Raw genomic sequence first — 115,343 nt, 5'->3', positions numbered from 1 at the left:
CACTGCTCGGACGGTGGTTCTGGTGGCCGCAGAACGTCCGGTCCCGCCCCCTACCCGCCCCGTGGCCGACGCCTCCGCCGTCGTCCAAGGATCCCGAACCGGTCCCCACCGCATGACGACGAGGAGCAACATGATGGGCATGCGCAATCTGATGCGTCGGGGCGGCCTGCTGGCCGCAACCTGCGGGATCGCGGCGACGGTGTTCGCCGCCCCCGCGGTCGCCGACTCCACGGACGACTACCCCATCCCGAAGCGCCAGATCGAGACGTCGTGCGATGCCGAGCAGTACCTGGCCGCCGTGCGCGACACCAGCCCGGTGTACTTCGAGCGCTACATCATCGACAAGAACAACCGGCCTGCCGACGTGCAGCAGGGCGCCGTGGACCGCATCCACTGGTTCTACTCGCTGAACGCCTTCGACCGGCGCGGCTACTCCGAGTACATCGCCACCCACGTCTTCGGTGAGCCGATGGCTCAGCGCTGGGGCAACTGGGCGAAGATCTTCTTCAACAACAAGGGCGTGGTCGCCAAGGCCACCGACGTCTGCATGAACTACCCGCGCGGCGACATGTCGGTGTGGGCCTGGCCGGTCGCACGCTAACGAACGGCGTTGGCGACGAACGCTTCTCCGGCGTCCCAGAGCCGCGTGGCGTTGCCACTGTCTAGCGCATACGGCGCGACGCCGCCGCTGTAGTCGTCGGGGCGCTGCGTGACGGTCGGTGACTCGTTGCAGTCTTCGAAGTAGCGACCGCCGATCCCGTCGACGAGCGGTGACGCGGCCAGCAGCACGGAGGTCGCAGCGCCCTGCTCGATCGTCTTGCGGCGTTCGACGGGGGTTTGCAAACCTCCGGTGTGCTTCTGAAGCCCGGTGGCGATCGCGCCCGGATTCAGCGCGTTGGCGACGATCCCGTCGTCTCGCCAGCGATCGGTCACGCCGACGGCGAGCAGGACGGCGGCGGTCTTGGATTGCCCGTAGGCCGTCATGGGGTCATACGGCCGGAAGCGGTAGTCGAGGTCGTCGAAGACCACCGGCGAGAACAGGTGTCCGCTGGAACTGACGGACACGACGCGCGCTCCGCCGGCTGCCTCGAGCGCTGGGCGAAGCCCGACGGTGAGGGCGAAGTGCCCGAGATAGTTGGTGGCGAACTGCATCTCGCGGCCCTCCTTGGAGCGGACGAGTTCGGGCAGCGCCATGATCCCGGCGTTGTTGATCAACGCGTGCACCGGCTCGGCGCCGCACCGCGCGACGAAGTCCCGGACCGACGCCAGGTCGGCGACGTCCAGCACGGCGGCCGTGACCGATTCATTCCCGGTGGATTCCGCGATCTGGGCCGCCACCTCTCGGCCGGCGTCGAACCGACGAACACCGAGCACGACGGATGCGCCGGCCGCCGCCAAGGCGCGCGCGGTCTCCACCCCCAGGTCCGAGGTCGCACCGGTGACGATGATGCGCTGTCCTGACAGGTCCACGTCGGCGAGGACCTCGGCGGCCGTGGAGGTGAACCCGAATGGGGTGCTCAGACGGCTCATCGGATCTCCTCGGCGTTCGACGGCTGCGCCGATGCCTGCATGGCGGTGACGACGTCCTCGGTCCAGACCACCCCGTGCGCGAGGAATGCGTAGTTGACCAGAGCGGCCTGGTAGCCGTCGCCCCACTCCGGATGGCGCGGACCCGCGATGGCATCACGGACGACGTAGACCTCGAAGCCCTGCTCGAGGAGATCGCGCAGGTGCGATCCGACGCACATGTTCGCGAGCATCCCGCCGAGCAGGACCCTGTTGATCCGCCGTTTGCGCAACTGCAGCACCAGGTCGTTGGTCTGCGAGCCGAACACCTTGTGCGGGCTGACGACGACCGTGTCCGGGTCCTCGATGTACGGCTTGAAGACGTCGAGCCAGTCGGCTCCCGAGCCGGGCAGCCCGTCCAGGTTCAGGGGACCCGGCCGGTCGAAGGTGCCGGTGCGCAGTTCGTCGGCCTCCAGTGCGCCGTTGAACAGCCAGCGGTGATCGGTGGGATAGAAGTAGTGCGGTGAGATGAACATCCCGTACGACGCGGCCTTCGCGGCCTGGAAGATCGCCAGCATGTGCGCGACGGTGTCGTTCTCCGTGACGCTGGCGCCCGTTGCCGCCCAGTTGATTCCGGTGGGGCTCAGGACGTCGTTCTGTGGATCGATGAACACGACGGCGGTGTCGCGTGGGTTCCAGTCCATCTTCGAGGCCTCATCTCGTATCGCCGATCTCGGGTATGCATCGATCTTTGCCCCATCGACGGCTGCCGTCATCGGTGTTCGCCCCCACCGGGGACGCCTGCAGACCCCTGCGCCGGGTACCTGCTAGCCGGTACGGCGCCGCGCTTCGGGAACGTCCCGCCCAGCCCGACGTACGATCGAACCGGGGATGCATCCCCGGACACGCCGGCCGAGCCCGAGGAGATCGCTGATGCGTGCTGACGCGCAACGCAATCGGACTGCCGTGCTGACCGCGGCCGAGGCGGTGTACGCCGAACAGGGCGTGGACGTGTCGCTGAACGAGATCGCACGACGCGCGAACACCGGCAACGCCACGTTGTACCGGCACTTCCCCACCCGCGAGGAGTTGCTCGCCGAGGTCTACACCGGCCACCTCGAGCGCTACTGCGCCCTCGCCGAAGAGGCCGCCCGCGCGGACGATCCGGTGGCCGCGTTGCGGGACTGCGTCACCGCCACCTGCGCGCTACAGGCCACCAATCGGGGACTGGCCGACCTCCTGGCATCGCTGCGGCCGCTGTCGCCCCGTGTCGAGGAACTCCGGGACCGCCACTACCGCGCCATCGCCACGGTGTTCGAGCGCGCGGTGGGCACCGGCCTGGTGCGCGCCGACGCGTCCCCCGCCGACCTCGCCGTGCTCCTGATCGCCAACGCCGGCCTGGTCCACCGGACCGTCGAGGACGCTCCGCGGGCGAGCGCCCGACTGGTCGCGCTGTGGCTCGCCGGTCTCGTCACCGACGAGGTCGTCGTCGAGGTGCCGCCCGCTCCAACGGATTCCGAGATCCGACGGGTGTTGCACGGCTGAGCGGCCCGGTGTCCGATCACGCGTGCGCAGCGACGACTTCCGGCGAGGCGGCGCGCCCCGAGCCCAACGCGTTGGTCCACCACGTCAACTCCTCTACCAGCGCGTCGAGTCTCGGTTCGAGCGCGGCGAAGAGTTCCGCATCGTAGGTGGGCGCCGTCATCGCGGGCACCAGCACGTCGGGCAGGATGTGCACCGCGGGGCGGATGGGCGCCATTCCGAACTCGACTGCGACGGAACGCAGTTGCTCCACCGCGCGCGCACCGCCGACGTTTCCCCACGCGACGAAGGCAATCGGCTTGCGGTCCCATTCCGCGAACAGGTGGTCGGCTGCGTTCTTGAACACCCCCGTATAGCCGTGGTTGTACTCGCTGGCGAGCACGACGTATGCGTCGGCCTCGTCGACGTGTCGCCCGAATTCTGCGATCGCCGGTGTCGCGTACCGACGCGGCGCGTACATCGGCGACGGCCCGTCGAAGCTTGGTAGGTCGTGGTCGCGCATGTCGACAACGTCGACCTCCAGCCCCTCGCGCCGCAGACGCTCGGCCACCCACGCGGCCGGTCGATCGGCGAAGCGCTCCGTGCGGGTGCTGGTGATGATGAGGGCGATCTTGGTCATGGCGTCTCCTGAATCTCGGCCGGCTGCCTTCTGGCAGCCCACCGAGATAAACGGGGAAGCATCCCCACATATTCCGGCTAGCGCTTCTCGAAGTGCTGATAGTCCTTGGGGGTGCGCCAGTCGCCACCCCATCGCCAGCCGCGGCTCGTGAACGCCCGCACTGCTGGATCGCCTGCGTGCAGCATCCCCGGGTCACGCCGCGAGCGGTCGACGAAGGGTCCGGCGGTCGCGGGCTCCAGGTTCCCCCGGCTGTCGACGTACGGGTTCAGCAGTGGGTTGACGTCGACGGCCCGCCCGAGCGCGTGCAACGACCAACCTGATCCGCTGGGGAGCCGCCGGCAATTGAACGCCGAGGTGTTGTCGTCGCGCATCGACAGTTCGTCCTCGGCACCCGGGTAGTGGTCGACGGTCCGCATCCGCTCGATCGGGAATCGCAGCCGGTACAACTCGGCGAACGCGTCGACGACATCGCCCACCAGGTCCTCGGCGACCACCAGATCACCGCGATGGGTGCGGCCGTCAAAACCGAGGTAGTCGAGGTTCACCCGACGCAGCCGTTCGGGCGGCACGGGGCAGCCGGGTCGCCAGGTCGCGCCGAGTTCGGTTGCGGTGACCGGGTATACGGCCGCGGGCGCGGTGACCGGCGTGGGCGTTCGCGGTCGGGTGACCGTCCTCGGGATCTCCGCCCCCGGAATGGACGTCGTAGTGGACGTCGCCGGCGACGACGTCGGGTCCGGCGCGGGCGGTGCGGGTGCGCACTGCACGACGACCGTGACGGCCGCGACAACCGTCGCGACCGTCACGGCCCTGCGAGCGCCAGAGCACCCCCGACTAAGCGTTTCCAGCTCAGGCGTTTCTGCGGCGGCCCATCGCCATGGCGACCACCACGGCACCGATGCTCAGCACCGCGCAGAGCCCGGCCGCCGCCATCAGGTAGACGTCCCTGCGGTTGAACCCGTCCGACGCCGACTCGTCCGACAACAGCCGGAGCTGGTAGTCGCCGGGCAGCGGAGCCTCGCTCGGCTGGTCCAGACCCGGGAACTGCTGGGTCCGGTGCACCTCGAATTGCCGCTCGCCCGTCGGCGTCTGGTTCCAGACGCCCCACGCCGGGGTCACACCGTCGAGGAGCACTTGGCGCTCACCGAAGCGGGGATCATCGCCGACGTCGACGATGCGCTGCACCCGGAAGGGCTCGTACCGGGCCTGCGAGTAGTTCACGAACACCGGAACGTTGTCGTAGCGCGCCACCGGTCGCGGCGGCGGCGGGAACGGCAGGCCGACGCCCGGGAAGAAGCCGCCACCGAAGAAGCTGCCGACCGCCACGTTGACCGCCGTGTTCACCGCGTTCATGACGACTGCGGTGAAGCTGTAGGCCGCGAACTGTGCGACCTCCAGGACGATGCGCGACAACGGCGGGATGTACGCGATCCGCTGCACGTTCTCGTAGACGTAGATGATGCGCACCGGGTCGCGGTACGGGTTGGCCAGGACGGGACGGTAGTACTCGTCGTACTCCACCCAGTCCGGACGCCACTGGCGCACGTTGCGGTCCCACAGACCGACGCGGCGAACGTCGTCGTCGACGCGGGCGGCGTCGTTGATGCGATCGCCCTGGCGGATCTCCCGCTGCAGGTCCTGCAGGTCGATCGCCTTGGCGATCGCCTCGATGTCGGCCTTGGGCGCCGGCTCTGGCTTCGGCACCTCGACGACCTTCGCGGTCTTGGCGACCTGCACGTCCTCGGCGGGGGCCTCGAGCGTCTCGGGTCGCAACGTCTCGATGGCCCGGGCCGCTTCGGAGACGCTCGACGACACCGTCTCCCCCGCACCCGAACGCTCGGACGTGGTGGCCGACTCGGATTCCGGCGACGAGGGCGCACTCGACGACTCGGACGTCTCACCGTCGGCGGGTTCGGGGCTCTTCGAGGCCGACTCGTCAGCCGAGGTGGCGGGAGACTGCGACGCCGCGGACGGATCCGCGGCAGCCGGTGCGCTGCCCGGTGCCTCACTCGAGGGCGACGCCTCGCGCGATGCGGGCGGGGCGACCGTGGTGGCCGTCGTGGTCGGCGGCTTGGCGGCAGAACTCGGCGCTGCGGTGGTCGGCGCCGCGGTGCTCGGCGCGGCCGTGCTCGGAGGAGCTGTCACCTTCGGTTCCGAGGCAGGAGCCTGCGTCTTCGTCTCGGGGGCGGGCTTGGGCGCCTGAGTCTCGGGCTTGGGTGCCTGAGTCTGGCGCGGGGCCTCGACGACCGGCGGCGCTTCCACCACCGGGGGCGCCTCCACGACCGGCGGCGCTTCGACCGCAGGCGCGGGTGCAACGGTCTGCGTCGGCACCGCGGGTGCCTCGTCGGCCGACTCACCGCGCCCGGATCCCTCGCCACGACCCGACCCGGACTCCTCCGGTGCGGACACCTCGGGTTCTGGTTCGACGATCGTCGTGGTCGGCCCGCCCGGACCGTCGCCAGGGGCGGCCAGCGCCGGGGCGACACCTGCGGTGAGCGCCGTCAGCGACACCACCACTCCGGACGCCACCGCGGCGGCGATTCGCTTGTTGTTCAGTCCTGCTCGTGGTGCACGCATCTACGCTTACTCCTTCGATCCCAAGGAGCATGGCGTCTCCGCCACTCTTCCCAGCAGCCATCCCCCGACGCTGGTCCCTGAACCAGCAGCTACCCGGCGCTCCCTACCCCATGATCATCGCCAGTGCGGATGTTTCGTTACACGCGGGGGCGGGCAGGCGGCACCGCCGCCAGGAGGGCCCGGGTGTAGTCGTCCTCGGGCGCCGCGAACAGGTCCGATGCGGGGCGTTGCTCGACGGCTCGGCCGTCCCGCATGACCAGCACGTCGTGGCTCATCCGCTGGATCACCGCGAGGTCGTGGCCGATGAACAGATAGGTCAGCGTCAGGTCGCGCTGCAGTTCAGCCAACAGCTCGAGGACCCGCGCCTGGACGGAGACGTCCAGCGATGCCGTCGACTCGTCGAGGATCAGCAGGTCGGGTTCGAGGGCCAGCGCGCGGGCGATGCTCACCCGCTGGCGCTGACCCCCCGACAGTTCGTGGGGATACCGCGATGCGAACGACGTGGGCAGCCCGACGAGGTCGAGCAGTTCGGCGGTGCGGGCCTTGCGGCCGGCACGATCTCCGGCCAGGCGGTGCACGCGCAACGGCTCCCCGATGGCCGAGCCGACCGGAGCACGCGGGTCCAGAGAGGAGAACGGGTCCTGGAACACCAACCCGATGCGACGGCGCAGCGCCTTGTCGGCGCGGCGACGCCGGGCGAGGACGTCGACACCGTCGAGGCGCACCGTGCCCGCCTCGGGTGTCACCTGTCCGGTGAGCGCCGCCGCGACGGTCGACTTGCCGGACCCGGATTCCCCGACCAGCCCCAGGGTGGAGCCCCGCCGGATCTGGAACGACAGATCGCGCACCGCGTGGACGGTGGTGCGCCCGGTGGGCGTCGTGACGGGGAACCGGACGTCGAGGCCCTCGACGTCGAGCAGCACCGGGGCGTCGTCGGGCACGGGCGCCGGTCGGTGCGCTCCGATCACGGGGCGGGCTGACAGCAGGTCGCGGGTGTACTGGTCGCGCGGGCGGTCGAACACGTCGAGGATCGGTGCCTGCTCGACCGCCTCGCCATTGCGCAGCACGGTGACGTCGTCGGCGACCTGGCCGATCACGCCGAGGTCGTGGCTCACCCAGATCACGGCGGTGCCGAAATCGCGTTGCAGCGCGCGCACCAGCTCGATGATCTGGGCCTGGGTCGTGACGTCGAGCGACGTGGTGGGTTCGTCGGCGACGAGGAGTTCGGGATCGCATGCCAGGGCGATCGCGATCATCACCCGCTGGCGCTGTCCGCCCGAGAGCTGGTGAGGGTAGGAGCGCAGTCGCGACTGCGGGTCGGGCAGGCCGACGGCCTCGAGCAGTTCCAGCGCGCGGGCGGTGGCCTCGCGGCGGGTAACGCGACGGTGCGCCTCGAGCGACTCGGTGATCTGCCGTTCCAGGGTCAGCATCGGGTTGAGCGACGTACCGGGGTCCTGGAACACGAAGCCGATCCGGCCGCCGTGCAGGGTGCGCAGCGTGCGCGCCGACGCACCGACCAGGTCGATGGCCGTCGCATCGTCCCGCGCCCCCAGCGTGCTGGTGCCGGTGACCACGGCGGCGGGCGTGTCGAGCAGACCGGTGGCGGCGAGAACGGTCATCGACTTCCCGGATCCGGACTCCCCGACGATGCCGAGGGTCTGCTCGCGCTCGACGCGCAGTGATACGCCGCGCACGATCTCGCGCCTACCGATCCGCACCTTCAGGTCGGCGACGTCCAGAACCGGTTCGGGTGAAGGCGTCACTGCCGCCGCTCCATTCGCCTGATCTCCGCCACCGAGCGCTGCTTGGGGTCGAGGACGTCGCGCAGGCCGTCGCCAAACAGGTTGAACGCCAACACGATCACGAAGATCGCCGCCCCTGGGAAGACGGCCATCCACCACGCCAGGGTGACGAAGCCCTGCGAGTCGAAGATCATCCGCCCCAGCGACGGTTCGGGCGGCTGGATGCCGAGGCCCAGGAACGACAGCGCCGCCTCCGACAGAATCGCGAACGCCAGGGACAGCGAGGTCTGCACGATCAGCGGTCCCGCGATGTTCGGCAGGACGTGGCGGGCCAGGATGTACCCGTGGCCGGTGCCCATCGTGCGGGAGACCGCGACGTACGGCTCGACGCGCACCGAGAGCGTGCTGGCTCGGGCCACCCTGGCGAAGATCGGCGTGTAGACCACGCCGATGGCCAGCATCGTCGTCGTGATGCCCGGCCCCAGGATCGCGACGATGGCCAGCGCCAGCAGGAGCACCGGAAACGCGAACATGACGTCGACCACGCGCATGAAGACGGTGTCGACCCAGCCCCCGCGGTAGCCGGCGACGACACCCACCGTCACGCCGACGACGACGGCGAACGCGACGCTCGCCACCGCCACCTGCATCGAGGCCTGCACCGCGACCAACACGCGCGACAACACGTCCCGGCCGAGTTCGTCGGTGCCGAACCAGTGTTGGGCGCTCGGACCTCGAAGCGCGCTGGGCACGTCGACGTCGTTGACGCCGTACGGGGCGATCCACTGCGCGGCCACCGCGATGACCACGACCGCGGCGAGCAGCACCGCACTGACCATCGTCACCGGGTTGGACAGCAGCAGGCGCCACGACGTGACGCGGGTGTTCTCGGCGTCGGTCATGACAACCTGATCCTGGGATCGACGACCGCGTACAGCAGGTCCACCACGAGGTTGATCAGCAGGAAGAGCGCGGCCATCAGGAGTACCGCGCCTTGGATGACGGGGTAATCGCGCGCGGCCACGGCGTTGTAGACCAGCCGCCCCAGGCCGGGCCAGGCGAACACGACCTCGACGACGATGACGCCGCCCAGGATCGTGGCGAGCTGGATCCCGGTGATCGTCAGGATGGGGACCAACGCGTTGCGCACGGTGTGGCGGAACGTGACGACCGCGGGCGGCAGCCCCTTCGACCGCGCCGTCCGCACGTATCCCGTTGCGCTGGCGTCCAGTACGGCCGACCGCACGTAGCGCGTCATGATCGCACCGGCGACCAGGCCCACGGTGAGGCCCGGCAGGACGACGTGCGACAGCCAGCCGCCGGGGTCGTCCAACAGCGGCCGGTATCCGGACGTCGGCAGCCAGCCCAGCGTGGTGGAGAACAATGCGATCAGCAGGATCCCCATCCAGAAGTCGGGTATCGATACGCCGAACTGGGTGGTCACCCGCACGATCGCGTCACTGACCCGGCCCTCCCGCAGCGCCGACCAGATTCCCGCGGGCAGCGCGATCAGCAGCGCGATCACGATGCCCACCGCGGCCAGTGACAACGTCGCAGGCAGGCGTTCCACCAGGATGCCTGCCACCGGATCGCCGTTGCGGAAGCTGACTCCGAGGTCGCCGCGGACCGCGGAGGTCACGTAGCCGAAGAACTGTTGGAGCAGCGGCTGATCCAGGCCGCTGGCGGCCCGCAGCGCGTCGTACGCCTCTGGGGTGTACCGCGTTCCGAGTGCGATCCGCACCGGGTCGCCCGGGACCAGATGCACCAGCGCGAAGACCACGATGAGCACGCCGACGAGCACCACCAGCGAGTAGGCGACCCGGCGGGCCAGGAATCGGAGGACGGGGTGAGTCAGTAACGGCGACAGGGTCTTCGAGGGGCTCACTGGCTCACCGCATCACTCATCGCCGCGGCGCGGAAGCGGATCGCACCGTCGCGACGGGCCTCATAGCCGGTGAGGTCGGGCGTCCAGCCCTGGATGACCGAGGGGTTGTAGAGGTAGATGTAGCTGACCTGGTCGGCGATCTGGACCGCCGCCTTCGCGTAGTCGTCGGCGCGGGCGTCTCGGGCGGTCTCCACGCGCCCCGCGTCGAGGAGGCGGTCGACCTCGGGGTCGGAGAACTTCTGCGCGTTGTTCGAGCCACCCGTGTGGTGCTGGGCGTAGTAGAAGTCGTCGGGATCGATGTTGCCGAGCCAGCCCATCATCAGCATGTCGAAGTTGCCGGTGTTCTGTTCGTCGAGCCAGGTGGCCATGTCGACGGTGCGGATGTTCACCGAGATGCCCAGTGGCGCCAGGTTGTCGGCGACCACCTGTGCGGCCGTCACGGTCTCCGGGTACTCGCTGGTGACGAGCATGTCGAGCGCGGTGGGCCGCACCCCGGATTCGTCGAGGAGGCGCTTGGCCTCGTCGAGGTCGTAGCGGTACTGGTCGTAGCGGACGTACCAGGGGTTGCCCTCGGGGATCGCCAACTGGTTGGCGACGGCGGTGCCGTAGCTGGTGGCCTGGACGATCGCGTCGCGATCGATGGCGTAGGCGATGGCCCGGCGTACCCGCACGTCGTTCCACGGTGCCCTGGCCTGGTTGAGCGCGAAGTACCAGTAGTCGTTGCTCGGCGTCACCGCGAGGTGGATGGAGTCGTCGTTGCGCAACTGCTCGACCCGTTGTGCGGGAATGGAATCGGTCCAATCGACCTCACCTGCCTGCAACGCGGACAGGGCGGTGGACGGTTCGGAGATGAATCGGTAAGTGACGCCGGGGATCTTCGGAGCACCACCCCAGTAGTTCGGATTCGCTGCCAGCGTGATGGAGTCGCCGCTGCGTTGCGATGCGAAGGAGAACGGCCCCGTGCCCATGGGACGCGTTGCGATCTCACCACTTTCGACGTTGCGGCGGGAGACGATGGCCATGCCCTTGAAGCCGCCCAGGTTGGTCAGCAAGTTCGGCGTCGGCTCCTTCACCCGGACGACGACGGTCGAAGGGTCGGGCGCGGTGACGTCGGTGACGGCGCTGAACTTGTCGACGTTGGAGAGCTTCTCGTCGATGATGCGTCGGTAGGAGTACACGACGTCGTCGGCGGTGAACGGACTGCCGTCATGCCACGTGACGCCGTCGCGGAGCCGGAACGTCCACGTGAGCTGATCCGGCGACACGGTCCACGACTCGGCGAGCGCAGGCTGCATCTCGAGGTTCTCGTCGGGTTCGACGAGCGTGTCGAAGACGTTCTCCAACACCTCGAACGAGAAGTACGAGCTGGTCTTCTGCGGGTCGAGTTGATCGGGTTCGCCTGCGATGGCAGCGATGAGATTGCCCGCCGAGTCGCCCAGGTCGACGCGTTGAGCGCTCGCGCAGGACGTGAGGGTGAGCGCGACCACGGCAGCAAGGATCGTGGCGAGCCAGCGCATTCGGGGCGGTTACCCACCCTGGCGATCATCTACACGCCGACGTCGAGACCCGACGCGTACGTCTCCTTGACCACCTCCAGGTGGGTCCAACTCTCGACGGCGCTGACGGTGGGCAGGGCCCGCACCGCGTCGAGGGTCTCGATGAGGTGGCCGGTCGAGAAGCCGCGCACGGTGACCAGGATGTCGAACCGACCGAGCGTGCGCGCCATGAAGATGACCGATCCCATGCCCGCCAGGAGGTCCAACACGTCGCGGTCGTCGCCGCACAGCCGGACGCCGAAGCCCATGGCGCTCTGCATGTCGCGACCCGAGTGCCGGACCACCGCGCCGATGCGAAGCACCTGCGCGTCGAGCAGCCGGACCACTCGGCGGCGCGCGCCGGCCGGTGACAACCCGACCACCTCGGCCAGGTCCACGTAGGACGCGCGGCCGTCGTCCTGCAGCGCGCGCAGCAGGGCGACGTCGACGTCGTCCACGTGGGTGGTGACCTCGCCGACCGGGCCGACCACGTCGCGAATCAACTCGACGTAGGTCAGGGTGTCGACCCCGGCGACACCGGGATGTGCCCGCAGCTCGGCGATCGACCGGTCGATGTCGCGGGCCGAGGCCGCGCGCACCTCGACCACCAGTCCGTGCCGACCCGTGGTGAGGGAGAGAAACGGAACGTCGTCTCGCCGGGCGATGTCGGCGGCGACGACGGCGGCCGGGCCGTTCACCACGAGCCCCACGTGGGCGAGCGCCCCACGCCCGATCACCGCCGGGTGCACGACGCCGCGCACCACGACCTGTCCGCTGGCGATCAAGCGTTGGGTGCGCGCTGCCGCAGCCGAACGGGACAGCCCCACCCGGCGCGCGATCTCGCGGTGGGTGAGGCGGCCGTCCACCTCCAGCAGTTCCACGATCGCCTCGTCGACCTCGTCCATCCCACTCCCGTCGAAACCCATCGCAAATTCGCGGCGAGATCTTTCGACCCGCACGACCGGCACATCAGTCATCGAACACCCGCACCCCGGCCGGGAAATCTCGTTAACTCCGAACCATTACGGCAGATCGTGATCCGAAACGCACGCGTAACGAACGAACTGCTTGCCGAGCCATTCGACCCGACTTACAGTGACCCGCACCACACCATCCGCAACCATCCGCACTCTCACGGACCGGGGCCCTCCAAATGACGACGCTGACCAGCGATCGAGTCCTCACCGCCACCGACGATCTCGTCGCAGCCTTCGCGGCCACCGACACCGCCGCGTACTTCGGCGCCTTCTCCCCCGACGCCACGTTCGTCTTCCATCCCGAGCCGGCGCGCCTGAACGACCGCGCCGCCTACGAGGCGCTCTGGGCGTCGTGGCTCGCCGACGGATGGCGGGTGGTGTCCTGCGTCAGCAGCGACCGGATGGTGCAGACGTACGGCGACGTGGCCGTACTCAGCCACACTGTCGACACCGTCACGTCGGTCGGCGGTGAGCAGACCAGCACCCGCGAGCGCGAGACCATCGTGTTCGTCCTCGACGGCGACCGCCTCGTCGCCGTGCACGAGCACCTCTCCACGGCACCGGCAGTCTCGTGACCGAACCACTGGCCGCACCACCGAAGATCACCGAGGTCGAAGCCCACGGCGTCGAGCCCATTCCCGACGCCGAGCGGACGGCGCGGCCGCTCGACCTGTTCCGGCTGGTCTTCGGGGGCGCGAACACCATCGCCACGGTGGTTCTCGGTAGCTTCCCGATCATCTTCGGGCTGTCCTTCCGCGATGGCCTGCTCGCAACGCTTCTCGGCCTCATTCTCGGCGCGGCGATCCTCGCACCGATGGCCCTGTTCGGTCCGCGCAACGGCACCAACAACGCGGTGTCGTCCTCGGCGCACCTGGGCGTGCACGGCCGCGTCGTCGGATCGTTCCTCTCGCTGCTGACCGCGGTCGCGTTCTTCTCCATCTCGGTGTGGACCTCCGGCGACGTCCTCGTGGGCGGCGCCACCCGCGCCATGGGTGGCGCACCGGACGCAGCGCCCAATGGCGTCGCGGTGGCCCTGGCGTACGGCATCTTCGCCCTGATGGTGCTCGTCGTGTGCATCTACGGATTCCGATTCATGTTGTTGGTCAACAAGATCGCGGTGATCGCGGCCACGGTGCTGTTCCTGCTGGGGATCGTCGCGTTCGGCGGGACCTTCGACGCGGGCTACGCGGGCATCTTCGGCCCGGACGCCGACGCCGCGACGAACGCCCTCTACTGGCCGTCCTTCGTCGGTGCGGCGCTGATCGTCATGTCCAACCCGGTGAGTTTCGGTGCGTTCCTTGGTGACTGGTCCCGTTACATCCCCCGCGAGACGCCTGCGTGGAAGTCGATGGCCGCCGCATTCGGCGCCCAGATCGCCACCCTGGTGCCGTTCCTGTTCGGCCTCGTCACCGCCACGGTCGTCGCGTCCAACGCACCGGAGTTCATCGACGAGGGCAACTACGTCGGCGGACTGCTGGCCGTGTCACCGAGCTGGTACTTCCTTCCCGTATGCCTCATCGCGCTGATCGGCGGCATGTCGACGGGCACCACCGCGCTGTACGGCACCGGCCTGGACTTCTCCAGCGTCTTCCCGCGCTTCAGCCGCGTGCAGGCGACCGTGTTCATCGGCGCGATCGCGATCGGGTTCATCTTCGTCGGCAAGTTCGCGTTCAACGTGGTGCAGAGCATCTCGACGTTCGCGGTGCTGATCGTCACGTGCACCGCCCCCTGGATGGTCGTCATGATGATCGGCTGGTTCGTCCGGCGCGGCTGGTACGACTCGGACGCACTGCAGGTCTTCAACCGCCGCCAACGCGGCGGCAGGTACTGGTTCACCCACGGCTGGAACTGGCGAGGCCTCGGCGCGTGGCTGGTGTCGGCGGCGTTCAGCATCTGCTTCGTCAACCTGCCCGACCAATTCGTCGGTCCCCTCGGCGATCTCGCCGAGGGCATCGACCTGTCCATCCCCGTCGGCATCGGACTGGCCGCGGTGTTGTATCCGCTGCTGCTGTGGGTCAAGCCGGAGCCCGCCGATGCCTTCGGTCCCGACGGGTCGCGCCTGGTGCCCGTGGGACCGCCGTCGAACATCCCCATCACGTACGTGGACGCACCGGGAACCATTGCCAAGACCCCCTTGGCCGAGAACGAGGAGTCGACGACATGAGCACCATCGGACCCATCGACGCCTCCAAGACGCCGCGCTTCGCCGGGCCCGCGTCATTCGCCCGCCTGCCGCGTCTCGACCAGGTGCCCAAGGCCGACATCGTCGTGGCGGGCGTGCCGTTCGACTCCGGGGTGTCCTACCGCCCCGGCGCCCGGTTCGGCCCGACCCACGTGCGCGAGTCGTCGCGACTGCTGCGGCCATACCACCCGGGCCTCGACGTATCGCCGTTCGAGATCGCGCAGGTCGCCGACGCCGGCGACATCGCGGTCAACCCGTTCAACATCGGTGAGGCCATCGAGACCATCGAGGCGGCAGCCGTTGCGCTGACCGCCGACGGCACCAGCCTGGTCACCATCGGCGGCGACCACACCATCGCGCTGCCCCTGCTGCGTGCTGCCGCGCAGCGGCACGGCCCGGTCGCGCTGGTGCACTTCGACGCGCACCTCGACACCTGGGACACCTACTTCGGCGCGGAGTACACCCATGGCACGCCGTTCCGCAGGGCCGTCGAGGAGGGCATCCTCGACACCGAGGCGTTGTCGCACGTCGGCACTCGCGGTCCGCTGTACGGCAAGAAGGACCTCGAGGACGACCGCCGCTTCGGGTTCGGCATCGTCACCTCGTCCGACGTGTACTACCAGGGCGTGCGGGAGGTCGTCGACAAGCTCCGGCAGCGCCTCGGCAACCGGCCGGTCTACGTGTCGATCGACATCGACGTCCTCGACCCGGCGCACGCACCGGGTACCGGCACACCGGAGGCGGGCGGCATCACCAGCCGCGAACTGTTAGAGATCCTGCGCGGATTCCGCGGGCTGAACCTCGTCGGCGCCGACGTCGTCGAGGTCGCCCCCGCCTACGACCATGCCGAGATCACCGGCGTCGCAGCCTCGCACGTGGCCTACGACCTGGTGACGCTGCTGGCGATGCGGCACGAGGAACGCGCGGCGTGACTAGAAACGGCGGCGACGTCGTCGTCGAAACACTCGGTGCGCTGGGCGCTTCGCACGTCTTCGGCATCCCGGGTCAGCACGCCCTCGGCCTCTTCGACGCGATCCGGCGCAGCGACCTGAAGTTCGTCAGCTCGCGCATCGAGAACAACTCGGCCTTCGGCGCCGACGGGTATGCCAGGGCCACCGGCGAGGTCGGCGTTCTGTTCCTCTCGACCGGACCGGGCGCGCTGACCGCGCTGGGGGCACTGCAGGAGGCCTACGCCACCGGTGTGCCGCTGCTCGTCATCACCAGTCAGGTGCCGCGCTCGGGGCTCGGGTTGCGGCGCGGCATGCTGCACCAGCTCGACGACCAGCAGCGCAGCGCCGTCAACGTCACCAAGAGCACCGCCGTCGTCGAACATGCCGCGCAGATCCCCAGCCTGCTCGCCGACGCATGGGCACTCGCGCAGTCCGCTCCGGCAGGCCCGACGTGGGTCGAAGTGCCGCAGGACGTCCTGCTCGAACCGGTGGACGTGCCCGCCGTAGCCGGCGTGACCGCGGTCGACGTCACGCGCGCCGCCCGCCCCGAAATCCTCGACGCCGCAGCCGAATTACTCAGTGCCGCAGCGCGACCGGTCATCCTCGCCGGTGGCGGCGTGCGGCGCTCCCGCGGCGGGTCGGAGGCACTCGTCGCCCTGGCCGAACTCCTGGACGCGCCCGTGGTCTCCACCGTCGGCGGCAAGGGCGCGATCCCGTTCGCCCATCCACTGTCGGCGGCGTCGTGGATCGAGGACCGCCACACCACCGACCTGCTCGCCGACGCCGACGTGCTACTCGCAGTCGGGACGGCGATGGGCGAGGTGACCAGCAACTACTTCACGTTCGCACCGCGTGGCCGGCTGATCCACGTGGACGCCGAATCCCGCGTGCTGCAGGCCAATCACCCCGGGCTGGCCGTACACGCCGACGCCGCCGAGGCGCTGCGCGGGATCGCCGACCGCGTGACACCGCGCGAGCAGGGCACCGGCGCCGAGATCGCGGCCATGCTCCGCCGGTCCGTCGAGCAACGACTCGACGGCCAGGACGTCGATGCCGAACGACGACTGATGTCCGATCTTCGCGCCGCCGTTCCCGCCGCGGCTCACACCTTCTGGGACATGACCATCGCGGGCTACTGGGCGTGGTCGGCCTGGGACCCGCTCGACGGCGACTTCCACTCCGCTCAGGGTGCAGGCGGTCTCGGCTTCGCCTACCCCGCCGCCGTCGCGGCGGCCATCGGATCGGGTCGGCGCACGTTCGCGGTGTCCGGCGACGGCGGTGCCATGTACTCCATCGCCGAACTCGCCACGGCCCGCCAGCACGACGCGGACGTCACCTGGCTGATCGTCGACGACGGCGGCTACGGCATTCTGCGCGAGTACATGACCGATGCGTTCGGTCAGGCGACGGCCACCGAGCTGTCCCGACCCGACTTCGTGGCGCTGGCAGGCAGTTTCGGCATCCCGGCGCACGTGGCAACACTGGACGACGTCGGCGAGGTGGTCGCCGGCACCTTCACCACCACCGGACCCGCCGTGGTCGTCCTGCCCGCCGTACTGAAGATGTTCTCTCCCACCTGAGCGAGGAGTCACACCATGGGTAAGCCACTCGACGTCGTCATCGTCGTCGTCTATCTCGCCGCCATGCTGGCGTTCGGCTTCTGGGGCAAGACGCGGACGAAGGACTCCGCGGACTTCCTCGTCGCCGGGCGCCGGCTCGGACCGGGGCTCTACACCGGCACCATGGCGGCCGTCGTGCTCGGCGGCGCGTCAACGGTCGGCGGCGTGGGGCTGGGCTACCGGTACGGCATCTCCGGCATGTGGCTGGTCGTCGCGATCGCCGTCGGTCTGCTGCTGCTGTCAGTGGCGTTCGCGGGGCGCATCCAGCGGCTGCGGGTGTACACGGTGGCGCAGATGCTCAAGCTGCGCTACGGCGTGGACGCGACGTCGACGTCGGGGATCGTCATGGTCGCCTACACGCTGATGCTGTCGGTGACGTCGACCATCGCCTATGCCACGGTGTTCAACGTGCTGTTCGGCACCGACCGGACGGTGTCGGTGATCATCGGCGGCGCAATCGTGATGCTCTACTCCGCGATCGGCGGCATGTGGTCGATCACGCTGACCGACATGGTGCAATTCATCCTCAAGACGATCGGCATCTTCTTCCTGCTGCTGCCGTTCACATGGCAAGAGGCGGGCGGATTCGAGGGCATCCGCGAGCGGGCCGGTGAAGCCGCCTTCGACCTCGGCACGATCGGCACCCAGACGATCATCACGTTCTTCGTCGTCTACAGCTTCGGCATGCTGATCGGCCAGGACATCTGGCAGCGGGTCTTCACCGCGCGCTCGCCCAAGGTGGCGAAGTGGGGCGGCACGGCCGCGGCCATCTACTGCCTGCTGTACGGCGTCGCGGGTGCACTGATCGGCACGGCGGCATCGACCTTCCTGCCCGACGTCGAGGCCAGTGACGACGTGTACGCCCAGATCGCCGAGTCGATCCTCCCCGTCGGCATCAGCGGCATCGTGCTCGCTGCCGCCGTGGCGGCGATGATGTCGACGGCGTCGGGCGCGTTGATCGCCACCGCCACCGTGGCCCGAACCGACGTGAAGCCGTTGCTGGGCAGACTGATCGGGCGTCACGAGACCGCGGAGCAGAACACCGAGCGGACACGCGGTGAGCAGGAGGGCAACCTGCACTCCGACCGGCTGTACGTCGTGGTTCTCGGCATCGCCGTCATCGTGATCGCCGCACTGCTCAACGACGTGGTCGCCGCCTTGACCGTCGCCTACGACATCCTGGTAGGCGGTCTGCTGGTGTCGATCCTCGGTGGCTTCCTGTGGAAGCGCGCCACCGGGACCGGGGCGCTGTGGTCGATGATCGCCGGGACCGTCGTCACGCTCGGCACCATGTTCGTCGTCGGCGACGTGCTGGCCAACGAGCCGATCTACTACGGCCTCGCCGCGAGCCTGATCGCCTACGTGGTGGGGAGTCTGGTCACCAAGCGGACGCCCGCCGAGGTACTCGAGGTGTGGGACGCCCGGTTGGCGGGACGCGACACCGCCGACACCGATCGCGTTGCCACGTGAGGAGGCCATCCGCGGCTAGACTCCCGGCATGCACCGCCGGCCAATCATCCGCGTGAGCGTTGCGCTGCTTGGCATTTCGTGGCTGACCGGGTGCGCTGCGCCACCGCAGGAGACCGAGGCCACCTCGTCTGCGGCTCCGGACTCCCCGACCCCGTCGACGTCGCAGGCGATGCCACCCCCGGCGCCCGCGGCGGTCACCAAGCAGTGGGTGGACCTGGCGGTGGGTGAGTGCGTCGCGGAGGTACCGGCGGTCGACGTCGGAATCGCAACCGTCTCCGTCGTCGATTGCGCCACGCCGCACCGCGCCGAGGTATACCTGCTGGCTCCGGTCGCCGTAGATGCCGCCATCGCCGACGTGGGCGACCAGGCCTGCGCGTCCGGCGTCGACGCATACACCGGCGGCGGCCGCGGTGACCTGTCCATCACGTATCTGATCGATTCGAAGCAGGACCGCACCGGGGCGATTCCGCTGCCCAGCACCGTGATCTGCCTGCTGCAGGACGCCGGGGGCGCGCCATTGACCGCATCCGTGCGAGGCTGACCGACCGTGACGTCACTACGAGTGGGATGTGTGTTCCGGCCGGAGAACCCGCCGGAGACGCTGGCAACGGCTGCGCGGGCGGCCGAGGCCGCGGGCGTGGACGAACTGTGGCTGTGGGAGGACTGCTTCTTCCACGGCGGCTTGTCGGCCGCGGCGATCGCACTCGCCACCAGCACCACCCTGGTCGTGGGCGTAGGGGTGCTGCCGGTGCCGCTGCGCAACGTCGCGTTGTTGGCGATGGAGATCGCGATGCTCGAGCGGACGTTCCCGGGCCGGCTGCGGGTCGGCGTCGGTCACGGCGTCCAGGACTGGATGGCGCAGGTCGGCGAACGCGTCGGTTCGCCGTTGACGCTGCTGCGCGAGTACACGACCGCGCTGACCGCCCTGCTGAACGGTGAGACCGTCGACGCCGCGGGCCGGTACGTCACGCTGTCGGACGTCCGTCTTGACTGGCCGCCGAGCACGCCCGTCGAGGTGCTGCTCGCTGCGACGGGCCCGAAGACGCTCGCGTTGAGCGGCGAACTCGCCGCAGGAACCGTGCTGACGTCGGGCACCTCGCCCGACGCGGTGCGGGAGGCGGTGTCGATCATCCGGGCCGCGGCCGAGCAGCCGCGGCCACACCACGTCGTCGCCTACGTGTCCTGCGGTCTCGACGACGACCACGCCGACGCCGAGGTGTGTGGCTCCGCGGAGCAGGTCGCGCACGGTGCACGGCAATGGATCGACGCCGGCGTGGACACCATCGTGCTGCAGCCCCGCGTCGGCGAGGACGCAGAAGAGTTCATCCGTGCGATCGGCACCCGCGTCGCTCCACTGCTGCGGGGCTAGATCGCGCCGAGGAAGCCGTACGGGAACTCGAACTGAGACGGCGCCTCGATGGTCGGCGCGAACTGGCCCTCGTAGTTGCCCGGCGTCTGGCAGACCGTGGTCTCCTGACCGCGGTTCTGGCACGATGCCAACTCCGTGGCTGCAGACGCATTCGGCGCCAACGAGATTCCGGCGGCAACGGCTCCGGCGGCCAGTCCGGCCAGGATCAGGGTGGGTTGAATCTTCATGTGCGGCACTCCCTCGTCGTGTGTTGCGCTCCACCGTGGGGCACCATTTGAGAATCGTCGAAGCGGACGTCATCCACATCGACGCAGGCGGCCATCCGGGCGTGCGCGTTTCCGCACGGCGGGCTACCTGCTACCCGGTAGTGGCCACCCGGTCAACGCGTCAGATCGGCGACGATCGTGGCCGACCAGGCTGCGACGCCAGCACCGACGTCGGGGGTTCCGCCCCGACCCCACATCGATCCGATCGCATTGACGTGCAGGGCATCCCAATCGTCGCAGGACGGCTGCGCGCGCACCGACTGCGGAACGCACCAGAGTCGCCTCCAGTCGCGTCCGTTCGCCGTCGGTGTCTCGCTCATCGTTCGATGGAACGTCGACGGGCATGGTCGGCGCAACTGAATTTCCGCGGACGCGGCGTCGGTCAGGGCGTGAGGATGACCTTGACGCAGTCGCCGGACCGTGCCGCCACGGCGGCGTAGGCGTTCGCCGCGTCGTCGAGACCGTATGTGTCGGTGAAGATTCCGCTGACGTCGAGACGACCCGACTGCAGCAGCGGGAGCAGCTCGGGCCAGGTGCGCTGCACCGGGGCGGTCGTCATCCGCATCGTCACGCTCCGCACGAGGTTCATCAGCGCGGGGAACGGGAACGGGTTGAGGTCGTGCACGCCGACGACGGACACCGTGCCGCCCGGACGCACGCACGTCAGCGCCGCCGTCATCGTGGCGTCGTTGCCGACCGCGTCGATGACCGACGCCGCTCCCCTGCCGCCGGTGGCGTCGTGCACCGCGCCGATGTCGGCTGGATGAAGAGGCGTGGCACCGCTCTTCGCGGCACGGTCGCGCCGCCCCTCGACGGGGTCGACGGCGAACACCGTTCCGGCGCCGAGGACGATCGCGCTGCGCACGGCGCACAATCCGACGGCGCCGAGGCCGAACACCACGACCGTCCCTCCCGGCGGGATGTCCGCGCGCTGCGCACCCGCCCACCCCGTGGCGAGGTTGTCGGTGAGCAGCAGTGCCTCCTCGCTGTCCAAGTCCTCGGGCACGGCGAGCAGTTGGAAGTCCGCGGCGGGGACGGCGAGCAGATCCGACTGCGCCCCACCCAGCACGCCGGACCCGAAGATCTGCGGTCCGGACAGACACGTCACCGGGTCGCCCGACGCGCAGCCGACACAGCATCCGCAACCGGCGACCGAGGACACCAGCACGGCGTCGCCGACCCGCACGGTCCGCACGTCGGGTCCGACGTCGACCACGACGCCGACCGCTTCGTGACCGAGCGCGACCGGCTCCCCGAGGGGGAAGTCGCCCTCGTAGAAGTGCAGGTCCGACCCGCAGATCGCACTGGCGGTCACCTCGATGACCGCGGCGTCGGGGCCGGGCAGGACGGGATCGGGCCGGTCGTCGACTCGAACCCGACCCGGGGCGTCGATCACCACTGTTCGCATGACAGCCGAGTCTATGGTCGGATCCCCTGGTCGAGGCGAGAACTCGTCGGCCCGCCCCTTGACGAATGAATTCGATTTCCTATCATGGGCGTTGGAGGGGAGTACCCGCCCAGCTCCAGATCGTCATTACGGCAGTTCCGTGCAACTGCCCGGTCTGAGCGCCACCGTCCGGCGAAAACGCCGGTGGTGGTCGGGAAGACCTCCGGTCTCATCGACCGGAGGACACGACCGTGACCGTTCCGCTGTGGGCCTGGGCCGCCGTGCTCGGTGCCATTCTCATCATGCTGGCGATCGATCTCTTCGCCCATCGCAAGGCACACGTCGTCGGTGTGCGGGAAGCCGCCGCGTGGTCCGCCGTGTGGGTCACCTTGGGCGTGTCCTTTGGCGGGATCGTCTGGTGGGTGTGGGGCACGGAGTTCGCCGCCCAGTACTTCGCGGGCTACGTGATCGAGAAGTCCCTGGCCGTGGACAACGTGTTCGTCTTCGCGATCATCTTCAGTTACTTCGCCGTCCCACGGGAGTACCAGCACCGGGTGCTGTTCTACGGCGTGCTCGGCGCGCTGGTGTTCCGGGCGGTGTTCATCGCCGCCGGGTCGGTCCTCATCGCCAGCTTCGCCTGGATCCTGTACATCTTCGGCGCGTTCCTGGTGGCGACCGGTATACGAATGGCTCTGCACCGCAACGACACCATCGACCCCGAGCGCAGCATCGTGCTGCGCCTGTTCCGCCGGATGATCCCGGTCACCGACACCTACCACGGCCAGAAGTTCCTCATCCGCCGCGCCGGCCGATGGGTGGCCACCCCATTGCTGGCGGTCCTGGTGCTGATCGAAGTCACCGACATCGTCTTCGCCGTGGACTCGATTCCTGCCATCTTCGCCGTCACCCAGCAGCCGTTCCTGGTGTTCACCTCGAACGCGTTCGCCATCCTCGGACTACGGGCGATGTACTTCCTGCTCGCCGACCTGATGCACCGCTTCGTCTACCTCAAGCTCGGTCTCGCCCTGGTACTGGTCTGGGTCGGCGTCAAGATGCTGCTGCTGGAGGTGTACAAGATCCCGACGGGCATCTCGCTCGCCGTCGTCATCGCCGTCCTCACCGTCGCGGTGACCGCCAGCTGGATGCGCACCCGCAACGAAGGGAGTGCTGCGGCACAATCAGTCTCAGAATGACCGACGACGACGGTTCGCCCCTTCCCTCCCGTAGATCTCACGCGGTGCGGCTCGCGGTGTTCGCGGCCTTCCTGCTGGGCCTGTTCTACCTGGTGGGGGTCGCACGCGTCGTCGACCTCGACGTCGTTCGCAGTGCCGTCTCTGCCACCGGACCCGCTGCGCCGTTGGCCTACGTCGTGGTCTCGGCGGTGCTCGGCGCGCTGTTCGTTCCCGGCCCGCTGCTCGCAGCGGGCAGTGGCGTGCTGTTCGGCCCGGTGACCGGAACCTTCGTGACCCTCGGCTCGGCCGTGGGCACCGCGGTGATCACCAGTCTGATCGGGCGGCGGGCAGGCCGCGACAGTGCGCGTGCCCTGCTGGGCGCCCGCCGGGCCGACCGCATCGACGAGCAGATCCAGCGGCACGGCCTGTGGGCCGTCGTCGGACAGCGATTCGTCCCGGGCATCAGCGACGCGTTCGCCTCCTACGCGTTCGGCGCGTTCGGAGTTCCGCTGTTGCAGATGGCGGTCGGAGCGTTCATCGGGTCGGCCCCGCGGGCGTTCGTCTATACCGCGCTGGGTGCGTCGATCGGTGATCTGTCGGCGCCGCTGGCGTACACCGCGATCGGGGTCTGGTGCGTCACCGCCGTGATCGGAACCTTTGCGGCGCACCGGGGATGGCGGGCGTGGCGCAACCGGTCTACGGAGCCGAACCCGCCATGTGCATCGTCGCCAGGTGACTGAACAGCATGGAGGCGCCGATCGGGTTGCCACCACCTGGATACGTCGTGCCCGACACGGCGGCCATCGTGTTGCCCGCCGCGTAGAGACCGGGAATCGGGCGGCCGTCGGTGTCGAGTACGCGGGCGTGCACGTCGGTCCGCAGCCCGCCCTTGGTGCCGAGGTCGGAGACCCCGAACGCCGCCGCACGGTAGGGCGGCGTGTCGATCGGCGCCATCGGCGGCGCACCGCCGGTGAATGCGAGGTCGAAGGGCAGCGCGCCGCGGCCGAAGTCGTCGTCTGAACCGGTGGCGGCCAGTTCGTTGAACCGGCGCACCGACGCTGCGAGTTCGTCGGCGGGGACCTCGATGACCTCGGCGATTTCGTCGAGGGTCGCCGCCTCCCGCCACAGCCCTTCCGACTGGTACTCGCTGGTCGGCGCGAACGAGACGTTGGTCGCGAGCACGGGCGGTCGATCGCCGTCCCGGCTGTCGTACACCAGCCAGAACGGCCGGCCGACGGTGCCTTCGGCCATGGCCTTCAGGATCTCCCGCCCCGAGCGGTCGTAGGCGGTCGATTCGTTGACGAACCGTTGCCCGCGCTTGTCGACGAACATGCCGCCGGTGATTCCGAGTGCGAACGCCGCCCGCCCGTCCGGATGGATCAGACCCGGAGACCACCACGCCTGATCCATCAGATCCGTGCTCGCCCCGGCGGCGATCGCCGCGCGGTGCGCCTGCCCCGTGTTGCCGGGCGCGCCCATGCTGTCGGTCGTCGAACCGGGCACCCCATATTGCGCGCGCATGTCCGCGTTCTGCTCGAAACCGCCCGCTGCCAACAGGACTCCGCGGCGGGTCCGGATGACCTGTCGTTCGCCCCGGTGGTCCACGACGGCGCCGATGACCCGGCCGTCGTCGACGATCAGATCGACGAGGCGGGTCTCGAGGTGGGCGGCCACCCGGGCGTCGTCGGCCATCGCGGCGAGGAACCGACCGACGAGTGCGCGCCCGCCGACGAGCAGGTCCGGCGCAGGGCTCCCGAGGCGTTCGTGGTCGAGTGGGCCGCGCACCAGGCCCTGGAACCGGCCGAGCCGGCTGTCCGGGACCGCCCTGGACACGATGTGTCGCATACCGTCGGCACGTGCTCCCGGCGTCTCCCCGTAGTAGTCGGGCCACGGCAGGATCTTGAACGCGAAGCGCTCGTCGCGTTCGAGGTAGTCGATCAGGGCGGCACCGCCGCGTACGTAGGCCTCCTGCAGGTCGGCAGGCGTACGGTCGCCGACCACGGCACGGAAGTAGCGCAACGCGTCGTCGATGGTGTCGTCGCAGCCCGCGCGAACGAGGACGGGGTTGCAGGGAAACCACATCCCGCCCCCGCCCGAGTAGGCCGTCGTTCCCCCGAATCGATCGGTGGCCTCGACGAGCAGCACGCTGAGTCCCTCGCGGGCGGCGGTATAGGCACCGGCGACTCCCCCGCCCGAACCCACCACTAGCACGTCGACCGTGTCGTCGAGCGCCCTCACGAGCTCTGCCCGTCCTCGCTGCCCATGACGTCGGACCCTACGCGGGACGCTCGTATGTCACCGACGATTCGAGAATCAGCAAACCCCTGACGCGTGCGTCAGCGGGGCATCCGGGGTAGTGTCGGGCGACTGCCCCAGCGGTCGCTGCCAGCAACGATCCGGCCCGGAGGGTGGAATGACCGTCGACGAGTGGTCGTTATCGTCTGCCGGAGCCGACGTTCGGAGCGACGCCGGTCATGTCTGCGAGGTGGACCGGCTGTTGAAGGCCGTGCAGGAGCTGTCGTTCGCCCGCACGCTGGCCGACATCGAGCGCACGGTGGCGACGTCGGCACGCGAACTCACGGGCTGCGACGGCGCCACCATCGTGTTGCGCGACGGTGACATGTGCCACTACGCCGACGAGAATGCGATCTCGCCGCTGTTCAAGGGCAGCCGATTCCCGATGGACTCGTGCATCGGCGGTTGGGCGATGGTCAATCGCTCCGCCGTCGTGATCCCGGACATCTACGACGACGCGCGCATACCCCATGCCGCCTACCGTCCGACGTTCATCAGGAGCCTGGTGATGGTGCCGATCCGCAGCCTCGACCCCGTCGGCGCGATCGGAAATTACTGGGCGGACGAACGGGAACCGTCCGAGCGGGAAGTGGCTCTACTGCAAGCCCTTGCCGACGCGACGTCGATCGCCATGGAGAACGTCCACGTGTATGCCGAACTGGAGCAACGGGTGCTCGACCGGACCGTCGAGCTGGAGCGGGCCAACGAGGAGATCCAGCGGCTGTCGGTGACCGACGACCTCACCGGCGTCGGCAACCGCCGAGGTTTCTACCTCGCGGCGGAGCCGGCCCTGCTCGAGGCCCGCCGGACCAATCGCGAGTGCGTGTTCGGCTTCGTCGACGTCGACGGGCTCAAGCTCGTCAACGACGAGATGGGACACGCGGTGGGCGACGCGCTGATCGCCGACGTGGCGAGCGTGCTTCGAGCCACGCTGCACGAGTCGGACCTCCTCGCCCGGATGGGCGGTGACGAATTCGCCGTCCTCGTCACCTCGTCCGAGGCCGATCCCAGCGAGCTGCGGGAACGGCTCCTCGCCGCGCTGCAGCGGTTCAACGACACCACGTCAAGGCCGTACCGCATCTCGGCGAGTTTTGGGTTGATGCGCGTGTGCGCCACCGATTCCGGCTCGGTCGACGAGCTGCTGGCGCGTGCCGATGAACTCATGTACCGCCAGAAGCGGGCCCGGCTGACCTAACCGCGGCCGGTCACTCCGCGGGCACAGAGGTCGGCGATGTTGGCCGAGGGCGACGTCTGGGTGGCCGTACCGAGGCTGACGTCGGGCGTGAGCCGGCGCACGTCGCGGATGAATTCCTCGACACTGTCCGGGCTTTCGCCGACGAAGCAGGCAGCGAACTCGTCGCCCCCCAGCCTGGCCAGCACCGTGCGTCGGGCCGTCGATGTTGAGGGCGACGACGGTCACCGCTACCGGCGTAGCGCGGTGTCGCGCAAGCAGGTCCGTGGTCTCGATCTCCCAACCCGCGCGGTTCAGCAGACCCGTGAGGGGGTCGGTGCAGGCTGCGGTGAACATCGCACGCACGAGTAGGCCGAAGGATTCTGCGGCGCCGGTGATCGCCACGGTGATGATCAGGAAGGTGATGACGCCGACGTGCGGAGCAGGCGCGATGGCGACGGCCAGCACGCAGGCGGCGGTGAGGACGGCGATCAGCGTCCATGCCCGGCGAGTCGGATGGAAGGCGCGGATGTACATCGCAAGGAACATCGGCGCGATCAGGCAGACGTATTCGGCGGTGATGGTGACGTGGAACGCCATCACGATCGGGGTCGCCGCGATCGCAGCCCATGTAGCCGGCGTGAACCGGTCGGGTTTGACCACGAGCTGGAGCAGTCCGAGGACGCCCACGGCGATGGCGATGATGCCGCCGACCGGATTGCCGTACTCCAGGTCGGTGCGCACGGGGAACAGGGTGAAGACGACCCCGTAGGAGTAGAGGAACGTCGTCGCGCTCAAATAGATCCGCAGCATCCGCACGCGCTGCCTGCCGACCGCGCGGTTGTTCCCCGCAGCGGGCGAACCGAGGCGATGCACGACGACCCCGCGGGTCACCGGGTCCAGTCCGCGGCCTGCTCGTCGGCGATGCGCCAGCTCACCGATGTCACGCCATCGTGCTGACTGAGTTCCCGGACCGCCGTCTCGGCGGCCTGGTCGTCGCGCGCCGACGTGAAGTACTCGGCCTCCACCTCGACGTGGCCGGGGTCGTGAGCCGGCCGGGTCCGCACGGCGCGCAGTCGGAAAGCCGGGGAGGGCAGCGCAGTCGAGATCAAGGCCTTGACGGCCGCGCCCGCCTCCCGCGGACACATCACCTCGACCAGGTAGTCGGCGGCCGCGACTTCCCGGCTGCGGCCCGCGGTGTGGACGCGGTCCATGCGATTGGCCAGCGGTTGTAGGAACCAGTTGGCCGCGACGATGACCGTGGCACCGGCGATCGCCTCGCGCCACATCCACGCGCCGGCGAGCGCGCCGACGGCCGCCGTGGACCAGAGCGTGGCGGCGGTGTTCAGGCCCGTCACGGACAATCCTTGCTTCATGATGACGCCGGCGCCGAGAAAGCCGATCCCCGAAACGATCTGGGCCGCGACGCGAAGCCGGTCACCCTCCTGGTCGAAGCTGTAGGCGCTCAGGATCAGGAACAGCGACGAGCCCATGCTGACCAGGGCCATGGTCTGCAGGCCCGCCATCCGCGACCGCCACTGACGCTCGAACCCGATTGCGACGCCGAGCAGGGTCGCGAGCCCGACACGGGTCAGCAGATCGACCGCCAGCATGCCGTGATCATGCTCCACGCAGACCGTGGAGGTGGTCAGACACGCTCGACGGGGCACTCGGCGAGCGTCGACTTGTCGTCGTCTTCGACGGCGATCGTCGACGGAAAGTCGACGTTCGCGGATGCGAAGTGGGGCGGGCGGGGCTCGAACCCGCGACCTAGGGATTATGAGTCCCCAGCTCTGACCGACTGAGCTACCGCCCCGATCCGCCTAGCCTGCTTCGATGACGTGCACAGCAAAGCCCACCGCTAAACGTGGAAATATCGTACCCCAGCACCTTTCAGGTCCTCCGCACGCGACAAGCCCCCTCGCATCGGCGAGGGGGCTTGTCCGGCGGTACGGGCTACTCCGAATCGCCGTCGTCGGCGGCTGCATCCTGCGGTGTTCCGTCGGCCGGGGCGGAGGTTCCGGTGTCGGACTCCTCGGCCTTGGGCGGCGTGAAGACCTTCTGGAGGTTCTTGCCGACCTCGGCGAGGCCGTCGTGAACGCCCTTGATGGCTCCCGAGATCGGGTTGTCGCGGACCACGTTGAACTCCGGCTTGTTGGCCGGCGTCTTCGGCTCCGTCGTCGGCTGGGCGCCGGTCGACTTCACCTGCGTGGTGCCCGCGCCGGCCGGGATGGAGGCCCCGGCACCGGCCGGCGCTGACGGCACGTCGGGCACGTTCGGCAGGACGGCACCGTTGACCTGGTCGGTCGCGCCCTGGGCGGTGTTGCGCACGTTGGTGATTCCGGGAGCGAGTCCCGAGGGCAGCGCATCCCGCACTCCGAAGATCGCCGGGTCCGCCACGTACAGCGGAGCGTCGATCGTGTTCTCGATCAGATCACGCAGTGCATCCGGATTGCCCGAGGCGAGAGTCGCCAGGCGGGCGGGCCCGAGCACGAGGGACGCGAGCAGGCGCAGGCCCGAGGCGCCGAGGCCCTCGATGATGTCTGCGGCCGAATCCACCGGCCCCGTAGTGGGGGTGTAGTCCTGGTATCCGATCGCGCCGGGCTTCTGGAACTCGGCGACGGTGTTGGCCACCACTTCACCGAACCGAACGAGTGGGTCGTTCGAGTCGGCAACCGCCAGCGCAGTCGAGTTGCCACCGGCGGGGGCCGCCAGCGTAGCCAAACCCTCTTGTGGCAGACCGAGATTCCCGCCGATGACGTTGCCGAGGTCCGGGAAGGCTTCGAGCAGTCCTGGCAGCGCGGTCGGGCCCGTCGGCAATCCGAGGAGCCCGGCGATGATCGCCAGCGGGTTCGGGCCGGCCAGCGGTCCGCGCACCCCTGGCACCCCGCTGAAGAACGCATTCTGCGTGCCTGCCACTAGCGCCGTGAGCAGATCCTGTGGCACTCGGCCGTAGTCGACGTCGGGGAAGCTGAGGAACGGCGCGAACTCGCTGCCGAAGTTCCCCGAGAAGTCGCGGGGGTAGGGGTCCAGGGGGTTCGTCATGTCCTGGGTCACGTTGGTGTACCCGAGATTTACCAGCAGCTTCAGCGCTGGCTCGAGTGCGTCGGCGAACGGGTTGGTGAACCCGAACGCTCCCCCGGTGAACAGGTTCGCGATGTCGGTCGGGTACCGGAACGGCTCCAGCAGCGGTAGGGCGTCCGATTCGAACGTGAAGAATTGGTTGAGCGCCTCGAAGCCCTCTTCGGGGATGTCGAGACCCAGGCCATTGGCCAGGTCGACCAGGGTTTCCCGGCTGATGTTGAGAGGGAACGTGATTGGCTGCCCGAGGATCTCCGTCGTCACGTCGACCGTCTTGCCGTCACCGATCGCCGCCGACAAGACGTTCCCAAGTACGCTGCCGAGCACCGGTTCGAGGATGGATGCCAGCACCGCCGGGTTGGTGACATCAGTACCCCGCAGGATGTACGTGGGGAACAGGAGAGCGGCACCGTTGTTGGCGAGGGTGAACGGGTTCGGCCACGCCGCGAAGTCCGACAGCGGGTCGTACTCCACGGTGCCGTCGACCTTGATCGGCACCAGGACCGCCCCGCCGCTCTGCTCCACATCGACTTCGGGGGTTACGACACTGTTCTGCCCGAGGGCTGCGAGGAATGGGTCCAGCAGGGGTGCAAAGCGTGCGGCGAGACCACCGTCCGCGCGACCAGGGTTGCGCAGCAGGATCATCGGCAGGATGGTCAGTGAGGTCTCCCCCACGCTGGGCGTGGGGTCGTTAGCCCCACCGGGCTGGTTCGGCAGGTCGGCGACGACGTCGGGATAGGCCATGCCGGTGGCCAGTGAACCGAGACCGAAGGCGATCACGATCGGGACGCGCAAGTTCGGCACGCTGATCGGCACGGATGCACCGACGGTGATCTCCTTGGGCACCAAACCAGCGGCGAGGTTGCCTGCGGCCGTCGCAGCGGTGTTTGCCGCAGCGGTGGCGAGTGGGGTCGCGATGGCCTTGGCACAGTTGTCGCGCGCACTGCTACTGAGGAACCGGCAGCCGATGCTGTTGCGCGCCGAGTTGAAGGTGGCGTTGTAGACGGTGTTGTACGTCGGTTGATACGCGGCGTTGTAGGCAGCGTTGTAAGCCTCCGTCCGCAACGTGTCGTAGCCCGGCGTGGGGATCGTCGTCGGCGGAACGCCGATGGTGGTGTCGATCCCGCCATAGGGCGTCGTGTTGATCGCGTTGGCGATCTCGCTCGGAAGCGCAGGCACCCACGTCGGGTTGAGGCCGAGGATTCCCAGCGCGCCGAAGGGCGGCCCGGTCGTGATCACCTTAACCGGCAGGTCGATAGGATCGCCGCCGGGGATCGGAATGGTCGTTGGGATCGGGATCAACTGGTCGAGCGACGGCACGTCGATGCCGAGCGCGGCGAGTGCATCGGCGAAGGTCGGGAAGGTGGCCGCAGCCAGCGCCACGTCCTGATCCGAGTAGACGGGCGACGGCAGCGCGGCGGCAGTGGCCGTTGGTGCAGTCAGACTGACCGTGAGCGCAGCCGTAGTCGTGGTTACGGCACTGATCATTGCTGCTTTGCGCAACGACCGACGCACAGCCTTCTGACGATGTCTCCCCATGATGTTTCCTCCCCAGGAACGAATGTGTGACGAGGCTAACACCGCAAACATCGGCGGGCAATCAAAACCAAAGGTTTTTTCGAACTTTCGTACGATCTTGAAATAGCGTCTGATCAGCGATGATCAATCAATATGCCGGTCGTCGGGCAAGAAGCCTCGACGTCCCGCGAGCGTCACCGGGGAAGTCAAGATCGGTCGTCAGCAATGTTTCCGTAGTCAACGTCTCGAACTCTCCGCTGAACTCCCGTCGCGCCGATCCCTGCGAGTCTTGATCAGGGGAGCGCTTAGCTGTGTACCCGGCCCGCACCGCCAGAGGTGCCGCGCGGCGACAGCCCGCCGGTCGACGCGGAAAAGGCCGTCGGAGAGCGCGTCACCCACCTGTGCCGTCGGCCCCAAGATGCCGACGGCAACGGCCCAATCGCCGACTGTGACTGCGGCGAACGGTATTTGACGGCGAGGCCCTGCCCTCAGGCGTACACCGGCTGGCCGTCGCTACCCAGCAGGTACCGCTCGGTGCCCTCTGCGACGCGGGGCGCATCGGCCGCCAACGCGACGGCAATCTTGTTGGCGGCGTTGCGCATCACGTCCAGCGTCAGCTCCAGTGCCTCGCTGGCACTGAAGTGCTCGTGCACGCCGGCAGCCACGTCGGGTTCGATGCGCGAGGGCGTCCAAATCAACGCATCGACGAAGCGAAGCGCCGCCTTGTGCCGCCCATCGAGCAGTTCGGACGTCTCGTAGCTTTCGATGTCGCCGTACATGGATTCACTGCCACCGGCGTCGAGCGCCGCACCCTCGCGCAGCGACTTGCACAGGCGGCACGCATGCTGGACTGCGCCGCGCAACCGCACCACCTCGGTAGTCACGGGATCCAAGGCCCGCATCGCACCGACCGTCGGCGCAAAGCGGTTGAGCACCAGGTCGATCGGCTCGACATCGTGGTCCCAGCCAGCCGGTTCCGGGATGGCGGGCAGACCCAGCGCCGCCAGACCGGCCGACACCCTCGGCACGAAGTCGGCGATGAACACGCAGACCGTCACCGTGAACGCGTCGTTGCCGGTGGCCGCCAGGAAGGCACCTCGCTGGGCTTCGCTGATCGACGACACGTCGGCCGCGAACTGCTCGGCGAAGTCGCGAATCGCGGCACCGTCGGATGCGGCCGAATCCGAGGGCAAGGCGGGCAGCGACATCGCGTCCGCGCATACGCGACGCACCTGCGCATTTACCGGGCCGAGGTCGCTCGGCGACACCGCGATCATCCGGCTCAGCAGGTCATACGGTGCTTCCGGAAGGTCCATGTCGCGATTATTGCGCCTGGCTCACCGATGACATGTGGAAGTCGGGAATCCGCAGCGACGGCATGGCCGCCCGCGTCGCCCAGTCACCCCACTCTCGCGGCAAGGTGACCTCGCTGACGCCCGCCTCGGTCGCGCGCCGCAGCAGGTCCAGAGGGCTCTCGTTGAAGCGGAAGTTGTTGACTGCGGCGGTGACTTCGCCATCCTCGACCAGGTACACCCCGTCGCGGGTCAGCCCCGTGAGTAGCAGAACGGTGGGATCGACCTCACGCATGTACCACAACGTCGTGAGCAACAGTCCGCGCTCGGTGCTTGCCACCATGTCCGCCAGACTGGCCGTCCCGCCCGTCATCAGCAGGTTGTCGGCCGCCACCGTGACCGGTACGCCGAACTCGGCCGCCGCCGCGCGCGGGTAGGCCAGCGCGTTGACCGCACCGTCGCGCAACCAGTCGACGCGGCCGATGTCCATCCCATTGTCGAACACCGACGCCCGCTCCGACGAACTCGTCGCGGTCACGAACGGCGAGCACCGAAGGCCTGCCGCGTCGGGGTCGGAGTACAGGGTCAGCCCGAGGTCACCGAGGCGCTCCCCCAACCGCGTGCCCCCTGGCGCGGACAGCGCCGTGCGACCTTCCTGCGCGCCGCGGCCGTCCATGCTCCACGCCAGATAGATCATCATGTCGGCGACGGTCGAGGGAGGCATCAGCGTCTCGTACCGCCCCGCGGGCAGCTCGACGGTGCGCTCCGACCAGCCGAGCCTGGTCGCCAGGTCGTCCAGCATCGAATCAGTTGGAACGTCGACGAAGTCAGGCGTGCTGACCCCGGCCCACGCACTGCCGCCGGACCGCTTGGCATTGATCTCCACGGTGCCGGTCGGCTGAGTGTGCCTGCGGCGCAGACCGTTCGACGTGGCGACGAACGTCGTCTCGAGTTCGTGCCTGGCGAAGCCGTACAGCGTGTCGGCGGCGCGGAACCCGCGCGCCAGGCTCTGCGCCACGCCACCGAACACCGTGGCGCCCGTCGTCGGTACCGGATCGTGCCAGTCACCGGGAGCAGGCGTGCCCGCCAATGCCGGTGCTGCATCGCGTGCCTCGGGCGCCGCCGCGGCCGCCGCCTGCGACGCCGCCACCAACGGTGCAACGGCATTCGGGTCGACCTCACTGGACTTCACCGAACCGACGAACGCCGCGTCACCGCGGCGGACGATCGAGATCACGGTGGTGTCGCGTCCGAGCGACTCGCCGTTGGTGGTCATCGAGTTCCCCGCCCACCGCAGTGAGGCGGTCGACCGGTCGGTGACCAAGACGATGGTCTCGTCGGCTCCACCGCGCCGTTTCGCCTCTGCCAGAGCCAGTTCCACCACCCGCGGTGCGCCGATCATGGCTGACTCCTCTTCGCTGCGCTCATCAGCGGCCCGACTCCTCACGCGTGTTCAACACGTTGATCCCGCGGAACAGCGCCGACGGGCAGCCGTGGCTGACGGCGGCAACCTGGCCGGGCTGGGCCTTGCCGCAGTTGAATGCGCCGCCGAGCTGCCAGGTGGACGGTCCGCCGACGGCTTCCATCGCCCCCCAGAAGTCCGTGGTGGTGGCCTGGTAGGCGACGTCGCGGACCTGTCCGTCCAGCCGCCCGTCGCGGATGCGGAAGAAGCGCTGACCGGTGAACTGGAAGTTGTAGCGCTGCATGTCGATCGACCACGACTTGTCGCCGACCACGTAGATGCCGTCGGCGACCCGGGAGATCAGGTCCTCGGTGGTGACGTCCTCGGCGGCGGGCTGGAGCGACACGTTGGCCATCCGCTGGATCGGAACGTGGTGCGGCGAGTCGGCGTAGGAGCAGCCGTTGGAGCGGGCGACGCCGAGCCGGCGCGCGAACACGCGGTCGAGCTGGTAGCCGACGAAGACGCCCTCGCGCACCAGATCCCAGCTCTGCGCCCGCACGCCTTCGTCGTCGTAGCCGATGGTCGCAAGACCGTGACCGACGGTGCGGTCGGCGGTCACGTTCATCACCGGCGAGCCGTACTTCATGCTGCCGAGCTTGTCCGGGGTCGCGAAGGAGGTGCCCGCATACGCCGCCTCGTACCCGATCGCCCGGTCGTACTCGGTGGCGTGGCCGATGGATTCGTGGATCGTCAACCACAGGTTCGACGGGTCGATCACCAGATCCGTCGGTCCGGCAACCACTCCCGGCGCCTTGACCTTCTCGGCGAGCAGGGTGGGCAGTTCGGCGAGTTCTGTGCTCCAGTCCCACACGTCGTCGCCTGCGACCGCTTCCCACCCGCGCGCGGTCGGCCTGGCCAGCGAGCGCATCGACTCGAACGAGCCCGCGGCGGGATCCACCGAGACCGCCTCGACGGTGGGTTGCACCCGCACCCGCTGCTGGGTGATCGACGACCCGAACGTGTCGGCGTAGAAGGTCTGCTCCTTGGCGGCGTAAAGACTCGCCGACACGTGGTCGACCCCGTCGGCCGCCAGCAATCGACCCGAGTACTCGTCGAGCACGCCGATCTTCTCGGCCGTGGTCACGGCGAAGGGGTCGACGTCGTAGTCCGACACCCAGGTCGCGTTGGCGTACACCGGTTCATCGGCCAGCTCGATGCGTTCGGCGTTGAGCGGCGCGAGCGTCGTCGCGACGGCAACCGCACGTCGCGCGGTGTCGGCGGCAACCCGCGGCGCCAGCTCGGCGTGCGAGGCGAACCCCCACGTGCCGTCGACGATGACCCGCACCGCGAGGCCCAGCTCGCGCGAGATCACCGACGTCTCGAGTTCGCCGTCGCGCAGTTGGATGATCTCGGTGGTGATGCGGTGGATGCGGAGGTCGGCGTAGCTGGCACCGGCGGCGCGGGCCGCGGTCAGCGCGGCATCGGCGAGTTGCAGCCGGGGCAGCGCGAGGAAGTCTGGATCCACACGGCGGTGCGCTGTCACGACTACACCGTAATGGCATCGGGTGCCGCAGCGGCGGGCGAGCGCTAGGTGCTGGTCGCCAGCGGTGTCAGCAGTTCGACGTAGAGCGACACTGCGCTGAGCGCCGTGACGATCCCGATCGCCACCCAGTCGCGCAGCTTCGGACCCGACGGCTGCGCCGAGATCTGCCCCGTCCCACCGCGTGCGGTGATCGCGTCGCCCATCTCGTCTGCGCGGCGCAGCGCCACGGTGATGGCGGCCGCCAGCAGGTCGACCACCTCGATCCCCCAGCGCCGCAGCCGGGGCCCGTCGATCTGATCGCGCGGGCGCAGCCGTCGCGCGGCGAACAGCACGCGGAACTCGTCGATCAGCATGGGGAACGCGCGCAATGCCAGGGCGAGCGCGACCGCCCAGTCGTCGACCGGCACCCGCAGGGCTCGCAGCGGCCGACCGAGTTTCGCTACGGCAGGGGCGATCTCCGCAACGTTGGTCGTCCACGACACCAGGGCGCCGAGGCCGAGCAGCACCAGCGACAAGGCGGTGAGCTGAAGGAAGTTCAACACGCCACCGAGACCCAGCGTGACCGAACCGATCGTGACCTCAGGGGGGCCCGCGGCGAAGAACGCCGTGAACCCGCCGAGGAACAGCAGGAACCACAGCACCCGCGGAACCGACGGCAGCGCCCCCCACGGAACGTGCGCCAGTCGCGCCGTCACGAACACCAACAGCGCGACCAACCCGATGGGCACCCAGCCCGGATAGAACGTCATCAGGACGCCGATGCCCGCGACGACGAGGAGCTTGGTTCCGGCCCAGAGGTCGTGCACCACCGAGGGACCCGGCACCGGGCGCAGGAGGACGACCGGTCGCCGCTGCTTCTTCGCCGACGCGCTCACGATCCGCCTCCCGTCGACGACGCGGCGCTCGGGGCGGGCGCGATGACGCCCTTCTCGAGGTGCAGCGTGCGGGGACACAGTCCCTCGAGGCCGGAGAAGTCGTGCGAGATCACGACGACCGTCAGCCCGGTGTTGCGGCGAAGGTCCTCGAGCACCGACAGCAGACCGCGCTGGCTGGCTGCGTCGAGGCCGGCCAACGGTTCGTCGAGGATGATCGCCCTGGGCTTGCGCGCCAGCAGCCCGGCCAGCACGACGCGGCGCATCTGACCGCCGCTGAGCTGGTCGATGCGGCGCAGCCCGAGCCCTGCGTCCAACCCGACCATCGCCAGCGCGCGCACCACCTGGGAGTGGTCGTGGTAGTCGAACCCCGCGCTCGAGGCGATCTCCAAGTCGACGCGGCCCCGCATCAACTGCAACCGCGCGGCCTGGAACGAGATCGCGACCGCACCGACCTGATCGGAGACGGGCGCGCCGTCGAGCAGGCACTCGCCGGTGGTGGGAACCTGCAGGCCGGCCATGATCCACGCCAGCGTCGACTTGCCCGACCCGTTGAGCCCGTGGATGAGCAGCCCGTCGCCCTCGTTGACGACGAAGTCGATGTCGCGCAGAGCCGTCGACGCCCACGGCGTCCCGCTGCCGTACTCGTGGCCGACACCGCGCAGTTCGAGGAGCGGCGTACCCGCGGGATGGGCCGCGACGACGCTGGCCTCGGGTACCGGCGCGCTCGACACCATCTCGACGTTGTCGGCCGAGCCGCCGTTGCCGGTGAGGTCGACGGTCCGGTCGGCGGAGTCTGCCTCGTCGTTGTAGTGCGTGATGTGCACCAGCGACATCTGGTGCCGTCCGGTCAGGCCGCCGAGTACCGAGATGAGCGCATCGCGGCCCTGCTGGTCGACCATGCTGGTCACCTCGTCGGCGATCAGGAGCTTCGGTTCGCGGGCCAGCGCGCCTGCCACCGCGAGGCGCTGGAGTTCACCGCCCGACAGTCCGCCGGTGTCGCGTTCGGCGAGACCGTCGAGACCAACCTCGTCCAGCAGCCGATCCACGTCGACGTGCGTGCCCGCGGGCAGTCCCCACACCACGTCGTCGGCCACCCGGGTGCCGAGCACCTGGCTCTCCGGATGTTGCATGACGACCGCGGTGCCGCCGACGCGGCCCAGCCCGACCCCGCCGGGCCGGTCGATGGTGCCCGCCGTCGGCTGCCGTCCGGCGAGCATCAGCATCAGCGTGGTCTTGCCCGAGCCGTTGGCGCCGGTGATCGCGAGGTGTTCGCCCGCTTCCACGTCGAGGGACGCCGGGCCGAACGCATCGTGATCCGCTCCGGGGTACCGGAAGCGCACGTCGCGCAGTCGCGCGGGCACCGGATCGGCAGGCGGCTCCGAGGGATCGGGGGCGTCGAGTTTGTGGACGTCGGGAACGCCGAACAACCGGCCGAGCACGCGTGACAACGCCCACCACCCAACCAGGCTGACGAACGTGATGCTGGCGATGCCGGACGCGATGATCAGCAGCGGCCAGTAGCTGAGCAGGGTGGCGAAGTCGTCTCGCATGCGCTGGGCGAAGGGCTCCAGGCCCGGGATGCGCTCGAGGATGCGCGCCGTACCCGTGACGTTGGCCGTCATGGTCTCGAAGATGAGCGTGCGCAGGCGCACCAGCACGGCGAGTGCACCCGCCATCGCAATCCCGAAGGCGAGACCCGCGACGACCGAGGCCACCGCGACGGTCGGGGTGCCGCGTCCGCGGCGCTTGACGATGCCGGTCAGCCCGCCGATGTAGGCGCAGTTGATCACCGTCATGGCCCCACCCATTCCTGCGATGAGGAATGCGATGACGGCGCCGGCGACGGTGGCCGCGAGCAGCACCCGCAGGCGGTAGCGGTAGGCGAGCAGGCCCATCGGGACCGTGCCCAGCAGCGAGAGGCCTGCGGCGAACGGCACGACGACCGCGATGATCGCCGTGGCGGCGCACAGCGCGGCCATGACGGCGGCGTGGGCCAGTTCGGCGGGACGCAGGGACCCGGCACGTCGAGCGTCGTGCGCGCCGGTCAGAGCCATTGCTCGATTCTGCCAGTCGTGCGGAGACGCCCACCTCAGCAGGCTGTGAGGATGGACACTCGCGCCCACGCGTTCTACATAGAAGTCCTATGTATCATGGTGTCATGACCCCCCACGCCTCGGCCGATACGACACTGTCGTCGGATCTGCTGTCCGTCGTCGCCCGGATCAACCGGCTGGCCAACCAGAGGGTTCGCCTCGCGCTGCCGTTCGCCCAAGCGCGGTTGCTGGCCGTCATCGAGGACCAGGGCGCCGCCCGGATATCGGATCTGGCCGCGCTCGACCACTGCTCTCAGCCCACCATGACCACCCAGGTGCGGCGACTGGAGGACGCGGGCCTCGTCTCCCGCATCACCGACCCGGCCGACGCACGTGCCGTGCTGATCAGCATCACGCCCGAGGGCACCGAGGCGCTGGCAGCGGTCCGGGCAGACCGCGGCGCGGTCATCGACCCCTACCTCTCCCGCCTGGACGACGCCGACCGCCAGACGCTGTCCGACGCCGTGCGGGTCATGCGCACCCTCCTCGAGGACGCGCAGAACCACTGACACCAAGCACATTGCTTCCAATCACGAGGAGGACCCGCCCGATGTGGCGCCAACCCAAGGCCGTGTGGGCCGTTGCATTCGCTTCCGTCGTGGCCTTCATGGGCATCGGACTCGTCGACCCGATCCTGAAGCCCATCGCCGACAATCTCGACGCGTCGCCGTCCCAGGTATCGCTGCTCTTCACCAGCTACATGGCGGTCATGGGCGTGGCGATGCTCGTCACGGGAGTGGTGTCGAGTCGAATCGGACCCAAGCGGACGCTGCTGCTCGGCCTGGCGATCATCATCGCGGGCGCCGGCCTGGCAGGCATGTCCGGCAGCGTCATGGAGATCGTGGGATGGCGCGCGCTGTGGGGCCTCGGGAACGCCCTGTTCATCGCGACGGCGCTGGCCACCATCGTCAACTCGGCGCGGGGTTCCGTCGCGCAAGCGATCATCCTGTACGAAGCGGCACTGGGCCTCGGCATCGCGGTCGGTCCGCTCGTCGGCGGCGTCCTCGGGTCGATCTCCTGGCGTGGACCGTTCTTCGGCGTGTCCGTCCTCATGGCGCTGGCATTGGTCATCACGACCTTCCTGCTGCCCGAAACGCCACGGCCGCGACGGGCGACGACGCTGGCCGACCCGTTCCGCGCGCTGCGGCACCGCGGCCTGCTCGGCGTGGGCGTGACCGCGCTGCTGTACAACTTCGGCTTCTTCACCCTGTTGGCGTTCACGCCATTTCCGCTCGACATGACCGCCCATGAGATCGGGCTGATCTTCTTCGGCTGGGGTCTCGCGCTGGCTTTGACCTCGGTGGTGGTCGCGCCGCGCCTGCAGCACCGGTTCGGCACCATCAGGGTGTTGATCGTCAACCTGCTGTGCTTCAGCCTGACTCTCGTCGTGATGGCGGTGGGCACCGATTCCAAGGCCGTGCTCGCCACCTGCGTGGTGATCGCAGGGTTGTTCATCGGCGTCAACAACACGCTGATCACGGAAACGGTGATGAAGGCCGCTCCCGTCGAACGCGGAGTGGCGTCGGCGGCCTACAGCTTCATGCGGTTCGGCGGGGCTGCGGTCGCCCCGTGGCTCGCGGGTGTGCTGGGTGAACGGATCAGCGTGCACCTGCCCTTCTGGGTGGGCGCTGGGGCGGTGCTGCTCGCCGCGGCCGTGCTGTTCGCCACCCGCGGACACCTGGCCGGCGTCGATGCGGAAGAGGACGCCGAGGACGAAGCGATCGACGAGGCCACGGCGGTGACGGTCGGCAACGACTGACGCTCCGGTCAGGTGACGGTGGTGCCAATGAGCGTGCCGACCAGGTAGGTGGCCGCGATGGCGATCGCACCGAAGGCCAACTGCCGCAGCGATCCAACGACGATGCCCTTGCGGGTGAAGCTCGCGGCGACACCGCCCGCCAGCAGCAGACCGAGCCCGCCGCAGGCCAACCCGAGCCACAGCGAGCCGAAGCCAAGCAGGTACGGGATCAGCGGGACTATCGCGCCGATCGAGAACATCAGGAACGACGAGCCCGCTGCCACCCACGGCGACGGCTTTTCCCGGGGATCGACGCCTAGTTCCTGGACGAGGTGGAAGTTCAGCGCCTGGGTCTCGTCGCGGTGGATCTCGTCGGTGGCCCTGGTGGCGGTGTCCTTCGTCATGCCCATCGCCATCAACATCCCGACCAGCTCGGCGCGCTCGGCCTGAGGGTGCTTGCGGAAGGCCCGGCGTTCCACGCGCACCTCCGCCTCGACTTGCTCGTTGGCCGTCGTCACCGAGGTGAACTCACCGAGCCCCATCGAGAACGCACCCGCCAGCAGGCCCGCGACGCCGGACACCACGACGGTCTGAGCGCTAGCGCTGGCGGCGACGCCCGCGATGAGCGCGGTGTTGCTCACCAAGCCGTCCATCGCCCCGAACGTCGCCGCGCGCAGCCAGCCACCCGACACGTTGGAGTGCTCGTGGTCGATCTGATCTGGCAGGCCTTCGGCGGGCGGGCCGTCCGGTTCGGTCATGACGGAGATTCAACTCGCATCCCGATGTGACGATTCGATGAGGCTGCCCTGGGTTTGCGACATCACAGTTTCCCAGCGCTCGCGGCGGGCTACGGTCGAAGTATGACGACCACGGTGTCCTCCTCTACCAGCACTGCCGATCACCTGCGCAACGCACTCGACGGCCGTTGGCGCGACGTGAAGAACCGCATGCGCCAAGAACTCTCCAACGAGGTGTTCAAGCCGCACTACACACCCAACACCGTGATTGCCCGCACGAAGGTGACGGAGCAGATGCGGATCATGGCCGCCCAAGGCTCGGCCGAGGACGGCTTCAAGAAGGAGCACGGTGGCAACGGCGACGTCGGCGCCGCCGTCACTCAGATCGAGATGCTGGCAATGTCCGATCTGTCGCTGATGGTCAAGGCCGGTGTGCAGTGGGGGCTGTTCGGCGGAGCCATCGAGAACCTGGGAACTGCCCGGCACCATGAGAAGTACGTGCGCAAGCTCATCGACCTGGAGCTCCTTGGCTGCTTCGCGATGACCGAGACCGGGCACGGCAGCGACGTGCAGTCCCTGGAGACCACGGCCACCTACGACCCGGCCACCGAAGAGTTCGTCATCGACTCCCCCACCCGCACGTCGCGCAAGGACTACATCGGCGGTGCCGCGAACACCGCTCGGGTCGCAGCGGTGTTCGCCCAGCTGATCACCCAGGGCGAGGGCCACGGCGTGCACTGCTTCGTCGTGCCCATCCGCGACGACGAGGGCAACGACCTGCCGGGAGTGACGACCTCGGACTGCCAATACAAGGGTGGACTACCCGGCGTCGACAACGGCCGCATCCAGTTCGACCAGGTGCGCATCCCGCGGGAGAACCTGCTCAACAAGTACGCCGACGTCGCCGAGGACGGCACCTACAGCTCGCCCATCGAGAACCAGGGACGACGATTCTTCACGATGCTGGGCACCCTGATCCGCGGCCGCGTCACCGTCGGCGGCAGCGCGGGCGCCGCAGCCCGCGTGGCCCTCGACATCGCGACGCGGTATGCATTGCAGCGCAGGCAGTTCGAGGCACCAGGAGACGATCAGGAGGTGCTGATCATGGACTACCTGGTCCACCAGCGCCGACTGTTCCCGCTGATCGCGAAGTCCTATGCGCTGCAGTTCGCCCAGAACGAACTGGTCGCGAAGTGTCACGAACTGCAGACCGCGGACGACCCGGACGCCGAGGAACAGCGCGAACTGGAATCCCGCGCGGCCGGACTCAAGGCCGCGAACACCTGGCATGCCACCACCGCGATCCAGGAAGCTCGCGAAGCCTGCGGCGGCGCAGGCTATCTCGCCGAGAACCGTCTGATTGCCCTGAAGGCCGACACCGACGTGTTCACCACGTTCGAGGGTGACAACCACGTCCTCACGCAGCTGGTCGCCAAGGAACTGCTGACCGCCTACGCCGACGACATCAAGGGCATGAGCCCGGTCGAGTGGGTGCGGTTCGCCGCGAACTTCGCCGGGGAGCGGGTCCTCAAGCGGACCGCCGCCCAGACGATCATGCAGACCATCCTCGACACCCGGCAGGACAACGAGGAGGAGGGCTCGCTGTTCAACCGCGGCACCCAGGTCCAAATGTTCGAGGACCGCGAGGAGTACATGCTCGCCTCGGTGGCGCGCCGGCTACAGGGCAAGTCCAAGGAGATGTCGCCGTTCGACGCGTTCAACGCCGTGCAGGATCACGTGCTGCACGCCGCGAAGGCGCACATCGACCGGATCATCCTCGAGGCGTTCGTCGCGGGCATCGACGCCTGCGAGGACGACGACGCCCGCGAGATCCTCAATCTGGTGTGCGACCTGTACGCGCTATCGGTGATCGAGGACGACAAGTCCTGGTTCGTGGAGCACCGCTTCCTGTCCGTCGAACGCTCCAAGGCCGTCACGCGCGCGATCAACGACCGGTGCCGCAAGCTCCGTCCGCACGCGCTGCTGCTGGTCGAGGGTTTCGGCATTCCGGAGCAGCTGCGCTACGCGGAAATGCTGCATCCCGAGCACATTCCGGATGCCGACGAGCACGTCGAGCAGAACGCCGAGTAACCAACAGTCGAGTGGCTAGGGGCCGGGGACGGGGTCCAGCGCCTTCAGCGCGCCATCGGCGCTCTGGAAGCGCACGGAGCCTATGCCGGTCGGGCAGCACGCCTGATCGGCGCCCTGGCGCCACTGGTACTGCACGGTGACGGTGTCGGGGCCGGAGTTCACGACGGCGACGTAGGGCCGCGGTTCGGGCGTAGGGGTGCCGATCGGCATGCCCGCGTCGAAGAACAGCACCTGCCCGGGCGCATCGGGCGCCGGGGACGCCGAAGCGACCTGCACCCAGTACAGCGTGCAGTCACCGGTGTTGCCGCGCGCGGTCTCACGCCACTGCGTACCCGCGGGGAGCTTTGCGATCTCGGCGGCCACGACGTCGGCAGCGGGGCCGTCGTCGGCCGTACACGTACTCGCTGGAGGTGGCTCAGCGCTCGGCGGGCTCCAACCGCAGCCTGCGGTGGCGAAGGCCAGGAGCGACGCGATGACGATGAGAAGGTTCCGCACGGCACTGAGCCTACGGGTGGCTCCCCCGGATGGACTCGAACCATCAACCGTCCGATTAACAGTCGGAAGCTCTGCCAATTGAGCTACAGGGGATCAACCGGTGGTGCGCGGAACATGCCCGCGAACCGAGGCATGACTCTAGCGTACGGAGTCCCGATCATGGGTATCGGGGAGGTCGGACGCCTCGCACCGGCCGTCGTCGGCGAAGTGAGGCAGGATGGAAGCCGACGCACCGCATCGAGAAGGAGTCCAGTGATAGGCATCGCCGCCGTGATGGCAGTGGGTTACGTGTTGGGCGCCAAGGCCGGCAGGCAGCGCTACGAGCAGATCGCCGGTACCTACCGGGCGGTCACGGGAAGCCCTCGCACCAAGGCGATCATCGACGCTGGGCGCCGCAAGGTGGCCGATCGGGTATCACCCGACCCGCAGATGGTGAACGTGACGCAGATCGACGCCAAGACCTCGGTGCTACTGCCCGAGGGTGAGAAGAACCGCTAGCCGATTCCCTGGGTCCACGTCGTGCCCGGCAGGATGGGGCCGACGTACCAGCCCGAGTCGGGGCTATTGCCACCGTTGTACTGCGGGGTGCCGATCGTGAAGCTGTTGCCGGAATCGGGGCCGTCGAGGCAGATGTTGTCCTCGAGGTTCCCGAAGTGAGCGCGGCACTTGGCCGTATCGGTCGAGTCGACGCTGGTGAACGCCATGGCGAGCGGAGCGGCCACGGCGGCCACGGCCAACGCGCCTGCGGCGACGAGACGGTGTGCGCGAAGTGTCATGAGTGGCCCTTCCAGGACGTACGAGGCGTGCAGCGCATTCACCATAGCGCCATCGGCGCGTTCACGCAGTAAGGTCGTCGCCGCTGGCCCGCTCGATGAGGCTCTTGCGGTAGGTCTCCAGCGCGATCAGGTCGCCGTAGAGCGCGTGATATTCGTCGCTGTGATCCACCGACGACATGCGGTGCAGCTTCGACTTCATCTCGGCGATCTGCCTGCCGACCCACACTTCCTGCTGACGTGCCAGCACGCCGCCGATGTAGCGGGGCAGCCGGTCGTCGTCGACGACGTTGATGCCCTCGACGCTCATCTCGTTGATCAGGCTCGCCAGTTCGGGGGTGGGCACCTTCTCCCGCACGGCCTCGATCCAGTCCGCACCCGACAGACCGGTCGACGTACCGCCCGCGGCTTGGATGGCGGCGCGGACGCCCGCGTACGCCGGATGGGTGAAGCTGTCGGCCGACAGCGAGTCGAAGACCGGGCCGGCGATGGCGGGGTACTGCAGCGCCCCCTTGAGCGACTCCCGCTGCGTCCAGAGCGTGGGGTCGCGCGGGTCGGGCCGCGCCAGCGGGGCCGGCGCGACCGCACGCGGCCGGGCCGACGCGTCGTTTCGCCGACCGCCGGTGCTGCGGGCGTCCTCGCGCACGCGGCCCAGCACCTGGGCGACGTCCTCCCAGCCCACCCAACCGGCGAGCTGGCGGGCGTACTCGTCACGCAGCGACGGGTCCTTGATCTTGGCGACCATGGGGACGCAGCGGCGCAGGGCCGCCACCCGACCCTCGGCGCTGTCCATGTCGTGCTCGGCCAGGGCGGTGCGAATTGCGAACTCGAACAACGGGGTTCGTCGCGCCACCAGATCACGCAGCGCGCCGTCACCGGACTTCAGCCGCAGATCACACGGATCCATGCCGTCGTCGGCGACGGCCACGAACGACTGTCCCGCGAGGTTCTGCTCCCCCTCGAACGCCTTGACCGCAGCCGCCCGTCCCGCGGCGTCACCGTCGAAGACGTAGATGAGTTCACCGCGGAAGAAGTTGTCGTCCATCATCAGTCGACGCAGCATCGACAGGTGCTCGTCGCCGAAGGCGGTGCCGCACGACGCCACCGCCGTCGTCACGCCGGCCAGGTGCATCGCCATCACGTCGGTGTAGCCCTCGACCACCACGGCCTGGTGGCCCCTGGCGATGTCGCGCTTGGCCAGGTCGAGACCGAACAGCACGTTCGACTTCTTGTACAGCACCGTCTCCGGGGTGTTGACGTACTTGGCCTCCATCGGGTCGTCGTCGAACAGCCGCCGGGCGCCGAACCCGATGACCTCGCCGGACGACACCCGGATCGGCCACAGCAGCCGCCGGTGGAAGCGGTCCATCGGACCGCGCTTGCCCTCGCGTGACAGCCCGGCCGCCTCGAGTTCCTTGAACTCGAAGCCCTTGCCCAGCAGGTGCTTCGTCAGCCGGTCCCACCCCGACGGCGCGAAGCCGCAGCCGAACATCGCCGCGGCGTCGGCGTCGAAGTTGCGCTCCATCAGGTACTGGCGGGCCGGTGCCGCCTCCGCCGACGTCAGCGCCTCGGCGTAGAACTGCTGCGCGGCGGCGTTGGCGGCGATGAGCCTGCTCCTGCTGCCGCGGTCGCGTTGCACGTTGGTGGTCGAGCTGCCGGTATAGGTGACGGTGTAGCCGATGCGGTCGGCGAGCATCTCGACCGACTCGACGAAGCTGACGTGCTCGATCTTCTGCAGGAACGCGTAGACGTCGCCGCCCTCGCCGCAGCCGAAGCAGTGGAAGTGGCCGTGGTTGGGCCGCACGTGGAACGACGGTGACTTCTCGTCGTGGAACGGGCAGAGCCCCTTCAGCGAGTCGACGCCGGCCCGGCGAAGCTGTACGTAGTCGCCCACGACGTCCTCGATGCGGGTGCGCTCACGGATCGCCGCGATGTCGCGATCTGAGATCCGGCCGGCCACCGATTCAGTCTAGTGGCCGTGGCGAACGCGCCTCGTGCACTCGTTCCAACCGACCCTCGGTATAGGAGGCGATCTGATCGATCACGACGCGCAACCGCGCCCCGTCGTCGTCGGCCGCCACGAACTCCGGGGCGAACTGCGGGTCGAGGCTGCCAGGTGCCTGCGCCCAGAGCGTCAGTGCGACCTCGTGGATGCGGGTGCGCTGGTCGGCCTGGATCCGCAGGTGACCGTGGTCGGACATGATGAATTGGAGCGCCAGCATCTTGAGCACGGCGACCTCGGTGCGCACCACCGTCGGCACCGCGAGATCGGTGTCGTAGCGCCGCAGCGGTCCGTTGCCCGCGGCGGCCCTGGTCTCGGTGATCGCGGCGTTGGCGAACCGGCCGACGAGTTCGCTCGTCATCTGCTTCAGCGCGACCGACGACGCCAGAGTGCCGTCGTACTTGCCGACCTCCGCCACGACGGGAACCTCGGAGAGCCGCTCGCAGGCGGCGAGCAGGTCGTCGATCGTCAGCGAGGGGAACGCGTCGGCGCCCAGCCGGGCGAGCGACGCGGCGGCGTCGGCGTCGGCCAGCACCCGCAGGTCGATCCGCCCGGAGATCACCCCGTCCTCCACGTCGTGCACGGAGTACGCGACGTCGTCGGCCCAGTCCATCACCTGCGCCTCCAGGCAGGGACGCTCCGCGTCGGCGCCCTCGCGAACCCACTCGGCGGCAGCCATGTCGTCGTCGTAGAACCCGAACTTCCTGCGGTCGAAGCGCTGCCACGGGTACTTCGTCACCGCGTCCAACGCCGCGCGGGTGAGGTTGAGGCCGGCCGACCGGCCGTCGGCGTCGAGGACCTTGGGTTCCAGCCGGGTGAGTATCCGGAAGTTCTGCGCGTTGCCCTCGAACCCGCCGAAGGGCTTCGAGATCTCGTTCAGCGCGCGTTCCCCGTTGTGGCCGTAGGGCGGATGCCCGATGTCGTGGGCGAGGCCCGCCAGGTCGACGAGGTCGGGGTCACAGCCAAGACCGATCGCCATGCCGCGGCCGATCTGCGCGACCTCCAGCGAGTGCGTGAGCCGAGTGCGGGGCGTCTCGCTCTGGCGCGGACCGACCACCTGAGTCTTGTCGGCCAGACGCCGGAACGCAGCGCTGTGCAACACCCGGGCCCGGTCGCGGGCGAAGTCGGTGCGGTGCTCGGCGTTCTCGGTACCCGGCAGCGCGGCACCCTTCGCCGCCTCGACCACCAGTCGCTGTCGGTCGAAGTCGTCGTAGTCGTCGGTCGTGGTGGTCACCGCCGAACAGTCTGCCAGCACCGCGGCACTCGTCAGCCCACCCACTAGATTGGCGCCATGCGCAGGGAACGTCGAGCGGTCCGCCTCATCGGCCTGCTGCTCGCAGCACTGACCATCGGCCTGTTGACGACGCCGACGGCGTGGGCGGACCCGCCCATGCGGTTGGCGAACTACGTCACCGACGACGCGGGTGCGTTGGGCGCAGGGCAGCTCAGGCAGGTGCAGTCGGCCGTCGACGGCCTCTACGACGCTCGCCGAATCCGGCTGTGGGTGGTCTACGTCGACTCCTTCTCGGGCCAGAACGCCGAAGCCTGGGCACGAAGCACGTTCAGCCTCAGCGACTTACAGGAATCGGACGCCATCCTCGCGGTCGCGACCGGTGACCGCGCCTACGCGTTGCTGGTCCCGACCGAGGCAGCGGGCAGCGTCGATGTCGACACGCTGCGGCGCAACGAGGTGGAACCCGCCCTGCGCAAGGGTGACTGGGCCGGCGCCGCCGTCGCCGCCGCAACGGGTCTCGGTGACACCGGCAGTGCGGGCACGATGAACTGGGTGGGGCTGGTCGCCATCCTCGCAGTCATCGCCATCGCCGTCGTGGTGCTGCTCTTCTGGCGCCGGCGCAGGCAGCGCAAGCGCCGGGAAGCCGAGTTCGCCGCAGCGCAGCGCGTCGACCCGACCAGCCCGGAGGCGCTGGCGTCGCTGTCCATCGACGCGCTCGACGATCTGTCCCGGTCGATCGTGGTCGAGGTCGACAACGCCGTGCGCACCAGCGACAACGAACTGACATTGGCGGTCGACGAGTTCGGCGAGAAGGACACCGCGCCGTTCCGCCAGGCGGTCGACAACGCCAAGACGACGCTCACCCAGGCGTTCAACGTGCGGCAGATCCTCGACGACGCAGCGCCGGAGACACCGCAGCAGCGACGCGACCTGCTGACCAGGGTCATCGTGGCGGCGGCGAAGGCCGACCGCGAACTGGAGGCCCAGGGCGAGGCGTTCGCGCAGCTGCGCGACTTGGTGATCAACGCGCCGAGCCGGCTCGACACGCTGACCCAGCAGATGGTCGACCTCACCGCGCGCATCGAGCCGGCCCGGCAACGGCTCACGGCGTTGCACGCCCAGTTCGCCGAGACCGCGCTGCACTCGATCGCCGGAAACGTCGACGCGGCAAGCCATCGCCTGACGTTCGCCGACCAGAACATCACCGATGCCAGGGCACTGGTCGCCCGTCCCGCGGGCAGCCAGGCCGGTTTGGTGGACTCGATCCACGCGGCCGAATCGGCGCTCGGGCAGGCGCGCACGCTGCTCGACTCGGTCGATAGCGCGGCGACCGACATCAACCGGGCCGTCGCCGGGCTGCCGGATGCGATCGCCGACGGCCAGAGCGGCATCGCCCACGCCGACCAACTGCTCGGGCAGGCGTCGCTCCCCCGGGCGGCCGAACTCCGGGCCGCCCGCGACGCCGCCGCGACCGCGGTGGCGAACGCGCAGAGCAACGGTGGCGCCGATCCGCTGGGCGCATTCACCGCACTCACCCAGGCCGACGCCGAACTCGACCACCTGCTGTCGACCATCACCGAGGAACGCGAGGCGGCCGAACGCATGAGCCGCGCGTTCGACTCGGCGCTGTTCGCCGCGCAGTCCCGGGTGCGATCGGTGTCGGACTTCATCGACACCCGGCGCGGCAGCGTCGGACCCGAGGCCCGCACCCGGCTGGCCGAGGCGGTCCGTCAACTCGACGCCGCCCAGGCCAAGCGCACGACGAACCTCTCCGAGGCGATCGCGCACGCCAACGGCGCGGCCCTGCTCGCGGGCCAGGCGCAGACGCTGGCGAACGCCGACGTGAGCAACGCCCAGCAGAACTACATGGGGGGCGGCGGCTACGGCGGAGGCGGAGGCAACGCCGGCGCCATAATCGGCGGAATCCTCATCGGCAACATCCTGTCCGGCGCGATGCGCGGCGGCTTCGGCGGTGGTGGCGGCTTCGGCGGTGGGGGCGGGTTCAGCCCGGGCTCGTTCGGCGGGTCCGGCGGCGGCGGTGGCGGTTTCAGCGGGGGCGGCGGGCGGTTCTAACTTCCCGCGAGCGTGCGTGTCTGCGGGCGACACGCCGGGCGAAAACCCGAGTTCACGCACGCTCACGCCGCGCGGGTCCGCGTCAGGTCTCGCCGAATGCCGAGCACGGTGTCGACCGGCCGCCGCCTGACGTCGTCGAACACGATCGACGTCACCGTCCAGTCCATCTCTGCCAGCGCCGCGCGTTTCTGCCGGTCCCGACGGAGGGCTTCGGGGTCGCTGTGCCAGTCGAACCCGTCGTACTCGACGGCGACCTTGCGATCCGGCCACGCGAAGTCCAGCCGCCAGAGTCGGCCCGACCGGTCGATGACGTCGTATTGCAGTTCGGGCGTTGGCAATCCGCCGTCGAGCATCACGAGCCGGGCTTCGCTCTCCATCGGCGATTCGGCGCGTGGATCGGCCAGCGGAATGAGTTCGCGGACGGCCACGATCCCGCGGCGACCGAACTGCTCGACGGCAGCGAAGTGCAGGTCTCGCCGTTCGCACGTGCCGGATCGCAGTGCGGCGTCGAGTATCGCGAGCGCCCGCGGTCGACGAAGGCCGCGAGCCACCTCGACGGCGGTCCACGCCGGGGTCGTCGCCCTACGGCCATCGACGCGGCCCAACGGCGCACCGTCACGACGGTGGACCACCAGCCCGTCTGAGTTGCGCAACTGGTGTCGAACCGGGTTGAGGACGTGCAGGTCGGCGTCACCCTCGGTGTCGAAGCCGTAAGCCGCGGCCGCAGTGCCGAGGCACATCGCGACCTGCTCACCGGCACGAAGGTCGAGCCCGCGCAGGCGAATCCCGTCGTCGGGTTCGCCAGCGCAATAGATGCCCGGCCATACCTTGGTCAGCTCACCGCGATCGATCCGGCGGTCGAGCTGACTGCGGGTCAGCACCGTCAGTAGTTGGCCCGTACCCGCCACGCCGCCTTGAGCTTCGAGAAGCCGTTCCACCCCGTCCACGCGGTCGATCGTGACCTCGCCGGTGATTGCACCGCCAGACCGCTAGGGAAATCTGGGGATGAACCCGCGACTGGGGACGAGCGAGCGTGCGTGAACTCGGGTCCGGGCGCGGCGTGTCGCCCGCAGACACGCACGCTCGCGGGTAGAAGAACTCGCGGGAAGAGGGGGAAAGACCTAGCAGCCCTTGAGGCGTACGGCCAGGTAGTTGGACACCTCGGAGATGGCGACGCGCTCCTGGGTCATGGCGTCGCGCTCGCGGATGGTGACTGCCTGATCCTCGAGCGAGTCGAAGTCGATCGTGATGCAGAACGGCGTGCCGATCTCATCCTGGCGCCGATAACGACGACCGATCGCGCCTGCGTCGTCGAAGTCGACGTTCCACGACCTGCGCAGCTCGGCGGCCAGGTCGCGTGCCTTGGGCGACAGGTCCGCGTGGCGCGACAGCGGCAGCACCGCCGCCTTGACCGGCGCCAGACGCGGGTCGAGGCGCAGCACCGTGCGCTTGTCGACGCCACCCTTGGCGTTGGGCGCCTCGTCCTCGGTGTACGCGTCGACCAGGAACGCCATCAGCGACCGCGTCAGCCCCGCCGCGGGCTCGATCACATATGGCACGAAACGGTTCTCGGTCGCCTGGTCGTAGAACGACAGGTCGGTGCCGGAGTGCTTGGAGTGCGTCGACAGGTCGAAGTCGGTGCGATTGGCGACGCCCTCGAGTTCACCCCACGGGTTGCCCGAGAAGCCGAACTTGTACTCGATGTCGACGGTGCGATCCGAGTAGTGCGACAGCTTCTCCTTCGGGTGCTCGTAGAGCCGCAGGTTCTCGGGATCGATGCCGAGGTCGACGTACCACTGAAACCGGGTGTCGATCCAATACTGGTGCCACTCCGGCGCGGTCGCGGGCTCGACGAAGAACTCCATCTCCATCTGCTCGAACTCGCGGGTGCGGAAGATGAAGTTGCCCGGCGTGATCTCGTTGCGGAAGCTCTTGCCGATCTGGCCGATGCCGAACGGCGGCTTGCGGCGCGACGTGGTCACCACGTTCGCGAAGTTCACGAAGATGCCCTGGGCGGTCTCGGGCCGCAGGTAGTGCATGCCCTCCTCGGACTCGATTGGCCCGAGGTAGGTCTTGAGCATCATGTTGAAGTCACGCGGCGCGGTCCACTGGCCCTTCGTGCCGCAGTCCGGGCAGACGATCTCCTCCATCGGAACGGCGTCCAGGTCGGCCAGGCCGTCCTTGGCCCCGCGCTTCTCGAAGTAGGCCTCCTGCAGGTGATCCTGCCGATGACGCTTGTGGCAGTTCAGACATTCGACCAGCGGGTCGTTGAAGACCTCGACGTGTCCGGAGGCAACCCACACCTCGCGGGGCAGGATGATCGCGCTGTCCAGGCCCACGACGTCGTCGCGGCCGGTGACCATCGACCGCCACCACTGTCGCTTGATGTTCTCCTTGAGTTCGACCCCGAGTGGGCCGTAGTCCCACGCCGACTTCGTACCCCCGTAGATCTCGCCGGACTGATAGACCAGGCCACGGCGTTTCGCCAGGTTCGCAACGGTGTCGATGATGGATGCCACGGGTTCATAGCCTAGTCAGGCGCGTGCCCGGCCATCGCCCTGGCGTAGGCCCACCGGACGATCGACGCGTTGACATGCAGCATTCCGCATGTATTCTGACTTCTAATGAAAACCGTTTCCAGTTTGGCAGATCACTCGCAGGGTGGCCAGGAGAAGGGCGTCCAAGAGCACGGCAGCCACGAGCACCACGGCCACGACGGGCCCCCTCCGCTCGACCTGCCGCCGCGCGAGGTCCTCGACTCGGCGGGCGAACTGCTGCGAGCGCTGGCAGCGCCCGTCCGCATCGCGATCGTCCTGCAGCTCCGGGAGTCCTCGCGGTGCGTCCACGAACTCGTCGACTCACTCGAGGTGCCGCAGCCACTGGTCAGCCAGCACCTGCGCATCCTCAAGTCCGCAGGCGTCGTCGCAGGCGAGCGGTCTGGACGCGAGGTCTACTACCGCCTCGTCGACCACCATCTGTGCGACATCGTGCTCGCCGCCGTCGACCACTCCGCCGAGGATCACTCGTGACGGGCGTCGCGGTTCGGTCCACGAAGCAGCGCGCCGCCATTGCGGCACTGCTCGAGAACGTCGACGAATTCCGCTCCGCGCAGGAACTGCACGACGAACTGCGCCGCCGCGGCGAGGGCATCGGCCTGACCACCGTGTACCGGACGCTGCAGACCATGGCCGCCTCCGGGCTGGTCGACAGCCTGCGCACCGACACCGGCGAATCGGTTTACCGCCGCTGCTCCGCCCACCATCACCACCACCTGGTGTGCCGCGGGTGCGGAACCGCCGTCGAGGTGCAGGGCGGTGCAGCCGAGAAGTGGGCCGCCGACGTGGCGCGCGAACACGGCTTCACCGACGTCACGCACACCATCGAGATCTTCGGCGTGTGCGGTGACTGCGTGCCCGCCGACTCAGCCGGTTAGCGCCGCCCGCACGTCGACCCCGGCGGACAGCACCAGCATCACCAACGTGCGCAGCGCCTCGTCGCCGAGACCCGCCGCCGGGAAGTTGTAGCGCAGCATCACGTCGGCGACCTTCTTGGCGCCCGTCTTTCGCGTCGCCGACGCCTTCGTCGCACCGTTGGCCGGCGACTCCACCAGCTTCTCCACCAGCACCACCGAGCCCAGCATCGTCCGCCCGGCGTGCTCGACGACGCGTTCGCGCGTCTTGTTGGTCAGCGGCAGGTCCCACGCCAACGGCTGCGACAGCGACACCATCTCGAGGCCGTCGGCGATCGTCACCACCCGGATCGACGCGACGGTGCCTGCATGGCTGACCGTCAGGCCGTCGTCGTCCTCCTCGAGCACCGTCGTGACGTCGCGGAGCACCGACGACAGCCGCTCCAGCAGCGACATCAGGCTCCCCCACCCAGGCTCATCAGGCTCTACCGAAACGACGATTGCGGTTGACGTACTCCACGCAGGCCTCCCACAGGTCGCGGCGGTCGTAGTCCGGCCACAGCTTGTCCTGAAACACGAACTCGGCGTACGCCGCCTGCCAGATCAGGAAGTTGCTCGCCCGCTGCTCCCCCGACGTCCTGATGAACAGGTCGACGTCGGGGATGTCGGCGCGGTGCAGGTGCTTGGCGAACGTCGCCTCGCCGATCCGGTTTGGGTTGATCTTGCCGTCGGCAGCCAGTTGCGCGAGTTCCCTTGTGGCCTCGATGATCTCGGTACGGCCGCCGTAGTTCACGCAGTAGTTGATCGTGATGACGTCGTTGCCGACGGTCATCTGCTCGGCGATGTCGAACTCCTTGATGACGCTGCGCCACATCCGCGGCCGCGAGCCCACCCAGCGCATCCGCACGCCCATCGCGTTGAGGTTCTCCCGCCGCCGCCGCACGACCTCGCGGTTGAAGCCCATCAGGAAGCGAACCTCCTCGGTGCTGCGCTTCCAGTTCTCCGTGGAGAACGCGTACACCGTGAGGTGCTTGACGCCGATCTCGATGGCGCCGCAGGTGATGTCGATCAGCACCGCCTCGCCCATCTTGTGGCCCTCGGTGCGGCCGAGACCGCGCTGGGTCGCCCAGCGGCCGTTGCCGTCCATCACCACCGCGACGTGCTGGGGCACCTGGCCTTCCGGAATCTGCGGAGCCGACGCCTTGGAGGGATGCTGCGGCGGACGGGAGAACCTGCCGTTCGTGCCCGGCGGCAGCTCGGGGAACGGCACGGGCCACGTGGACTTGTCCGGAAAGGTCGGGTAGTCCTCAGGCGCTGGAGGCAGTTGTGGGTAGGTCTCCTTGCCCGCGCCCCGCATCAAAGCCATGGGACTCATCCTGCCCGACCAGAGGAATCCGGCGTCCGTCGACCGTGGCGGTGACCGCGGCGTCGACCCGGTAGACCCGTTCCACCAGCGGCAACGTCCGCATCTGGCGTTCCAGGTGCCACTGCAGGTGTGCGGCCACCAGACCACTGGCCTGGCTGCGGTGCGCGGGCGTGGACGCCTCGGCCACGTCCCAGTCCCCGTCGTGCAGCGCGGCCATCAGGTCCACCACGCCCTGGGGCGGCGTGATCGACCCCGACGGACGGCAGTGCATGCAGACACTTCCACCGGCGGCGACGTGGAACGCCCGGTGCGGCCCCGGCGTGGCGCAGCGCGCGCACTCGACGAGCGCAGGCGCCCAGCCCGCAATCGACATGGCCCGCAGCAGGTATGCGTCCAGGACCAGCTCGCGAGCCCGTGCGCCGTCGGCCACGGCCCGCAGCGCCGCCACGGTCAGCCGGTGCAGGGCAGGCGCCGGGGCGTGCTCCTCGCCTGCGATCCGCTCGGCGGTCTCCAACACCGCGCACCCGGAGGTGTAGCGGCCGTAGTCGCTGACGATGTCGGTGGCGAAGGCGTCGATGGCCTGCACCTGGGTGACGATGTCGAGGTTGCGCCCCGGGTGCAGCTGAACGTCGATGTGCGCGAACGGCTCGAGCCGGGCGCCGAACTTGCTGCGGGTACGGCGAACGCCCTTGGCGACGGCGCGCACCAGACCGTGGTCGCGGGTGAGCAACGTCACGATCCGGTCGGCCTCGCCGAGCTTGTGCTGCCGCAGCACCACTGCTCGATCCCGGTACAACCGCATCGCTCCAGTCTTGCACCAGACGGTGACGTCGTCGGCGAGGCCGGACCGTGATTTACGACCGATATTCTCGAACCAACATGGTTCTGACTCCACCCAAGGCATCCGCCAAGCGTTCGTCCGCCTCTCGATTCCCCACGCTGACGCAGCAGCTGTTCCAGCTCGCCAGCGGCCAGACCACATCCGAGAAGCTGGTCAGACGCTCGTTGGACGCGATCACCGCGAGCCAGCCGACCCTCAACGCCTTCCGCGTCGTCATGGCCGAACAGGCCATCGCCGACGCCCGCAAGGCCGACCGGATGCGCGCGGGCGGTCAGTACCTGCCGCTGCTCGGCGTCCCGCTCGCGGTCAAGGACGACGTCGACGTCGCGGGGGTACCGACGCGCTTCGGCACCGCAGGCGACCCGCTTCCCGCGACCGCCGACAGCGAGGTGGTCCGCCGGCTGCGCGCAGCGGGTGCGGTCATCGTCGGCAAGACCAACACCTGCGAACTCGGTCAGTGGCCGTTCACCAGCGGACCGGGCTTCGGCCACACCCGCAACCCCTGGTCGCGGCACCACTCGCCCGGCGGCTCGTCGGGCGGCAGTGCGGCGGCAGTGGCCGCAGGTCTGGTGACGGCGGCCATCGGCTCCGACGGCGCCGGCAGCGTGCGCATCCCCGCGGCGTGGACCCACCTGGTCGGCATCAAGCCGCAGCGCGGCCGGATCTCGACGTGGCCGCTGCCCGAGGCGTTCAACGGCATCACCGTCAACGGCGTGCTCGCACGGACGGTGACCGACGCGGCGCTGGTGCTCGACGCGGCGTCGGGCAACGTCGACGGCGACCTGCACCGGCCACCACCCATCCGCGCGACGGACCACGTCGCTCAGGCCCCCGGTCAGCTGACCGTGGCGATGTCGACCGAGTTCCCGTACACCTTCTTCCGCGCGAAGCTGCACCCCGAGATCCGCGCGGCCATGACGACCGTCGCGAACCAGCTCGAGGAACTCGGGCACACGGTGCGGACCGCGAACCCCGACTACGGCGTGCGGATGTCGTGGGACTTCCTGTCCCGGTCGACGTCGGGTCTGCTGGATTGGGCCGACCGGCTCGGGCCCCTCGTCGAGTGGGAGAAGCGCACGACGGCCAACATGCGGACCGGACGGTTGCTGTCCGAGCAGGTGCTGCGCAAGGCGCGCCGGCGCGAGGCCGAGGCGCAGCGACGGATCGGGTGGATCTTCAACCTGGCCGACGTGGTCCTCGCCCCGACCACCGCGATGCCGCCACCCGGTGTGCACGACTACGACGGACGCGGCGGGTTGGCGACGGATCGCGCGATGATCCGCGAGTGCCCGGTGACCTGGCCGTGGAATCTGTTGGGCTGGCCGTCGATCAGCATCCCCGCGGGCTTCACCTCCGACGGGCTGCCGATCGGGGTGCAGCTGATGGGACCGGCCAACAGCGAGCCGCTGCTGATCTCGCTGGCGGCCGAACTCGAAGTCGTCGGCAACTGGGCCACCCGCCAGCCCGACCCGTGGTGGGCGGAGCCGGCCTGACCCGCCGAGCCTAGAAGCCCAGTCGGCCCAGCTGTTTCGGGTCGCGCTGCCAATTCTTGGCGATCTTGACGCGCAGTTCCAGGTACACCTTCGTGCCGAGCAGTTTCTCGATCTGGGTGCGCGCGGCGGTACCGACCTCGCGGAGGCGGGCGCCGCCCTTGCCGATGATGATGCCCTTCTGGCTGTCACGCTCGACGTACAGGATCGCGTGCACGTCGATCAGGTCGTCACGGCCTTCGCGTTCGTTGACCTCGTCGATGACGACCGCCAGCGAGTGCGGCAGTTCGTCGCGGACGCCCTCGAGCGCGGCCTCCCGGATGAGTTCGGCCATGAGGACTTCCTCCGGCTCGTCGGTCAGCTCACCGTCGGGATAGAACGCCGGACCGGGCGGCAGTTGAGCGACGAGCACGTCGATCAGCACGTCGAGCTGCTCGCCCGCCGTTGCGGACACCGGCACGATCTCCGCTGTGCCGCCGGTCAATTCGCTCACGGCAATCAGCTGAGCGGCCACCTTCTCCCGCGACACCTTGTCGGTCTTGGTGACGACGACGACGAACGTGGTCCGCGGGGCGATGTCACGGATCTGTTGGTAGATCCAGCGATCACCCGGGCCGATGGCCTCGTCGGCGGGAATGCACATCCCGATGACGTCGACTTCGGAGTAGGTTCCCTTGACCAGTTCGTTGAGGCGTTGCCCCAGCAGGGTGCGGGGTCGGTGCAGACCGGGGGTGTCGACGAGCACGATCTGGAAGTCGTCGCGATGGACGATCCCGCGGATCGTGTGGCGCGTGGTCTGCGGGCGGTTGGACGTGATCGCGACCTTCTCGCCGACCAGCGCGTTGGTGAGCGTCGACTTGCCGGTGTTGGGCCGGCCCACGAAGCAGACGAAGCCGGAACGGAATTCGGTCACGCGAGCCTCATAGCGGCGTGCCCGCCCGGTCGGTGACGATCACCGAGGCGTCGGCGGACATCTCGCGAACGGCGGCCACTCCCGCATCGTCGGCCGAACCGCCCACCAGCACGGCGGCTTCCAGGCCGACGGCGCCGCTGGACACGGCGGCGGCGACCGCGGCTTGCAGTGCCGTCAGGGTCAACGCGTCGAGGGTGACGGGGGCGCCTGCGTACGTACGGCCGTCGAGATCGCGGACGGCCGCACCGGTGCCCGCCTCGGCTCGCGCCATCGCCCCACGGGCGAGTACGACGAGCTTGGCGTCCTCGGCGTCGAGTTCGCTCACTCGAGTTCCCTTCTCATCGGTCCTCATCGTCATCGCCTTCACCGTTCTCGTCGCCATCGGTGCGGGTCACCAGCACGGTGCCGACGCGCACCCGGCCGCGATGGTCGCGGCCGCCCTCGGCGCGCAGTCGCAGTGGGCCCCACGCGACTTCGGCACCCGGTAGCGGGACCCTGCCCAGTTCGTGGGCGAGCAGCCCACCGACGGTGTCGACGTCATCGAGGTCGCTGCTGATGTCGAGGCCGTCGAACAGCTCTTCCAGGTCGTCCAGCGGTACCCGGGCCGAGACCCGGAACTGGTTGTCGCCGAGATCTTCCCAGGGCTGCACTTCGTCGGTGTCGTACTCGTCGGCGATCTCGCCGACGATCTCCTCAAGGACGTCTTCGATGGTGGCCAGTCCGGCGATGGCGCCGTACTCGTCGACCAGGAGCGTCATGTGGTTCCGGTCGCGCTGCATCTCGCGCAGCAGTTCGTCGAGTGGCTTGGAGTCCGGCACGAAGACCGCGGGCCGCATGACGTCGGAGACCTTGGTGTCGCGGCCCCCGTTGGTCGAGTAGTAGGTCTGCTCGACGAGGTCCTTGAGGAAGACGACGCCCACGACGTCGTCGACGTTCTCGCCGATGACCGGTATGCGCGAGTGCCCGCTGCGCACCGCGAGCGACGTGGCCTGGCCGGCCGTCTTGTCGGCTTCGATCCACACCATCTCGGTGCGCGGCACCATGATCTCGCGCACGGCGGTGTCGCCCAGTTCGAAGACCGACTGGATCATCCGGCGCTCGTCGTCGGCCACCACGCCGCTCTGCTGGGCGAGGTCGACGACCTCACGCAGTTCGATCTCGGACGCGAACGGTCCGTTGCGGAACCCGCGACCGGGGGTCAGCGCGTTGCCGAGCAGCACGAGCAGGCGGCTGATCGGAGTCAGCAGCACCGAGATCGCCTGCAGCGGAAGGGCCGAGATCAACGCGATCGTGTAGGCGTTCTGCCGTCCGAGGGTGCGCGGCCCCACGCCGATCGCGACGAAGCTGACCACCACCATGATCGCCGCCGCGACCACCAGTCCCCAGCCGAAGCCGAGACGCTCTTCCAGATAGGCGACCAGCATGACCGTCGCGATGGTCTCGCATGTGATGCGCAGCAGGACGACGAGGTTGATGTAGCGCGGCCGGTCGTGCATGAGCCTCGCCAGACGGGCGGCGCCCGGCCGTTCGTCGCGGACGAGTTCGTCCACCCGCGCCATCGACACGGTGCTCACCGCGGCGTCGACGGCGGCGAACAATCCGCCGATGAGGATCAGCGCGATGGCCCCGAGCAGGGGCGTCAGGCCCGTCACGATTGATCGTAGAAGCGCGACTCGTCGAGCAGCCTTCGGTCGCGTTCGGTCTGCCGTTCCCGGTGATATTCGTCGACCTGGGCGGCGACCCACTCCTCGAGCAGTTCGCGTTGCAAGGCGAACATCTCCTTCTCCTCATCGGGTTCGGCGTGGTCGTAGCCCAACAGGTGCAGCACGCCGTGCACGGTCAGCAGCGCGAGTTCCTGGCCGAGCGAATGCCCCGCCGTCTCGGCCTGTTTGGCGGCGAACTCGGGGCACAGCACGATGTCGCCGAGCATGGACGGTCCCGGTTCGGGGGCGTCGGGCCGTCCGCCGGGTTCCAGTTCGTCCATCGGGAAGCTCATGACGTCGGTCGGACCGGGCAGGTCCATCCACCGCATGTGCAGGTCGGCCATCGCGGCCGTGTCGAGCAGCACCATCGACAACTCGGCGGCGGGGTTGACGTCCATCCGCTCGATGACGAACTTGGCGACGCTGATCAGCTCGGTCTCCGAGACGTCCAGCCCGGATTCGTTCGATACCTCGATGCTCACCGGCGCGGCCTGCCCGCATTCGCCCGGCGCTGGGAACGGTTCAGCGCACCCGAGTCTTCGTGCCTGGCATAGGCGTCCACGATCTCGGCCACCAGGCGGTGTCGCACGACGTCGGCGCTGGTGAGTTCGGCGATGTGGATGTCGCTGATGCCGTCGAGGATGTCGACCGCGGCCCGTAGACCCGAGCGGGCGCCGCCGGGCAGGTCGATCTGGGTGGTGTCACCCGTGACGACGATCTTCGACCCAAATCCCAAGCGGGTCAAGAACATCTTCATCTGCTCGGCAGTGGTGTTCTGCGCCTCGTCGAGCACCACGAAGGCGTCGTTGAGGGTGTTGTGCGTGAGCAGGAAGTCCTCGGTGACGTAGAGCGAGTCTGCTGCAGCGACCCGGATGCACACCGCTTCCTCGGTGCCGGCTTGTTCGATCGATTCGACGTACCGTTTCGGCTGGCCGCCACCACACTCGTCGTACTTGGCGGCCTTGCGCGCGAGCCGGAAGGGAACGACGCCCCCCGGGAGTCGGATGTCGACGACGTGCGCGTCGTGCCGGTAGGGAATCTCGCGTCCCCTGGCCAGACCGGGCTTCCGGCCCTCTGCAACGCGGGTACGGCTGTATGCGACCCCGCCCAGCGACTGCACCAGGAACACGACGTCGTCGCGCAGCTGATCCGAGACCGTCGTGTACTGGATCCGGCAGCTGCGTCCCGTCTGGGTGACCGGCCCGCCGTCGGTGTCCAGCAGGCCCTGCAGTACCGCCAGCCGTACGTCCGCGGAGTTGAGCAGATAGTCCTTCGGAACGAACTTGTCACTCGACCGCGTGCCGGCCAGTCCCAGCCGCCGCAGGGCACCGGTGACTGGATTCACCTGAGTGATCACCTCACCGGGCGTGGTCACGCGGTTCAGTACGTAGTCGACGTCGGACTTCCGTCGGACGACGATGCCCGGCACGACCCGCTCGAACTCCGCCGCCAACTCCGGATCGGTGGTGGCGAAACTCGGCGTCGTGGTGCACGTGATGCACCCGTCACCGAGGAGCAGTCCCAGGGCGTAAGGATCGAGTGGCACGGAGTGCGCGGGAAACTCGACCGGCGCGTTGAGAAGCGGCAATTCGTAGCGGTGATAGTGCGCCGCGCGCAGATTGCCGATCATCTCCTTGGTCTCGAGGACCCGTGCCGGCTTTCCGCGGCGCCGGTCGGAACGGGTGTAGACGGACCACAGGTGGTCGCCGGACGCCAGCGTCGACGAGCCGTCCTGGGTGGTGACCCGGTAGATGTCCTTGAAGCCCTGGGGATAGACACCCTGGACCTTGGTCGGCCGCCCGTCCGACCCGATGACGAAGTCTCCGACCCGGAGGTCGCCGATCGGCCGGTAACCGGTGGGCGTCAGCACCCGCGTCGACAACGGCTGCGCCCGACCCCGCATGTACGCCAGCGGCGCAACCTCGATCACGCCCGTGCTCATCAGCTTCGGGATGAGTTCGGCGTCCATCATGTCGTGCAGTGCGTCGTAGAGCGGCCGCAGATACGGGTCGATCTTCTCGCTCAGGGTCCCGGGCAGAAAGCCAAGGCGCTCACCGGCTTCCACGGCGGGCCGGGTCAGGATGATGCGCGAGACCTGCTTGCTCTGCAGCGCGCTGACCGCCTTCGCCATCGCGAGGTACGTCTTGCCCGTACCGGCGGGGCCGATGCCGAACACGATGGTGTGCTTGTCGATCGCGTCGACGTAGTGCTTCTGGTTCAGCGTCTTGGGGCGGATCGTCTTGCCACGCCGCGACAGGATGTCCAGCGTCAGGACGTCGGCAGGCGATTCGGAGCCCGACCCCATCAGCATCGACACCGTGTGACGAACCGCGTCGGGGGTCAGGGTCTGACCGCTCGACACCACGGCCATGAGTTCGGTCAGGGCACGTTCGGCGAGGGCGACGTCGGCGGGCTCACCCGAGAGCGTGAGCGCATTGCCGCGCGCATGCACGTCAGCGGTGAGCAGGCCCTCCAGCGCACGCAGGTTCTCGTCGGCAGAGCCGAGTAGGCCCACGACCAGGTCCGGCGGCACGTTGATGTTGCTGCGTACGGGGTTGCTGCTTCGTACCGACGACGAGGCAGCGTTCGTCTCGCGGGGCGTCACGTGGAGTTCAGTGCCTGCTTCCTGGGTTGGCGTGCGTGTCTGTTGCGAGTTTACCGCTGGTCACTGCCACGCCCCAATGGATAACGGCCGGCTCGGTCATCGCCACCTGGGCGTCAGCACGCCGAGCGCCCCCAGGGCGACGGCCGCGGCGGTCGACGTCCGCAGCACCGACGGGCCCAGCACCACCGCGGTGGCACCCGCACCGGCCAACGCGGCGATCTCGCCATCGCTGATCCCGCCCTCCGGCCCGACCAGCAAGAACACCGAGTGGGTGGCCGCGAGGCGACCCGTCAGCGCGGCACCGGTGATCGGTTCGGTGGCCGACTCGTGCAGCGCCAGCACCACCGCGCCCGCGGCGACCTGGGCGGAGACCATGGTCGCGAGCTGGGCGGACGACACGACGGACTCGACGGTCGGGACGTGGGGTCTGCGCGACTGCCTGGCGGCCGACCGGGCCACCGCACGCCACCTGCGCAGCCCCTTGTCGGCCTTCGCCGCGTCCCAGCGCGCCACGCAGCGCTCCGCCTGCCACGCCAGGAACGCATCGGCGCCCGCTTCGGTGGCCAACTCGACGGCCAGTTCCGCACGGTCCGACTTCGGCAGCGCCTGCACGACGGTCACAGTGGGCTTCGGTGGTTCGGTCGTCCGCAGGGTCTCGATGCGGGCGGACAGCCTGCCCTTGGCTACGTCGTCGACGACGCAGTGCGCGACGGTGCCCGCGCCGTCGCCGACGTCGATGCGTTCGCCGACGCGAATCCGCCGCACGTTCGCGGCGTGGAAGCCCTCATCACCGTCGACGACGACCGACTCGGCGCCCTCGGGGAGCGTGTCGACGTAGAACAGCGCGCTGCTCACCAGCGATCCCGCCTCGAGGTCACTCGCGCGTCAGCGACCGGTGAACGTCTCGCGCAGCCGGCTGAACAGGCCGCCGTTCGCGGCAGGCCCGGCATTCGTGGACTTCACCTCGGCGACGTCGCGCACGCGGTGATCCTTGAGCTTGCGCAGCAGATCGGTGTCCGTGTGGTCCAGCCGCGACGGCACGACGACCTCGATGTGGACGTGCAGATCGCCGCGCACGCCCGACCGCAGGTGCGGCATGCCGTGCCCGCGCAGCGTGGTCACCGTGCCCGGCTGCGTGCCCGGAGCGATCGTGATGTCGGTCGGCCCGCTGAGGATCGCGTCGACGCTGACGGTCGTGCCCAGTGCGGCGTCGACCATCGGTACCGAGACCGTGCAGTGCAGGTCGTCGCCGTCGCGGACGAACACGTCGTGCTGCTGCTCGTGCACCTCGACGTACAGGTCGCCCGCGGGTCCGCCGCCGGGGCCGACCTCGCCCTGCGCCGCGAGACGCACGCGCATGCCCTCCCCGACGCCTGCCGGGATCTTGACGCTGACCTCGCGCCGGGCACGCACGCGCCCGTCGCCGCCGCAGCGGTGGCAGGGGTCGGGGATCGTCTCGCCGACGCCGGCGCACACCGGGCAGGGCCGGGTGGTCATGACCTGGCCGAGCAGCGACCGCTGCACGGTCTGCACCTCGCCCTGGCCGTGACAGGTGTCGCAGGTGACCGGGGTGGAGTCGCCGTGGGTGCCCTTGCCCTGGCACACGTCGCACAGGATCGCGGTGTCGACGGTGACCTGCTTGGTCACGCCCGTCGCGCACTCGGTGAGGTCCAGGCGCATCCGCAGCAGCGAGTCCGAGCCGGGACGCACCCGGCCAACCGGACCACGTCCGCCACCGGCACCGCCACCGAAGAACGCCTCGAAGACGTCGCCGAGCCCGCCGAAGCCACTGAAGCCGTTGCCTGCGCCGCCCATGCCGCCGGACTCCATGGGGTCGCCACCCATGTCGACGATGCGACGCCGGTCCGGGTCGGTCAGCACCTCGTAGGCCAGCTTGACCTCGGCGAACTGTTCGGTTGCATCGGGATTGACGTCGGGATGCAGCTCGCGCACCAGTCGTCGGTACGCGCGCTTGATGTCCGAATCACTCGCGCCCTTGCTCAAACCGAGCAGCCCGTAATAATCGCGTGCCACGCCAAACCCTTCCAAGAAACTTCAAGCCGCTCGCGCGGTCCGAATTCGCACCCCTAGCGGGTGCCCAAGACTTCGCCTATGTAGAGAGCAACCGCCGCGACGTTGGCGATGGTTCCCGGATAGTCCATCCGTGTGGGTCCGACCACACCCATGCCGCCGTACACCTTGCCCAGCGAGCCATAGGTCGTGCTGACCACCGAGGTACCGGCCATTTGTTCGGCCTCGGTTTCGTGCCCGATGCGTACCGTGACCTTACCGGCTTGCTGCTGGGCAGCGAGCAGCCGCAGGACGACCACCTGCTCCTCGAGCGCTTCGAGCACCGATCGCAGCGATCCGCCGAAGTCGGCGGTGTTGCGCGTCAGGTTCGCGGTGCCACCGAGCAGGAGGCGTTCCTCCTTGTGCTCGACGAGGGTCTCCACCAGGACGGTGGCGGCGCGGCCCACCGCATCGCCCAGCCCGCCGTGCCCGTCGAGCTGCGACGCCAGGTCGGCGACGTTCACGGACGCCGTCGACAGCGGCTTGCCTTCGAGCGCCTGGCCGAGCCGCTCGCGCAGCTGGGAGAGCTGGTGTTCGTCCAGGGCGTCGCCGAGTTCGACGATGCGCTGATCGACGCGGCCGGTGTCGGTGATGACGACGAGCAGCAACCGTGCGGGTGTGAGGGCGACGACCTCGAGGTGGCGCACCGTCGACGTCGTCAGGGTCGGGTACTGGACGATCGCGACCTGCCGGGTCAGCTGCGCGAGCAGCCGCACCGCGCGGCGCAGGACGTCGTCGAGGTCGACGCCGTCCTCGAGGAACTTGAGGATGGCGCGCCGTTCGCTGGTGGACAGCGGCTTGACGTCGTGCAGCCGGTCGACGAACTCCCGGTACCCCTTCTCGGTGGGCACGCGGCCCGAACTCGTGTGCGGCTGGGCGATGTAGCCCTCGGCTTCGAGCACGGCCATGTCGTTGCGCACCGTGGCACTGGAAACGCCCAGGTTGTGCCGCTCGACCAGCGTCTTGGAGCCGATCGGCTCCTTCGTGGTCACGAAATCGGCGACGATGGCGCGCAACACTTCGAAACGCCGGTCATCGGCACTACTCATGCGTTCACCTACCTCACCTAGAAGCGAACCTTCATTTTACGGTGACCAGCGACGTTGCCGGCGGGCGGCAGACCGATGAGGCCGTCACGATGCCCGGGACAACATCGCTGAGTAGCACTAACCTCTTCTTCATGCCGACGCCGACGTCACGGACTCCTCCACCAGTGACGGCCCGCTCGTGATCTTCAAGGGCGTCCGCGACGGCAAGCCCTATCCCGAGCACGGCCTGTCCCATCGGCAGTGGGCGCAGATCCCGCCGCGGCAGATCCGACTCGACGAACTCGTCACCACGACGACGGTGCTGGCGCTCGACCGGCTGCTGTCGGAGGACTCGACGTTCTACGGCGACCTGTTCCCGCACGCGGTGCGGTGGCAGGGCACGGTCTACCTCGAGGACGGTCTGCACCGCGCCGTGCGGTCGGCGCTGCGCAATCGCACCGTCCTGCACGCCCGCGTGTACGACATGGACCAGCCGTTCGAGAATCAGACCGGCCCCACCCACATCTGATTCCCTATTCTCCGCGAGCGTGCGTGTCTGCGGCCGACACGCCGCGCCCCGACCCGAGTTTGCGCACGCTCGCCGCCGATCCGACCAGGACCGCTAACGCCGCCATCGTCTGCCAGGCATAGATCGTGTAGACGCTCCCCCGCTCCCACGCGCCCACCGGCGGCACCGCGGACAACACCACGGCCAGGCACGCGAGCCCGACGACGCCCAGCACCAGCGACACCGCCAGGTACGCGCGGTACCCGGCGGCGGGCCGCAACGCCCACGCTCCGGCCAGCACGGTGGCGTTGCCGCCGCCGATCGCCATCGCCGCGCCGATGCCGTGCCAGGGCGACGTGGTTCCGCTGTGCACCAGTGCGACCAGGACGTTGCCAACCCCGTTGCACACGGCGAACGCCAGGAACAGCGGCGCCTTCCGGCCGCGGCACAGCAGCCAGCCACCCAGGGGCAGCGCCGCCGCCTGCACCAGGAACGCGAAGTTCATCACCGCCGACCGCGGCGAGATGTCGGGTTGGCCAAGGGAGCTGATGTAGTGGTGGGCGTACTCGTACCCGGGCACGGCCGCAGCGGCAACTGCCTCGGTCACGAAGTACACGACCGCCGAGGCGATCCAGAGCGCTGCTCCGATACGGGCTGCCACCCCGTCAGCCTACGGACGAGCTTGCTGGGCCCCGCCACTCATCGCGTCGCGCAGGCTCTTCGGTCGCAGGTCGGTCCAGTTCTCCTCGACGAAGGCCAGGCAGTCGGCCCGGGTGCTCTCGCCGAACACCACGCGCCAGCCGGCGGGAACGTCGGCGAAGACCGGCCACAGGCTGTGCTGCTCCTCGTCGTTCACCAGGACGTAGAAGCCGCCGTTCTCGTCGTCGAACGGGTTGGTGCTCATCGAGTCTCCTCATCGAGTCGTGATCGGGCGAACGAGGCGACGGGCTGCGCCGCGGTGAGATCCGAACCGAGGACGCGGTCGGACAGCATGCCGAGGCAGCTGAGGTTCGGGAAGCCGGGCCCCTGGGTCAGCCCGGACAGGCCGGGCAGGAACAACTTCGGATGGACCCCGGTGACGGCGAGGTCGTAGCCGATCGACTCCTGCAGCAGCTCACCGCTGAGCGGTCCGCCCATGCCGAGTTCCAACACGTCGAGCGCGTCCTGGTCGAACAGCGGCAGGAACCACAGCGAGTCGGCACCCGATCCGTCGATGACGAGGTCGAACCCGTGCACGGTCTCGACGGCCTCGCCGGCGGTATTCGTGCTGAGCGTCAACCTGATTCGGCCGTCGCGTGCGACGGCGTGCGCCACCCGCCCGCGGAGGTGTCGGATCCGGTCGTCGGCCAGCAGTGCGTCCTGCACGCGTGCCGAGAACACGCCGCGGTCGGTGCGGGCCAAGGCGTCGCGCCGCTCGGAGAGCGTCAGGCTCGTCCAGCCGGTCGGGTCGGAGAACAGGGTGTTCTCGAAGAAGCTCTCGCCGCGGGTGAACAGCGTGACCGACGGCGATATCACCGTGATCGTCGAAACCCGGTGTCGGAACAGTTCATTGAGCATCGACGCGGCCGTCTCCCCGCCACCGATGACGGCGACCCGCTCGGCGGAGATGCGCTCGTGCGAGGCGGCGTGGTGCCAGAACTGCGCAATGGACATGACGCGCGGGTTGCCGGGCAGCACCGACCGTTCGGCCTGCCCCGGACCCGTGATGACGACGCCGTCGGCGTGCACCGTGGTCTCCGCGGTGTGCAGCGACCACCGCTCCGCGCCATCGTCAGTCGAGACCGAGATCCGCTCCACCTCGCCCTGCACGACGGGCATCCCGATGTCGTCGGCCACCCAGCGCAAGTACTGGCTCCACCGGCGGTGCGTGGGCGCCGGGCGGCCCCGGTCGATCCACTCGGCGAACTGGCCCGTGGCGATGAGGTAGGCCTGCCAGCTGTGCCGGGTCATCCGCTCGTCGAGTTCGCCGTTGCGGCGTGGGACGAGTGACGACCGGTACGGGAAGCCGACGTCCTTCTCGGGGCCGGTGCCCAACCTGTGGTTGCCGTCGGTCCAGCCACCGCCGGACTGCCAGTTGGCGGCGACGCCCGACCGTTCGACGGCGATGACGTCGGGCGCGTCGACGCCCATCGCGCGCAGCTCGGCGGCCTTCGCCGCGATCGCGACGGCCTTGGCGCCCGCGCCGACGATGGCCAGGGTCTTGGGTTCGGACGTCATTCGGTCACCTCTCGCAGGGCGTCCAGCCACGACGTCTGCAGGATCGCGACGTCATCGGCGGACAGGATGTCGGGCAGGGTGCGCCACTGGGTTCCTAGCACCGGCCTGCCGTCCCGTTCCAGCACCGCGGCCATGAGCGTCAGCTCGTGGCGTACGGCGAGGTTGGGCTCCGGCAAGCGTGACGCATCGGTCAGCAGCGCGCGGTCGGATCGCAGGGCGTTGGCGGCGGAATCCTGGTGGAACCGGCCGAGGAAGTTCACCAGCACCTGCGGATCACGATGTGCGCCAAGTCGTTCGGCGGTATCGGGGCGCAGGTAGCGCAGCAGCCCGTAGTCGATTCCGTCGCCTGGGATGCACGCCAGCCGGGCTGCGACCGCCGCGGGGTCGGCGGCGTCGATTCGCATCGGGTAGATGGCGCTGAGCAGGCCGACGGTGTCGCCGGTGTCGACGACGTGGCCCGTGATGCCCTCGGACACGACGGCATCGGCGCGGCCGTGGGTCTCCAGCGCCAGCAGCGGTGGTGGTGTCGGCTGGTCGCGGCGGCGCCGCCACCGGTCCACCATGCGTGCGGTCGCCGCGATCAGGACCTCGGTGGTCGGCACGGGACCGGCGAGTACCCGCTCGGTCAGGTCGGGGTCGGCGAGGGCCAGCGTGACCACGACGTCGGCCACCCGATCACGGTCGGGATCGACGCGCCGCGTGCCGAGATCGGGGTCGGGCCCCTCGACCTGCGCGGCCCAGAAATCCACCGTCTCGAGCTTCATGGCGCGGTCGTGCAGCAGCCTCGACCAGGTACCGAGCGGCGTATGCTCGCGCGCGGGGGTCGGCGAGCGCCCGGCTGTCAGTGCATGCCAAGCGGTTTCGAGTTCGCCGAGCACGATCCGCCACGATGCCGGGTCGACGGCCAGCACGTGCGGGGTGAGCAGCAGCACGCCGGAGCCGCCGTCGGCCGGGCGCAACCACACGGCGTCGAGCATCACGCCGCGCTGCGGGTCGAGGCGCTCCACCGCGAGGCCGGTTTGCGTGGTGACCGCGGTCGGCATGTCACCGGAGACGACGACCTCGGACAGCACGTCGCCGACGGGATGCGCGACCAGCGTCATGGTCTCGACGTCGAGGCGGCTGCGCAGTACGGCGTGACCGTCGATCACGCTGCGCAGCATGGCGTCCAGGTGATCGCGGGTGACGCCGTCGGGCAAGCGGATGGCCTCCGACTGGGCCAGTCGCCGGGCGTCGCCGTGGGCGAGCAGCCAGTGCCCGTTCGGCAGCAGCGGGATCGGTTCGCCGTCCTCGTCGAATGCCCGGTCGTGCTCCGCGGTGTCGGAGTCCATTGCCGCGGCCAGTTCGCGCACCGTCGAGCAGTCGAGCATCAGCCGTGCGCGCAGGCTCAGTCCCCGCCGCCGCACCGCCTGCACGACCGAGAGTGCCACGATGCTGTCGAGTCCCAGGTCGAGGAAGTCGGCGGTGACGTCCACCGTCGGCGCGTCCAGCACCTCGGCCAGCACCTCGGCGAGCACGGCCTCGGTGTCGGTGGCGGGCCCCTCGCTCTGATCGGGCCTTCGGATCGCGTCGATGGCGGCCAGCGCAGCGTCGTCGACCTTGCCGTGGCGGGTCAGCGGGATCTCGTCGACGACGTAGACGTGATGCGGCACCAGGTATCTCGGCAACGTCGCGGTAAGCATCCGGCGCAGGTCGGCGGCGTCGGCCTTCGTCGCGACGTACGCGACGAGCCGGGGACCGCTGCGGTGCCGGCGCACGGCGACGTGGGCACCGCGGACGTCGGGGTGCCGGTGCAGTGCGGCGGCGACCTCGCCGGGCTCCACCCGGAAACCGCGGATCTTCACCTGGTCGTCGCTGCGGCCGAGGAACTGGATCGCCGCTGGACCGGAGTTGGTGCGGCGCACCACGTCACCGGTGCGGTACATCCGGGCGCCCGGCCGGAACGGGTCGGCGACGAAGCGGCCCGCGGTCTCGGCGGCACGTCCGAGGTAGCCCCGGGTGAGCTGACCGCCGGTGAGGTACAGCTCCCCCGCCACGCCGTCGGGGACCGGTCGGAGCCAGGCGTCGAGCACATAGGCGGTGGTCGAGTCGGTCGGCTGACCGATGCATGGAGCGGGATGGTCGGCGATCGCGGCGACGACGGCTTCGACCGTGGTCTCGGTCGGTCCGTAGCAGTTGTGTGCGGACATGCCCGTGCGCGCGCATTCGTCCTGGATCGCCCGCCAGGTCCCGGTGTCGATCGCCTCGCCCCCGAGCGCAAGGACTGCCAGCGGCACGGTCGACAGCAGACCGGCGGCGCGCAGCTGAGTGAACATCGACGGCGTGGTGTCGATCATGTCGATCCGGTGGCGATCGATCTCCTCGACCAGTGACTCTGCGTCGCGCTGCACGTCGTCGCCGACGATGTGGACCGCGTGGCCGTCGAGCAGCGCGGCGAGCGGCTGCCACGCCGCGTCGAACGTGAACGACCAGGCGTGGGCGATGCGTAGCGGGCGGCCGAGCCGCCGCGCAGCGGGTGCCACGACGTTGCGCACGTGGTCGGCGCCGTAGGCCAGTAGGGCGCGATGAGTTCCGATGACGCCCTTGGGCTTTCCGGTGGTTCCGGAGGTGAACACGACGTAGGCGCCCTGCCCCGGGCCGACGTCCGCGGGCCGGTACGAGGCCGGGGGTGTCGACGTCGCGGCGGCCACGACCGCGTCGTCGACGACGAGAGCGGCGCCCGTCTGGCCGACGATCTCGTCGACCCGCTCGGCAGGCATCGAGGGGTCCAGCGGCACGATCATGCCGCCGGCCTTGAGCGCGGCGAGCATGGCGACCACGTAGTCCGGACCGCGGCGCAGCAGGATCGGCACCGGGGTCTCGGCACCCACGCCACGCCGTACCAGCTCGGCTGCGAGGCGGTCGGCCTCGTCGTCGAGTGCGCGGTAGGTCAGTTCCCCGCCACTCCAGCTCAGCGCCGTCGCGTCGGGTCGCTCTGCCGCCACGGCGCTCACCGCGGTGTGGAACCCACCGAGGGGTGCCCCCAAAACGCTTGGCGCGCCATGGTGCACCTCGCCGTCGAGGGTGACGGCGACCTCGCGCAGCGGGCGGTCCCACGCGGCGAGGAGGCGCTGGACGACCGTCAGCACCCGCCTACCGAGGTGCTCGGGCCGCAGGGTTCCCAGTGCGCCGTCGAGGGTCTCGACGAGCACGGTGAGCCTGCCGTGGGTGGGATGCGCGGCGATCGTCACCGGGAAGTGCGAGAGGCTCTCCAGCGCAGCGGGTTTGAGCACCGCACCGCCCAGCGGGAAGTCGTCGCTGCCCACCAGGCCACCCGGCGGGAAGTTCTCGTAGACGAGCAACGTGTCGTACAGCTCACCGATGCCGCCGAGGGTCCGAAGCTCCGTGTGGCTGAGGTAGCTGTGGTCGCGCAGTTCGGCGGCCTCGCGCTGCAGTGCCAGGCACTGTCGACGCACCGTCTCGGCCGGGTCGACCCGCACCCGCAGCGGCACGGTGTTGATGAACAGGCCGACCATCGACTCGACGCCGCTCAGCTCGTCGGGGCGCCCCGACACGGTGACGCCGTAGACCACGTCGGTGCGGTCGGTGAACGTCGAGAGGATTGCCGCCCAAGCCATTTGAAACAGAGTGTTGACCGTGACGCCCTTGGCTCGGGCGGACTCGAGGATGGCGGTGGTGTCCTGCTCGTCGAGCATGACCTCGGTGCGCTGCGGCAGTCCGGGTGTCGCCTCGCGGCCCGACAGTGCAGGCGACAGCAGCGTCGGCCCGGTCAGGTCGGCGAGGTGGGTGCGCCACCGCACGCGGCTCGCCTCCTGGTCGCGTCCAGCGAGCCAGCCAATGTAGTCGCGGTAGGGCCGCGGTGCCTGCGGCAGCGCGTCGACGTCTCCACCGGCGCAGTACAGGGCGATGAGTTCGCCGACGAACACCGGCAGCGACCAGCCGTCGATCACGATGTGGTGGGCCACCACCACCAGGCGCCACCGCAGGTCGGGCTTCTCGACGAGCAGGAACCGGATGACCGGGCCCCTGCCCAAGTCGAAGGATCGGCGTCGTTCCTCGTCCTCCAGGGCGACGGCCTCGGCGGCGGACGCGACGACGTGTCGCCAGGGCAGTTCGACGGCCGAGGGGACGACGGCGACGGGCTTGCTCAGGTTGCCCTGGACGAAACTGGAACGCAGGTTGGGGTGCCGTACCAACAGCTTCTCGGCGCACTCGCGGAGCAGTTCCGGGTCGAGGGTGCCCTCGACGTCGGCGGCCATCGCGATGACGTACGGGTCGGCGCCGTCCTCGCGGTCGGTCAGCCCCGCCAGCGAGTAGAGCCCCTGCTGCAGGGGGCTCAGCGCCAGGACGTCCGCGATCGGATTCGCGGGAGGGCTCACTCCTGGCCCCATCCGGCGGTCAGCGCCGCCAGCTCGTCGGCCGACAGGCCGGACGCGGCCATCGGCTCGTGGTGCGTGTCGGTGGTCGGGGCCGTGCCGCTGCCGGCCTTCGCGTCGACGGCGGCGGCGAGTTCGGCCAGTTCCGGATGTTCGAACACCATGCGTGCGGTCAGCGGCACACCGATGTCACGTGCCCGGGCCGCCAGCTGCACGGCGAGGATGCTGTCGCCGCCGAGGGTGAAGAAGTCGTCGTGGCGACCGACCGCCGCACAACCGAGCACGTCGACCAGCATCGCGGCGAGCGCGCGTTCGGTGTCCGTGCGGGCCGGTTCGGTCGACGACACCGCGCGGAAGACCGGGCGGCTCAACGACTCCGGGGCCAGGTCGTCGACCACGGTGATCGCGGGCGGGACCAGGTCCTCGGGCAGTGCCGCGGCGACATCGTCGGCGAACCGGCTGCGCTCGGCCGCGTCGGTGATGGGATGCAGCGGCACGACGTATCCGGCGAGTTGCGTACCGACCCGGGCAGGCCAGTGCCGGGTGGCTGCGGCCGCCACGCCGTCGAGCGCTTCGAGCGCGGCCTGCAGTCGGTGATCCACGGCGTCGACGACGTCGAGCCTGCCGTCGTCGGTCCACCGGGCGCGTTCACCGGTCCGGTAGAGCCGCGCCCCACCGTCGAACGGGTTCGCCACGAAACGCGTTGCGCTCGCGACGTTGCCGCCCGATTCCGCGTGCCGGTGCGCGTCGTCGACCGCACCGCCCGCGTAGTACACGTCGCCGATGACGCCGACGCCGGTCGGCTCCAGCCACTGGTCGAGCACGTACACGTGGGTGGCGTTCGCGGCGTGCGTCGACCCCTCCGGCGCGACGGCCCGCAGGCTCCACTCGTCGACGATGCGGCGCCGCTCGCCAGGGTCAACGACGGTGACGTCGCGCAGCGTCTGCGAGGCGTCACTCGCGAAGGCGTCGAGAATCTGGTGCAGCGACGCAACCAGTCGTTCGGCGGTGCCGCGCTCGTACAGTTCGGTGCGGTAGATGACGGTGCCCTGGTAGCCCGCGCCCGCGGTGGCGAAGAAGTTCACCGACAGGTCGGCGTGCGCGACGTCGAACGTCGGCTCCAGTGCCGTGAAACGGGTTTCGCCATCAGGACCGGAATCAATCACTTGATCGGCGGGCAATTCCTCGCGGACGTGGACGACGACGCCGAACAGCGGGTTGCGTGACAGCGACCGCACGGGGGCGACGGCGTCGACGACCCGGTCGAACGGCAGATCCTGGTGTGCGTAGGCACCCAGCGCCATCTCCCGTGACCGCCGCAGCACCTCGCGCAGCGTCGGGTTGCCCGACAGGTCGTTGCGCAGCACGACGATGTTGATGAAGAACCCGATCAGCTGGTCGAGCTGCGGTTCGGTGCGGCCGGCGACGGGGGTGCCGAGCGGGATGTCGACGCCCTCCCCCGCAGCGTGCAGTGCCACGGCCACCGCGGCCTGCAGCAACATGAACTCGGTGACGCCGAGTTCGCGGGTCAGCTCGACCAGCCGGGCCCGGGTGTCGCCGTCGACGACGAAGGCCAGTGCGTCACCGCCGCCCGACGGCACGGGCGGGCGTGGGAAGTCGGGCCGCAGGCCGTTCTCCTCGGGCAGGTCGGCGAGCTGTGTGGTCCAGTACTCGCGCTCCGCCGCGACCGCCGCTCCCGCGTCGCCCTCCTCGGTGAGCAGCTGGTTCTGCCACGCTGCGAAGTCGGCGTACTGCACGGGCAGCGGGTCCAGTGCAGTGCTGGTCCGGCCGCCTCGTCGTGCCCGGTAGGCCGTGAGCACGTCGGTGAACAGCACTCCGGCCGACCAGTGGTCGGCGGCGATGTGGTGCACGACGATCGAGAGCACGTGGTGGTCGGGCGTGGACAGCACGGCCGCGCGGATGGGCCAGTCGGTCTCCAGCTCGAAGCAGTACTTGCGTTCGGCGTCGAGTTCGCGTCGGAGCCATTCGTCGCCGTCGCCACGGGCTCGCCGCACCCGCAGCGGTGCCGCCGGGTTGATCACCTGGTGTGGTGCGCCGTCGATCTCGCGGTAGGTGGTGCGCAGGATCTCGTGGCGTTCGACGACGTCGTCGATCGCGGCGACGAGCGCGTCGACGTCGCTGGGTCCGGTGACACGGGCGGCGAACGGGATGTTGTTGACGGGGTTCGGCCCGTCGATGCGGAACTGGAACCACTGCCGCAGCTGAGCCGCCGACATCTGCATCGGCCCGTCGTGCGGGATGGCGACGATGCCGGGCCGTCCCGACGTGCCACCCGTGGCGGTCAGCTGGTCGACGTGGCGGGCCAGTCCGGACACCGTCGCGTGTTCGAAGACGTCCTGGACGCCGACGTCAACGCCGCATCGGGAGCGCACCGCCGCAACGAGTTTCGTGGCCAGCAGCGAATGCCCGCCGAGATCGAAGAACGAGTCGTCCGCGCCGACCCGGTCGCGATCGAGCAGCTCGGCGAAGAGTTCTGCGATGCGGCGCTCGGTGTCGGTGGCCGGTTCGCGGTACTCGGTGGCCGATCCGATCTCGGGTTCCGGCAGCGCTCGGCGGTCGATCTTGCCGTGTGCGGTGATCGGGATCTCGTCGATCGCGACGTAGGCCGCGGGGACCATGTACTCCGGCAGGGCCGCTGCCACCCGGGCGCGGATGCGGTCGATCTCCACGACGTCGGCATCGGCGGCCGGGGTCACGTAGGCGACGAGGCTCTTGCCGAGCGTGGGCAGATCACTGACCAGGACCACGGCCTGGCCCACCGACGGGTCGACGGAGATGGCCGCGGCCACCTCGCCGAGTTCGATGCGGAAGCCACGGATCTTGACCTGCTCGTCGGCGCGGCCGACGAATTCGATGTCACCGTCGGCGTTTCGGCGCGCGAGGTCACCCGAGCGGTACATCCGTGCACCGGGGTTGAACGGGTCGGCGACGAAGCGTTCGGCGGTGAGACCGGGCCTGCCGTGGTAGCCGTGGGCCACGTGGCTGCCGCCGATGTAGATCTCGCCGATGACACCGACCGGAACGGGTTGCAGTGCGTCGTCGAGCAGGTGGATGTGGGTGTTGATCTTCGGGGTGCCGATGGGGACGATCCGGGCACCCTGCTTGCCCTCGACCTTGTACCGGGTGCAATTGAGCACGGTCTCGGTGGGGCCGTAGAAGTTGTGCAGCAGCGAGTCGAACGTCGCGTGGAACTTGTCGGCGATCTCGCCGGGCAGTGCCTCACCGCCGATGGGTACGCGCTGCAGGGTGCGCCACTCGTTCACACCGGGCAGTGACAGGAACAGGCCGAGCAGTGACGGCACGAAGTGCATCGAGGTGATGCCCTCGTCGCGCAGCAGGTCGGTCAGGTAGCCGATGTCGCCGAGGCCGCCCGGGCGCGGAATGACCAGGCGCGCACCGGCCGCGAGCATGCCGAAGATCTCGCCGATCGACACGTCGAAGCTTTGCGACGCGACCTGCAGCAGGCGGTCGTCCTGCGACACCGCGTAGTCCTCGCCGAACCACACGAAGTACTCGGCGATCGGACGGTGCGGAACCGGCACGCCCTTGGGCAGGCCGGTCGATCCAGACGTGTAGATCAGGTACGCGGTGTTGTCGGGCAGCAGCGGGCGCACCCGGTCGGCGTCGGTCGGGTTGGACGCCGGGTAGTCGTCCAAATCGGTCACGGCCTCGCGCAGCACCAGTTTGGGGTCGGAGTCGGCGAGGATGTAGGACAGCCGGTCCTGCGGATAGGTCGGGTCGACCGGCAGGTACACCGCACCGGCCTTGACGACGCCCAGCGCCGTGATCACGAGTTCCGGTGACTTCTCCAGCAGCACCGCCACCCGGTCCTCGGTGCCGATGCCGCGGGCGATCAGCCAGTGCGCCAGCCGGTTCGAGGCCTCGTTGAGTTCGCGGTAGGTGTAGTGCCTGCCCTCGTAGACGATCGCGACGTTGTCCGGTGTGCGGGCAGCCTGTGCGGTGACCAGATCGGTCAGCGTGGTTGCGGGCGTCTCGAAGCGTTTCCCGGTCGCGACCGCGTGCATCCACTCGGTGTCCTCGGCGGAGAACAGGCGCAGCCGTGACAGCGGCGTCGAGGGTGCGGCGAGTGCGTCGTCGAGCAGCACCGCGAAGTGGCGCAGCATCTGGGCGGCCAACGCGGCGTCGAGGACCTCGGTGAGGTGTTCGGCTTCGACCACCGCACCGTCGGCGTCGAGTTCGATCATGAAGCCCAGGGGCAGTTGCGTGATGTGCCCGCGCAGTTCGGCGCGCTCGCTGTGGACGCCCTCGGGGCTGAATCCGCCGCCGTCGGGTTCGCGGAAGCCGAAGCTGACCCTGGTCATCCGCTCGGCACCGTGGCGCCGGTCGGGGTTCAGTTCGCGCACCACGCGGTCGAGGTTGACCCGTTGGTGGGCGAACGCGCCGAGTGCGGTGTCACGCGTCGCGTCCACGAGGTCGCGGAAGCGCATCCGTCCGGTCGGCCGCAGCCGCATCGCGACGGTGTTGCCGTAGTAGCCGATGGTCTCGTCGGTGTCGCGGTTGAGGACCGGCGTCGCGACGAGGAAGTCGTCGGCGTGGGTGTAGCGGTGGACGAGCGCGCCGAATGCGGCCAGCAGCACCATGTAGGGCGTGGCGCCGGTGTCGCGGGCGAAGTCGGCGACCTTGCCGACGGTTTCGGCGGACAACCGCAGGGTGCTGCGCTGAGACCGGAAGCTGGTCGGGACGGCCGATCCGTTGGGGCCGGGGAGTTCCAGCGGCTCGGGCGGGGCGGCCATCACCGCTCGCCAGTAGTCGAGGTCGTCGGCGGCCGCGTCGTCCGGCGCCGCGACCCGCCGCGGTGTCGGCGGCAGGGTCTCGCCGGAGTAGGCGCGGGTGAGGTCGGGGAAGAACACGCCCCACGACCCGTCGTCCCACGCAATGTGGTGTGCGACGAGCAGCATGACGTGCTCGGCCGCGGCGGTCCTGATCAGCGTGATGCGCAGTGGTGCATCGGTACTCAGGTCGAAGGGCGTGCCGAACTCGCGCTGCGCGAGCACCTCGAGCCGCAGTTTGCGGGCCCGTTCGGACTTGTCGGACAGGTCGTGCACCGCCCAGCCGGGGGTGAGGTCGTCGTGCACGGTGGCGCGCGGGTCGCCGTTCTCGTCGGCGCGGTACGTCGTCCGCAGGATCGGATGCCGCCGGGCCACGGCGTCGAGGGCGTCGTGGAGCCGCTGTGCGTCCAGTGCGCCGGTCAGCCGGTAGGACAGGCAGATGTTGAGCAGTACGCCGCTGGGGTCGGCGGCCTGCACGAACCACATCCGGCGCTGGCCGTCCGACAGCGCGGTCGGGTCGACGGCGGTGGCCTGCGACTCGGACGCGCCGGCCAGTCCGCGCTCGGCGAGCCTGCGGCGCATCAACTCCAGCCGGGAGTCGCTAGCGGTGCGGGTGCCGTCTGCGATGTCAGTCACGAATGAGCGCCTTCTCGTCGGGTCGGTTCAGGTGATCGATCAACTCGGCCGCGGTTGCGCCGCCGAGAATCGTGGCCAGCGGCACCGTTCGCCCGGTGGCCTTCTTGAGCTTCTTCCTCAGGTCGAGCGCCAGGAGCGAGTCGACGCCGAGGTCGAGCAGTGAGGCGTTGAGGTCGATGCCCCCGGCGTCGGCCAGGCTCAGCACCGCACCGAGCGCGAGGCGCATGGTGTCGGTCGCATCGAGTCCGTCCGGGACGTCGGCGCCGTCGGCGGTCGGCGCCGCGGCCGCGGGGGTGTCCGGCTGACCGAGGAACGCGCGCAGCCGATTCGGGTCCGCCGAGAACACCAACGGGTCGTTGGCGTGATCGCGCAAGCTCTCCTCCATGGCACGGTCCGGTGCCATCGCCAGCAGCCCCGAGCGTTGGACCCGGGTGATCTCCTCGGCGTCGATGATGCCGGTGTCCTGCCACAGGCCCCATCGCACGGCGGTGCAGTGCCGCCCCTGGGCGCGGAGGTGGGCGGCCATGACGTCGAGCAGCCGGTTGGCTGCCGAGTAGGCGACATGCCCGCGGCCACCCCAGAGTCCGGAGACCGAGGAGCACAGCAGGATTCGCGTGTCGGCGCGCAGCGGCCACTCGTCGACGAGGTGGCCGAGGCCGCCGACCTTGGCGCCGAACGTGTCGCGCACGCCTGCCGTCGTCAGGTCGCGGTGCGGTGCGATGACGGCGGCGCCCGCGGCGTGGACGACCAATGACGCACCGCCGCCACCGAACTCGGCGGCCGTGGCGGCCAGGCCGGCCCGGTCGGTGACGTCGCACGGTGGCGCCACGATCTCGGTGCCGTGGGTCTGAGTGAGACGGCGCAGCACCGCGGCGTCGGCGCCGCCGCGGCTCAGCAGCACGATCCGACGCGCGCCCCGTTCGGCGAGCGCCCGCGCATAGTGCAGTCCGATGGCGCCGCCGCCGCCGGTGATGACGACCTCGTCGAGGACTCCGGAGTCCGCCGACCACGACGGCGTCGCGACGGACGCGTCGCGCATCGACCGCTGGTGTGCCACTTGCGCGGTGCCCCCGCCGCGGATGGCGACGACGTCGCCGTCGCCGAGCAGTGCCGTCACCAGCGCGTCGGCAGAGACGTCGTGGTCGCTGGACAGATCCAGGTGCCGGAACCGGTGGTCGGGGTGTTCGAGACCGATGCTGCGGTGCATCGCCGCCAAGGCGGCCGGGAAGGGCAGCGGCGCCGGGTCGGCCGCGCCGACGCGTTCAGCGCCCATGGTGACCAGCCACACGTCGCGATGGGTGGGGGCGACGGCGTCGACGTAGCTCAGCAGACCGCGCTCCCAGCGGTCGGTGAGATCGTCTGCCGCCGCGACGGCGTCGTGCTGCGCGACGTGGTCGGCGACGACGACGAGGACGTCCGCGTCGACGACGTCGACCTGCCGCAGCCCGTCGGCGCGGTCGACGGCCGAGCGCAGCGCGTCGGCGAGAGGTTGGTCTCCCCCGGCATCGAGGACGGCGACGCGGCGCACCTCGCCGGCCGTGGTGGCCGGAACCGGCTGCCACTGCTCGACGGCGACGGTGATGCCGGCGATCGGCGGTAGGGGTTCGGGGGCGGCCCAGTGCCGGTTCGTCCGCATCGGCGCGAACGGAAAGTCGCGCAACGGCTTCCGCGATCGATCGAGCGGATCGGTCCAGCCGTGATTCGTGTCCGCGGCGACGACTGCCGCGATGTTGGCCGACAGCCGGTTCGTGACGTCCTCGTCGCGCCGGCCAGAGCCGACCATCGTGACGCTGCCCTCGGCCACGTCGGGCAGGTCGTCGAGCACGTCGCCCATGGCGAACAGCAGTGCGGGGTGGGCCGACATCTCGACGAAGGTGCGCGCGCCCCGCTCGACGGCGGTGGCGACGGCACGGTCGAACCGGACCGTGGATCGCAGGTTGCCGTACCAGTAGTCGGCGAACAAGGTGCCCGAGGGAACGACGTCGGCCGTCGCCGATCCGATGAACTCGACTGGCGTGTCCAGGAACTCACCACCGGGTAGCAGTGCGTCGAGGTCGGAGCGCATCGGGTCCAGCGCGGTGGTGTGCGCGGGGAACCACATCTCGATCGGCTTCGCGAACGATCCGCCCTCGCTGACGGTGCGGACCGCGGCCGCTACCGCGTCACCGTCGCCGGACACCGCGACCGACGACTTCGAGTTCACGACCGACAGTTCCAGCCACCCCGGGGTGTGCGCGATGACGTCGCGGGCCTCGTCCTCGGTGATCCCGAGTACGGCGACGCGGTAGGGGCCGGTCAGCCGGTCGAGCAGGGTGGCGCGGGCGATCACGACGCCGACGGCGACGGGGAGGCTGATGGCGCCCGCGACGTAGGCGGCGCCGATCTCGCCGAGGCTGTGGCCGACGGTGATGTCGGGCAGCACACCGGCCGATCGCCAGACGCGCGCCAGCGCCACCCCGTGGACGAACTGCGCGCCCTGGATCTGCACCTGGCTGAAGTCATTGGTCCGAGCACCACGCTCGGCAAGCAGGTAGTCCAGCGGTGACGCTGCGCCGACCGCGGAGAACACCGCCGCGCACGCGTCGACCTCGGCCCGGTATTCGAGCAGGCGATCGTAGGCAGCGGCGCCCATCGACGGCCACTGACTGCCCTGCCCGGGGAAGACGAAGGCGACGCGGGGACTGCCCGCCTGGGCGCCGGGTGCCGTCGCCCTGGTGACCAGTGGGTGATCGTCGCCCGCCGCGAGGGCCGCCAAACCCGCGCGTAGTTCGTCGGCGTGGGCGGCGCGCACCACGGCCCGGTAGCGGCGTAGGCGACGGGTGCGGAGCAGTGTCGACGCCACGTCCGCCACCTCGGTGGCCGGTCGGCGGTCCACGAAGGCGAGGATCGCCGCGGCGTCGGCGGCGACGAGGTCCTCGGCGTGGGCGCTCAGCAGGACCGGGGTCCGCCCATCCGGCAGCGGGGTGCCGACCATCAGGCGGCCTCCCCGTCGGGGCTCTGGCGCTCGGGCATCGACACCACGACGTGGGCGTTGGTGCCGCTCATGCCGAACGCCGACACCGCCGCGATCCGGCTGCCGTCGGTTGCGGGCCACGGTGTCTGCTTGGTGGCCAGGCGCAGGCCTTGTGCATCCCAGTCGATCTCGCGGCTGGCTTCGTCGACGTGCAGGGTCGCCGGAACGGCTCCATGGCTTGCTGCGACCAGCACCTTGGCCAGGCCGAGCCCGCCGGCCGCCGCCTGCGCATGACCGACGTTCGACTTGACCGACCCGAGCAGTGCGCCCGCACCCGGTGCGGTGGCGCCGTACGTCTGGGCCAGCGACCGCAGCTCGGTGCGGTCACCGAGGCGGGTACCGGTGCCGTGGCCCTCGATCATGCCCACGTCCTGCGGGCGCACACCGGCGGCGTCGATGGCCTTGCCGAACAGCCGGGCCTGCGCCGTGCCACTCGGTGCGGTGAGGCCCACGGTGCGACCATCCTGGTTCACCGTCGAGGCCAAAACCTCCGCGAGGACGTGCCGGCCGTCGGCCAGTGCACGGGATCGTCTCTGCAGCAGGAACATCGCGGCCCCCTCGGCCCAGACGGTGCCGCTCGCGAGCGCGCTGTAGGGGCGGCAGCGGCCGTCGTCGGACAGCGCGTGCTGCTTGGAGAACTCGACGAAGTATCCCGGTGTGCCCATCACGCAGACGCCACCGGTCAGCGCCAGGTCGCAGTCCCCCGAGCGGATCGCCTGGGCGGCCGCGTGGAAGGCAGTCAGCGCCGAGGAGCACGACGTGTCGATGGTCATCGCCGGGCCCGCGAGGTCCAGCGTGTAGGCGATGCGTCCGGAGATGACGCCCAGCGACGTGCCGGTGATCAGGTGTCCGCTGTGGTTGGAGTACTCGGTCAACTCCGGGCCGTACTCCAGGTAGGACGCACCGACGTAGCAGCCGACGTCATGCCCTGCGACGTCGTCGGGGTTGATGCCGCTGTTCTCCAGCGCCCGCCACGCGAGCCGCAACGCCACCCGCTGCTGCGGATCCATCGCCACCGCCTCGCGTGGGGAGATGCCGAAGAAGGCGGGATCGAACGCCGCCGCGTCGTCGAGGAATCCGCCCAGGTCGTGGATCGGCTTGAACCCGTCGCGGCGGGATCCGTCGAGCAGGTCGCGTATGGCCCAGCCGCGGTCGGTCGGGAAGCGCCCGAGGGCTTCTCGCTGCTCCGAGAGCAGTGACCAGTAGGAGTCGGCGTCGGTGACGCCGCCCGGCGCCTCGATCGCCATGCCCACGATCACCACCGGATCGTCAGACGTCATTGACCAACTCCGCCACCTCTGCGGTGTGGTCGTTGACGAAGAAGTGTCCGCCGTCGAACATCGACAGCGTGAACGCGCCCGTGGTGTGAGTCTCCCAGCGGCGCAACATGTCCTCGCTGACGCGATGGTCACGGTCGCCGCCGAGGGTGTGGATGTCCGCGGCGATCGTAGCGTCGGCGTCGCACGCGTACCGGTTGAACGCCGAGTAGTCGGCGCGCACCGCCATCAGGAGCAGTTCGACGAAGTCGTCGTCGTCGAGCAGCCGGGGATCGGTGCCGCCCAGATCGACCATCTCCGCGATGATCTCGTTCTGCGCCATCGGCAGATCGGGTGCCGCGGCGACGGTCGAGGGCGCCTCGCTCGCCGACACCCACAGCGCGTCGATCTCGACGCCTTCGCGCTCGGCGACGCGGGCGAACTCGAATGCGACCACCGCCCCCATGCAGTGCCCGAACAGCCGGACGGGACCCAGCGCGGCCCAGTCCCCCGCGTCGAACAGATCGCGTGCCAGGTCACCGACGCTCGCCGGAGCGGGATGCGACAGGCGGTCACCGCGCTGCGGGTACTGCATCACGTACGCATCGCTGCCCGCCTTCGCCAGTGCGGTACCCAGCGACCGGTAGGCCAGTGCCGCCCCGCCCGCGTGCGGAAACACCAGCGTCGCGGGCCCGCCGTCGACCGGATACCGCTTGACCCACGGCTTGACGACGAGTGACCGGGCGTCGGTCATGACTGGGTCTGCACGGCGGCGCGCTCCAACTCGGACACCACTTCGGCGTTGTCCATGTCGGAGATCTCGAGGTACAGCTCGGCGACCTGTTCGAGTCGATCGCTGCCTGCCTCCCGTGCGGTCAGGCGGCCGGCCAGCGCTTCGATTGTCCGCGTCGCGAAGACGTCGGGCACCATGACGGTCGGCGTGTCCAGCCAGTCGCGGATGCGTGCCACCGTCGCGGTCGCGAGCACCGAGTCCCCGCCGAGTGCGAAGAAGTCGTCGTCCAGCCCGATTCCGGACCCGGCGTCGTCGCGGCCGAGCACCTCGCCGATGATGGCGGCCAGTGCCCGCTGCAGTGCGGTCGACGGCGCGCGGTAGCTGCGTTCGGCGGGCACTCCGGCCTCGACCAGCTGCTGGGTGATGCCCCTGCGGTCGATCTTGCCGTTGTAGAACGGAATTCGGTCGGTGGCGACCAGCAGCTGCGGAACCATGTGCGGTGGCAGGATGTCGGCCACCCGCGCGGCGACGGTCTCGGTGTCGACGGCGGGGTCGTCGATGCGGACCATGGCGCCAAGCACGTCGCGCCCACCGCCGGAGGCTCCTGCGGGGACGACTGCCGCCACGGCGGCCGCGACGCCGTCCACGCGCGACAGTGCGGCCTCGACCTCGCCGAGTTCGATGCGGTAGCCGCTGAGCTTGACCCGATGGTCGGCCCGTCCGACGAATTCCAGTGTGCCGTCGGGCCGGTAGCGCACCAGGTCACCCGAGCGGTACCAGGTGCTCCCGTCGTACTCGACGAACTTCTCTGCGGTCAGGTCGGGCCTGCCGCGATATCCGCGGGCGATCCCACGACCCGAGAACCAAAGCTCGCCGGGCACCCAGTCCGGGCAGTCCTCACCGTTGACGTTCACGACGCGGCAGGCGTTGTTCGGGAACGGCACGCCGTAGGGCACCGAGGTCCAGGTGGCGGGCAGGTCGCGGTCGAGGTCCTCGCCGACCTCGTAGATGGTGCCGTGCACCGCGGTCTCGGTGGCGCCGCCGAGGCCGGCGAACCGCACGCCGGGCACGCGATCGCGCAACGCGCGCACCATGTCCGGGCGCACCCAGTCGCCGCCGGCTAGCACCACCCGCAGCGACGCCAGCGACCCGGGGACCTCGGCGAGCATCTCCAGCCAGCCGGGCAGGAAGTTCACGACCGAGACCCGGTGCTCGTCGATGAGGCGAGCCCATGCGTCGGGGTCCCGGCGCTGGTCCTCGTCGACCACGACGACGGCGCCGCCCGCCCGCAACGTGCCGAACACGTCGGGTACCGACATGTCGGACTCGAGGTGCGACAGCGCCAACGCGCGGTCGTCGGGTCCGATCTCGAAGTGGCGGTAGAGGAATTCGAGGGTGTTCATCACGGCGTCGTGCGTCAACTCGACGCCCTTGGGCTCACCGGTGGAGCCGGAGGTGAACAGCACGTACGCCAGGTCCTTCGGCGCGGCCGCCGTGGGCTCCAGATGAGCCGGGTCGCCGACGATCTCGGCGTCGGCCACGGTCAGCGCAGGCACCCCGCAGACGTCGAGCACGTCGGGTAGCTCGGTACCGGTGACGAGCGCGAACTCGACGCCGCCGGTCTCGAGGATTCGGGCCGCGCGCTCGGCGGGCTGGTCGACGCCGATCGGCAGGTAGGCCGCACCGGCGGTCAGGATCGCCAGCAGGGCGGGGATCTGCTCGGCGTTCTTGGGGCCCATCACCGCGACGACGTCACCACGGTGCACGCCACGCGACTGCAGTGCGGCCGCGATGGACAGCACCTGGTCCTTCAACTCTCCGTAGGTCAGCGTGCCTGCGCTACCGATGACCGCGACCGCGTCGGGTGTGCGTTCGGCGTTGCGGAAGAACCCGTCGACCAAATTGTCGCCACTCGCAGGCGCTGCGGTGGCGTTGGCGGCGCTGCGCACCGCGCGGGACTCCTCGGACACCGCGGGCGGATCGGCGGTGTCCCACGCCGCGTCGTCGGTGGCCAGTCGGCGCAGTTCGGCCACCTGGTAGGCGAACATCGCCTCCGGGACACCCGGCGGGAACGCCTCGACGCGGACGTCCCAGTTGATCATCAGGCCGTTCGCGAGCGGCGTCGCCTGCGCGTCGAGCAGTACCTGCGGGCCCTGTGAGATCGTCCACACGGGCTCGCCGAACTGGTCGGTGACGTCACCGGCGAACAGGTCGCCGAGCCCGAGCGCGGAGGTGTAGACGATGGTCGCCAGAGTCTGCGTGCCGCGGTGGCGGCTCACGTCGCGCAGGACGGTCAGCCCCGACACGGCCGAATGCTGGGCGGTCTCGTGCAGGACCTCCTGGACCGCGCGGGCGCGCTGCGCCGCCGTGGTGGTTCCGGTGAGGTCGATGTCGAGCATGAGCGAGGACGTGAAGTCGCCGACCAGCTTGTCGACGTCGGGGTGGTAGGGCTCGCGGCCGAACATCGGCAGGTTCAGCAGGAACCGCGCACTGGTCGACCAGTGCGCCAACGCATTCGCATACGACGCCGCGATCGCCATGGCAGGCGTGAGGCCCCGGCGGTGTGCCGCGGCGAACAGGGCATCGCGGGTGGGGACGTCGAATACGTGCCACAGCCGGATGTTGCGCAGCGGGTTCACCTGCTCGTCGCGCGGAACCAACGGCAGCGCAGGCGGTTCCGGCAGATCCGGCACGCGCTCGGCCCACCACCGTAGGTCGTCCTCGGACGGCGGCGGCGTGGTGGCGGTCAGCTCGGCGCGGTATTCGCGGTAGGTGTAGCCGAGTTCGGGCAGATCGGCGCCGCGGTAGAGCGCGGCGAGGTCGGCCATGAAGTTGCGGTAGCTGACCGCGTCGGCGGCCTGCATGTCCATGTCGACGTGCAGCCGCGTGCGCCCGCCGGGCAGCAGTGACAGTGAGATCTCGAGCACGGCGTCGTCGAGCAACTGATGCGACTTCGCGTCCCTGGTGGCCTCGAGTCGTTCCTCGGCGGTGTCGTCGTCGAGGTCGCGCAAATCGAACACGGTGACCGGGAGTCCGCGGTCGCTGATCCGCTGGGTGCCGTCGGGCAGGATCTCCTGACGCAACATGGGATGGCGCGCAGCGAGTTTCGCCGCGGCCATGCGCAACCGCTCCGGGTCGACGCCGTCGCCGTCGAACTCCACGTAGAGGTGCGCTGCCACGCCGCCGAGTTCCTGCTCGCCGTGCCTGCCGACCCACATCGCGTGCTGGATCGGCGCCAACGGGAACGGTGTGCCGGGGTCGTCGTCCGCAGCGGCACCTGCCGTCGAATCCTGTTCTGCAGCAACGGCTTCGACGGATAGGTGGGGAGCGTGCTCGGCTACCAGGTCCACCCACGACTCGACGGTGGGACTCGCGGCCAGCGCGGCGAATCCGACGTTGATGCCCTGCTTCCGCCACCGTCCGGACAGCGACATCATGCGGATGGAGTCCAAGCCGGATGCGATCAGGTCGGCAGTGGGGTCGAGCGCCTCGGGCGAGACACCGAGCAACTCGGCGACCTCGTCGCGCACGGTCTGCGGAGTCGTCGCAGCAACACCCACTGTGGTCCCTCCAAGTATTAGTAAAGGCTGCCCTAACTTTGAGGAGGCTACCCTATTGTCGATCCGGTCAACACTCCTACCCGAAGGGCTCGGCTGCGCTCGTGAACACGTCAACCCACCAGGCATTTCAAGGCGAGCAACGGGATCTCGTACGGGGTTTCACACCGTTTCCGCACGACCGCGCCGACGAGTACCGCCGGGCCGGTTACTGGCAGGGACGCCGGCTCGACGACATCCTCCGCGACGCCGCCCGGCAATGGCCCGACAAGCCCGCTGTGATCGATGCCACCGGAGGTCTCACCTTCGGCGAACTCGACGCGCTCGCCGACCGAGTCGCCGCCGCGCTGGCAGCTCGCGGGATTCGTCCCGGTGACCGAATGCTGCTGCAACTGCCCAACTCGAAGGAGTTCGCCGTCGCCGCCTTCGCGCTGCTGCGGGCGGGCGCGGTGCCGGTGCTGTGCCTGCCGGGCCATCGCTCGGCGGAGCTGGGGCACTTCGCCGAGGTGAGCGGCGCGGTCGGTCTGATCATCCCGGACGTCGCGGCCGGCTTCGACTACCGCGACATGGCGACCGAGCTCGTCGAGGCCAATCCCGACCTACGGCACGTCCTGGTACTCGGCGAGCAGGGCCCGTTCGACTCCTGGTCCGACCTTCGGAACGGCCCCGACACCACGCCACCCGCCTACGACGTCGACACCACCGCGCCCGCCGTCCTGCTGGTGTCGGGCGGCACCACGGGCCTGCCGAAGCTGATCCCACGGACCCACGACGACTACGTCTACAACACGACCGCGAGCGCGCAGGCGTGTGGCCTCGTCCACGACGACGTGTACCTGGTGGTGCTGCCCGCAGGGCACAACTTCCCATTCGCGTGCCCAGGCCTGCTCGGGTCGATGACCGTTGGTGCCACCACGGTGTTCACCGACGATCCGAGCCCCGAGTCCGCGTTCGCGCTGATCGACCGGTACGGCGTGACGGTCACCGCCCTGGTCAACGCGCTGGCCAAGCTGTGGACCCAGGCGTGCGAGTGGGAGCCGGTGCTGCCGACGTCGTTGCGCCTGGTTCAGGTCGGTGGGTCCCGGCTGTCGCGCGAGGAGGCCCGCTACATCTACGACGGCCTGACCACCGGGCTGCAGCAGATCTTCGGCATGGCCGAGGGCATGCTGCAGTTCACCAGGCCCGGTGACCCCGTCGAGGTGGTCGCCAACACCCAGGGCAGGCCCGTGTCCCCCCATGACGAGCTGCGCGTCGTCGACGAGAACGGCGTCGAGGTCGCCCCCGGCGAGGAGGGCGAGCTACTGGTCCGCGGCCCGTACACCATCAACGGCTACTACCGCGCCGACGAGGCGAACGCCCGCTCGTTCACCCCCGACGGCTTCTACCGATCCGGCGACCGGGTGCGGATCTTCGCCGACGGCCCGAGGGCAGGCAACATCGAGGTCGTCGGCCGCATCAAGGACGTGATCCACCGGGGTGGCGAGACGGTCTCGGCGAGCGACCTCGAAGACCACCTGCTCACCCATCCCGCCGTGTACGCGGTGGCAGCCGTGGCGCTGCCCGACGACTACCTGGGCGAGAAGATCTGCGCGGCAATCGTCTTCCGCGGCGCACCGGTCGGCCTGGCGGACCTCAACGCCTTCCTCGACGAGCGCGGGGCGTCCAAGCACGCCCGGCCCGACGTGCTGGTGCCGATGCCGTCACTGCCGATGACCGCCGTCGGCAAGGTCGACAAGAAGAAGGTGGTCGCGGCGATCACCGGCTGACCGGGGATGCGGGTGAGAGCATCTCCACGATCCGGGCCGATACGGCCGCCGCCGTGGGGTGCTCCCACAGCAGCGTCGGTGGCAGTGACAGGCCGGTCTGCTTCTCCAGCTGACGGCGCAGACGGACGGTCATGATCGAGTCGACGCCCAGTTCGACCAGTGGCAGGTCGGCGTCCAGGTCGGCCTCGGCGAGCCCGAGCTGGCCCGCCACGGCGGTGAGCACCAGCCGGGCGAGCCGGTCGGGATCGATCTCGCCCGAGCCCATCTCGGCGTCGCTCCCGTCGCCGCCATCGGCCGAGTCGTCATCGGCAGGGGCGACGTCGGCGAGGATCGGCACGGTGGTTGCGGCAGGCAGCACCGGCAGTACGACCACGTTCGGGTCGTCGTCGCGCATCGCGAGATCCAGTGCCCGCAGGGCGTCGTCGGCCGTCACGGTACCCATCCCGAGCGCGTCGAGCTGCGCGGCGACGAAGTCCGACGCCGATCCCATGCCGAGACCACGCCACGCCGTCCACGCGATCGCGGTGGTGCGATCCCCGAGGCTGCGCCGGTGCCGCGCCATCACGTCGAGGAACGAGTTGGCGCAGGCGTAGGCGCCTTGACCGGGGAAGCCGGCCAGGTAACCGCAGGAGGAGAACAGGACCATCCAGTTGAGCTGCTCCGGAGGGAAGACCTCGTGCAGCACGAGCGTGCCGTGCACCTTCGGGTGCATGGCGGCCGCGAAGTCCGCGGCAGTCGTATTCGACAGCAGCGCACCGGCTTCCACGCCCGCGGCGTGGACAACCCCACGCACGGGCGGTAGGTCGCGCAGTACCGACCGCAGGACGTCGGCTGATCCCGGCGCACCCAGGTCGACGGCCGCGACCGTCACCGAGACGCCGCGCTCCTCCAGCGCCGCCACCGCGCGGATGGTGTCCGCACGGTCTGCGTCGTCGTCCCACTGCGACCGCGGCGGCAGGCCGGACCGCGACAGCAGCACCAGCCGCCGGGCACCGAGATCGGCGAGACGCTGCGCGACCAGCAGGCCCAGCACGCCGGTTCCGCCGGTGATCAGGTAGGTGCCTCCCGGTGAGCACTGCATCGGGTCGCCCGACCCGGCGGCAGGCGCGGCGAGACGTGCGACCAGTGCCGACCCGTCCCGGATCACCACGACGCCATGGCCGTGCAGCGACGTCAACGCACCGAGCGGCAGCCGACCGTCGGTGACGTCGATGACGCCGCCCCACAGTCCGGGGTGTTCGGCAGCCGCGACCCGGGCCAGCCCCCATAGCGGCGAGTGCGCGAGGTTGCCACCCTCGTACACGCCGGTGGTCAGCACCCAGAGCCGGGCGGTCAGGCTGGATTCCTGCAATCGGGTCAGTGTGCGGACGACCAGGTCCACCGACGACTCCGGCGCCTCGTCCTGCCTCGGGAGCACGACCACGACGGCGGTTCGGCCCAAATCCGGTGGCAGACCCTCGAACTCGGTGATGTCCGCGATCTCGCTCGGGTCCTCGACGGCGCGGTACGGGACGCCTGCCGCCGTCAGGTCGCGCACCGCCGCGTCGAGGCCGTCGACGTCGCCGCCGACCAGCACGACACCACTCGGCCGATCGTCGCAGTCCCACGCCACCTCGTGCCAAGCCACGTGGTGCAGCAGGCGCGTCGGATCGCCCGCCGACCACTGCCCGGGGTTCTCGAGTTCCTCGAATGCCATCCCGGCAAGGGACACCAGCACCGAACCGGCGTCGTCGGTGATCGTCACGTCGGTGGTCGTGCTTCCCGGCCGTCGTCGCACCAGCAGTGTCGCCGTAGCGGGCGGTGCACCGTGTACGTGCACCCGTTCGATGCGGGCGGGCATGCGCAGTCTCGGTGGGCCGTCGAAGATCGTCGACGCAGCCGAGGTGGCCGCGTCGAGCAGCGATGCCCACGAGGTCGGTGCGGAGCCGTCCGCTTCCGCATCGACCACGGCGAGGAATTCGTCCGGCCCGCGGTGCATCTCGCGGACGTCCCAACCGAAGCCCATGGCGGCCACGCCGAGGCGCGCGAGCGTGTCGATCACGTGACGGGGCGGCAGCTCCTCGGTGCACCGGCGGCGGGCCGCGTCGAGATCGCATGCCGTGTCCAGCAGTTCGTCGATGTCGTCTCGCACGGCGACCACGGCGCCGCTGTGGGTCAGCCAACCGCCGTCCTGCTCGGTGTCGGGCGCTCCGGCGTCGACCAACCGCGACGACAGGGTCAGCTCCCGGTCGTGCAGGACCACCTGAACGTCGCGTGCGCGGGCCGGTGCGACCGGTGTGCGAAGCCGGACGTCGGCCAGTCCAACACCCGTGCACTCACCCGGCTCGTCGACCCGGCCACCGCGCGCGGCGGTGAGGAAAGTGTTCAGAAGCACTGCGGCAGGGATGATCTCGGTGGCCTGCACCGGATGGTCGCCCGGGTAGGGCCGGCTGTCGAGGTCGAGCCTGGTCTGCCACATCCTGGTCGACATCGCGCCGACGACGTCGATCCTGCCGCCCAACAGGGTGTGGCTGGCGACGTCGTGGACGCCACGACCGCCCGGCGGCGGGGTGGGGGTGCGCCAGAATCGCCTGTGCTGCCACTGAGTGCCCGGCAGGTCACCCGCCCACGGCTCGTGTGAGCCGATGCCGTGGTCGACGTTCGCGCCGTGGCAGTACAGCGTGGCCACGGCGGTGGCCACGGCCCTCACCTCCGGGGTGTCGCGGCGCAGTACCGGTATCGCCGCGTGCTCGTCGATACCGAGGCCGAGCAGCGTCTCGACGACCGAGTGGGAGACCACCGGATGCGCGGACACTTCGAGGAACAGGCGGTGCCCGTCCTCGGCCGCCGCGGTGATAGCCTCGGCGAAGCGCACCCGGCCGCGCAGGTTGGTCGCCCAGTAGTCGTGGTCGCGGGGTGCGGTCGAGCGCGGGTCGGCCAGCGCGGTGGTGTAGAGCGGAATCCGAGCGGCCGTCGTCGGCGGCAGGTCCGCGACGTGGCGCGCGAGGTCGCCCACTAGCGCGTCCATGGCCGGGCTGTGGAAGGCGACGTCGGTGTTCACCCGACGGACGACGATGCCCTGATCGGTCCATTCCGTTGAGATCTCGTCGACGGCGTCGGCGAGCCCGGAGATGACGGTCGACTCCGTGGATGCGCTGATCGCCGCGACCACGTCGTCGCGGCCATCGAGGCGCTGCTCCGCGTCGGCGAACGGCAACCGGACGAGCGCCATCGCACCCTGCCCTGCGACGGAGCGGAAGCCGCGGGCGCGGTAGCAGGCGACGGCCGCGCCGTGGCGCAGGTCGAAGACGCCGGCCACGACGCAGGCGGCGACCTCGCCGACCGAGTGGCCGATGACGGCGGCCGGGGTCACCCCTCGTTCGCGCAGCACCGCGGCGAGGCCGACCTGCATGGCGAACGTGAGCGCCTGCACCCGGTCGGTGCCGCCGAGTTCACCGGTGGTAAGCGCCTCGCGCGCGGAGAAGCCAAGTTCGACGCCGAACACCTCGTCGACCTGATCGACGACGCGCGCGAAAACCGGTTCGGCGGAGAGGAGTTCGCAGCCCATGCCAGACCAGTGGGAGCCGTGGCCGGAGAACACCCAGACGGCGCCCTCGTGCTGCCAGGGCCGGGCCGAACCGGTGACGAGGTTGGCAGCGGCTTCGCCACGCGCGAGGGCGTCGAGAGCCGATGTGACCTCGTGCGGGTGCTCGGCGACGATGGCGGCGCGGACGGGTTCGTGGGTTCGCCTCGTCCACATCGTGGCGGCGACGAGGCGGGTCGGCACGTCGACGACCCTGAGGTGATCGGCGAGCGCCTCGCCCGCTGCGGCCAGCCTGGCCTCCGACCGCGCGGACAGCGGCACGACGAGCGGCGCCGACGTCTCGCTGCCGCGGGGCTTTGATGGCGCTGGCGCCTCCTCGAGCAGAACGTGCGCGATGGTGCCGCCATAGCCGTAGCTGCACACCGCCGCACGCCGCGGGGCGTCCCCACGCGGCCATGGCTCGACGCTCGTCGGCACGCGCAATCCGCTTGCGGCCCAGTCGATCGCAGGCGTCAGTTCCCGCAGCCCCGCCGTCGGCGGGATGGTCTCGTGGTGCAGTGCGAGGACCGCCTTGATCAGCCCGATGACGCCTGCGCCGCCCTCGAGGTGACCGACGTTCGGCTTCACCGACCCGATCCTGCAGCGGTCGTCGTCGGCGCGGCCACGGCCGTACACCGCGGCCAGTGCGCCCACCTCGGTCGGGTCGCCGGACGGCGTGCCGGTGCCGTGCGCCTCGACGAACCCGATGCTGGCGGGCGCCACGCCCGCGGTCCGGCATGCTCGCGCGAACATCTCGGCCTGCGCCTCGCCGTTGGGCGACATGATGCCGACGGTGCGGCCATCCTGGGCGATGGCACCGCCGCGGACGACGGCGAGCACGCGGTCGCCGTCGCGTTGGGCGTCGGCGAGTCGCTTGAGCACCACGACGCCGGCGCCCTCCCCGCGGCCGTAGCCGTCGGCGGACGCGTCGAACGTCTTGCAGCGGCCGTCGCTCGCGGTGGCACCTGCCTCGTCGAGGACGCGGACCAGCCCCGGTCCGATCAGAGCGCTGACACCGCCGGCCAGCGCGAGTGACGTCTCGCCCGCACGCAGCATCTGGCACGCCTGATGAACCGCAACCAGCGAGGCCGCGCATGCGGCGTCGAGTGCCACGCTGGGGCCGCGGAGGTCGAGCAGGTGCGAGACGCGGTTGGCGATGCCGCACAGCGAGGTGCCGATGCCCGTCCAGGCCTCGATGCCGGGCAGGTCCTCCATGATGAGCTTGCCGTAGTCGTCGGAGTTGACGCCCATGAGCACGGCGGTGTCGCTGCCGGCCAGCGTCTTCGGTTGCACGCCCGCGTGTTCGAGCGCTTCCCAGCTCACTTCGAGCGCGAGCCGCTGCTGCGGATCCATCAACTCGGCCTCCCGCGGCGACACTCCGAAGAACTCGGCGTCGAACCCCGGTAGGTCGTCGAGGAACGTGCCCCACCTCGTGGTGTCGCGCAGGACCGCGGCGTTGCGGGGATCGCGGCGCAGGTACGGCTCCCAGCGCTCCTCGGGCACCTCGCGCACGTCGCTTCTGCCGTCGAGAAGGAAGTTCCAGAACGCAGCCGGGGTCGAGACGTTCCCGGCCACGCGGACGCCGAGACCGATGACGGCGATGGGCTCGGGCGACGCGATCGCCTCCGGCGAACTCTGGTAAGCCTTGCCTAAGTCCATGCGGACAATATTGACACAGTACCCGCCCGGTCAGGCGACTACCCGCCGCGCTAGGACAGCAGGTCGCGCACCACGGCGTCGGCGAGCAACCTGCCCCTGTCGGTGAGCACCAGCGAATCGCCGCGTAGCCGAAGAAGCCCGTCGGCGCACAGCGTTTCGGCGTGCCCGCGCTCGTCGTCGGCGAGTACCGAGGCGGGCATCCCCTCGCGCAACCGGACCCGCAGCATCACCTCCTCGAGGTGCCGCTCCGACGGCGTCGGTTCCTCCCGGCCCGCGACGGGCAGTTCACCTCGGGACAGGACGTCGGCATAGGCACTGGGATGCTTGACGTTCCACCAACGGACGCCGTCGACGTAGCCATGAGCGCCGGGCCCGGCGCCCCACCACTCCCCGCCGTTCCAGTAGCCCAGGTTGTGCAGACACTCCCCGCCCGGGCGGCTCCAGTTCGACACCTCGTACCACTCGAAACCGGCGTCGGACAGGCGGGAGTCGAGCATCTCGTAGCGCGTGGCGAGCACGTCGTCGTCGGGGGCAGGTATCTCGCCCCGGCGCACCCGACGTGCCAGCGCGGTGCCCTCCTCGACGATGAGCGCGTAGGCCGAGACGTGGTCGATGCCTGCGCCCAGCGCGGCGTCGATCGTGCGGGCCAGGTCGTCGTCGGTCTCCCCCGGCGTGCCATAGATCACGTCGAGGTTGACGTGGTCGAACCCCTCGGCGCGGGCCTCGGCGGCCGCGGCGGGTGCGCGCCCGGGCGAGTGCACGCGGTCGAGTACGGCGAGTACGTGCGGCGCCGTCGACTGCATGCCCAGCGAGATGCGGGTGTAGCCGGCGGCCCGCAGGTCGGCAAAGAACCGCGGCGACGTGGATTCGGGGTTGGACTCGGTGGTGATCTCGGCGCCGGGTTCGAGGTCGAACTCCGACCGGATCGCGTCCAGAACCGCCGCCAGCCCGTCGGCCCCCAGCAACGACGGCGTGCCGCCGCCGACGAACACCGTGCGCACTGCCTGTCGGCCACCCAGCTGCGCGGCGGCCAGCCGCAGCTCGATGCGCACGGCGTCGAGCCACCCGCCGGGGTTGGCGCCGCCCAGCTCACCCGGGGTGTAGGTGTTGAAGTCGCAGTATCCGCACCGGGTGGCGCAGAACGGCACGTGCACGTAGATGCCGAACGCCGGTGAGGTCACCCGCCCAGTGTCCCAGAACGGGTTTTGCTCACCGTGAGTCTGAATCTGGCCCGGTTGGGGTGTATGAGCCGTTTCGTGGCAGAATGGAGTGCGTGATGTCCGCCGCCAGCTCGACCACCCGCGTATCGCTGGTGATCCGGCGGCATGTCGACTTCAAGCGCGTCTGTACCTGTTGCTGTCTGCCTTGATCTGCGTCTGACTTCGGAGACCTGCCCGCACCAACCCCAGCTGGCTACCGGATCTGCGCCGCCGGACAGCCACCGGTGACTGTGCGCGATCCGTTCGCCGGCTCCTCCAAGAAGGGGCCAATCCCATGACCACAGCCGAATCCAAGCCTGCGGGCGCCAAGGCCAAGCCAGCCAAGCGTCCCCGCGGCGAGGGCCAGTGGGCGCTCGGCTATCGCGAGCCGCTCAACGCCAACGAGCAGGCCAAGAAGGACGACAACCCGCTCAACGTGCGGGCCCGCATCGAGAACATCTATGCCAAGGGCGGCTTCGAGAGCATCGACAAGGGCGACCTGCGGGGCCGCTTCCGCTGGTGGGGCCTCTACACCCAGCGCAAGCCGGGTTACGACGGCACCTGGACCGGTGACGACAACACCGACATGCTCGAAGACGAGTTCTTCATGTTGCGGGTCCGAAGCGACGGCGGTGCACTGACCGCCGCGGCGCTGCGCACCCTCGGCGGCATCTCGACCGAGTTCGCCCGCGACACCGCCGACCTGTCCGACCGGCAGAACGTGCAGTACCACTGGATCCGGGTCGAGGACATGCCGGAGATCTGGCGTCGCCTCGACGAGGTCGGCCTGCAGACCACCGAGGCGTGCGGCGACTGCCCGCGCGTGGTCTTGGGTTCGCCGTTGGCCGGCGAGTCGCTCGACGAGGTCATCGACGGCACGCCCGCGGTCAACGAGATCGTCGAGCGCTACATCAGCAAGCCGGAGTACTCCAACCTCCCGCGCAAGTTCAAGACCGCGATCTCGGGCCTGCAGGACGTGGTGCACGAGGTCAACGACGTCGCGTTCATCGGGGTCGAGCATCCCGAGCACGGCCCGGGCTTCGACCTGTGGGTCGGCGGCGGGCTGTCCACCAACCCGATGCTCGGACAGCGCGTCGGCGCCTGGGTGCCGCTCGACGAGGTGCCCGACGTCTGGGAGGGCGTCGTCAGCGTCTTCCGCGACTACGGCTACCGCCGCCTGCGGTCCAAGGCGCGGCTGAAGTTCCTGATCAAGGACTGGGGCGTAGAGAAGTTCAGGGAAGTCCTGGAGAACGAGTACCTGAAGCGTCCGCTGATCGACGGCCCGGCGCCGACCCCGGTCACGCGGCCCATCGACCACGTCGGCGTGCAGAAGCTCAAGAACGGCTTGAACGCCGTGGGCGTCGCGCCGATCGCGGGCCGGGTGTCCGGAACGATCCTGACCAAGGTCGCCGATCTCGCCGAGTCCGTCGGCAGCGACCGGATCAGGTTCACGCCGTACCAGAAGCTGGTCGTCCTGGACGTTCCGGACGACAAGCTCGACGAGCTGCGTGACGGTCTCGATGCGCTCGGCCTGCCGTCGCGGCCGTCGCACTGGCGGCGCAACCTGATGGCCTGCACGGGCATCGAGTTCTGCAAGCTGAGCTTCGCCGAGACCCGCAAGCGGTCGCAGACCCTCGTCCCGGAGCTGGAGAGCCGGCTCGAGGACATCAACGCCCAGCTCGACGTGCCGGTCACCGTCAACATCAACGGGTGCCCCAACTCGTGCGCTCGCATCCAGGTCGCCGACATCGGATTCAAGGGTCAGATGGTCGACGACGGCGACGGCCCCGTCGAGGGTTTCCAGGTTCACCTCGGTGGCAGCCTGGGCCTCGACAGCGGTTTCGGCCGCAAGTTGCGCCAGCACAAGGTGACGAGCGACGAACTCGGTGACTACATCGAGCGGGTCGTTCGCAACTTCGTGAAACAACGCGAGGACGGCGAGCGTTTCGCTACGTGGGCAGTACGAGCAGACGAAGCTGATTTGAGGTAGCACATGACTGACTTGCGAACTGAGCACGATCTGGTCGAGCTGGCCGAGCGCGGCGCGGCGGAGATGGCAGGCGCTTCTGCCGAGGAACTGCTGCGGTGGACCGACGAGCACTTCGGCGGTGACTACATCGTGGCGTCGAACATGCAGGACGCCGTCCTGGTCGACCTCGCAGCCAAGGTCCGCCCGGGTGTCGACGTGTTGTTCCTGGACACCGGCTACCACTTCGTCGAGACCATCGGAACCCGCGACGCCGTCGAGGCCGTGTACGACGTGCACGTGGTGAACGTCACGCCGGAGGCGTCGGTGGCCGAGCAGGACGCGCTGCACGGCAAGAACCTGTTCGCCAGCGATCCCGGCGCGTGCTGCCGCATGCGCAAGGTCGAACCATTGGGCAAGGCGCTGGCCGGGTACTCCGCGTGGGTGACCGGCATCCGCCGGGTGGAGGCACCGACCCGCGCCAACGCCCCCCTGATCAGCTTCGACAAGGCGTTCGGCCTGGTGAAGATCAATCCGATCGCGCCGTGGTCGGACGACGACATGCAGGACTACATCGACACCCACGGCGTGCTGGTGAACCCGCTCGTCGACGAGGGCTACCCGTCGATCGGCTGCCTGCCGTGCACCGCGAAGCCCATCGAGGGCGCCGACCCCCGCAGCGGTCGCTGGGCCGGCCTGACCAAGACGGAATGCGGGCTGCACGCGTCGTGACCGTCGAGCCGCTCCGCCGACCCGGTCCGCCCGGGCTCGTCCTGGCGGCACACGGCAGCGCCGATCCTCGATCCCCCGCGGTGACCCGTGCCTTGGCGGGGCGCATCCGCCGGTTGCGGCCGTGGCTCGACGTCCGCGTCGCCTTCCTCGAACAGTGCGGGCCCGACGTGGCGTCCGTGCTCGCCGACGTCGCGCGCCGCGACGAGCACGTGGTCGTGGTGCCGCTGCTGCTGGCGAGCGCCTACCACGCCCGCGTCGACCTGCCCGCGGTGGTGGCGGCGTCCGGTGCATCGGTCCGGCAGGCTGCCGTCCTCGGCGAGGACCCGGCGCTGATAGCCCTACTCGGGCAGCGCCTCGCCGAAGCCGGTGTGCCCGCAGAGCAGACCGGGGTGGGCGTCATCGTGGTGGCCGTCGGATCGTCGAACGACGCTGCCAACGCGCGCACCGCGACCGTCGGAACCGCGTTGGCGGCAGGGTCGAAGTGGGCCGGCGTCGAGGTGGCCTTCGCGACCGGTGCGCATCCGAACGTCATCGAGGCGGCAGAACGCCTGCGCGACCGCGGCGCCGAGCGCTGCGTGATCGCACCGTGGTTCCTGGCGAACGGCAGGATCACCGACCGGGTGGCCAGAACCGCTGCGGCGCTGTCGATTCCGATGACCGAGCCGCTCGGTTCGCACAACCTCGTCGCCGCTGCCCTGTTGGACAGGTACGACGAGGCCCTTGCCGTCGCTGCGGCCGCCTGACCTCCGGGCCGGGTCAGGCCTGGCTCAGCGCCGCCGCGTCCTCGTCGACCGGGGCGAGGTCTCCCCCGCCGGGAATCGGCGGGACGCGGGTGGCGCGTACGTAGACGGTGTCGCCCTCCCGCAGTCCGAGCGCCTCGGCGTCGCCGCGGGTGATCTGCGCGGTGAACGGCGCGTTGTCGTTCGCGCCCCTCAGCTCCACGCGAACCTCGAAGCCCAGCATGACGATTCGATCGATGGTGGCGCGGATGACACCGGTCGCACTCACGCTCGAATCGCTCTGCGCGATGGCCATGTCCGGATTGCGGCCCACCCGGATGTCGTGCGGGCGCACCAGTGAACCGTTGAGCGAGGACACCGCGCCGAGGAACGACATCACGAACGCACTCGCTGGCGTGTCGTAGACCTCGTTGGGCGTGCCGACCTGTTCGATGCGGCCCTTGTTCAGAACGGCGATGCGGTCGGCGACGTCGAGCGCCTCGGCCTGGTCGTGGGTGACCAGGACCGTGGTGACGTGGACCTCGTCGTGCAGGCGGCGCAGCCACGCTCGCAGATCCTCGCGCACTTTCGCGTCCAGCGCGCCGAACGGCTCGTCTAGGAGCAGCACCTGCGGGTCGACGGCGAGCGCGCGGGCGAGCGCCATGCGCTGCCGCTGACCGCCGGACAGCTGGTTCGGGTACCTGGTCTGGAAACCTGCCAGTCCGACGATCTCGAGCAGGTTGTCGACCTTGTCCTTGATCTCCGCCTTGGGGCGCTTGCGGATCTTGAGTCCGAACGCGACGTTGTCGCGCACCGTCAGGTGCTTGAACGCCGCGTAGTGCTGGAACACGAAGCCGATCCCGCGCCGCTGCGGCGGGACGCCGGTGACGTCCTGGCCCTTGATCGTGATGGCGCCGGTATCGGGTTGATCGAGTCCGGCGATCGCGCGTAGCAGCGTCGACTTACCGGATCCGCTGGGCCCGAGCAGTGCCGTCAGCGAGCCCTCGGGCACGTCGAAGTCGATGTCGTCGAGCGCGACGAAGTCGCCGTAGCGCTTGTTGGCGCCGCGAACGGTGATCGCGTTCTTGGTCGTATCGTTCGTCGTCATGTCATCGAATCCTTGTCATCGATAAGCCTATTTCGCCGCGCGCGCTCGGCGCGCATCGAGGATCACCTGAGCGATGAGCACGAACACCGCCACGGCCATCAGGAGGGTCGAGATGGCGTATGCGCCGTACTCCTGGCCCCGGTTGTAGCGGTCGGACACCAGCAGGGTGAGTGTCTGGGACGTGCCAGGGAGGTTGGACGACACCATGATCACCGCGCCGAACTCGCCAAGCGTGCGCGCGATCGTCAGCACGATGCCGTAGGTCAATCCCCACCTGATGGACGGCAGGGTGATCTTCCAGAAGGTCTGCCACCATTGGGAACCGAGCGTCGAGGCCGCTTCCTCCTGGTCGGTGCCTATCTCGTGGAGAACCGGTTCGACCTCGCGGATGACGAACGGCACGGTGACGAAGATGCTGGCGAGCACGATGCCGGGGAAGCTGAAGATGATCTTCAGCCCGAAGTCGTTCTCGACGAAGCCCATCGCACCCGCCGACCCCCACAGCAGGATCAGCGCGACGCCCACCACCACGGGCGAGACGGCGAACGGCAGGTCGATGATGGCCTGCAGGATGCTCTTGCCGCGGAAGCGGTTCCGTGCCAGCACCAGTGCGGTCGGAATGCCGAAGATCACGTTGAGCGGCACGACGATCGCGACGACGAGCAGCGACAGCTGCAGCGCGGATATCGCAGCCGGAGTCCCGATCGACGCGACGAACGAGCCGATCCCGGGTTCGAACGTCCGCCAGAGGATCAGGCCAACCGGGACGATGACCAGGATCAAGATGTAGGCAAGCGCGGTGTAGCGCAGGAGGTTGCGGACCAGCGGCGACAGCGTCACTTCGCCAGCTCCTCACGCTTGGCGGCGCGCGAGCCGATCGCGCGCAGCACGAATAGGACGACGAAGGAGATGGCCAGCAGCACGATGGAGATGGCCGCCGCGCCCGTGCGGTCGTCGTTCTCGATCAGCGTGCGGATCCACTGTGACGACACCTCGGTCTCGCCGGGTACGGCACCGCCGATGAGGACGACGGAGCCGAACTCGCCGATCGCGCGTGAGAACGCGAGGCCCGCGCCCGACAGCAGCGAGGGCAGCAGTGCGGGCAGGATCACCCGCGTGAAGATGGTGACGTTGTTCGCGCCGAGGGACGCGGCCGCCTCTTCGACCTCGCGGTCGAGTTCGAGCAGCACGGGCTGAACGGAGCGGACCACGAAGGGCAGCGTGACGAACAGCAGCGCGACGCCTATGCCCCACTTGGTGTGCTGCAGGTGCAGATCGACCGGGCTGTTCGGCCCGTACAGCGCGAGCATGACGAGGCTCGCCACGATGGTCGGCAGCGCGAACGGCAGGTCGATGACGGCGTCGACCAGTCGCTTGCCAGGGAATTCGTCGCGGGTGAGCACCCAGGCGACCAGCAATCCGAACACCAGGTTGACCAGGGTGACGCCGATGGAGACGGTGATCGTCACCCGGAACGAGGCCATCGCCGCGTTCGACGTGATGGCCTCCCAGAAGGCCTCCCATCCGCCGCCGGCGGCCTGCCAGAGGATGGCCGCGAGCGGGAGCAGCACGATGACGCTGAGCCACAGCGTCGCCGCGCCGACTCGTAGACCCGTCGACCCGTACCCGCGGCTGAATCGGCTGGGCGCGCGCCCGCGGTCACCGTTGCCGATGACCTCGGGCCGAGCCGCCTCGGGATTGGGGGCTACCCCTGCGGTCATCCAGTCGCCTGCTTGTAGATCTTGGTGACCGACCCGTTGTCCTTGTCGAACAGTGCGGGATCGACGGCGCTCCAACCGCCCAGATCGGCGATGGTCCACAGCTTCTCTGGCGTCGGGAAGTCGGCGGCGAACTGCTCGGCCACCGCGGGGTCGACGGGGCGGAAGCCTGCCTCGGCCCACACCTTCTGACCCTCGGGGGTGTAGAGGAAGTTCTTCAGCGCGTTGGCCTGCTCCTGGTGTGCGCTGCCGGTGACGACCGCGACGGGGTTCTCGATCTTGAAGGTTTGCGGCGGGTTGACGTGCTCGACGTCCTTGCCCTGCCGCTCGACGTTGATCGCCTCGTTCTCGTAGCTGATCAGCACGTCACCGGTGCCCTGCAGGAACACGTCGGTGGCCTCCCTGCCCGACCCCGGGCGGGTCTTGACGTGCTCGGTGACCAGCTTGTTGACGAAGTCGAGACCGGCCTGGGCGTCCTTGCCGCCGTTGCTCTTCGCCGCGTAGGGCGCCAGCAGGTTCCACTTGGCCGAACCGGAGCTCAGCGGGCTCGGAGTGACCACCTCGAGGCCGGGCTGCAGCAGGTCGTCCCAGTCCTTGATGTTCTTCGGGTTGCCCTTGCGGACGACCAGCGAGACCACCGAACCGAAGGGCACGCCCTTGGTGGCGTCGGCGTTCCAGTCCTTCGCGACCTTGTCGGCCTTCACCAGCCGGGTCACGTCGGGCTCGACGGAGAAGTTGACGATGTCGGCGGGCTTGCCGTCGACCACGGCACGGGACTGGTCGCCCGATGCGCCGTAGGACGTGGTCACTGCGACGCCCTTGCCTGCCTCGGTCGCGGTGAAAGCCGGGATGATCTTGCTCCATCCTGGTTCCGGCACGGCGTAGGCGACGAGCGTCAGCGTGGTGTCCGCATCGCCTGCGCCATCGCCGCCTGCGACGTCACTCGCGCCGCCGCCGCAGCCGGCGAGCAACGTGGCGGTGAGCGCCAGGGCGCCGACGGACAGCCAGGACTTCGTGGCCTTGGGCTTGAGAGTGGGCATGACTGCCTTTCCTAGGGGGTGGGGAAGCTGTGGACCCCGTTCACGACGGAAAGGCGAAGGTGAGAGTTCAAGGCTCGAACGAGCACGCGAGCCGACGCCAAACCGCGAACGGGCTGGGTCAGCGACAACAGGAAACGTCTGCAACAGCGCAGGAACCCACGGCAATGAGGGCCAAGACGTGGCCCTCGGTGCTGCCGGACGCTGCATGCATGGCGCGAAGAATAACAGAGGGCCCCCCGGCGGGCAGGAGCGGAGCGACCGGGGACCGCTATTGCGGCATCACCGGGCGAGCAGCCACATGACGATCACCAGGACGACCAGCGCGACCAGGATCAGCGTGACACGCGAGCGTGGCATTCCGTTCACGTTTCGTCCTCTTCTGCGTGGCGGGCACGACGTAGCAAACGGATCCCGTTGCCCAGGGCGCCGTCGAGCACGACGGCGGCGCCGTAGGCCAGCGCCAGGACGACGGGCATGACCACGACGGTCTGGGCGACGAAGCCGAGGCCCGAGAGCCACAGTTCCACGCCGTCCCACCAATTCAGGATGCCGTTCACCCGGACCACCCTACGATCTCTGTCGTGAACGACTCCGACGCGACGACGACGTGCCTGGTGGCGGGCGGCGGCCCCGCAGGCATGATGCTGGCTCTGCTGCTCGCACGCGCCGGTGTCGACGTGACGGTGATGGAGAAGCACGCGGACTTCCTGCGCGACTTCCGCGGCGACACGGTGCACGCGAGCACCCTGCGCCTGCTCGACGAACTCGGCCTCGGGCAGAAGTTCGCCGCGTTGCCGCACCGGATGGTCGAGGGCGTCAACGCGAAGATTCAGGACACCACGCTGAACATCGACCTGAGCGGGCTGCCCGGGCCGCACAAGCACATCGCCCTCGTCCCGCAGTGGGACTTCCTGGAGCTGCTCGCCACGGCGGCCCAGGCCGAGCCGACGTTCCGATTGCTGCGCAGCACCGAGGTGCTGGGGTTGGTGCGGAGCGGCGGGCAGGAGCGCAGCGACTCGGGGGGTGGCGGAGGCGGCAAGGTCACCGGGGTGCGCTACCGCGACGCCGACGGGGTCGAGAAGCAGATGCACGCCCACCTCACCGTGGCGTGCGACGGTCGCTCGTCGACGTTGCGCGCCGATGCGGGTCTCGAGACCCGGAACTTCGGCGCTCCGATGGACGTGTGGTGGTTCCGGTTGCCCCGCCACGCCGACGACCCCCGTGGGCTCAACGGCGTGTTCCAGTTCGGGCACGGCTGTGCCCTGATCGACCGCGGCGACTACTTCCAGATCGCGTACCTGATCCGCAAGGGCGCCGATGCGACGATGCGCGAGGAGGGCATCGATTCGCTGCGCCGCGAACTCACCGAACTGGTGCCGTGGCTGGCCGACCGCGTCGATCAGCTGGTGTCCTTCGACGATGTCAAACTGCTCGACGTGCAACTGAACCGGCTGCCCCGGTGGTACGCCGACGGGCTGCTGCTGATCGGCGACGCCGCTCACGCCATGTCACCGATCGGTGGCGTGGGCATCAATCTGGCGGTCGCGGACGCGGTTGCCGCGGCGCGCATCCTGGCCGGCCCGCTGCGTTCGCGGTCGGTGACCACGCGCCGCCTGGCCGCGGTGCAGGCGAGGCGCTGGCTGCCCGCGGCCATCATTCAGCGCGTGCAGCGGACCGTGCAGGACCGCGCGATCGCCACCGCCATCGGCACCGCCGAGGGCCTGCGCGAGGCGCCCCGCGCCGTCCAGTTGGCCAACCGCTTCCCTGCCCTGCGCGCCGTCGCCGCGTACGGCGTGGCCATCGGCCCCCTGCCCGAGCACGCGCCCGCCTTCGCGCGTCGCTGACGCCCGGTTCGCGCCCCGCTAGACGGGGGGTGCGTTTGCGGTCGATGATGTGCGGCATGGTCCTGCAGCACACCGAGTCCTCGGACGGCGCCAGCGAGAACGGCCGCGGCGACGTCGAACCGGCGGCACCGTTCACCGTCACCGCTCCCGTCCCGTACGTCGCGGGCGGTGGGCTGCGCAATCCGTTCCCCCCGATCGCCGACTACGCGTTCCTCTCCGACTGCGAGAACACCTGCCTCATCTCGTCGGCGGGGTCGGTCGAGTGGATGTGCGTGCCGCGCCCCGACTCCCCCAGCGTGTTCGGGGCGATCCTCGACCGCGGTGCGGGCCACTTCCGGCTCGGGCCCTACGGCGTGACGGTCCCGGCTGCCCGGCGGTACCTGCCGGGCAGCCTGATCCTCGAGACGACGTGGCAGACGCACACGGGGTGGCTCATCGTGCGCGACGCGCTGGTGATGGGGCCCTGGCACGACCTGGACACCCGGTCGCGCACGCACCGCCGCACTCCGATGGACTGGGATGCCGAGCACATCCTGCTCCGCACCGTGCGATGTGTCAGCGGTGTCGTGGAACTGGTGATGAGCTGCGAGCCCTCGTTCGACTACCACCGCCAGAGTGCGACCTGGGAGTACTCGGCGGCAGCATATGGCGAGGCCATCGCGCGCGCGGGCAAGGACCCGGAGGCACACCCGACGCTGCGGTTGACCACCAATCTGCGCATCGGCCTCGAGGGCCACGAAGCGCGCGCACGCACCCGACTCTCGGAGGGCGACAACGTATTCGTCGCGCTGAGCTGGTCGAAGCACCCGTCGCCGCAGACGTTCGACGAAGCCGCCGACAAGATGTGGAAGACGAGCGAGTCGTGGCGCCAGTGGATCAACATCGGCGACTTCCCCGACCACCCGTGGCGGTCCTACCTGCAGCGCAGTGCGCTCACGCTCAAGGGCCTCACCTACTCGCCCACCGGCGCACTGTTGGCGGCGAGCACCACGTCGCTACCGGAAACGCCTCAGGGCGAACGCAATTGGGACTACCGCTATTCGTGGATCCGCGACTCCACGTTCGCCCTGTGGGGTCTCTACACGCTGGGCCTCGATCGCGAGGCCGACGACTTCTTCGCCTTCATCGCCGACGTCTCGGGCGCCAACAACGGCGAACGGCACCCCCTTCAGGTGATGTACGCCGTCGGCGGCGAGCGCCAGCTGGTGGAGGAGGAACTCAATCACCTTTCGGGCTACGACAACTCGCGGCCCGTGCGGATCGGCAACGGCGCGTTCGACCAGATGCAGCACGACATCTGGGGCACGATGCTCGATTCGGTGTACCTGCACGCGAAGTCGCGCGAGCAGATCCCCGAGATGCTGTGGCCGGTGCTCAAGAACCAGGTCGAGGAAGCCATCAAGCACTGGAAGGAACCCGACCGGGGCATCTGGGAGGTCCGGGGCGACCCGAAGCACTTCACCTCGAGCAAGATCATGTGCTGGGTGGCGCTCGACCGCGGCTCGAAACTCGCCGAGCTGCAAGGTGAGAAGAGCTACGCCCAGCAGTGGCGCGCGATCGCCGAAGAGATCAAGGCCGACGTACTGGAACACGGTGTCGACTCGCGCGGCGTGCTGACCCAGCGCTACGGCGACGACGCACTCGATGCGTCACTGCTGCTGGCACCGCTTGTGCGGTTCCTGCCGTCCGACGATCCGGTGGTACGAGCGACGGTGCTTGCCATCGCCGACGAACTCACCGAGGACGGTCTGGTGCTGCGCTACCGCGTGGAGGAGACCGACGACGGCCTGTCCGGCGAGGAGGGCACGTTCACGATCTGCTCCTTCTGGCTGGTGTCGGCGCTCGTCGAGATCGGTGAGTTCAGCCGCGCCAAGCACCTGTGCGAACGACTGCTGTCGTTCGCCAGCCCGCTGCACCTGTATGCCGAGGAGATCGAGCCCCGCACGGGCAGGCACCTTGGCAACTTCCCGCAGGCGTTCACGCACCTCGCGCTGATCAACGCGGTCGTGCACGTGATCCGCGCCGAGGACGAGGCCGACAGCACCGGCGGCTTCCAGCCCGCGAACGCTCCGACCTGAGTTCAGCCATCCTTCAGACTCACGCTGCTTCGATGTCTCGACCGCGCCCGGTTGGAGGTCGACCATGGGTGTGTCTCTCGAAAGGACGCATCATGAGCCAGCCACGCACTGCACCCGCATCCCGCCGCGACCTCGACGTCGCGGTCGGCATCCTTGTCGGGCTTCGCGGCTGCTCGGAGCGCGCGGCGTTCGAGGAATTGGTGGGCGTGGTCAACCGGACCGGGCTGGGACTGTTCAACGTCGCGGCCAGCCTGATCGCCGTGGCCGCGGGTTCGTCGTCGGCTGCCGACACCGAAGCGTTCAACGCCTGGGGCGAGCTGATCCGTCATGCCCGGACGGCCGCGTTGGCGCCCGTCACCTGAGCCCGTTCTCGGCGTCAGCCGCTTTTGTCGGTGCGTGGTCGTAGAATCGAACACATGTTCGACATGCTGGACTTCGACCCCGCCACGGTGGACGAGGCCGGCCTGATCGACCGCATCGCCCAGCTGGAGCGGCTCAAGGCGACCGCCGCCGCCGCCCAAGCCCGCCTGACCGCCGCACTGGACCTGAAACGCCGCACCGCAGAAGCCGACGCCGGCATTCCGATGCGCAAGCGCGGGTTGGGCCTGGCCTCCGAAGTCGGCTTGGCACGCCGTGAGTCACCCACGCAGGGCAGCCGCCACCTCGGCTTCGCCCGCGCCCTGGTCCACGACATGCCCCACACCCTGGCGGCCCTGGAATCCGGGATCCTGTCGGAATGGCGGGCCACGCTGCTCGTGAAGGAGTCGGCGTGTCTGGAGGTCGAGGACCGCCGCACCCTGGACGCCGAGATGTGCGCCGACCCCACCACCCTGATCGGCAAGGGTGACAAGCGCATCGAAGCCGACGCCAAGGCCATCGCCTACCGCCTCGACCCCCACGCCGTGGTCGACAGGGCTCGCCGGGCGCACGAGGACCGGTGCGTCAGCATCCGGCCCGCCGCCGACACCATGGCCTGGGTCGGCATCCTGCTTCCCGTCGCCCACGGCGTGTCGATCTACGCCGCCCTCAAACGCGCCGCCGACACCACCTGCGACGGCCGCAGCCGCGGCCAGGTCATGGCCGACACCGCCGTCGAACGCATTACTGGCCGACCCGCCGACACCCCGGTCCCGGTCACCGTCGACGTGGTGATCACCGATGAGACCCTGCTCGGTGGGGATACCGAACCCGCCCGCATCCCCGGGTACGGACCCATCCCTGCCGCCGTGGCACGGCACCTGATCGGAAACGCGGTCGGCGACGAGCGGTCGCGGGCGACGCTGCGCCGGCTGTATCGCCACCCGAAGACCGGGGCGTTGGTGACGATGGAGTCCCGCGCCCGGCTGTTCCCCACGGCGTTGGCGGCGTTCATCGCGCTACGTGACGACACGTGTCGCACCCCGTACTGCAACGCCCCGGTCCGTCACATCGACCACGCCGTTCCCGACTCCCGCGGCGGGCCCACTACGGCACTCAACGGCAACGGACTGTGCGAAGCCTGCAACTACGCCAAGGAAGCACCCGGCTGGCGCGTCCGCACCCGCGACCAACACGGCTGTCACACAACCGAAGTCACCACACCCACCGGCACCACCTACACCGGCAAGGCACCACCGCTACCCGGCCGCAACACCGAACACGTCACCAGCATCGACGTCGCACGCTTCCGAGTGGTGGTCTGCCGCGCCGCCTAGTTGCGCCGACTGTCACCATTCCCATGCGATCCGCACGAGCGCATCCCTTGGCAGTCGAGCCCGCGGTGCCCGATGATGGAGCGGGTGAGCACACCTGAACCCCACCGCACCGATACGACGGCGGGCCTTGCCCCCGTGGCCGACGACCTGACGAGGCTGGCGGCCTCCCTTGGCGTCAAGTCGGTACTGGTCATGCGATCGGAACCCGGCGAGATGGTCGTGGCCGCCACCGCAGGCGAGGCCACCCAGCACTACACCGTCGGCGCGGCCGGCAAGAAGGCCGGCGACGACGAATCCCGGGTGCCGCTGTACTGCGAACGCGTGGTCGACTCCGACGAGTCGCTGTTCGTGCGCGACTCGCGCGACGACGAGATCCTCGCGGGCAACGAGGACGAGAAGGAGTTCGGTCTGCACAACTACCTCGGCCTCGCCGTGCACGACCCCGACGGCAAGGTCGTGGGCACCGTCTGCGTGCTCGACGACCGCGCGAGGGACTACACCGACGCCGAACGCGCCGAACTGAACCGGCTGCGCGACGACGTCGAACGCATCGTCGCGGACGGGAACTCGGCGCTGGGCTGAGGCCCGCCGCCCGGTCCTACGAGAAGAGGACGGCGCCGACGGCGATCACCAGGATGCCCAGGACCAACGGCAGCCACAGCCGGAGCACGGCCCAGGCGCCGGTCGGTGATGGCGTGTAGTGCTGCGACATGCCCCGACGGTAGACCGGCGGAGGGTTTCGCGTAACCGTTTGCGCTCGTGCTGGTTTGAAAACCCGCTATCCCCTTGCGTTGTCGAGCATCCGCTCAGCGATGTCGATGGCACCGTCGCTGCCGCCGTACGTACACGCCCACGTCTCAACGATCAGATTCGACGCCGCGGACAGGGCGTGCTGGCACATCCAGTCCGGCGACTCCTCCTCGGTGGTCACCTGGACGAGCATGTCGTCGTCGGCGCTGAGATCGCCTATCCCCCAGACATAGCTGAGGTCGGTGTCCTCGATGGTGACCGAGTAGCCGGCGCACTCCTCCCACGCCGACGCCGACTGGTCGTAGAACCGGCTCGCCTCGGCGTCGGAGGAGAACAGCACGGCCGTCTGCTCTATCCAGTGCTCGTCGTTCGAGTCGGCGACCACCTGATCGCGAACGGCGGTCCAGCCACTATCGGCGTACACCGACTCCTCGGCACCCATGACGGCGCCGAGACAATCGGGATCCGACGCCACGTCGAGGTTGTCGGACATGACCTCGTCGTCGACGAGTGTCTCCAGCTCGGCCGCGCCCACGACATCGGCGAGTTCGTCGAGGCTCAGCATGACGTCGTCGAGCTGGGACTCGCGCAACACCGGCACGTCGACCGGAACGACGCGCGGATCACGCACGGCGTTCCCGGAGACCGTGCTCGAGCACCCGATCGTGAGCAGGCACGCTGCAGTCACGAGGAGACGGCCGGTGGACCTGCGGGCGACGACGTTCACCGCGTCATTGTGACCGACCAACCCACGCGGTGCGTCAGTTCGGTCGCCCGACCTTGTCGAGCATGACCTCGACGGCGCGTGTCGCCATGTCGCGCGCAGCCGCGACGGTCGGTCCGTCCGTCGGGATCGCCAGTGACACTTCGACAATCGCGTCCCCGCGGACTCCGATCGAACGTTCGTAGCGAGCGGTGCCGCCACCGGCACGCTCGCCGGTGCGCACGGTCGCCGACATGACCGGACCGGCGATGTCCACGTCCTGCACCCGGGCGTCGACGTCGGCTCCCGTGACCCCGGGCAGGTGCTTCACGACGGTCGACCCGTCGCACTGCCGCCATCGCCCAACGAACTCGTCGAATGCCGCACGGGCACCGTCACCGGTGGACATGCGCACGGCGGCGGCATCGGCACCCGACGTCGCCACGCCAGGGTCCCAGTTGAAGAAACTCAGCCGGGCCGCCTCGAGTACGGGCAGGGGCTCGTAGACGATCCGTGGCGCAGTGTCGGTGACGGCCACGCACGCGATGGGTGACGCATCGGAATCGGTGCGATAGCCGTCCGGCAGGATCTCCACGCCACCCACGAACGGCTGGAACCCGAACGTGCTCAACGGACTGTCGACCGCGGCGCTGATCTCCGATTCGGTCGGCAGGATGCCGAGTGCGGCATCGGACTGCGTTGCAGATCCCGCAATGGACTGCGTGCATCCCGTCAGCAGCAGAACGGCCAGCAGCGCTGCTCGGCTACTTCTTCGGCTTGTCACTTGCCGCATCGGAGGACAGTGCGGCGACGAAGGCCTCCTGGGGCACTTCGACCCGGCCGATCGTCTTCATCCGCTTCTTGCCTTCCTTCTGCTTCTCCAGCAGCTTGCGCTTGCGGGTGATGTCACCGCCGTAGCACTTGCTGAGGACGTCCTTGCGGATGGCCCGGATGTTCTCGCGCGCAATGATCCTCGACCCGATGGCTGCCTGAATCGGCACCTCGAACTGCTGGCGGGGGATGAGTTCCTTGAGCTTGGTGGTCATCTTGTTGCCGTAGGCCGCGGCGGAGTCCTTGTGCACGATCGCGCTGAAGGCGTCCACCGCCTCGCCCTGCAGCAGGATGTCGACCTTGACCAGATCGGACTCCTGCTCCCCCGCCTCTTCGTAGTCCAGGCTGGCGTAGCCGCGGGTGCGCGACTTCAGCGAGTCGAAGAAGTCGAAGATGATCTCGCCGAGCGGCATCGTGTAGCGCAGCTCGACGCGTTCGGGCGAGAGGTAGTCCATGCCGCCCAGCTCGCCGCGGCGCTGCTGACACAGCTCCATGATGGTGCCGATGAACTCGCTCGGAGCGATGACCGTGGTCTTCACCACGGGTTCGTAGACGGCGCCGACCTTGCCCTCGGGCCAGTCGGACGGGTTGGTCACCGTCAGCTCGGTGCCGTCGTCCTTGACCACGCGGTACACGACGTTCGGAGAGGTGGAGATGAGGTCGAGGTCGAACTCGCGCTCGAGCCGTTCGCGGGTGATCTCCATGTGCAGCAGCCCGAGGAAGCCGCAGCGGAAGCCGAAGCCGAGCGCAACCGAGGTCTCCGGCTCCCACACCAACGCCGCGTCGTTGAGCTGAAGACGTTCCAGCGCGTCGCGCAGGTTCGGGTAGTCGGATCCGTCGACCGGGTAGAGGCCGGAGTAGACCATCGGCTTGGGCTCCCGGTAGCCGGTGAGCGCGTCGGTGGCGCCGTTGCGAGCCGAGGTCACGGTGTCGCCGACCTTGGACTGGCGGACGTCCTTGACGCCGGTGATCAGGTAACCCACCTCGCCGACGCCGAGGCCCTGGGTGGCCTTCGGTTCCGGTGAGACAATGCCGACCTCGAGCAGCTCGTGGGTCGTCCCGGTCGACATCATCTTGATCTTCTCGCGGGGGTTGAGCTTGCCGTCGACCACGCGGACATAGGTGACCACGCCGCGGTAGATGTCGTAGACGGAGTCGAAGATCATGGCCCGCGCGGGCGCGTCGGCGTCACCCACCGGGGCGGGGACCAGCCGGACGACCTCGTCGAGCAGTTCTCGTACGCCGACGCCGGTCTTGCCCGACACCCGCAGCACGTCCTCGGGCTCGCAGCCGATGATGTGGGCGATCTCGCCCGCATAGCGGTCCGGGTCGGCGGCAGGCAGGTCGATCTTGTTCAGCACCGGGATGATGGTCAGGCCGCGGTCCAGCGCCAGGTACAGGTTCGCCAGCGTCTGCGCCTCGATCCCCTGCGCGGCGTCGACCAGCAAAACGGCGCCCTCGCAGGCCTCGAGCGCACGCGACACCTCGTAGGTGAAGTCGACGTGCCCGGGCGTGTCGATCAGGTGCAGGACGAACTCCTGGTCGTCGACCACCCACGGCAGCCGCACGTTCTGCGCCTTGATCGTGATGCCGCGCTCACGCTCGATGTCCATGCGGTCCAGGTACTGGGCCCGCATGTCGCGGTCGGCCACCACGCCGGTGATGCCCAGCATCCGGTCGGCCAGCGTGGACTTGCCGTGGTCGATGTGGGCGATGATGCAGAAGTTCCGGATCTGCGCCGGCGCAGTGAACGTCTTGTCGGCGAAACTGCTGATGGGAATCTCCTGGTGGCGGTACGTGCGCAGCACCTGCTGCGTCCCACCAGGGTATCGAGCCACCGCCCCATCGACACAATCGCTGGCTTGAATGACCCCCGGTCGCTGCGCTCCTGCCCGCCGGGAACTCACCTATGCTCGTTCCATGGCGTCGCTTGGGAAGACGTTTCAGCGCATCGCGGAGCAACTGGTGCTCAGCGAAGCGCCGAAGCTCGTCCGTCAGTTGCAGAAGTCCGACAGCCTGCCGCGCAGCATTCAGCAGGGCATCAAGATGGGCGTCGACGCGGGTATCAGCGTTCTCGCGGCCAATCAGGCAGCCCGGACGCAGCCCGCGCTGACCACTGGCCGCCCGGTGACCAAGCACAGCGTTCCGACCGCGCACCGGGCCCGCAGGGTGGTCTACGCCCCCAATCTCGACGGGCAGGCCGATCCGGGCGAGATCGTGTGGACGTGGGTCGCCTATGAAGAGGACCCGACGCGCGGCAAGGACCGGCCGGTGCTCGTCGTGGGTCGCGACCGGACCACGCTGCTCGGTCTGATGCTGTCCAGCCAGGACCGGCACGGCACCGACCGGGAGTGGATCGCCATCGGCACGGGCAGCTGGGACCACGAGGGACGCGCCAGCTGGGTGCGCCTGGACCGGGTACTCGACGTGCCCGAGGAGGGCATCCGCCGCGAGGGCGCCGTGCTCGACCGCGAGCGCTTCGACCTCGTCGCCCGACGGCTACGCGCCGAGTACTCCTGGTCCTGAGCCTCCCGCCGTTCCCCGGCGAGCGTGCGTGTCTGCGGGCGACACGCCGCGGCTGAACCCAAGTTCGCGCACGCTCAGCGCGGCTGCCGCCACATCGGGACCAGAGTCGGGCCGTCGGGCAGCGTGATCTCGCCGGTGACCTCGAACCCGAACCGCTGGTAATACGGCACGTTGTCGGGATTGCTCGACTCGAGGTAGGCCGGGGCGTACTCCGCATCGCAGCGGTCCAGGCGCGAGCGCATCAGTGCATTGCCGTAGCCCTTGCCGCGGACGGCGGGGTCGCTGCCGATCACCGCGAGGTACCAGTGCGGCTCCTCCGGATGGGCCTTCATCATCAGCTCTTCCGCCGCCATGCCGCGCGACATGGACGGGCCGAACGCGAGCAGCAGCCCCGGCATCGCGCGCAGCTGTTCGAGACGCGTCTGCCGCCACTGTCCCGGCGGATCCCACAGCGCCGCACCGCCGACGCCGAAGCCGTCCGACGCGACCTCGACGCCCCCACGGGACAGGTGGTGATGCTTGGTCAACGCAGCGAACAGCCGATGTAGCTTCCGCCTGCGGGCGTTGGCATTCGGCAGCATCCACTGCATCACCGGGTCGTCGTAGAAGGCCTTGCCCAACGTCTTCGACAGCGCGGGAACGTCGGCCCGTGACGCCGGCCTCACGTGCGGTTCGATCACGTACACACGATCCCACGATGAACGCGACGACGGCCACTGACCCAAACACGTTGCGGGATGGCCGCATAGCCGTCCTTCCGATCATGACGATCCGTACTCTGTCGGCCCCGCAGGCGCGTGCGTAGGTTCAGCGCCTGAGTGACCACCGAACCAGAGAGCCTTCATGATCGAGATAGAGAACCTGACCAAGCGGTTCGGTGAGCGAACGGTCCTCGACGACGTCTCACTGTCGGTGCGCTCGGGCGAGATCCTCGCGGTCGTCGGCCCGAGCGGTGCGGGCAAGAGCACGCTGTCGCGCTGCGTCAGCTTTCTCGAGCGACCGACGAGCGGCACCGTGCGCGTGGACGGCAAGGACTTCACCCGACTCGAGCGCGACGAACTCGTCGCAGCGCGCCGGAGCATCGGCGTCATCTTCCAGACGGCGCCGTTGCTTCGTCGCCGCACGGTCGCCGAGAACGTTGCGCTGCCCCTTGAATACCTCGGTGCGACGGACGATTCCACCACCCGGCGGGTGTCCGAACTCCTCGATCGCGTCGGGCTCTCCGACCGCAGCGCCTACTACCCGGCGCAACTATCGGGCGGTCAGAAGCAGCGGGTCGGCATCGCGCGCGCACTCGCACTGGGACCGTCGATCCTGCTCTCCGACGAAGCGACGTCGGGCCTGGATCCCGCGACCACGACGTCGATCCTCGGGCTGCTCGGTCATCTGCGCGACGAGTACGGCCTGTCGATCATCCTCATCACCCATGAGATGGAGGTGGTCCGCGAGATCGCCGACTCCGTTGCCCGCATCGAGGACGGCCGCATCATCGAAAGCGGCTCGGTCACCGACGTCATCCTCGACCCCACGTCGGCGCTGGCCCGCGAACTGCTCCCGGACCGTCCGCGTGTCGCGATCGACGTGCCCGGCGAGATCTGGGAGGTGTCCTACGCCTCGCGTGACGTTCCGCTGAACTGGTTGACGTCGATTCACACCGTCCCCGGCATCGCCGACGCCCACGTCGACGTCCTGTCCGCGAGCGTGGAGGCGATCCGCGGGGTCGCCGTCGGCCGCGCCGTGCTGTCGATCTCGCCGGCAGCGCCTGCGGGTTTCGCCGAGTACCTCGCCCAGCGGGGCCTGTTCGTCCGCACCGCCGGACGCGCCGCGGCTGCGACGGAAGCGGGGGCGGCGGCGTGATCCTCGCGGAGGACTTCAGCACCCCGTGGACCAACGTGCCTGCGCTGCTGTTGCCCGCGTACGGCGAGACGTGGGCGATGGTCGCCATCTCGATGACCCTGGTGGTGCTCATCGGCACGCCGCTGGGCGTCACGTTGCACAACACGTCGGAACTCGGCCTGTACCCGGATTCCAGGGTCTTCGCCGCGCTCAACACGATCGTCAACGTCGGACGCTCGCTGCCGTTCCTGATCCTGATGGCGGCGATCATCCCGGTGACGCGGTTCCTCGTCGGCACCACGATCGGCATTCCCGCGGCGATCGTGCCGATGACGGTCGCGGGCGTGCCGTTCTTCGCCCGGCTCGTGCAGAACGCCCTGCGGGAGGTGCGCTCCGACGTCACCGACATGGGACAGGTGTCGGGCGGCACCACCCTCCAGGTGATCAGGACCGTGCAACTGTCCGAGGCACTGCCTGCCCTGGCCGGCGCGTTGACGGTGAACGTCATCGCCATGATCGAGTACTCGGCCATCGCCGGATCGATCGGCGCGGGGGGTATCGGCAACCTCGCGATCACCTACGGCTACAACCGATTCGATCACAACATCATGATTGCCACGGTGCTGGTCCTCATCGTCACCATCCAGATCGTCCAGTTCGTCGGCGACCGCGTCGTCACGGCACTGACCCGCTGACCCCGCCCACACCACCCCACCCCAAGGAACACCCATGACCGACCCGACGAGTCAGCCGCACGGCCTCGACATCGAACTGAAGAAGAAGAAGAAGCGGTGGCCCTGGATCGCCGCTGCCGTCGCCGTGGTGGTGGCCATCGCGGGCGGCGTCTCCTACGCCACTCTCGCCAACCAGGACAAGCCATTCGGCACCACGCTCGACGTCGCGACGTGGAGCACTGACATCGCCGCCGAGAACCTGCTGCAGTTCATCGCCACCAACGTCGCTCCCGACCACGGCATCACGATCAACCCCGTGAAGATCGACAACCTGATCGAGATCAATCGCGCGGTCGACGCGGGCAACGTCGCAGGTAACTTCTTCGAGCATCAGCCGTTCCTCAACGACGCCATCGCCGCCAACGGGTTCGAGCTGACGCTGGCGGCGCCGACGTTCACGTGGGACCAGGCGACGTACTCCAACGAGTACGACAGCTGGAACGAGGTGCCCCGCGGCGCCAAGATCGCCCTGCGCGACGACCCCGCGGGGCAGGCGATCGCCCTGCTCGACTTGGCGCACGACAAGCAGATCACGCTGAAGCCGGGCAAGGACACCCTGCAGGGCCTCCCCCAACTGAGTGACATCGCCTCCAATCCCAAGGACTACCAGTTCGTTCAGGTTCCCATCGGTCAACTGGCACGCAGCCTCGCCGACGTCGACGCGATCGTCGTGCACATCTCCGACGTCTACGCTGCCGGGTTGACCGAGGACCAGATCCTCGCCCGCGAACCCGCCCCCAAGGGCAGCGAAGGCGGCCTCGTCGTCAGCAACAAGCACCTCGACGACCCGAACGTGCAGAAGCTGATCGCCACGTTCCAAGATCCGAGAATCGCCGACTACCTGCAGACCACGGACAACGCCCTCATCCGCGACACGCTCGGCCCCATCGACGCCGGGCCGGATGCCACGCAGGGGAATACGCCGTGACCAAGCGCCCGCTCTACTACTCGGCGTTCGTCATGAACACCGCATCGCATGTCCTACACGGTCTTTGGCGCGCTCCGGAGGCCCGGAACCACGACTTCAACTCGCTGCGGCATTGGACGTCGCTGGCGGCGCAGGTCGACGCGGCCGACTACGATCTGCTGTTCTTCGCCGACGTGTTCGGCCTGCGTCAGACGTGGAACGGCAACTGGC

Annotated in this window: 97 protein-coding genes and 2 tRNA genes (2 of these 99 running past the window's edge); 37 read left to right on the top strand and 62 right to left on the bottom strand. The window is 69.3% G+C overall.

Annotation, left to right across the window (positions count from 1 at the left end; all coding sequences use genetic code 11):
- Positions 1-116: the final stretch of an MMPL/RND family transporter gene (locus G6N61_RS30015; protein ID WP_163924461.1), read on the top strand. 2,800 nt of this gene lie to the left of the window's left edge; the window shows 116 of its 2,916 coding nt (coding positions 2,801-2,916); the start codon falls outside the window, past its left edge; the stop codon is at positions 114-116.
- A gap of 35 nt (positions 117-151) precedes the next feature.
- The gene (locus G6N61_RS30010; protein ID WP_407666506.1) at positions 152-601 is read left to right on the top strand and encodes a DUF5078 domain-containing protein; all 450 of its coding nucleotides are present in this window, start codon (positions 152-154) and stop codon (positions 599-601) included.
- Here the strand turns inward: G6N61_RS30010 and G6N61_RS30005 are convergent.
- Both G6N61_RS30005 and G6N61_RS30000 read right to left on the bottom strand, forming a co-directional pair.
- A complete protein-coding gene (locus G6N61_RS30005; RefSeq protein ID WP_163924460.1) occupies positions 598-1,530 on the bottom strand; it encodes an SDR family NAD(P)-dependent oxidoreductase in 933 nt (310 codons plus the stop codon). The genes G6N61_RS30010 and G6N61_RS30005 overlap by 4 nt on opposite strands.
- On the bottom strand, positions 1,527-2,210 hold the full coding sequence (locus G6N61_RS30000) for an isochorismatase family protein (RefSeq protein ID WP_163924459.1): 684 nt from the start codon (positions 2,208-2,210) through the stop codon (positions 1,527-1,529). The genes G6N61_RS30005 and G6N61_RS30000 overlap by 4 nt, the downstream gene beginning before the upstream one ends.
- 229 nt (positions 2,211-2,439) lie before the next feature.
- Here G6N61_RS30000 and G6N61_RS29995 point away from each other — a divergent pair, with 229 nt between their 5' ends.
- Positions 2,440-3,051, top strand: coding sequence for a TetR/AcrR family transcriptional regulator (locus G6N61_RS29995; protein WP_163924458.1), 612 nt, complete (start codon positions 2,440-2,442; stop codon positions 3,049-3,051).
- A 16-nt stretch (positions 3,052-3,067) separates the two neighbouring features.
- Here the strand turns inward: G6N61_RS29995 and G6N61_RS29990 are convergent, their stop codons facing one another.
- From G6N61_RS29990 to G6N61_RS29955, 8 genes are all read right to left on the bottom strand, one after another.
- Positions 3,068-3,667, bottom strand: a complete 600-nt coding sequence (locus G6N61_RS29990; RefSeq protein WP_163924457.1) for an NADPH-dependent FMN reductase — start codon at positions 3,665-3,667, stop codon at positions 3,068-3,070.
- Between the two features lie 77 nt (positions 3,668-3,744).
- Positions 3,745-4,470, bottom strand: a complete 726-nt coding sequence (locus tag G6N61_RS29985) for a M15 family metallopeptidase (protein ID WP_179973548.1) — start codon at positions 4,468-4,470, stop codon at positions 3,745-3,747.
- Between the two features lie 43 nt (positions 4,471-4,513).
- A complete protein-coding gene (locus G6N61_RS29980) occupies positions 4,514-6,241 on the bottom strand; it encodes a hypothetical protein (protein WP_163924456.1) in 1,728 nt (575 codons plus the stop codon).
- A 137-nt stretch (positions 6,242-6,378) separates the two neighbouring features.
- Positions 6,379-8,004 carry a dipeptide ABC transporter ATP-binding protein gene (locus G6N61_RS29975; protein WP_163924455.1) on the bottom strand — a complete coding sequence of 542 codons (1,626 nt, stop codon included), beginning with the start codon at positions 8,002-8,004 and terminating at the stop codon, positions 6,379-6,381.
- The gene (locus G6N61_RS29970) at positions 8,001-8,885 is read right to left on the bottom strand and encodes an ABC transporter permease (protein WP_163924454.1); all 885 of its coding nucleotides are present in this window, start codon (positions 8,883-8,885) and stop codon (positions 8,001-8,003) included. Before G6N61_RS29970 ends, G6N61_RS29975 begins: the two co-directional genes overlap by 4 nt.
- On the bottom strand, positions 8,882-9,850 hold the full coding sequence (locus G6N61_RS29965) for an ABC transporter permease (protein ID WP_163925204.1): 969 nt from the start codon (positions 9,848-9,850) through the stop codon (positions 8,882-8,884). The genes G6N61_RS29970 and G6N61_RS29965 overlap by 4 nt, the downstream gene beginning before the upstream one ends.
- A gap of 14 nt (positions 9,851-9,864) precedes the next feature.
- Positions 9,865-11,385, bottom strand: a complete 1,521-nt coding sequence (locus G6N61_RS29960) for an ABC transporter substrate-binding protein (protein ID WP_163924453.1) — start codon at positions 11,383-11,385, stop codon at positions 9,865-9,867.
- Between the two features lie 29 nt (positions 11,386-11,414).
- A complete protein-coding gene (locus G6N61_RS29955; RefSeq protein WP_235887349.1) occupies positions 11,415-12,329 on the bottom strand; it encodes an Lrp/AsnC family transcriptional regulator in 915 nt (304 codons plus the stop codon).
- 227 nt (positions 12,330-12,556) lie between these two features.
- Here G6N61_RS29955 and G6N61_RS29950 point away from each other — a divergent pair, with 227 nt between their 5' ends.
- The 7 genes from G6N61_RS29950 to G6N61_RS29920 are packed head-to-tail and all read left to right on the top strand — an operon-like array spanning position 12,557 to position 19,970.
- A complete protein-coding gene (locus G6N61_RS29950) occupies positions 12,557-12,955 on the top strand; it encodes a YybH family protein (RefSeq protein ID WP_163924451.1) in 399 nt (132 codons plus the stop codon).
- Entirely contained in the window at positions 12,952-14,544 is a 1,593-nt protein-coding gene (locus G6N61_RS29945; protein WP_163924450.1) for a purine-cytosine permease family protein, read from the top strand. Before G6N61_RS29950 ends, G6N61_RS29945 begins: the two co-directional genes overlap by 4 nt.
- Positions 14,541-15,494: an agmatinase gene (gene speB / locus G6N61_RS29940; protein ID WP_163924449.1), complete on the top strand. Its 954-nt coding sequence runs from the start codon at positions 14,541-14,543 to the stop codon at positions 15,492-15,494. The genes G6N61_RS29945 and speB overlap by 4 nt, the downstream gene beginning before the upstream one ends.
- Positions 15,491-17,092, top strand: a complete 1,602-nt coding sequence (locus G6N61_RS29935; RefSeq protein WP_163924448.1) for a thiamine pyrophosphate-binding protein — start codon at positions 15,491-15,493, stop codon at positions 17,090-17,092. Before speB ends, G6N61_RS29935 begins: the two co-directional genes overlap by 4 nt.
- A 15-nt stretch (positions 17,093-17,107) precedes the next feature.
- Complete coding sequence (locus G6N61_RS29930) at positions 17,108-18,601, top strand: sodium:solute symporter family protein (protein WP_163924447.1); 1,494 nt, start codon at positions 17,108-17,110, stop codon at positions 18,599-18,601.
- Positions 18,602-18,629: 28 nt separating this feature from the next.
- Positions 18,630-19,142: a hypothetical protein gene (locus tag G6N61_RS29925; RefSeq protein WP_235887348.1), complete on the top strand. Its 513-nt coding sequence runs from the start codon at positions 18,630-18,632 to the stop codon at positions 19,140-19,142.
- 6 nt (positions 19,143-19,148) lie between these two features.
- Positions 19,149-19,970 (top strand): LLM class flavin-dependent oxidoreductase, encoded by an 822-nt coding sequence (locus tag G6N61_RS29920; RefSeq protein WP_163924446.1) that lies wholly within the window; start codon positions 19,149-19,151, stop codon positions 19,968-19,970.
- On the opposite strand, the gene G6N61_RS29915 is transcribed toward G6N61_RS29920, so the two are convergent.
- The 3 genes from G6N61_RS29915 to G6N61_RS29905 form a co-directional block, all read right to left on the bottom strand.
- Positions 19,967-20,197 carry a hypothetical protein gene (locus G6N61_RS29915; RefSeq protein WP_163924445.1) on the bottom strand — a complete coding sequence of 77 codons (231 nt, stop codon included), beginning with the start codon at positions 20,195-20,197 and terminating at the stop codon, positions 19,967-19,969. The genes G6N61_RS29920 and G6N61_RS29915 overlap by 4 nt on opposite strands.
- Before the next feature lie 152 nt (positions 20,198-20,349).
- On the bottom strand, positions 20,350-20,556 hold the full coding sequence (locus tag G6N61_RS29910; protein WP_163924444.1) for a hypothetical protein: 207 nt from the start codon (positions 20,554-20,556) through the stop codon (positions 20,350-20,352).
- Positions 20,557-20,618: 62 nt separating this feature from the next.
- Positions 20,619-21,644, bottom strand: a complete 1,026-nt coding sequence (locus G6N61_RS29905) for a zinc-binding dehydrogenase (protein WP_163924443.1) — start codon at positions 21,642-21,644, stop codon at positions 20,619-20,621.
- Between the two features lie 230 nt (positions 21,645-21,874).
- Here G6N61_RS29905 and G6N61_RS29900 point away from each other — a divergent pair, with 230 nt between their 5' ends.
- The gene (locus tag G6N61_RS29900; RefSeq protein WP_163924442.1) at positions 21,875-22,816 is read left to right on the top strand and encodes a TerC family protein; all 942 of its coding nucleotides are present in this window, start codon (positions 21,875-21,877) and stop codon (positions 22,814-22,816) included.
- Positions 22,813-23,535 (top strand): TVP38/TMEM64 family protein, encoded by a 723-nt coding sequence (locus G6N61_RS29895; RefSeq protein ID WP_163924441.1) that lies wholly within the window; start codon positions 22,813-22,815, stop codon positions 23,533-23,535. Before G6N61_RS29900 ends, G6N61_RS29895 begins: the two co-directional genes overlap by 4 nt.
- On the opposite strand, the gene G6N61_RS29890 is transcribed toward G6N61_RS29895, so the two are convergent.
- Positions 23,492-25,033, bottom strand: coding sequence for an FAD-binding protein (locus tag G6N61_RS29890; protein WP_163924440.1), 1,542 nt, complete (start codon positions 25,031-25,033; stop codon positions 23,492-23,494). The two genes, G6N61_RS29895 and G6N61_RS29890, sit on opposite strands and share 44 nt — an antisense overlap.
- A gap of 175 nt (positions 25,034-25,208) precedes the next feature.
- Between G6N61_RS29890 and G6N61_RS29885 the strand changes: the two genes are divergently transcribed.
- Complete coding sequence (locus G6N61_RS29885) at positions 25,209-26,285, top strand: GGDEF domain-containing protein (RefSeq protein WP_163924439.1); 1,077 nt, start codon at positions 25,209-25,211, stop codon at positions 26,283-26,285.
- An 866-nt stretch (positions 26,286-27,151) separates the two neighbouring features.
- Here G6N61_RS29885 and G6N61_RS29875 read toward each other — a convergent pair.
- The 8 genes from G6N61_RS29875 to G6N61_RS29840 all read right to left on the bottom strand — a co-directional run bounded on the left by G6N61_RS29875 (position 27,152) and on the right by G6N61_RS29840 (position 38,026).
- Entirely contained in the window at positions 27,152-27,874 is a 723-nt protein-coding gene (locus tag G6N61_RS29875; protein WP_163924438.1) for an MgtC/SapB family protein, read from the bottom strand.
- A gap of 129 nt (positions 27,875-28,003) precedes the next feature.
- A tRNA-Ile gene (locus G6N61_RS29870) sits at positions 28,004-28,077 on the bottom strand.
- Positions 28,078-28,217: 140 nt separating this feature from the next.
- Entirely contained in the window at positions 28,218-30,830 is a 2,613-nt protein-coding gene (locus G6N61_RS29865) for an alpha/beta hydrolase family protein (RefSeq protein ID WP_163924437.1), read from the bottom strand.
- Between the two features lie 518 nt (positions 30,831-31,348).
- On the bottom strand, positions 31,349-32,176 hold the full coding sequence (locus G6N61_RS29860; protein WP_163924436.1) for a carboxymuconolactone decarboxylase family protein: 828 nt from the start codon (positions 32,174-32,176) through the stop codon (positions 31,349-31,351).
- Between the two features lie 7 nt (positions 32,177-32,183).
- Positions 32,184-33,554, bottom strand: a complete 1,371-nt coding sequence (locus tag G6N61_RS29855; protein ID WP_163924435.1) for a metallopeptidase TldD-related protein — start codon at positions 33,552-33,554, stop codon at positions 32,184-32,186.
- Between the two features lie 25 nt (positions 33,555-33,579).
- Positions 33,580-35,097 carry a TldD/PmbA family protein gene (locus tag G6N61_RS29850; protein WP_163924434.1) on the bottom strand — a complete coding sequence of 506 codons (1,518 nt, stop codon included), beginning with the start codon at positions 35,095-35,097 and terminating at the stop codon, positions 33,580-33,582.
- A 44-nt stretch (positions 35,098-35,141) separates the two neighbouring features.
- Positions 35,142-35,972 (bottom strand): CbiQ family ECF transporter T component, encoded by an 831-nt coding sequence (locus G6N61_RS29845; protein WP_163924433.1) that lies wholly within the window; start codon positions 35,970-35,972, stop codon positions 35,142-35,144.
- A complete protein-coding gene (locus G6N61_RS29840) occupies positions 35,969-38,026 on the bottom strand; it encodes a DUF2232 domain-containing protein (protein WP_163924432.1) in 2,058 nt (685 codons plus the stop codon). The genes G6N61_RS29845 and G6N61_RS29840 overlap by 4 nt, the downstream gene beginning before the upstream one ends.
- A 104-nt stretch (positions 38,027-38,130) precedes the next feature.
- Between G6N61_RS29840 and G6N61_RS29835 the strand changes: the two genes are divergently transcribed.
- Entirely contained in the window at positions 38,131-38,574 is a 444-nt protein-coding gene (locus G6N61_RS29835) for a MarR family winged helix-turn-helix transcriptional regulator (RefSeq protein ID WP_163924431.1), read from the top strand.
- 41 nt (positions 38,575-38,615) lie between these two features.
- On the top strand, positions 38,616-39,824 hold the full coding sequence (locus G6N61_RS29830; RefSeq protein WP_163924430.1) for an MFS transporter: 1,209 nt from the start codon (positions 38,616-38,618) through the stop codon (positions 39,822-39,824).
- An 8-nt stretch (positions 39,825-39,832) separates the two neighbouring features.
- On the opposite strand, the gene G6N61_RS29825 is transcribed toward G6N61_RS29830, so the two are convergent.
- Positions 39,833-40,561: a VIT1/CCC1 transporter family protein gene (locus tag G6N61_RS29825; RefSeq protein ID WP_163924429.1), complete on the bottom strand. Its 729-nt coding sequence runs from the start codon at positions 40,559-40,561 to the stop codon at positions 39,833-39,835.
- 102 nt (positions 40,562-40,663) lie between these two features.
- Here G6N61_RS29825 and G6N61_RS29820 point away from each other — a divergent pair, with 102 nt between their 5' ends.
- On the top strand, positions 40,664-42,631 hold the full coding sequence (locus G6N61_RS29820; RefSeq protein WP_163924428.1) for an acyl-CoA dehydrogenase family protein: 1,968 nt from the start codon (positions 40,664-40,666) through the stop codon (positions 42,629-42,631).
- Positions 42,632-42,646: 15 nt separating this feature from the next.
- Here the strand turns inward: G6N61_RS29820 and G6N61_RS29815 are convergent, their stop codons facing one another.
- Both G6N61_RS29815 and G6N61_RS29810 read right to left on the bottom strand, forming a co-directional pair.
- Positions 42,647-43,126 (bottom strand): LppP/LprE family lipoprotein, encoded by a 480-nt coding sequence (locus tag G6N61_RS29815; protein ID WP_163924427.1) that lies wholly within the window; start codon positions 43,124-43,126, stop codon positions 42,647-42,649.
- A gap of 17 nt (positions 43,127-43,143) precedes the next feature.
- Positions 43,144-43,219, bottom strand: a tRNA-Asn gene (locus G6N61_RS29810).
- Between the two features lie 159 nt (positions 43,220-43,378).
- Between G6N61_RS29810 and G6N61_RS29805 the strand changes: the two genes are divergently transcribed.
- Positions 43,379-43,624 carry a hypothetical protein gene (locus G6N61_RS29805; protein ID WP_163924426.1) on the top strand — a complete coding sequence of 82 codons (246 nt, stop codon included), beginning with the start codon at positions 43,379-43,381 and terminating at the stop codon, positions 43,622-43,624.
- On the opposite strand, the gene G6N61_RS29800 is transcribed toward G6N61_RS29805, so the two are convergent.
- From G6N61_RS29800 to G6N61_RS29790, 3 genes are all read right to left on the bottom strand, one after another.
- The gene (locus tag G6N61_RS29800; RefSeq protein WP_163924425.1) at positions 43,621-43,902 is read right to left on the bottom strand and encodes a DUF7155 family protein; all 282 of its coding nucleotides are present in this window, start codon (positions 43,900-43,902) and stop codon (positions 43,621-43,623) included. The genes G6N61_RS29805 and G6N61_RS29800 overlap by 4 nt on opposite strands.
- A gap of 61 nt (positions 43,903-43,963) precedes the next feature.
- Entirely contained in the window at positions 43,964-45,859 is a 1,896-nt protein-coding gene (dnaG, locus tag G6N61_RS29795) for a DNA primase (protein WP_163924424.1), read from the bottom strand.
- A gap of 4 nt (positions 45,860-45,863) precedes the next feature.
- Complete coding sequence (locus G6N61_RS29790) at positions 45,864-47,135, bottom strand: deoxyguanosinetriphosphate triphosphohydrolase (protein ID WP_163924423.1); 1,272 nt, start codon at positions 47,133-47,135, stop codon at positions 45,864-45,866.
- A 57-nt stretch (positions 47,136-47,192) separates the two neighbouring features.
- Here G6N61_RS29790 and G6N61_RS29785 point away from each other — a divergent pair, with 57 nt between their 5' ends.
- A complete protein-coding gene (locus tag G6N61_RS29785) occupies positions 47,193-49,208 on the top strand; it encodes a TPM domain-containing protein (protein WP_163924422.1) in 2,016 nt (671 codons plus the stop codon).
- A gap of 62 nt (positions 49,209-49,270) precedes the next feature.
- Here the strand turns inward: G6N61_RS29785 and G6N61_RS29780 are convergent, their stop codons facing one another.
- On the bottom strand, positions 49,271-50,155 hold the full coding sequence (locus tag G6N61_RS29780) for a type IV toxin-antitoxin system AbiEi family antitoxin (RefSeq protein ID WP_163924421.1): 885 nt from the start codon (positions 50,153-50,155) through the stop codon (positions 49,271-49,273).
- 174 nt (positions 50,156-50,329) lie between these two features.
- Positions 50,330-51,727, bottom strand: coding sequence for a glycine--tRNA ligase (locus G6N61_RS29775; RefSeq protein ID WP_163924420.1), 1,398 nt, complete (start codon positions 51,725-51,727; stop codon positions 50,330-50,332).
- Between the two features lie 105 nt (positions 51,728-51,832).
- On the opposite strand from G6N61_RS29775, the gene G6N61_RS29770 reads away from it, so the two are divergent.
- A complete protein-coding gene (locus G6N61_RS29770) occupies positions 51,833-52,237 on the top strand; it encodes an ArsR/SmtB family transcription factor (RefSeq protein ID WP_163924419.1) in 405 nt (134 codons plus the stop codon).
- On the top strand, positions 52,234-52,641 hold the full coding sequence (locus G6N61_RS29765; protein ID WP_163924418.1) for a Fur family transcriptional regulator: 408 nt from the start codon (positions 52,234-52,236) through the stop codon (positions 52,639-52,641). The genes G6N61_RS29770 and G6N61_RS29765 overlap by 4 nt, the downstream gene beginning before the upstream one ends.
- Here G6N61_RS29765 and G6N61_RS29760 read toward each other — a convergent pair.
- From G6N61_RS29760 to recO, 3 genes are read right to left on the bottom strand one after another with little or no spacing between them, the layout of a single operon-like run.
- On the bottom strand, positions 52,630-53,076 hold the full coding sequence (locus G6N61_RS29760) for a hypothetical protein (RefSeq protein WP_163925202.1): 447 nt from the start codon (positions 53,074-53,076) through the stop codon (positions 52,630-52,632). The genes G6N61_RS29765 and G6N61_RS29760 overlap by 12 nt on opposite strands.
- Before the next feature lie 19 nt (positions 53,077-53,095).
- Complete coding sequence (locus G6N61_RS29755) at positions 53,096-53,983, bottom strand: decaprenyl diphosphate synthase (protein ID WP_235887347.1); 888 nt, start codon at positions 53,981-53,983, stop codon at positions 53,096-53,098.
- A complete protein-coding gene (gene recO, locus G6N61_RS29750) occupies positions 53,925-54,785 on the bottom strand; it encodes a DNA repair protein RecO (protein WP_163924417.1) in 861 nt (286 codons plus the stop codon). Before recO ends, G6N61_RS29755 begins: the two co-directional genes overlap by 59 nt.
- Before the next feature lie 77 nt (positions 54,786-54,862).
- Between recO and G6N61_RS29745 the strand changes: the two genes are divergently transcribed.
- On the top strand, positions 54,863-56,317 hold the full coding sequence (locus G6N61_RS29745) for an amidase (protein ID WP_163924416.1): 1,455 nt from the start codon (positions 54,863-54,865) through the stop codon (positions 56,315-56,317).
- A gap of 10 nt (positions 56,318-56,327) precedes the next feature.
- Here G6N61_RS29745 and era read toward each other — a convergent pair whose 3' ends face one another.
- The 8 genes from era to hrcA form a co-directional block, all read right to left on the bottom strand.
- Positions 56,328-57,227, bottom strand: coding sequence for a GTPase Era (gene era / locus G6N61_RS29740; RefSeq protein ID WP_163924415.1), 900 nt, complete (start codon positions 57,225-57,227; stop codon positions 56,328-56,330).
- 7 nt (positions 57,228-57,234) lie between these two features.
- Complete coding sequence (locus tag G6N61_RS29735; RefSeq protein WP_163924414.1) at positions 57,235-57,552, bottom strand: cytidine deaminase-like protein; 318 nt, start codon at positions 57,550-57,552, stop codon at positions 57,235-57,237.
- Positions 57,553-57,565: 13 nt separating this feature from the next.
- The gene (locus tag G6N61_RS29730; protein WP_163924413.1) at positions 57,566-58,879 is read right to left on the bottom strand and encodes a hemolysin family protein; all 1,314 of its coding nucleotides are present in this window, start codon (positions 58,877-58,879) and stop codon (positions 57,566-57,568) included.
- On the bottom strand, positions 58,876-59,412 hold the full coding sequence (gene ybeY / locus G6N61_RS29725) for an rRNA maturation RNase YbeY (protein ID WP_163924412.1): 537 nt from the start codon (positions 59,410-59,412) through the stop codon (positions 58,876-58,878). The genes G6N61_RS29730 and ybeY overlap by 4 nt, the downstream gene beginning before the upstream one ends.
- On the bottom strand, positions 59,409-61,535 hold the full coding sequence (locus G6N61_RS29720; protein WP_163924411.1) for a PhoH family protein: 2,127 nt from the start codon (positions 61,533-61,535) through the stop codon (positions 59,409-59,411). Before G6N61_RS29720 ends, ybeY begins: the two co-directional genes overlap by 4 nt.
- Before the next feature lie 96 nt (positions 61,536-61,631).
- Positions 61,632-62,390 carry a 16S rRNA (uracil(1498)-N(3))-methyltransferase gene (locus G6N61_RS29715; RefSeq protein ID WP_163924410.1) on the bottom strand — a complete coding sequence of 253 codons (759 nt, stop codon included), beginning with the start codon at positions 62,388-62,390 and terminating at the stop codon, positions 61,632-61,634.
- Between the two features lie 30 nt (positions 62,391-62,420).
- Positions 62,421-63,569: a molecular chaperone DnaJ gene (gene dnaJ / locus G6N61_RS29710; protein WP_163924409.1), complete on the bottom strand. Its 1,149-nt coding sequence runs from the start codon at positions 63,567-63,569 to the stop codon at positions 62,421-62,423.
- Between the two features lie 53 nt (positions 63,570-63,622).
- On the bottom strand, positions 63,623-64,654 hold the full coding sequence (hrcA, locus tag G6N61_RS29705) for a heat-inducible transcriptional repressor HrcA (protein ID WP_163924408.1): 1,032 nt from the start codon (positions 64,652-64,654) through the stop codon (positions 63,623-63,625).
- A 178-nt stretch (positions 64,655-64,832) separates the two neighbouring features.
- Here hrcA and G6N61_RS29700 point away from each other — a divergent pair, with 178 nt between their 5' ends.
- Positions 64,833-65,162: a type II toxin-antitoxin system VapB family antitoxin gene (locus G6N61_RS29700; RefSeq protein ID WP_163924407.1), complete on the top strand. Its 330-nt coding sequence runs from the start codon at positions 64,833-64,835 to the stop codon at positions 65,160-65,162.
- 4 nt (positions 65,163-65,166) lie between these two features.
- Here the strand turns inward: G6N61_RS29700 and G6N61_RS29695 are convergent, their stop codons facing one another.
- From G6N61_RS29695 to G6N61_RS29655, 9 genes are read right to left on the bottom strand one after another with little or no spacing between them, the layout of a single operon-like run.
- On the bottom strand, positions 65,167-65,802 hold the full coding sequence (locus G6N61_RS29695) for a DUF998 domain-containing protein (RefSeq protein ID WP_163924406.1): 636 nt from the start codon (positions 65,800-65,802) through the stop codon (positions 65,167-65,169).
- A 9-nt stretch (positions 65,803-65,811) separates the two neighbouring features.
- Complete coding sequence (locus G6N61_RS29690; RefSeq protein ID WP_163924405.1) at positions 65,812-66,045, bottom strand: MbtH family protein; 234 nt, start codon at positions 66,043-66,045, stop codon at positions 65,812-65,814.
- Positions 66,042-67,358 carry an NADPH-dependent L-lysine N(6)-monooxygenase MbtG gene (gene mbtG / locus G6N61_RS29685; protein ID WP_163924404.1) on the bottom strand — a complete coding sequence of 439 codons (1,317 nt, stop codon included), beginning with the start codon at positions 67,356-67,358 and terminating at the stop codon, positions 66,042-66,044. The genes G6N61_RS29690 and mbtG overlap by 4 nt, the downstream gene beginning before the upstream one ends.
- Entirely contained in the window at positions 67,355-71,749 is a 4,395-nt protein-coding gene (locus G6N61_RS29680) for a non-ribosomal peptide synthetase (RefSeq protein WP_163924403.1), read from the bottom strand. The genes mbtG and G6N61_RS29680 overlap by 4 nt, the downstream gene beginning before the upstream one ends.
- Positions 71,734-77,181 carry a non-ribosomal peptide synthetase gene (locus tag G6N61_RS29675; RefSeq protein WP_308215030.1) on the bottom strand — a complete coding sequence of 1,816 codons (5,448 nt, stop codon included), beginning with the start codon at positions 77,179-77,181 and terminating at the stop codon, positions 71,734-71,736. Before G6N61_RS29675 ends, G6N61_RS29680 begins: the two co-directional genes overlap by 16 nt.
- Complete coding sequence (gene mbtD, locus G6N61_RS29670; RefSeq protein WP_163924402.1) at positions 77,174-80,155, bottom strand: mycobactin polyketide synthase MbtD; 2,982 nt, start codon at positions 80,153-80,155, stop codon at positions 77,174-77,176. The genes G6N61_RS29675 and mbtD overlap by 8 nt, the downstream gene beginning before the upstream one ends.
- A complete protein-coding gene (locus G6N61_RS29665; protein WP_163924401.1) occupies positions 80,155-81,474 on the bottom strand; it encodes a beta-ketoacyl [acyl carrier protein] synthase domain-containing protein in 1,320 nt (439 codons plus the stop codon). The genes mbtD and G6N61_RS29665 overlap by 1 nt, the downstream gene beginning before the upstream one ends.
- On the bottom strand, positions 81,464-82,204 hold the full coding sequence (locus tag G6N61_RS29660; RefSeq protein WP_163924400.1) for a thioesterase II family protein: 741 nt from the start codon (positions 82,202-82,204) through the stop codon (positions 81,464-81,466). The genes G6N61_RS29665 and G6N61_RS29660 overlap by 11 nt, the downstream gene beginning before the upstream one ends.
- Positions 82,201-85,743 (bottom strand): non-ribosomal peptide synthetase, encoded by a 3,543-nt coding sequence (locus G6N61_RS29655; protein WP_235887345.1) that lies wholly within the window; start codon positions 85,741-85,743, stop codon positions 82,201-82,203. Before G6N61_RS29655 ends, G6N61_RS29660 begins: the two co-directional genes overlap by 4 nt.
- A 101-nt stretch (positions 85,744-85,844) precedes the next feature.
- Between G6N61_RS29655 and G6N61_RS29650 the strand changes: the two genes are divergently transcribed.
- The gene (locus G6N61_RS29650) at positions 85,845-87,506 is read left to right on the top strand and encodes a (2,3-dihydroxybenzoyl)adenylate synthase (protein WP_163924398.1); all 1,662 of its coding nucleotides are present in this window, start codon (positions 85,845-85,847) and stop codon (positions 87,504-87,506) included.
- On the opposite strand, the gene G6N61_RS29645 is transcribed toward G6N61_RS29650, so the two are convergent.
- Both G6N61_RS29645 and hemW read right to left on the bottom strand, forming a co-directional pair.
- Positions 87,496-92,727, bottom strand: a complete 5,232-nt coding sequence (locus G6N61_RS29645) for a type I polyketide synthase (protein WP_163924397.1) — start codon at positions 92,725-92,727, stop codon at positions 87,496-87,498. The two genes, G6N61_RS29650 and G6N61_RS29645, sit on opposite strands and share 11 nt — an antisense overlap.
- Before the next feature lie 50 nt (positions 92,728-92,777).
- On the bottom strand, positions 92,778-93,908 hold the full coding sequence (gene hemW / locus G6N61_RS29640; protein WP_235887344.1) for a radical SAM family heme chaperone HemW: 1,131 nt from the start codon (positions 93,906-93,908) through the stop codon (positions 92,778-92,780).
- A gap of 83 nt (positions 93,909-93,991) precedes the next feature.
- Here hemW and G6N61_RS31390 point away from each other — a divergent pair, with 83 nt between their 5' ends.
- The 4 genes from G6N61_RS31390 to G6N61_RS29625 all read left to right on the top strand — a co-directional run bounded on the left by G6N61_RS31390 (position 93,992) and on the right by G6N61_RS29625 (position 97,367).
- Positions 93,992-94,096, top strand: coding sequence for an Ms4527A family Cys-rich leader peptide (locus tag G6N61_RS31390; RefSeq protein ID WP_407666345.1), 105 nt, complete (start codon positions 93,992-93,994; stop codon positions 94,094-94,096).
- A 125-nt stretch (positions 94,097-94,221) separates the two neighbouring features.
- Positions 94,222-95,916, top strand: coding sequence for a nitrite/sulfite reductase (locus G6N61_RS29635; RefSeq protein WP_163924396.1), 1,695 nt, complete (start codon positions 94,222-94,224; stop codon positions 95,914-95,916).
- 3 nt (positions 95,917-95,919) lie between these two features.
- The gene (locus G6N61_RS29630; protein WP_163924395.1) at positions 95,920-96,624 is read left to right on the top strand and encodes a phosphoadenylyl-sulfate reductase; all 705 of its coding nucleotides are present in this window, start codon (positions 95,920-95,922) and stop codon (positions 96,622-96,624) included.
- On the top strand, positions 96,603-97,367 hold the full coding sequence (locus G6N61_RS29625; protein WP_163924394.1) for a sirohydrochlorin chelatase: 765 nt from the start codon (positions 96,603-96,605) through the stop codon (positions 97,365-97,367). The genes G6N61_RS29630 and G6N61_RS29625 overlap by 22 nt, the downstream gene beginning before the upstream one ends.
- Positions 97,368-97,380: 13 nt before the next feature.
- On the opposite strand, the gene G6N61_RS29620 is transcribed toward G6N61_RS29625, so the two are convergent.
- The 6 genes from G6N61_RS29620 to G6N61_RS29600 form a co-directional block, all read right to left on the bottom strand.
- On the bottom strand, positions 97,381-98,451 hold the full coding sequence (locus tag G6N61_RS29620) for a sulfate/molybdate ABC transporter ATP-binding protein (RefSeq protein WP_163924393.1): 1,071 nt from the start codon (positions 98,449-98,451) through the stop codon (positions 97,381-97,383).
- Between the two features lie 27 nt (positions 98,452-98,478).
- Positions 98,479-99,291 (bottom strand): sulfate ABC transporter permease subunit CysW, encoded by an 813-nt coding sequence (gene cysW / locus G6N61_RS29615; RefSeq protein ID WP_163924392.1) that lies wholly within the window; start codon positions 99,289-99,291, stop codon positions 98,479-98,481.
- The gene (gene cysT / locus G6N61_RS29610) at positions 99,288-100,172 is read right to left on the bottom strand and encodes a sulfate ABC transporter permease subunit CysT (protein ID WP_163924391.1); all 885 of its coding nucleotides are present in this window, start codon (positions 100,170-100,172) and stop codon (positions 99,288-99,290) included. Before cysT ends, cysW begins: the two co-directional genes overlap by 4 nt.
- On the bottom strand, positions 100,169-101,209 hold the full coding sequence (locus G6N61_RS29605; protein ID WP_163924390.1) for a sulfate ABC transporter substrate-binding protein: 1,041 nt from the start codon (positions 101,207-101,209) through the stop codon (positions 100,169-100,171). The genes cysT and G6N61_RS29605 overlap by 4 nt, the downstream gene beginning before the upstream one ends.
- A 118-nt stretch (positions 101,210-101,327) precedes the next feature.
- Positions 101,328-101,420, bottom strand: a complete 93-nt coding sequence (locus G6N61_RS31385; RefSeq protein ID WP_372481171.1) for an Ms4533A family Cys-rich leader peptide — start codon at positions 101,418-101,420, stop codon at positions 101,328-101,330.
- Between the two features lie 151 nt (positions 101,421-101,571).
- The gene (locus tag G6N61_RS29600; RefSeq protein ID WP_163924389.1) at positions 101,572-101,766 is read right to left on the bottom strand and encodes a hypothetical protein; all 195 of its coding nucleotides are present in this window, start codon (positions 101,764-101,766) and stop codon (positions 101,572-101,574) included.
- Positions 101,767-101,790: 24 nt separating this feature from the next.
- On the opposite strand from G6N61_RS29600, the gene G6N61_RS29595 reads away from it, so the two are divergent.
- The 5 genes from G6N61_RS29595 to G6N61_RS29575 all read left to right on the top strand — a co-directional run bounded on the left by G6N61_RS29595 (position 101,791) and on the right by G6N61_RS29575 (position 107,407).
- A complete protein-coding gene (locus tag G6N61_RS29595) occupies positions 101,791-103,053 on the top strand; it encodes an FAD-dependent oxidoreductase (protein WP_264077406.1) in 1,263 nt (420 codons plus the stop codon).
- A 56-nt stretch (positions 103,054-103,109) separates the two neighbouring features.
- The gene (locus G6N61_RS29590; protein WP_163924388.1) at positions 103,110-105,131 is read left to right on the top strand and encodes a glycoside hydrolase family 15 protein; all 2,022 of its coding nucleotides are present in this window, start codon (positions 103,110-103,112) and stop codon (positions 105,129-105,131) included.
- A 92-nt stretch (positions 105,132-105,223) separates the two neighbouring features.
- Positions 105,224-105,493, top strand: a complete 270-nt coding sequence (locus G6N61_RS29585) for an ANTAR domain-containing protein (RefSeq protein ID WP_163924387.1) — start codon at positions 105,224-105,226, stop codon at positions 105,491-105,493.
- Between the two features lie 54 nt (positions 105,494-105,547).
- Entirely contained in the window at positions 105,548-106,825 is a 1,278-nt protein-coding gene (locus tag G6N61_RS29580; protein ID WP_163924386.1) for an HNH endonuclease, read from the top strand.
- Between the two features lie 75 nt (positions 106,826-106,900).
- On the top strand, positions 106,901-107,407 hold the full coding sequence (locus tag G6N61_RS29575) for a GAF domain-containing protein (protein ID WP_264077407.1): 507 nt from the start codon (positions 106,901-106,903) through the stop codon (positions 107,405-107,407).
- A 196-nt stretch (positions 107,408-107,603) separates the two neighbouring features.
- Here G6N61_RS29575 and G6N61_RS29570 read toward each other — a convergent pair whose 3' ends face one another.
- Genes G6N61_RS29570 through lepA form a run of 3 tightly spaced genes read right to left on the bottom strand, consistent with a single transcriptional unit; the run spans position 107,604 to position 110,947 of the window.
- Complete coding sequence (locus G6N61_RS29570) at positions 107,604-108,302, bottom strand: sensor domain-containing protein (protein WP_163924384.1); 699 nt, start codon at positions 108,300-108,302, stop codon at positions 107,604-107,606.
- 34 nt (positions 108,303-108,336) lie between these two features.
- A complete protein-coding gene (locus G6N61_RS29565) occupies positions 108,337-109,071 on the bottom strand; it encodes a sensor domain-containing protein (protein WP_163924383.1) in 735 nt (244 codons plus the stop codon).
- On the bottom strand, positions 109,043-110,947 hold the full coding sequence (lepA, locus tag G6N61_RS29560; RefSeq protein WP_235887343.1) for a translation elongation factor 4: 1,905 nt from the start codon (positions 110,945-110,947) through the stop codon (positions 109,043-109,045). Before lepA ends, G6N61_RS29565 begins: the two co-directional genes overlap by 29 nt.
- Positions 110,948-111,029: 82 nt before the next feature.
- On the opposite strand from lepA, the gene G6N61_RS29555 reads away from it, so the two are divergent.
- A complete protein-coding gene (locus G6N61_RS29555) occupies positions 111,030-111,635 on the top strand; it encodes a type II toxin-antitoxin system PemK/MazF family toxin (RefSeq protein WP_163924382.1) in 606 nt (201 codons plus the stop codon).
- 74 nt (positions 111,636-111,709) lie between these two features.
- Here G6N61_RS29555 and G6N61_RS29550 read toward each other — a convergent pair whose 3' ends face one another.
- Positions 111,710-112,312 carry a GNAT family N-acetyltransferase gene (locus G6N61_RS29550; RefSeq protein WP_163925196.1) on the bottom strand — a complete coding sequence of 201 codons (603 nt, stop codon included), beginning with the start codon at positions 112,310-112,312 and terminating at the stop codon, positions 111,710-111,712.
- Positions 112,313-112,478: 166 nt separating this feature from the next.
- Here G6N61_RS29550 and G6N61_RS29545 point away from each other — a divergent pair, with 166 nt between their 5' ends.
- The 4 genes in view from G6N61_RS29545 to G6N61_RS29530 are tightly spaced (at most 34 nt apart) and all read left to right on the top strand, a layout consistent with a single transcriptional unit that may run on beyond the window.
- Positions 112,479-113,492 carry a methionine ABC transporter ATP-binding protein gene (locus G6N61_RS29545; protein ID WP_163924381.1) on the top strand — a complete coding sequence of 338 codons (1,014 nt, stop codon included), beginning with the start codon at positions 112,479-112,481 and terminating at the stop codon, positions 113,490-113,492.
- Positions 113,489-114,166 carry a methionine ABC transporter permease gene (locus G6N61_RS29540; RefSeq protein WP_163924380.1) on the top strand — a complete coding sequence of 226 codons (678 nt, stop codon included), beginning with the start codon at positions 113,489-113,491 and terminating at the stop codon, positions 114,164-114,166. Before G6N61_RS29545 ends, G6N61_RS29540 begins: the two co-directional genes overlap by 4 nt.
- Positions 114,167-114,200: 34 nt before the next feature.
- Positions 114,201-115,133, top strand: coding sequence for a MetQ/NlpA family ABC transporter substrate-binding protein (locus G6N61_RS29535; protein WP_163924379.1), 933 nt, complete (start codon positions 114,201-114,203; stop codon positions 115,131-115,133).
- Positions 115,134-115,165: 32 nt separating this feature from the next.
- A protein-coding gene (locus G6N61_RS29530; protein WP_163925195.1) for an LLM class flavin-dependent oxidoreductase crosses the window boundary here: on the top strand, positions 115,166-115,343 show its 5' portion. The gene runs 1,196 nt beyond the window's last position; only the first 178 of its 1,374 coding nucleotides appear in the window; its start codon is at positions 115,166-115,168; its stop codon lies off the right edge, out of view.

This window comes from Mycolicibacterium arabiense, assembly GCF_010731815.2.
GTDB lineage: Bacteria > Actinomycetota > Actinomycetes > Mycobacteriales > Mycobacteriaceae > Mycobacterium > Mycobacterium arabiense.
This window is presented reverse-complemented; position numbering and strand designations above follow the sequence as displayed.

Coding starts and splice junctions, on each gene's coding strand:
- G6N61_RS29875 (WP_163924438.1), bottom strand. CDS start 27,874: ATGCTGGCGGTCGATCTGCTGACCCGTGTCGGGCTCGCGACCCTGCTC.
- G6N61_RS29605 (WP_163924390.1), bottom strand. CDS start 101,209: ATGCCCACTCTCAAGCCCAAGGCCACGAAGTCCTGGCTGTCCGTCGGC.
- G6N61_RS29575 (WP_264077407.1), top strand. CDS start 106,901: ATGGAGCGGGTGAGCACACCTGAACCCCACCGCACCGATACGACGGCG.
- G6N61_RS29955 (WP_235887349.1), bottom strand. CDS start 12,329: ATGGGTTTCGACGGGAGTGGGATGGACGAGGTCGACGAGGCGATCGTG.
- G6N61_RS30000 (WP_163924459.1), bottom strand. CDS start 2,210: ATGGACTGGAACCCACGCGACACCGCCGTCGTGTTCATCGATCCACAG.
- G6N61_RS29860 (WP_163924436.1), bottom strand. CDS start 32,176: ATGGACCTTCCGGAAGCACCGTATGACCTGCTGAGCCGGATGATCGCG.
- G6N61_RS29690 (WP_163924405.1), bottom strand. CDS start 66,045: ATGAGCACCAACCCGTTCGACGACGAGAACGGCGGCTTCTACGTCCTG.
- G6N61_RS29535 (WP_163924379.1), top strand. CDS start 114,201: ATGACCGACCCGACGAGTCAGCCGCACGGCCTCGACATCGAACTGAAG.
- G6N61_RS29680 (WP_163924403.1), bottom strand. CDS start 71,749: ATGGGGCCAGGAGTGAGCCCTCCCGCGAATCCGATCGCGGACGTCCTG.
- G6N61_RS29895 (WP_163924441.1), top strand. CDS start 22,813: ATGACCGACGACGACGGTTCGCCCCTTCCCTCCCGTAGATCTCACGCG.
- mbtD (WP_163924402.1), bottom strand. CDS start 80,155: ATGGTCGGCACCCCGCTGCCGGATGGGCGGACCCCGGTCCTGCTGAGC.
- G6N61_RS29580 (WP_163924386.1), top strand. CDS start 105,548: ATGTTCGACATGCTGGACTTCGACCCCGCCACGGTGGACGAGGCCGGC.
- G6N61_RS29990 (WP_163924457.1), bottom strand. CDS start 3,667: ATGACCAAGATCGCCCTCATCATCACCAGCACCCGCACGGAGCGCTTC.
- G6N61_RS29830 (WP_163924430.1), top strand. CDS start 38,616: ATGTGGCGCCAACCCAAGGCCGTGTGGGCCGTTGCATTCGCTTCCGTC.
- G6N61_RS29925 (WP_235887348.1), top strand. CDS start 18,630: ATGCACCGCCGGCCAATCATCCGCGTGAGCGTTGCGCTGCTTGGCATT.
- G6N61_RS29930 (WP_163924447.1), top strand. CDS start 17,108: ATGGGTAAGCCACTCGACGTCGTCATCGTCGTCGTCTATCTCGCCGCC.
- G6N61_RS29960 (WP_163924453.1), bottom strand. CDS start 11,385: ATGCGCTGGCTCGCCACGATCCTTGCTGCCGTGGTCGCGCTCACCCTC.
- G6N61_RS30010 (WP_407666506.1), top strand. CDS start 152: ATGCGTCGGGGCGGCCTGCTGGCCGCAACCTGCGGGATCGCGGCGACG.
- G6N61_RS29770 (WP_163924419.1), top strand. CDS start 51,833: ATGAAAACCGTTTCCAGTTTGGCAGATCACTCGCAGGGTGGCCAGGAG.
- hrcA (WP_163924408.1), bottom strand. CDS start 64,654: ATGAGTAGTGCCGATGACCGGCGTTTCGAAGTGTTGCGCGCCATCGTC.
- G6N61_RS29995 (WP_163924458.1), top strand. CDS start 2,440: ATGCGTGCTGACGCGCAACGCAATCGGACTGCCGTGCTGACCGCGGCC.
- G6N61_RS29565 (WP_163924383.1), bottom strand. CDS start 109,071: ATGCGGCAAGTGACAAGCCGAAGAAGTAGCCGAGCAGCGCTGCTGGCC.
- G6N61_RS29745 (WP_163924416.1), top strand. CDS start 54,863: ATGGTTCTGACTCCACCCAAGGCATCCGCCAAGCGTTCGTCCGCCTCT.
- G6N61_RS29855 (WP_163924435.1), bottom strand. CDS start 33,554: ATGATCGGCGCACCGCGGGTGGTGGAACTGGCTCTGGCAGAGGCGAAA.
- G6N61_RS29660 (WP_163924400.1), bottom strand. CDS start 82,204: ATGACCGACGCCCGGTCACTCGTCGTCAAGCCGTGGGTCAAGCGGTAT.
- G6N61_RS29905 (WP_163924443.1), bottom strand. CDS start 21,644: ATGCGAACAGTGGTGATCGACGCCCCGGGTCGGGTTCGAGTCGACGAC.
- cysT (WP_163924391.1), bottom strand. CDS start 100,172: ATGACCGCAGGGGTAGCCCCCAATCCCGAGGCGGCTCGGCCCGAGGTC.
- speB (WP_163924449.1), top strand. CDS start 14,541: ATGAGCACCATCGGACCCATCGACGCCTCCAAGACGCCGCGCTTCGCC.
- G6N61_RS29665 (WP_163924401.1), bottom strand. CDS start 81,474: ATGACGTCTGACGATCCGGTGGTGATCGTGGGCATGGCGATCGAGGCG.
- G6N61_RS29800 (WP_163924425.1), bottom strand. CDS start 43,902: ATGACACTTCGCGCACACCGTCTCGTCGCCGCAGGCGCGTTGGCCGTG.
- G6N61_RS29635 (WP_163924396.1), top strand. CDS start 94,222: ATGACCACAGCCGAATCCAAGCCTGCGGGCGCCAAGGCCAAGCCAGCC.
- G6N61_RS29885 (WP_163924439.1), top strand. CDS start 25,209: ATGACCGTCGACGAGTGGTCGTTATCGTCTGCCGGAGCCGACGTTCGG.
- G6N61_RS29555 (WP_163924382.1), top strand. CDS start 111,030: ATGGCGTCGCTTGGGAAGACGTTTCAGCGCATCGCGGAGCAACTGGTG.
- G6N61_RS29590 (WP_163924388.1), top strand. CDS start 103,110: ATGGTCCTGCAGCACACCGAGTCCTCGGACGGCGCCAGCGAGAACGGC.
- G6N61_RS29970 (WP_163924454.1), bottom strand. CDS start 8,885: ATGACCGACGCCGAGAACACCCGCGTCACGTCGTGGCGCCTGCTGCTG.
- G6N61_RS29645 (WP_163924397.1), bottom strand. CDS start 92,727: ATGGACTTAGGCAAGGCTTACCAGAGTTCGCCGGAGGCGATCGCGTCG.
- G6N61_RS29915 (WP_163924445.1), bottom strand. CDS start 20,197: ATGAAGATTCAACCCACCCTGATCCTGGCCGGACTGGCCGCCGGAGCC.
- G6N61_RS29545 (WP_163924381.1), top strand. CDS start 112,479: ATGATCGAGATAGAGAACCTGACCAAGCGGTTCGGTGAGCGAACGGTC.
- G6N61_RS29620 (WP_163924393.1), bottom strand. CDS start 98,451: ATGACGACGAACGATACGACCAAGAACGCGATCACCGTTCGCGGCGCC.
- G6N61_RS29755 (WP_235887347.1), bottom strand. CDS start 53,983: ATGGCTTTGATGCGGGGCGCGGGCAAGGAGACCTACCCACAACTGCCT.
- G6N61_RS29950 (WP_163924451.1), top strand. CDS start 12,557: ATGACGACGCTGACCAGCGATCGAGTCCTCACCGCCACCGACGATCTC.
- G6N61_RS29625 (WP_163924394.1), top strand. CDS start 96,603: ATGCGGGCTGCACGCGTCGTGACCGTCGAGCCGCTCCGCCGACCCGGT.
- G6N61_RS29820 (WP_163924428.1), top strand. CDS start 40,664: ATGACGACCACGGTGTCCTCCTCTACCAGCACTGCCGATCACCTGCGC.
- G6N61_RS29825 (WP_163924429.1), bottom strand. CDS start 40,561: ATGACCGAACCGGACGGCCCGCCCGCCGAAGGCCTGCCAGATCAGATC.
- G6N61_RS29865 (WP_163924437.1), bottom strand. CDS start 30,830: ATGATCAGTGCCGTAACCACGACTACGGCTGCGCTCACGGTCAGTCTG.
- G6N61_RS31385 (WP_372481171.1), bottom strand. CDS start 101,420: ATGCATGCAGCGTCCGGCAGCACCGAGGGCCACGTCTTGGCCCTCATT.
- recO (WP_163924417.1), bottom strand. CDS start 54,785: ATGCGGTTGTACCGGGATCGAGCAGTGGTGCTGCGGCAGCACAAGCTC.
- G6N61_RS30005 (WP_163924460.1), bottom strand. CDS start 1,530: ATGAGCCGTCTGAGCACCCCATTCGGGTTCACCTCCACGGCCGCCGAG.
- G6N61_RS29840 (WP_163924432.1), bottom strand. CDS start 38,026: ATGGCTCTGACCGGCGCGCACGACGCTCGACGTGCCGGGTCCCTGCGT.
- G6N61_RS31390 (WP_407666345.1), top strand. CDS start 93,992: ATGGAGTGCGTGATGTCCGCCGCCAGCTCGACCACCCGCGTATCGCTG.
- G6N61_RS29785 (WP_163924422.1), top strand. CDS start 47,193: ATGCGCAGGGAACGTCGAGCGGTCCGCCTCATCGGCCTGCTGCTCGCA.
- G6N61_RS29630 (WP_163924395.1), top strand. CDS start 95,920: ATGACTGACTTGCGAACTGAGCACGATCTGGTCGAGCTGGCCGAGCGC.
- G6N61_RS29835 (WP_163924431.1), top strand. CDS start 38,131: ATGACCCCCCACGCCTCGGCCGATACGACACTGTCGTCGGATCTGCTG.
- mbtG (WP_163924404.1), bottom strand. CDS start 67,358: ATGACGTCCGAACCCAAGACCCTGGCCATCGTCGGCGCGGGCGCCAAG.
- G6N61_RS29585 (WP_163924387.1), top strand. CDS start 105,224: ATGAGCCAGCCACGCACTGCACCCGCATCCCGCCGCGACCTCGACGTC.
- G6N61_RS29910 (WP_163924444.1), bottom strand. CDS start 20,556: ATGAGCGAGACACCGACGGCGAACGGACGCGACTGGAGGCGACTCTGG.
- G6N61_RS29980 (WP_163924456.1), bottom strand. CDS start 6,241: ATGCGTGCACCACGAGCAGGACTGAACAACAAGCGAATCGCCGCCGCG.